Here is a 115,343-nt window from a genome sequence, read left to right on the forward strand (position 1 = left end):
TGGACGCCTGAGAGAGTCGTCGGCATCCTGCAGGACATCGTCACCGAGCGCCCCGGTCCCGACGGCTCCCCGCAGCCGTGCGACACCTGGGACAACGCGGTCATCCACTCGTGGGCCCGCCACGACGGCGCCCCCTTCCCGCTCACGACCGAGACCAAGCGCATCGCGCCGGGTCAGAAGAACACGTGGGAGTTCGAGGCCATCGGCATGTCGGGCGGCGTGCGCTTCAGCACCAAGAACCCCAAGCAGGTCGAGGTGTTCGCGTTCGTCGACGTGCCGGGTGTCGGCCGTGAGCAGAGCTGGCAGAGCGTCGACGCGGGCAGCCAGTCGGTGTGGCCGACGGTGACCGGCCCCAACTTCGAGTCCGGATTCTCGGATGCCATCCTGCAGATGTGGGCGGCGTTCCTCGCCGAGTACGTGGGCGAGCTCGGCGACGGCTTCGGGTGCGTGCGCCCCGAGGAGGCGGCGCTCACCCACCGCCTGTTCGCGGCCGCGATCGCCTCGCACGAGACGGGTGCGCTGGTCGCCCCCGCCCTCTGATCCCCCGCTCGCGCGCTCCACGGGTGCCCCGACGATCGTCGGGGCACCCGTTTGGCGTACCCGGAGCCGTCGCGTCCACCGGCACCGGTTCCGTTCCCTATGCTCGGAGGATGCCGGACCCCCGGCGTCCCGAGGAGTCGCATGCAAAAGTCCGGCCGGCCGACCATGGTCGACGTGGCCGCCGAAGCGGGCGTCAGCTTCAAGACGGTGTCACGGGTCATCAATGGCCAACCCCACGTCGATCCCGCCATGGCGGAGCGCGTCCTCGCCGCCGTCGACCGCCTCGGCTATCACCGCAACGCGCTCGCCGCCAGCCTGCGCTCCGGCAACCGCGACACGATCGGTTTCATCGCCGCCGACCTGTCGAACACGTTCTACATGGCGATCGCCGCCGCCATCTCCACGGTCGCGACCCGGGAGCGCATGCACATCGTCATGGCATCCAGCGAAGAGGATGCCGCGACCGAACGGACACTCGCCCTCGATCTCTGCCAGCGCCAGGTCGGGGGACTCATCGTGGTGCCGACCGCCGACGATCACTCCTACCTGCAGCGGGAGGTCGAGCTCGGCACGCCGGTGATCTTCCTCGACCGACCCGGCACCGGCATCCCCGCCGACGTCATCCTCCTCGACAACCGCGGCGGAGCGAGGGACGCCGTCGCCGAGCTGCTCGCGAACGGGCACCGGCGGATCGCGGTCCTCCTCGATGCGCGCACGATCTACACCATGTCGGAGCGGTGGGCGGGCGTCGAAGAGGCCTTCGCCGCCGCGGGCCGCGCGTACGACCCCGCCCTCGTCGTGGAGGGCCTGCACACCCCCGCTGCGGCGCGCGACGCGCTGGCGCGTCTGCTCGATTCCGATGACCCTCCGACCGCGGTGTTCTGCGGGAACAACCGCCTCACGATCGGCGCGCTGGAGACGATCCTGCCCCGCGGGGCCGACGTCGCCGTCACCGGCTTCGACGATTTCGAGATCTCGAACCTCCTTCCGCGGCGCATCCGCATCGTCGACTACGACGTCACCGACCTCGGCACCCGCGCCGCCCGGACGCTGCTGGCGCGCGTCGCCGACCCGGCCACCGGTGCGCACACGCAGCTCGTGCCCACGCGGCTGGTCGATCGGGGCGGCATCCGCTGATCGCCCCCGCGCTGTCATCGACGACGCGGCGGCCTGCTCGCCGGCCCGCACCGGCCGGCCGGCCGGGGCGGCGGCCTCCTCTCCCCCGGCCATAAACGCGATCCGCGCGCACAAACGCGGTGCCGTCGCGTTCATGGCCGCGGATCGCGTTCATCGCGAACCTCGACGGCGGGGGACACGGCGGATGCGGCGGCGGCGGGGGACGGCACCGCGTGCCACGGCGACCCCGCCGCCGTGGCACAGTGGTCGGATGGTCACCGCGAGCAGGGGCGACGGCATGCGCCGCGCGAACCTCGCGCTCGTGCTGCGCACCGTGCACCGCGAGGGTCCGCGTTCGCGCGCCGCACTGACCGAGGCGACGGGCCTGAACCGCTCGACGATCGCCGACCTCGTGGGCGAGCTCGTGGGTGACGGCCTCGTCGTCGAGCGCGCCCCCGACCCGGTCGGCCGCGTCGGCCGCCCCTCGCCGACCGTCTCCCCGGATCCGCGCGTGGTCGCGATCGGCGTGAACCCCGAGGTCGACGCGCTCGACATCGGAGCGTTCGCCCTCGACGGCACGGCGGTCGCGCGCGAGCGCCTCCCGCAGACCGGGCTGCTGACCCCCGAGCGCACCGCCGAGCTCGTGGGCGAACGCCTCGCCGCGTGGGCGGACGGCCCCCTGCGCGGACGCCGCACGGTGGGGGTGGGCGTCGCCGTCCCGGGGCCGGTGCGCGCCGCCGACGGCCTCGTCCGCACCGCCCCGCACCTGGAGTGGACGGATGCCGCGATCGGCGCCCTCGTCACGGAAGCGACGGGTCTCCCGGCCCGCGTGGGCAACGACGCCGCCCTCGGCGCGCTGGCGGAGTACCTCTTCGGCGCCGCCCGCGGCGCGCACGACGTCGTGTACCTCAACGGCGGGGCGAGCGGCATCGGCGGCGCGGTCATCGTCGGCGGGACGCCGCTCGGCGGAGCCGGGGGCTACGCGGGCGAGTTCGGGCAGAACCGTCCGGGGATCGTGGATGCCGCCGACCGCCGTGCCGCGGACGGCGTGCTCGAGGACGAGGTGAGCCGCGCGCGGCTCCTCGCGGCCCTGCACCTCGACGCCGTCGACGACTCGGTGCTCGCCGAGGCCCTGGCATCCACCGACGATCCGGGAGCGCACGCCGAGACGGCACGGCAGCGGCGTATCCTCGCCACGGCGCTGGCGAACGCCGCGAACGTCCTCAACCCCGCGGTGATCGTGCTGGGCGGCTTCCTCGCGACGCTGGCGGCGCTCGACCTCGACGGCCTCGACGCCGCGGTGCGCGCGCAGACCATGCCCGCGTGCGCCGAGGACCTGCGGCTGCGCGTCGCCGAGCTGGGCGAGAACCGCCTGCTCGTGGGGGCCGCCGAGGCGGTGTTCGAGGCGGAGCTCTTCCCGACTCCGTGACCCGCGGGCCCGGGCGCGGTCCTCGCGCGGCAGGATGGACCGCATGACGCTCACCCGCTCCTCCGGCACGAACTGGTCGGGGAACCACCGCTACCGCGCCGCCGAGACGCTGCTGCCCATAGACCTCGACGAGCTCGCGGCGGCGGTCTCGACCGCGGACTCGCTCCGCGTCCAGGCCACCCGCCACACGTTCACCGATGTCGGCGACACCGACGGGTCGTTGATCTCGCTCGAGAACCTGCCCGCGCGGATCGAGGTCGAGGGCGAGCGCGTCCGCGTCGAGGGGCTGGTGACGTTCGCGCAGCTCGCACCCGTGCTCGAGGCTGAGGGCCGCGCCCTCCACAACCTCGGCTCGCTCCCCCACATCTCCGTCGCCGGCGCCGCCGCGACCGGTACCCACGGCTCCGGCACCCGCAACGGCAACCTCTCGAGCGCCGTGACCGCCCTGGAGATCGTGGATGCCGCCGGCGACCGCCACTTCGTCCACGGCGAGCACCCGTGGTTCCCGGCGGCTGCGCTCGGTCTCGGCGCCTTCGGTGTCGTGACGGCCGTGGAGCTCCGCACCGTCCCGACCTACACCGTGACGGCCGAGGCCTACACCGGCGTCGCGTGGGACGACATCGTGGCCGACCCGCGGCGTCTGTTCGCGAGCGCGTACAGCGTCAGCGTCTTCACGACGTGGGGCGACCCCGCCCACGATCTCGTCTGGGTCAAGACGACGGATGCCGATCCCGAACCCGGCTACGTGACCGACCTGGGCGGCCGCCCGATCGGCGACGACCTGCACCTCGGTCGCATCCGCACCGTGGGCAACACGACCGAGCGCGGGACGCCCGGGCCGTGGCACACCCGCCTCCCCCACTTCCGCGCCGAGGCCCTCCCCAGCGACGGCGACGAGATCCAGTCCGAGTACTTCGTCCCCCTGGATGCCGCGGCGGACGCGCTCGGGGCGGTGCGGGCTCTGGCATCCGAGATCGATCCGGTGCTTCTCGTGACGGAGCTGCGGACCGTCGCGGCCGACGACCTGTGGCTCAGCCCGGCGTATCAGCGGGACGTTCTGGCGATCCACTTCACGTGGCGCAACGACAACGCCGGGGTCGCGGCGGTGCTGCCCGCCATCGAGGCCGCGCTGGCCCCGTTCGACGCCCGCCCTCACTGGGGCAAGGCGTTCACGATGCCCGGCGAGACGATCCGCGCGACCCTCCCGCACGTCGAGGATTTCCTGGCCGCGGCGCGGGAGGCCGACCCGCGGGACGTCTTCCGCAATGCGTTCCTGGAGCGCACGCTCGGGCTGTGAGGGCGCAGGCGGTTCGACGCACGACCGGGTGACCGCGGGCACCGGTGTGAACGCGCATCGGGTGATCTCGGTGGCGACGGCGGCCTGAACGGCGCGCGAGCGGCGGGCCGCCGGGCGGGGCACGGGCGACACTGTGAGGTCGCCCCGCTGCGCCCCCAGGAGTGCCCATGCCTTCTTCCCCCCTCGCCGAGGGCTGGATGCCGACCGCCTTCGGCGCCCTCGACGTCGCCGGCGCGCCGGGCTTCGCCGCCGAGGCCGAGATCCTCCTCGTCCCGACGCTGCCCGGGCCCGCACTGTGCCTCGTGTCGCACGGCGCGGATCTGTGGCGCCGGCTGATCCGCGAGGCTCCAGTTCCGAGCGCCGCCTTCGACGACGCCGACCTCGACGTCCTCGCGCAGTGGCGCCGGCTGGGCATCGCCGCGTTCGGCTCGGACCACCCCGCGCGGGCGCATCACCTGAAGCGGGCCGTGCTCTCGTCGCCCCTGCACGAACTCGTGTACGCCGTCACGGCCCACGTGGCGGCGGAGCTCGGTGTCCGCACCGTGTTCATCAAGGGGCCCAGCCTCCACCGCCAGGGGCTCCGCGAGCGGGAACACTCCGCGGACGTCGACGTCTGGTGCGAGCCGGCTCGGGCGGAGGAGCTCGTCCGCGCCCTCGCCGCCTGGGGCTGGCACCGCTCCCCCGATCCGTGGTTCGGAACACCGGTTCCGCACAGCACGACGATGAGCCCCGAGACCTGGGGATGCGAGATCGACGTGCATCGCCGCGTTCCAGGCCTGACCCTCGACGACGCGTCGGCGTTCGAGGCCGTCTCGGCGTCGTGCGTGACGACGGAGTACGCGGGGACGGAGGTTCGGATCCCCTCGCGCGACGTGCACGCGGTGCTCGCCGCGGTCAACGTCGTCCGGCCGGCGATCGGCGAGCGCGGGCGCTCGGCGGACGCGTCGACCACCGCCGTACGCATGCTCGCCGCGGCCGGAGGCACCCTCGGGAGCGCACGCGCACTCGGGGCCGTCCCGGCTCTGCGGCGCGAGCTGACCGAGGCGTTCGGCGCCGAGGCGACGGCAGGGTCCGCGACCTCGACCCCGAGGGACTGGCACTGGCGGGGGCGTCCCGACACGGCGCACGCGTACCTCGCGGCGCTTCGGACCCTGCCGATCCTCCGGCGCCCGCGGGCGCTCGTGCGTCTGCTGTGGCCCGACGACGACGTCGCGCTCGCCTCGGCACGCCGCGCCGGCGACCCCACCGACGACCCCCGCCGCGCCCGCCTGCGGCGGCTGGCACGCGGCCTGCGCGCGTGGGCGCGCGGGCGTCGGACGGTCCGCGAGCGGATGCCGACCTCCCCGTCGCTCCGCCACTCCGAGAGGACACCATGACGATCGGCTCCCTGGTTCTGATCTCGGCCTGCGTGATCAGCGTGTGGGTGGTGCTCCGCGCCCCGGCGTCGGCGGCGCCGGCCCGCGCGGTCGCGGCGATCATCGTGATCTCGACCCTGGTCCCCGTCGGATCGGTCCGGGATCAGACGATGGCGATGACGGCGCTCGCCACGATCGTCCTGCTGGGTCTGTTCGCCGTGGTCCGGCGCGACGCCTCGACGCCGTGGCCGCCGCTGTGGGGGGCGTGCCTGTTCGCCGCGTTCGGCCTGTGGCTGATCCTCCGCATCCTCGGTCAGTTCTCCCCCGCGTCCACGCTGCTGCAGGCGGGGATGCTCGCCTCGGCGATGGCGCTGGCCTTCGTCGTCCCGCTGCTGCGGAAGGAAGACCTCCCCGCGGTGGCGGACACGTTCCTGTGGCTCGTCCTCGCGCACACCGCCTACGCCGCTCTCGAACAGACCGGCACCGTCGACGCGATCTGGCCCCTCCGGGTGGAATCGCTGGAGAACATCGACGATCGGGCCAACGTCCTCATCCCCGCCCTCACCGGCCGATCGCAGAGCACCTTCGGGCACCCGATCCCGTTCGCCGTCTTCGCGAGCGTCGCAGCGCTCGTGCTGGTCCACGCCGCCGCGCAGACCCGACGCCGACGGTACGCGGGCGGTGTCGTCGTCGCGGCGGCCGCCGTCGCCCTGTCGGGCACCCGGAGCGCCGTCGTCGCGCTCCTCGCGGCACTCCTCGCCTATGGGCTCGCGAATCTGCGGTGGCGACGGCTCCTGGCCATGATCGCCGGGGCGGGAGTGCTCGCGATCGCCGCGCTCCTCGTCGACCTGCCGACCCTCCTCGCCCTCGACGGACGGTTCGAGTCCTCGGTGTCGTACATCCACCGCTCGCTCGTGGTCGGGTCATGGGACGCGTTGTGGGCGCGTGGCGACGCCGCGGTCGTGTTCGGCTCGGGCGCGGGGGCGAGTGCGGAACTCTTCCGCGCGGGCATCGTGCGCGGGGCGAGCAACCTCCTCTACTTCGACAACGCCTACGTGTCGCTGTTCGCCCTCTCCGGGCTCGTCGCGCTCGTCCTGTTCTGCGCGGTGCTGGGGCGCGCGCTCTTCGGCGGCGCGCTGGCGATCGGCGGCGCGACGTTCCTCGCGGTGATGGGCTTCTCGTTCGATGAGCAGCAGTGGCAGATCGTCCTGATCCTGCTGGCGTTCTGCGCTCTGCTGCCGCGCGCGTTCGGCACGGTCTCGCGCCGGAGCGATGCCCTCGACGCGAGCGACGGGGCGACTCACCCCCCGTCGGACACCCGGCGCACGGCGATCACCGCGGAGACGTAGCCGATCACGCTCACCCCCTCGGCGACGGCGAGAGCCCAGGGGATGCCGGAAGCGCCGAGAGCTGCGACGAGGGGGAACGCCGCAGCTGCACCGCAGACGAGACCGGCCGCGTCCGAGACGAGCACGTATCCCGTGCGGGCGCGGGGAACGAGGACGTTGCGCACGAGGGGCGTGCCGACCGAGACGAAGAAGAAGGCGGCGGCGTATCCCCGGAGGAATTCGGGGGTGGATGCCACGTGCGCCCCCCAGAGCACGCCGGTGGTCCACGGCCCGAGGAGGGCGAGCCCGAGCGCTCCGCCCGCGCCGAGGATTCCGTGCAGCAGGAGCGCGACGCGCTGTCGCCGACCGCGGGTCCCCTGCTCGAGCACCCAGTTCTGCAGAGCGTCGCCGAGCGCGGACACGCTGAAGAGCGAGTACCGGTACAGGCGATCGGCCGAGGCGAGGAACACCACCGAGCCGGGGGCGTGCACGACGGTCGCGGCGGGGACCGGGGCGGCCGACCGCACCCCGGCCAGCATGAGGACCCCGGCGCCGGGAGCGGTCGACCGCACCGCCGAACGCAGAGCGTCCGCACCCGGCCAGGGCGGGATCGTCCACGAGAAGTACCGCCGATGGAACATGCCGAGCGCCACGACGATCCCCGCGACGATGCACGCCGGGTACCACAGCGGCTCCCCCGTCGCCGCGACGAGGCCCGCGCCGACCGCGAGAGCGAGCATGCGCGGAACCACCTCGAAGGCGGTGATGAGACGCGCCCGACCCACACCGATCGCGTACCAGGTCATGGACATCCCCGACAGCGCCGCGGCGACGCACATGAGGGCGGCGAGCGCCCCCGTGCCGCCGGGCGAGGTCACCACCGACAGCGCGACCGCCGCCGGCGTGACCACGGCGAACACAGCCAGTCGGAGCCACCACGACGCCGCGTAGGTCATCCGTCGACGGCGGTCGCTCGGGGCGAGCGCCACGATCGGGGGGCCGACCACCTGCCAGCCGAACATCGTCACCGCCGTGGCGAAGGAGCCGATCGCCTGGCCGATGTTGAGTCCCGCCCACTGGTCGAGCGTGGAGGCGCGAGAGACGACCCCCAGCAGGAGCAGAGGCGCGAGCGAGGCGAGGAGCGGGAGCGAGCCGAACCCCGCGAGGCGCCCGAGGAGGACCTTCATGCGGAAGAGTCGCGGGGGCGGGAGGTCACCGTGCGATCCTGTCCGGCTGCTTCCCGGTGCTGCGCCGGGGCGGATCCGACCCTCGAGAGGTGAGGCCGTAAGGCCGCACGGGTGATTCTTCGGGCGGATCCGCCGACGGCGTCCGCATCCGGGCGCACGGGAGCACACGCGCCGGGTCACGTCGCGCGGTCCTCTCACGACCGCGTCCGCCCGTCGCGCGAGACTCCGCCCCCGCCGCGGCCGCCGTAAGAAAAGGCGAGTGGATGCCGAACCCGCCGCTCTCCCCCGCGTCACCGTCGTCACCGTGACCTACGCCGACCGCTGGGACGCGGGCCTGTCCGCGACCATCGCCTCGGTGCTCGCCGAACCTCGAGCCGACCTCATCGTCGTCAGCAACGGCACGGCGCCCGACTCCGCGGCGCGCCTGGATGACGCCGTCGCGCGATCGTCCGGTCGGATCGCGGTGATCGATCTCGGACGGAACCGGGGATCCGCCCCCGCGTTCGCGGCGGGCCTGTCCGCCGCCTACCGACGCGGGACGGCGGTGCTGCTCCTCGACGACGACAACCCGCTCCCGCCCGGGGCACTGAATGTCCTCGAGGCGACCACCTGCGCCCTGGAGTCGCGCGGCGCCCCGCCGACGGCGCTCGCGTGCTTCCGCGCCGTCAACCCCGTCTACCGGCTCTTGCGGGAGGGGGCGTCCCCCGACGACCTGTTCTCCGAGCTCCGCCCCGGAGCGTTCCTCAGCACCGACGTCTTCGCTCGGCACCGGCAGACCGCCGATCCGCGCGGTGTGGTCGACACCCGCGTCGGCGCCGTCCGGGTGGCACCCCTCCCCAACAGCATGTGGGGCGGTCTGTACCTCCCCGCCCCGATCGCGGCGCGGGGTCCCCAGCCGCCGACCGCTCTCGTGCTCTACGCCGACGACAACGCCTTCTCGGCGGAGTTGAGGGCCGCCGGGTGCGAGATCCTGCTGTGCCTGGACGTCGAGATCCACGACACCGTCGACTGGCGCGAGAGCTCCGAGCCCCCGCGGCGGCGGCTGCGGGTCCCGCGGGTTCTCCGCACCGCCCGCGACGATCTGTGGCGGGTGCGCTACCAGAACCGCAACGCCGCGTACCTGAGCGCGGAGCAGGCGCGCGGATCGGTCGCGGCGCAGCTCCGGCTCGCGGTCAACGTCGTGGTGCGCCTCGGGCTCCTGCTCGCGGCAGGGCTGCTGACCCTCCGGCTGCGCGCGGCGGCACTCATCGTCGCGGCGTGCCTCGCGGGGCTCCGCGGCCGGCTCGGCGAGACCTATCCGTTGCCCGGCGGCCGCCCGGCCCCTGCGGGGTCCGCGGTCACGGCATCCCGGGGGCGCAGGGCCCGCTCGTAGACCGCCCGCGTCTCGTCCGCCATTCGCTCCCACGAGAAGTCCTCGACACGGCGGCGCCCCCGGCGCACGAGGCTCGCCGCGACCTCGGGGTCCTCGACCACCCGGCGGAGAGCGGATGCCATCGCGCCCCGGTCCTCGGGCGCGAAGTAGGTCGCCGCGTCGCCGTAGATCTCGGGGAGGCAGGTCGCGGTGCTGCTCGCGACGGGGCAGCCGTGACGCATCGCCTCCAACCCCGGCAGCCCGAAGCCCTCGAAGAACGAGGGGAAGGCGAAGACGGCGGCGTTCTCGTACAACCAGCGCAGGCCGCCGTCGGAGACGTAGCCGGTGAAGTGCGCGCCCCGGGCGATGTCGGGGCGCCTCTGCAGGATCCGGCGGCCGTCGTCGTCGATCCGGCCCGCGACGACGAGCCCCAGCCCCGGGTGGGTCGGAACGAGGTCCTGGACCGCGTCGAAGAGTCGCTCGAGGTTCTTGTAGGGAACCTGGTTGCCCACGAACAACACGAATCGCTCGAACGGCACGGGAACCGTCTCGGCGGCGTGTGCGATCGCATCCGCCGCCTCGTACGTCAGGACGATGCTGCGGCGCGGAACCCCGGTGAAGCGACGGAGATCCTCGGCGCTGAAGCGGCTGACGACGATGTTGGCCCGCCCCACGTGCGCGGCGGCGGTGAACGCGACTCGGCCGACGGCGCGCCGCGACCACGAGACGACGCGCGACTTCTTGGCGTTGCGGATCTTCAGGAGGGTCATGTCGTGGAACGTCGTGACCCTCGGAATCCCGAGGACCACGGGCTGCTGGGGCATGCAGAAGTGCACGAGGTCGGGTCGCAGTGCTCGGATCTGGCGGGCGAGGCCGACCTGCTCCGCGAGGGAGAAGAACGGCGCGGACGAACCGACGGCCCGGAACCGCTCGGACGGCAGCGACCAGTCCTCGAGCCGGTCCGCGGGGAGCACGAGGGTGTAGCGGTGATCGTCCTCGAGGCGGGAGAGACCCTCGACCAGCTTCCGGATGTAGCGCCCCGTCGTGGTGAAGTATCCGCGCGCGTCGAGAACGATGTGGGCCATGGCCGCCTCCCCGGGCACGTCGACGGTCGACGCGGTTCCTCGCCATGGTGCCGCCCGGGGGGAGGGAGGACGGGCGACCCGCCCCCGCCGGGCAGGGACGTGCGCCCCACCTTCACCCGAAGACTCACCCGCTGCGCTGCGCGCGCTCGGCGAACGACCGACATGTCCGCATGACCCAGCATCGTGTCGACCCCTCCCCCGACGCGGCATCGCCCCGCACGCACGAAGGACCCCGCATGACCTCGCCCCTCGCCCCCGTCGTCATCAACGGCCGGTTCCTCACCCACACCCCCACCGGGGTCCAGCGCTGGGCGCGCGAGATCACGCGCGGGCTCGCGGACCGGATGCCGGTGCTCGTGGCGGTGCCCCCGGAAGACCTGATCGAGCCCGACCTCGGCGCACCGATCCTCCGAGTGGGACGGCTGCGGGGCCACGCGTGGGAGCAGTGGTCGCTTCCCCGTTTCCTCCGCGCCTCCGGTTCGCCGCTCCTCCTGGGACTCGCGAACACGGGTCCGACGCTCTACCGCCCCCAGATCGCCTCGCACCTCGACATCATCTACGTGCGGCATCCCGAGAGCTTCGCCCGGTCGTTCCGTCTTCTCTACGGCGCGCTCGTCCCCGGGCTGCTGCGCCGCAGCGAACGGGTGCTCACGGTGAGCGCCTTCTCCGCCGGCGAGCTGCGCGCGCACTTCGGGCTGCCCCCCGAGAAGATCACCGTGGTGCACGCCGCCGTCGGCCCCGACTTCCGTCCGGAGGGCCCCCGCCACGACGTGGGCGAGCCCTATCTGCTGGCGGTGTCGTCGCCGAACCGGCACAAGAACTTCGACGCGCTCATGACGGCGTTCGAGACCGCCCGGACCTCCACCGTCCGCCGACTGCTGATCGTCGGCGATCAGGCGCGCGCCTTCCAGTCGCGCGGGGCGCGGGAGCGGGACGGCGTCGAATTCCTCGGCCGCGTCGACGATGCCGAGCTGATGGCCCTGTACCGGGGGGCGGCGGCCTTCGCCTTCCCCTCGCTGTACGAGGGATTCGGCATCCCCCCTCTCGAGGCCCAGCGCATGGGCACGCCCGTGCTCGCGGCGCGCGCGGCCTCGCTTCCCGAGGTGCTCGGCGACAGCGTCCTGTGGGTCGATCCCACCGACGTGGCCGACATCCGACGGGGGATCGAACGCCTCGACGCCGATCCGGGGCTCCGCGAGCGTCTGTCGCGCGCCGGACGCGAGAACGAGGCGCGCTTCTCCTGGGATGCCGCCGTCGACCGGGTCGAAGAGGTCATCCGCGACGTGCGGCGGTCCTGACGGAGCGCGCGCTCACCCCCACACGGCGCGCAGGGCCGCGCGTTGGGCCTCCACGGTGAACGTCCCGCCGAGATACTCGGCCCACCGGGCACGGTTGTCGTCCTGCCACCGGGCCAGGCTCCCCGCGCGCACCGCGGCGACGAGCGTCCGCAGCCCGACATCCCACTGCACCGCGGACGGCAGGCCGGGCATCGCCGCGAGCGGGCGCGCGAGGACCGGGACCCCGCACTCCACGGCATCCAGGATCGCGATCGCCACGGCCGCCTCCCACGCGGCCGAGTGCAGGTACACGTCGAGTCCGCCGAGCTGCGCCGCGACGGAGTCGGGGGCCTGCCAGCCCGTGACCTCGATGTCTTCGGGTGCGGCGTCGGCGCCCTCCCCGCCGCCGATCCACCGCCCACGGACACGGACGCCCGGAAGGTCCGCACGCAGCCGCCGCACCGCACCGACGAACAGGTCGGGGTCCTTCTGCGGCGCCCAGCGTCCCAGCATCCCGACGGTCAGGGTCTCGGCATCCGTCGGGGCGGGTGGGACAGACGACACCCGCCGCACCGACGGCACGTTCGGGATGACCCTGATCCGCGCCGCCGGGTATCCCAGCCGCGCGGCGGCGACGGCCTCGCCCGGACCGGCCGCGGCGAGCAGGTCGGCACGTCCGCGGAGCGCGCGCTCGATCCCGCGATAGGCGGAGCGCGCGACCATGCCCACGTCACGGCGCTCGAAGGCGAAGCAGTGCGGCGTGTAGACCCGCCGCGGGCCGTCGCGCAGCGCCGCGCGGGCGTAGACGCCCGGGAAGCTGGAGTGCGCGTGGACGACGTCCGGAGCGAACCGGGAGACGAGGGCGCGGACGCCGGAGATCGCCACGAGCGGGTGCGCGACGTCCCAGTCCACGTGGCGCGCATCGAGTACGCGCGCCCCTTCCGCCCAGACCGCCGCCGGACCGTCCGACCCGTGCGGCGACGCAACGATGTGACGGAATCCCGGTGGGGAGTTCTCGATGTAACCGCGCACCGCGACCGGTACCCCTCCCGTCGCGCGATCGACGAGATGGAGGACGACGCGCGGGGTCGTCGGTGGGACGTCTGGGGTAGGCACGCGGTCACGGTAGGCGTCGGCAGAGAGAGCTCCTCGGCCGCCTCCGCGCCCGCGCCGCGGGTGACCTCCGCGCTGAGGAACAGCCCGCGCGACGCCGTCAACCCGGTCTCGCACCGCCGGCAGCGTGCGTAGCGTCGCCCGCATGACCACCGATCGCGACCAGCTCACTTTCGACAACCCCGTCACGCGGTACGCCCGCGTCGAACCGCCGGTGCAGCACCAGCCCGAACCGGGCGTGCAGGCCGACATGACGCCCGTCCCCGACCTCGGCGAGAAGACGTACCGCGGCCTGGGGCGCCTCACCGGCCGGAAGGCGCTGATCACCGGCGGAGACTCGGGCATCGGCGGCGCCGTCGCGATCGCGTTCGCGCGCGAGGGCGCGGACGTCGCCATCGTGCACCTGCCTGCCGAGCAGCGCGACGCGGATCACGTCCTGGAGCAGGTCCGGGATGCCGGCCGCACCGGCGTCTCGATCCCGACCGACATCACCGACCCGGCCGCGTGCCGCACCCTCGTCGCCGAGGCCGTCGAGGCGCTGAGGGGCCTGGACATCGTGGTGAACAACGCCGGAAAGCAGATCATGGTCGAGAGAGTCGACGACCTCTCGGACGAGCAGTTCGAGCAGACCTTCCGCACCAACGTCTTCGCGCCGTTCTGGATCACCAAGGCCGCTCTCCCGCACCTCCCCGAGGGCGCGGCGATCATCAACACCGCCTCGCTCGAGGCGTACGTCCCCGCCCCCGACCGGCTCGACTACGCCGCGACGAAGGCCGCGATCAACAACCTGTCGAAGGGCCTCGCGCAGCAGCTGGCTCCCCGTGGCATCCGGGTCAACGTCGTGGCCCCCGGCCCGACGTGGTCGGCGTTGCAGGTGAGCCAGGGCGTCTCGGACGACCAGATGGAGCACTTCGACGACGAGAGCACGTACCAGCGCGCCGGTCAGCCCGCCGAGATCGCGCCCGCGTTCGTGTTCCTGGCCTCCGCCGAGGCCAGCTACGTCTCGGGCGAGACGCTGAACGTCAACGGCGGCATGGTCACGCCGTAACTCCCGTCGCGTGAGTCGCCAGGATTTGTCGCTTCCACCGGCGGCCAGGCGACAATTCTTGGCGACTCACGCGGGATGCAGGACGGGGGGCATGCTGTCTTGCGTAAAACGTCGCGGGGCGCAAGCGACCCGTTGTCGGCCCCGGGGTGCGAAAGCGTGAAGGCATGCCGAGCCCGAACGACGTCCCCACCCTGTATCTGCTGCACGCCCTCGGGGCGAGCGCGGGATCGTTCCGCCGGCTCGGTGACGCGCTCGCGGGCCGCGTGGACGTGCAGGGCATCGATCTGCCGGGCTTCGGGTCGGAGACCGCCGCCTCCGACACGTCGCTCGACGCCACCGTCGCGCACGTCGTCGGCATCCTGAACGAGAAGGCCCGCGGTCGCTGGATCCTCGGCGGTCACAGCATGGGCGGGAAGATCGCCGGGCTCGTGGCATCCCGGGTGCTGAACGGCACCGCGCCGCTGACCGGGCTCGCGGGGATGGTGCTGCTCGCGCCGTCGCCGCCGCGCCCTGAGCCGATGGACGAGGAGCGCCGCGCGCTCATGCTCTCGTGGGTGAACGACGGGGCGATCTCCGAGCCGGATGCCGAGACCTTCATCGACCAGAACACCGCGCGGCCGCTCGACCCCGGCGCGCAGAGCCTCGCGCTCACCGACCTCCGCCGCACGTCGCCGACGGCGTGGCGCGCGTGGCTCGAAACCGGGAGCCGTGTCGATGCGCGCGCCGAGGTCGGCACGCTCGACCTCCCCGTGCTCGTGCTGGCGGGCGAGGACGACGCCGACCTCGGCGCCGCCGCGCAGCCGGGTCTCCTGTCCGACGTCTATCCGCGGGCGCGGTTCCACGCGCTCGCCGACACCGGCCACATGATCCCGCTCGAGCGCGCCACCGAGGCGGCGGACGCGATCGCCGCGTTCGTCGCCGACGAGGTGCTCGCGGGGCCGGTCGTGCCCGAGGAGTGGGCGCGGCTCATCGCCGGCGACCGCGTGGACGACCGGGTGCGCGGCATCCTGAACCGCCGGGCGGTGCCCGACGACCGCGGGTACGCGCCGCGCGTGCTCGACCTCGCGCAGCTCACGCTGCTGCGCGAGATCGCCGATCTCGTCGTGCCGCAGGACGGCCCCGCGATCGACATCGCCGCGCGCGTCGACGCGCAGCTGGCCCGCGGCGACGGCGACGGGTGGCGCCCGGACGGACTCCCACCCGACCCCGAGGCCTACCGCGCCGGGCTCGACACCCTCGCCGCGCACTGGCCCACCGACCCGGCCGAGCGCGAGAGAGTCCTCGGCGCGGCCATCGAGGGGAACGGCCCGACGGGCGGACCCCTGGATGCCGAGCTGCTCGCGGCCTGGCTCGAAGACGCGCGCGTCGACCTGGTGCGGCAGTGGCTCGCGCACCCCGCGAGCATGGCCCGCACCGGGTTCGACGGCTTCGCCACCGGCGGCCGCGCACCGATCCGCGGCTACGTCGAACTGACCCTCGGACGGCGCGAGGACTGGGAGCCCGCCGGCGTCGGCGGCACGATCGCGACGGGAGACGCCGCATGAACCTCGACGGCATGCGCACGCACGGGACCGACGACATCGTCGACGTCGTCGTGGTCGGGACCGGCGCGGGCGGCGCCCCGCTGACGGCCGAGCTCGCGCGGCGCGGGCTCTCGGTCGTGGCGCTCGAGGCGGGACGGAACTTCGCCCTCGACGACCTCACGCCCGACGAGACCGAGGCCGTCGAGATCAACTGGATGTCGGAGCGCCTGAGCGGCGGCGACGACCCCACCGCCTTCGGCCCCAACAACAGCGGCCGCGGTGTCGGCGGGTCGACCCTGCACTGGGGCGCGTTCACCCCGCGCCCCGACGCGCGCGACCTGCGGCTGCGCACCGAGACGGGCGAAGGACGCGACTGGCCGCTCGACCCCGCCGAGCTGCTGACGTATGTCGCGCGCGTCGAGGGCGACATCGGCGTCTCCGGCCAGACGCCGTACCCGTGGGATCCCGACCGCTCGTACGCGTACGGCCCTGCCGCGCGCAACGCGCCCGCGACCCTGGTCGCCCGCGGGTGCGAGGCGCTCGGCATCCGGTACGCCGACGCTCCGGCCGCGGTGCTCACCCGCGCGCGCCTGCAGGACCACCACGGCGAACGCCGCGCGTGCATCAACTGCGGCGCCTGCCACCAGGGATGCCGGGTGGATGCCAAGGCCACCACCGCCAACACCTACCTCCCGGCCGCCGTCGCCGCCGGGGCGGAGATCCGCACCGGCGCGATGGTCCACGACATCGAGCTCGACGCGCGGGGGCATGTCGCCGCGGTCGTGTACCGGCAGGACGGCGTGGACGTCCGCCAGCGGTGCCGGTCGCTCGTGCTCGCGGGCGGCGGGGTGGAGACGCCGCGTCTGCTGCTGCACACCGGTGTGGCGAACGGGTCGGGGCAGGTCGGCCGCAACTTCCTCGCGCACGGCGCGACGCAGGTGTGGGGACGCTTCGACGAGCCCGTGCGCGGGCACCGCGGCTACCCGTCGTCGCTGATCACCGAGGACATGATGCGTCCCGGCGACGCCGACTTCGCCGGCGGCTACCTCGTGCAGAGCCTCGGCGTGATGCCCCTCACCTTCGCCACGACCCTCGCCCGCGGCGGCGGGCTGTGGGGCCGCGAACTCATGGAGCGCCTCGATCAGGCGCAGCATATGGCGGGCATCGGCATCAACGGCGACTGCCTGCCGTCGGACGACAACCGCCTCGAGCTCTCCGATGAGACCGACGAGTTCGGCATCCCCCGCGCGCGGGTGACGTTCACCGCGGGACCGAACGAGAAGGCCCTCGACCGGCACGCGACGGCCTTCCTGCTGCGGGTGATGGAAGCCGCGGGCGCGCGGGAGACGTTCGTGCTCGCGCGTTCCGCGCACACGATCGGCACGGCCCGCATGTCGACCGACCCCGCCGACGGCGTGGTCGACGGCGACGGCCGCTCGCACGAGGTCCCCAACCTGTGGATCTGCGACAACAGCGTCTTCCCCTCGGCCCTCGCCGCCAACCCCGCCCTGACGATCATGGCGCTGTCGCTGCGGACGGCGGACCGGTTCCTGGCATCCGCGTAGGGCCGGGGCGGGCCCGGCCGCCGAGCGCACACGTTCGGGTCCAACGCACACGTCGGGGATGTCCCGAAGGTATGCGCTCGGCCCGAACGTGTGGGCTGACACGGGTTCCGAACGCAGCCCGGGAGAGAATGGATGCCATGAAGCTCGCGCACCTCGTCCGGTTCACCGCCCTCGCCGAGGAGCTGCACTTCCCGCGCGCCGCCGAGAAGCTCGGCATCCCGCTCGCCTCGCTGTACACCACGGTCGACAAGCTCGAGGAGGAGGTCGGGCAGCCGCTCGTGTCGCGCACCCCGCCGACCACGCTGACGCCGGCCGGGGTGCTGCTCCTCGACGAGGCGCGAGCGCGCATCGCCGACGCGCCTCCGCAGGCGGCCGCGGCCCCGAAGGCGCAGGGCGGGAAGGCCAAGGCATCCAAGGGCAAGGGCCGCGCCCCGATCGTCAAGGGCCAGCCGAAGCCGTACAAGAAGCGCCAGGGCCGCTGACGCGTTGCGCGCCTCCGGCCATCGCCGCCGTGCCGCCGCGGGCCGCACCGCTCGCGCCGCGGATTCCCGCGCATAAACGCTTCTCACGCGCATAAACGCGCTCTGCCCGTGTTTATGCGCGTGGATCGCGTTTATGCGTGGCTCCCGCACGGCAACCCGCGACAGGCCGCCGCAAACCGCAACGCCCCGAGCCGCGGCGGCGGCGCCGCCTGGGGCGGCGGCGCTACAGCTCCGCGACCCGGCCCGCCTCGACGCGCCAGTGGCGGTCGGTGTGGACGGCATCCAGCATCCGGCGGTCGTGCGTGACGAGGAGCAGGGTGCCCGTGTACGACTCCAGCGCCTGCTCGAGCTGCTCGATCGCGGGCAGGTCGAGGTGGTTCGTGGGCTCGTCGAGCACGAGCACGTTGACGCCGCGCGCCTGGAGCAGTGCGAGCCCGGCGCGCGTGCGCTCACCCGGCGACAGCCCGTCGACGGGGCGGGTGACATGGTCGGCTTTCAGCCCGAACTTCGCCAGCAGCGTGCGCACGTCGGCCGCGCTCATCTCGGGCACGAGCCCCTCGAACGCATCGGCGAGCGGCCGCTGGCCGACGAGCAGCGACCGGGCCTGATCGATCTCCCCGATCGCGACACTCGATCCGAGCGACGCCGAGCCCTCGTCCGGACTCTGACGGCCCAGGATGCCACGCAGCAACGTCGTCTTCCCGGCACCGTTCGGTCCGGTGATGCCGATCCGCTCGCCCCCGTTCACCTGCAACGACACCGGCCCGAGAGTGAAGTCGCCCTGCCGGAAGACCGCACCGGAAAGCGTCGAGACGACCGCGCTCGACCGCGGCGCGGCGCCGATCGTGAATTCGAGCTTCCATTCCTTGCGCGGTTCCTCGACCTCGTCGAGTCGCGCGATGCGGCTCTCCATCTGCCGGACCTTCTGCGCCTGCTTCTCGCTGGACTCCATCGACGCCTTGCGACGGATCTTGTCGTTGTCGGGCGACTTCTTCATCGCGTTGCGGACGCCCTGGCTCGACCATTCCCGCTGCGTCCGCGCACGGGCGACGAGGTCGGCCTTGGTCTCGGCGAACTCCTCGTACTTCTCGCGCGCCTGCCGGCGCAGTGTCGCCCGCTCCTCGAGGTACGCGTCGTACCCGCCGCCGTAGACGCGGTGGGAGTTCTGCGCGAGGTCGAGTTCGAGGACGCGGGTGACGGACCGCGCGAGGAACTCTCGGTCGTGACTGACGAGCACCACCCCGCCGCGGAGGCCCGCGACGAACGTCTCGAGACGCTCGAGGCCGTCGAGGTCGAGGTCGTTCGTGGGCTCGTCCAGCAGCGCGATGTCGAAGCGCGACAGCAGCAGCGCCGCCAGCCCCACGCGCGCCGCCTGCCCGCCCGACAGCCCCGTCATCAGCGCGTCGGCGCCCACCTCGAGGCCGAGGTCGGCGAGCACCACCGGCATCCGTTCGTCGAGGTCGGCCGCACCGCTGGCGAGCCAGCGCTCCAGGGCCGTGCCGTAGGCGTCGTCGGCGCCCACGGCCTCGGGGTCGCCGAGGGCCGCGGCCGTGGCATCCATTTCTCGCGTCGCCTCGGCGCAGCCCGTGCGGCGCGCGATGTACGCCGCGACCGTTTCGCCGTCGACGCGCTCGTGCTCCTGCGGCAGCCACCCGACGAAGGCGTCGGCCGGGGCGAGCGCGATCGTGCCGGCGAGCGGCTCGTCGACGCCCGCGAGGAGCCGGAGGAGCGTCGACTTGCCCGCGCCGTTCGCCCCGACGACGCCGACGACATCGCCCGGGGCGACCGTGAGGTCAACGCCCTCGAACAGTGTGCGGTGACCGTAGCCTCCGGCGAGTCCCTGGGCGACGAGCGTGGCGGTCATCCCTCCATTGTCCCAGGGCAGGCAGCGGCGCGGCTGCCTTCATAAACGCGATCGACGCGCAGAACCACGCTGTCCCCGTGTTTCTGCGCGCGAATCGCGTTTATGCGAAGAAGCGGACGCGACGGCGGCGGGACCCCGGCGTCCGCACCGGCCGAGCGCCCTCACACGAAGCGTTCGACGCCGCCCCAGCCGCCCACCCACGCCTCGAGGTGCGGCTCGTCGCGCAGGACATGGACACCGGATGCCACGATCTCGCCGCCGTCGAACCCGACCTCGGCGCCCCACCGCTCGGCGCGGCGCCGGGCCCGGCGGGAGACCGCAGTGCCGACGATCGTCCCGTCGGCGGCGCTCACGCGAAGCCGCCCCTCCGCGCCCTGTCCGAGCTGCGCGAGCCGTTCGGCGAGGGCGTCCACGCCGTCGAACAGCACCGGCCGGTCGAGGCGCCACACGACACGCGCGTCGGGCACCGCTCCCGACCTCACCCGCGGATCCGCGGCGAGCGCGGCGATCGTCGGCGGCGCGTCGAGGACGACGGTCGCGCGCGGGAACGCCGCGAGCACGGCATCCACGCACACGAACACGGCGGCCTCGGGACGCTCCCCCGCCAGGTGGACCACGAGGTCGGGGGCCGCGGGAAGCAGTCCCCGCCCGGCCGACCCGGCGACGGGGATGTCGCCGGCGAGGCGCAGCGTCTGACGATTGCCCTCGCGGGTGCGGTCGATGTCGCGCCCCGACCAATCGGGGCCGTCGTGCCAGGCGACGGCGTCGGGGACGTGGGCGAGCACCGCGCCGGCCTGCCACGCCCGGTGCACCCACTCCCAGTCCTCGCCGCCGTACGAGGTGAACGTCTCGTCGAAACCGCCGACTTCGTCGAAGAACCGCCGCGAGCAGGCCGACACGGCCCCGATCACGAACCGGTACGAGCGGTCGTCGGCCCGCAGCAGGTCGCCCGTGCGGGCGTACTCTTCGCGCAGCCACGCGGGTTCGGGCAGTTCCCGCTCCGGCCCCGCCTCGGCGACCGGGACCTCGACGCCGACCCCGGCGAAGTCGGCGTGCCGGCGCCGGCCCACCGTCACGGCCTCGGGCAGGAGGGCGGGCAGGCGTGTGAGGGCACGGACGTATCCGGGTTCGGGGGTCGTGTCGGCATCCAGGAAGCACAGGACATCGCCCGTGCTCGCCGCGACGCCGAGATTGCGGGCGGCCGCCGCCCGGAAGCCGCGATCGTCCTGGCGCACGACCCGCACGCCGTCCGGCACGACCGGGGCCTCGGGGGAGCCGTCGTCGGCGACCACGATCTCGAGGCGAGCGGCCGGGTGGTCCTGCTGCGCGAGGGCCGCGAGGGTGCGGGCGAGCTCCGCGGGCTGGTCGTAGTGCGTGACGATGACGCTGACCCGCGGCGGCTCGGGCTCGCGCCCGGCGACGAGGTCCCACCGGTTCCCGACGACCCACGGCGCGTCGTCGGGCGTCGAGTGTCCAGGACACGCCGAGTCGGGGTGGGGCGCATCGGCGTGTCTTGGACACTCGGCACTCACGGGGGCGGCGGCGGCGCCGGCGGGCGCGGGCAGGGCGGCCCACCACGCCAGGTAGGCGCGGGCGACGTCGGCAGGACCGAGAGGGACGGGGTGGATGCCGTGCCAGGTGGCATCCGGATCCTCTACCGCCGCGCGCACCGTCGCCCCGAGCGCGGACGGCTCGACGGGGAGCAGGGTTCCCGGCCGGAGCGCGGCCATCTCGTCGACGTACCGGTTGCGGAGGGCGATCGGGCGGCGCCCCCACCCGATCCACGACGTCAGCGACGCCGACGCCGACACGTGCTGATGCGCGATCACGGGGACCGACACGGCGCGGGCGCGTTCGGCCATCTCGGGGTCGTCGAGCCACCCGGTCACCGTCACGGCGACGCCCGCGTCGGCGGCACGGCGGACGAACGCGTCGAGGTCGGCGGCGTGTCCGTCGGAGGCGCGGCCCAGGATCGTCAGTCGCCCGACGCCCGCCTCGACGGCGGCGGCGAGTGCTTCGTCGTGTCCCTTGCCGGGGTAGAAGTACCCGAGGACGCCGATGGTGCCGTCGGCCTGCGGGCGCGGCGCGGGAGCCACCGCGGGCACCGGCAGGGGCACGATCTCGACGGGTCCGTCCCACACGCCCTCTTCGGCGAGCAGGGCACGCTCGTGGGCGCTGTTGACGGCGACGGCGTGAGCGACCCGCGTCACGGCGGCGTAGAAGGCACGGCGGCGCGGACGGTTGCGTTCGCCGTCCGAGGCCTGCGGCACATCGTGCAGGGTGACGGTGAGCGGATGCCGCCGGGCCAGGGCGGTGAGCCGTTCGGTCGCCTCCTCGGGCGAGGGCCCCCACAGACGCTCGGTGACATGGACGTGCAGCGGCGTCCCGGCGGCCAGGGCGTCGAGGTCGGGGCCCGTCGCGACGCGGAACGAAGGGTCGAGAGCGCGCACGTCTTCCGCGACGGCGCGCGCGTACACCGCGACCCCGTGCGGCCCGGCGGGCGCCAGAAGGATCGGTTGCATGCTCATGCCGCGCGCCACCGGCGCAGCAGCGGGGCGAGACGCTCGACCGCGGCCGTGACGAACTCCGGATGCGCGGCGTACCACCCGCGGTGCGCCTCGGCGACGGTGCGCGCATCGAGCATCTCGCCGGCGACGATCCAGTCGGGGCGGGGCTCGGCATCCAGGTCCCACGCCTCGACGACCCACGGTTCGAGCGGTGCCCGCACGCCGGCGAGGATCGGACGCCCGGGGTCGACCGCGGTCCCGGGCGCGCCGAGGGCCGCGACGATGCGCTCCCCCAGCGGCAGGAACACCGCGTTGCCGGGGTGGTTGACCGTCCGGGCCAGGTCGGCCACCACCGGGGCGTAGAGATCGGATGCCACGACGTCGACGCCGAGGTCCTCGCGGCGGCGGAGCTCCGCGAGGGAGTCCTCGGCCACGGCCCGCACCACGTCCGGCGGGAGCACGGGGGCCACCGGGAGCCCCGCGGCCTCCGCGAGCAGCCGGACGTCGTGGTACGCCACGAGCGGTGGGTCCTCGTCGACGCCGGGGACCCGGATCGCGGCCTGGAACGGCTGCAGCCCGCCGTAGCGGAGGGAGGGCACGACCACGGTCCGGGCGTGGGCGGGCAGCGCCGCGCGCAGCTGCGCGGTGCCGAGCGGCAGACCGCGATAGTCGTCGCGGATCGGCTGCACGACGAGGAACGACGCCCCCGCCAGCAGCCGGTGCAGGCGTTCGGCGTCCGCGGCATCCATCTCGTGCACCGCGGGGACCCGCACCCCGGGGTGGGTGTCGTTCGACACGACCAGTCGGATCGACTCGGCTTGGCAGTTGCCCACGACGACGCCGTAGCCCTCCGGCGCGGGGACATCGCCGAAGAATTCGGCGTAGTGCCGACGGCGCGCTATCACCGCCGCATCCTCGTCCGCAAGGCTCTCGGAGCCGCTCTCTCTACCGCGCATGATGTGAACGTACGCCGTCGGTGCCGTCGCCTTCGCAACGGTCCCGTTGCCTTGCGACTCCTCTCCTGATGCGATACATCCCCCATCGCCCCACTTCAGGAGGACCCCCGATCGACGCCACCGCCCCTCGCCGGATCCGGGTCGCCGCCGTGCCCGCCGGGCACCCGTACACGCGGGCCGTCACCGACGAACGCTTCGTCGATCTGCGCGCCGACCCGCCGCCGCCGGGGGCCGCCCCCGGTCAGTGGTGGCCGCCGCAGGTGCTGCTGCCCGAGTGGCTGGACGCGCACGCCGACGAGATCGACGTGGTCCACGTGCACTTCGGCAGCGAGTCCTCCTCGACCGAGGAGCTGTCGGCGACGGTCGCCGCCCTCCGCCGGCTGGGCCTGCCGCTCGTCTACACCGTCCACGACCTCGAGAACCCGCAGCTGACCGACCAGGGGGCGCACCGCGCCGCGCTGGCCGTGCTCCTCGCCGGGGCCGACGAGGTGACCACGCTGACCGCGCCCACCGCGGCCGAGGTCGAGCGCGACTACGGCCGCGTCAGCGTCGTGATCCCCCACCCCACCCTCGTCGACGGCACCGCCCTTCCCGTCGGCCGCCCGCACGCCGGGACCCGTGTCGGGGTTCACCTGCGCGACCTCCGCCCCAACATCGACGGCGTGGGGACGGTGGCGACCCTCGTCCGCGCCGTCGCCGACCTACGCGCCCTGGGCGCCGACATCGAGGCGGTCGTGCGCCTGAACGAGAACGTGCGCGACCCCGACGCCGCGGCATCCATCGACGCCCTCGCCGACGGCACCGACGGCGTGACCGTGGAGCGCGCGGCACGGCTCGACGACGACGCTCTCGCCGCGTGGCTCGCCGACCTCGACGCGTGCCTGCTCCCCTACTCGCACGGCACGCACTCGGGGTGGGCGGAGCTCTGCTACGACCTCGCCGTGCCCGTCGTCGGCACGCGCGTCGGCCATGTCGCCGCGCAGCATCCCGCCGACTTCCACGCGTTCCGCATCGGCGACCCCGTGTCGCTGGAACGGGCGATCGTGGATGCCACGGCCGAGGGCTGGTCGGTCGCCGGGTCCGATGCGCGCGGTGCGGAGATCGCCCGTCGCCGGGTCGAGCGGCTCGACGAACGCGAGCGGGTGCGTCAGGCCCACGTCGCGGTGTACCGCCGGTCGATGCGGACGGAGCACGCGGCATGACCCGGGCGTCGAAGCCGTTGCGGGTGCTGGTCGTCGCCCCGTCGCGTTACCCGCTGCGCCAGCCGCACGCCGGTGGTCTCGAGGCGACCGTGTGGGACCGCGTCCGGTGGCTGCGCGACCGCGGGCACCAGGTCACGCTGTGCGCCGCGGAGGGCTCCGACTTCCTCGAGGAGTCCCCCGGCTTCGCCCTGCCCGCACCGACCTGGTCGCGCGTGGAGGACTCCTCGGACACGGGCTATCCCGAGGGGTACGCCGCCGCGACCGACGCGGCGCACGACGTGCTCCTGGAGCGGCTCCGGACCGGCCGGCACGAGGTCGACGTCATCGACAACCACAGCCTCCACCCCGCCCCGATCCGGTGGAGCCGGGATGCCGGCATCCCGGTCGTCACGACGCTCCACACGCCCCCGCTCGAACCGATGCTCCAGGCCGCCGCGTACGTGCGCGGCAGCGCGCACCGCTTCGTCGCGGTGAGCCAGGCCACGGCGCGCGCGTGGTCGGTGGAGGGTGTCGACGCGTTCGTGTTCCCCAACGGCATCGACACCGAACGCTGGACGCGCGGTCCCGGCGGGCCGCGGTGGGTGTGGTCGGGACGCATCGTCCCCGAGAAGGCGCCGCACCTCGCCATCGAGGCCGCCCGGGCGGTGGATGCCGAGATCGTCGTCGCCGGCCGCATCGGCGACGTCGACTACTTCCAGCAGGAGGTGGCACCTCGCCTCGGCGGGCACGCGCACTACGTCGGCGCGCTCCACCAGCCCGACCTGTGCCGCCTCGTGGGATCCTCGGCCGTGGCCCTGGTCACCCCCATGTGGGAGGAGCCGTTCGGTCTCGTCATCGCCGAAGCGCTCGCGACGGGCACACCGGTCGCGGCGTTCGACATCGGCGGGGTCTCCGAGGTCCTCGCCGGGATGCCGGGGACGGCCGCCGTCATGCCCGGCGACGTCACGGCGCTCGCCCACGCGGCGCGCGACCTCGCCTCCGAGGGCCACCGCGAACCGCTCACGCGCGTCTGGACCCGCCGCGCCGCGGTGCGCGAGCACGCCCTCAGCCGGCGCTACCGCGAGGTCGAGCGGGTGCTCGCCCACACCGCGCAGCCGGCGACCGAACGTCGCATCCCGGCGGTGTCGTGGTGATCGGCTGGTACGTCCATCACCACGGGTACGGGCACGTCGCCCGCTTCCTCGCGGTGCAGCCCCACCTGCGCGAGAAGGTGCGCGCGTTCTCGTCGCTGCCCCGCCCGAACGGACTCGGCGACGACGTCGAGTGGATCGTCCTCCCCCACGACGCCGACGCGATCGAGTACGAGGACGGCACGGTGTTCGACCCCGGCACGGCCGACCCCACCGTCCGGGGAGCCCTGCACTGGGCGCCGCACGACCATCCCGGGCACCGCGCGCGCCTCACGCTCCTCGCGCGGAGCGCCGCCGACCTCCGGGCGATCGTCGTCGACGTCAGCGCCGAGGTCGTCGCCTTCGCGCGGCTGCTGGGCCTGCGGACGCTCGCGGTGACGCAGCCCGGGGAACGCACCGACGCGGCGCACGCCCTCGCCTACGACCTGGCCGACCGCATCCTCGCCCCGTGGGCGCACGGAGCGGTCCCGCCCGGAGCGCTCACCACCCGGACCGACCGGGTCGTGTGGACGGGCGGGATCTCGCGCTACGACGGACGGACACCGGAGGAGGGGGATGCCGAGCGATCGGTGCTCTTCCTCGGTCAGGTGCTCGCCGACGACGTGCGCCGCGACGCCGAGGATCGGCTGTCCGCCGCCGGCTGGCGCACGCGCGCGATCGGACACGACGCGTCGTCGCGCCTCGACGACCCGTGGCCGTTGCTGACGTCGCACACCGTCGTGGTCAGCGCGGCGGGGCAGAACAGCGTCGCCGACCTCGCCGCGGCGGGGGCGCGCGCGGTCGTCGTCGCGCAGGACCGCCCCTTCGACGAGCAGCGGCACACCGCGTGCGCGCTGCACCGGTGGGGCCTCGCCCGGGTCGCCCCCGACGACATCGACGCGGAGGGGATCGTGGCGCTCGTCGAGGCCGCGGCGACCGACGACCCCGACTGGACGCGCTGGCAGGTGACCGGCGCCGCCGAGCGCGCCGCCGAGGCCATCGAGGCGATGCTCCCGTGAAGGTCGCGGTCCTCACGGTCGCCTCCGCGGCCCGCCGGGCCCACCTCGAACGGCAGCGCGAGGTGCTCGCCGCGGTGGCCCCCGAGGCCCTCCGCGCGGAGGTCTTCCTCGATGCGACGCCGCCGGACGGCATCCGGGATGCCGACGTCCTGACGCGGCACGTCCCGCCCGGGCCGCACGGACTCCGCGTGGGCGCGGGCCGGAACACCGCGGCCGCCGCCGCGATCGCGGAGGGTGCGGAGCTGCTCGTCTTCCTCGACGTGGACTGCCTGCCGGGTGCCGATCTCGTCGCGCGGTACACCGAGGCCGCCGCGGCGCATCCCGACGCGCTGCTCGCCGGACCCGTGACGTACCTCGCGAGCGTGCAGCGTCCGGCCGTGGTCGACCTGCCGCACGTGACACGGCCGCACCGGGCGCGCCCCGCGCTCCCCCCGGGCCAGACGCGGACCGCCGAGCCCGACGAGTACGACCTCTTCTGGTCGCTGTCCTTCGCGGTCACCCCGGCGACGTGGGAACGCCTCGGCGGCTTCCATGACGCGTACGAGGGCTACGGCGCCGAGGACACCGACCTCGCGTGGACGGCGCGGGCCTCGGACGTTCCGCTCGTGTGGACGGGCGGGGCGGACGCCTACCACCAGTGGCATCCGGTGTCCTCGCCGCCCTGGCGGCACCTCGACGACATCCTCCGCAACGGCGCCGCGTTCCATCGCCGCTGGGGCGTCTGGCCGATGGGCGGGTGGCTGGAGGCGTTCGCCGCCGCCGGCGCGATCGAACGCCGCGGCGAGCTGTGGGTGCGTCTCCCGGGCGCGTGAGGTGCCAAGAATTGTCGCTTCGGGCACGCCCGAAGCGACAAATTCTGGCACCTCACGCGCTGGAGGATCAGCCGAGCGCCTCCCGCAGCGCTTCCACGATGCGGGTCGCACGGGGGTCCTCGGACTCCATGCGGTTGGTCACGAACGCGAAGCCCACGCGGGCGTCGAGGTCGGCGAACGCGACCTGTCCGCCGGCGCCGTCGTGCCCGACACTGCCCGGCCCGAGGTAGCGGCGCGCGGCGGAATCCCGCTGCATCCCGGCGCCCCACTCCGGCCACGGCGCCGGAGCGTCGAACACCGGAGCGCCGCTCGTGCGCAGGGCCCCGGCGGCACGGACCGTCGCGTCGTCGAGGAGCCGGACGCCGTCGGTCTCGGCCACGGTCGCCGACCACATCGCGGCGAGCGCGCGGGCGGTGCTGATCCCCCCGGCGCCGGGGATGACCGCGGCGCGGACGTCGTCGGCGTTGAAGCCGTCGTCCTCGGTGACGAGCGTGGGCGGCAGCGCGCCGCCCAGGGTCATCGCGCGGTCGAGCCAGTCGACGCCGTGCGGGTCGCGTGCGGCGGCCTGAGCGGCGACGCCCGCGGCGAGGGTCGGCCCCACTTCGAGGTGGGCGACGGATGCCGCGATCTCCGCCGGCATCCCGAGCCAGGCCCCGCCGCCGACCGCGTCCGCCATCTCGGCGAAGGCGGCGGAGATCCCGACTCCCCCGGCGCGCCGCACGATCTCGCCCGAGATCCAGCCGTGCGTGAGCGCGTGGTACGCCCAGCCTCCACCGGGGGTCCAGAGCGGCCGCTGCGCCGCGATGATCGCCGAGACGGCGTCGAAGTCGAGCAGTTGGGCGCGGCTGATGTCGACCCGCGGCGCCGAGACACCCGCCCGGTGCGCGAGGGCGTCGCCGACGGTGACGGCCTCTTTGCCCCACGTGCCGAACTCCGGCCACAGCTCGGCGAGCGGACGGTCGTAGTCGAGGCGACCGGATGCCACGAGCCGAGCCGCGAGGATCGACATGAGCCCCTTGGTGCACGAGAACACCACCGTCGGGGTGTCCCGCTCCCACGGGCGGCCGTCGCGGGAGTCGGCGACACCGCCCCACAGGTCGACGACCTCGCGCCCGTCGAGCCGCACCGACAGCGCGCCGCCCATGCCCGGGTGGCTCTCGAACGCCGCGCGGAAGGCATCCGCGACCGGGGCGAACCCGGATGCCACGGAGCCCTGCACCGCGGTCATCGGAGATCCTCCGTCACGACGAGACGGTCGCCGTCCCACCGGACCGGGAGCGGGTCGGACAGGGTGCCGATGAAGGCCCCGTCGGCGGCCACGTTCTCGAACGCCAGCAGCACCGGCCGGCCGTCGGCATCCTCGGCGATCCGACCGCTGTAGAGGTTCTCGGGGGCGACGAGCGTCGCGCGACGTACGTCGTACGGGCCCCGCGGATCGTCGAGCGCGACGGCCCAGATGCCACCGCGCTCGCCCTCGCGATGACCGGCGAGGTGCGCCGAATCGCACGAGAACACCAGCGCCCAGCGACCCTCGACCTGCACCACCTGCGGCACCTCGAGGTGCGCGAACCCCGCTCCGGCGGTGCTGCGCGGGGGTCGCACCTCCCACCGCACGAGGTCGGGCGACCATGCGTGGCCGACGACCCCGCGATCGCGCCCCGGACCGTCGACGGCGCGGGCGGTGACGAGCATGTGCCAGCCGTCGCCGTCGGGGTCCGCGAACACCCACGGGTCGCGCCACGCCTCCTCGTGCCAGGTGCCGGCCGCGAGCGTCTCGTACCAGCGCGGGTCGGCGGCCACCACGACGCCGGGGTCCTTCACCCACTCCGTCAGGTCGTCCGACGTCGCCGCGAGCACGGTCTCGACGTTGGTGATGCGCCCCGGCTCGAGGAACCGCGACCCGGTGTAGAACATGCGCCACCCCGCCGCCGCCTCGACGATGCTGCCGGTCCAGGTGGCCGTGGCATCCGGAGCCTCTCCCCCGGTGGGCTCGAGCACCGTGCCGTGCACGGTCCACGAGCGCAGATCGCTCGAGGTCGCGTGCCCCACCGTGGCGTTGCGGTGGCGCAGGTCGGGGTCGCCGAGACTGATCGGCGCCTGCAGGAAGAGCATGTGGTGGGTGTCGCCGTCGCGGGCGAGCCAGAAGTCCCAGACCCAGTGGTCGGGCAGCGTGAACGTCATGATGTCCGTTTCGATGGAGGGGTCGAGCGGTCAGCCCTTGACCGCGCCCTGCACCAGCGCCCGGATGAACTGGCGCTGGAAGACGAGGAAGAGCAGGACGGCCGGCGTGATGATGATGAGGGCGCCCGCGTTGAGAAGGGGGATGCTGAGCGAGTACTGCCCCTGGAAGAAGGTCAGGGCACCCGCGACCGTGCGCTGCAGCGGGTCGGCGATGAGGACGACCGGGAGCAGGAACTGGTTCCAGGTCCAGATGAACAGCAGGATCGCCAGCGCCGAGAGCGCCGGCGCCGCCAACGGCAGCTGGATGCTGCGGAACTCGCGCCACAGCGACGCCCCGTCCACGCGTGCGGCCTCGGACAGCTCGCGCGGGACGTTGATGAAGTGCGCGCGCATCCAGAACACGCCGAACGGCATGAAGAGCCCGATGAGGGGGAAGATCACGGCCCACGGGGTGTTCACGGTGCCCATCGACTGCGCCTGGTAGTACAGCGGGATGATGAGCGCCTCGAACGGGATCGTGAGGCCGAGCACGAAGAAGACGAGCACTCCGCGGCCGAACCGTACCTGCAGCGACCCGAGCGCGAACCCGGCGAGGGTCGCGGCGACGAGGCTGACGGGCACGACGCCGAGCACGATCACGAGGCTCGAGCCCATGAGCTGCCACACGTGTCCGGTCTCGAACGCCGTGGCGAAGTTGCCCCACTGCGGGTCGGTCGGCCAGGTGAGCCCGGTCGGGTTGCGGTCGGCGGGCTGCAGCGCCGCGGAGAACATGCTGATCAGGGGCAGCAGCGTCACGATCGCCGCGACGGCGAGGAGGACGGTTCCGAGGACGCGCTCGGTGCGGCTGGCGATCACGAGTCACTCGCTCTCGAGAGGCGTTGGATGGGGAGGACCACGACGAGCACCAGCACCATGAGCACGATGCCGAAGGCGGAGGCCAGGCCCACGTCGCTCTGGGTGAAACCGATGCGGAAGATCGACAGGCCGGGCACGAGGGTCGCCCGCCCGGGGCCGCCCTGCGTCGAGGTGTAGATGATGTCGAAGCTCGACAGGGCGGCGATGACGGTGACGGTCACGAGCACCGCGATCTCCTGCCGGAGGCCCGGCAGCGTGATGGTGAAGAGCTCGCGCCACCAGCCCGCACCGTCGAGGCGGATCGCCTCGTACAGCGAGACGTCGATCTTGCCGAGCCCGGTGAGCAGCAGCACGGTGCACAGTCCCGTGAGGACCCACGAGCCGATGAGACCTACCGCGGGAAGGGCGGTGCCGTAGTCGGCGAGCCACGGCCGGGTGATCCAGCCGAGCCCGATCCACCCGAGGATCTGGTTCACGGCGCCGGTCTGCGCGTACATCCAGGACCACGCGATACCGGCGGCGGCCAGCGGGATGATCTGCGGGAGGAACAGCACCGTCTGCGCGGTGGCGGCGAAAGCCTTGTTCCGGATGCCGCGGATCAGGGTCGCGAGCACCAGTCCGAGCCCCACCGGGATGAACGTGAAGAACGCGATGAGCACGAAGGCGTTGCGGATCGCGCCGAGCAGGTCGGGGTCGGTGAAGACCGTGAGGTAGTTCTCGAAGCCCACCCACCGGGCCACGCCGATGCCGTTCCAGTCGTAGAACGAGTACTGCACGCCCTGGAACAGGGGCCAGATGACGAACCCGATGTAGAAACCGAGCGCGGGGACGAGCAGCAGCCATCCGGCGAGGGTCGCCCGCCGGGCCACTGCGCGTGCAGCGGCCCGGCGAACGGGTGCGGTCGTCGCCGCCGGGTGAGCGGCGTCTTCTCGGGGGGCCGCCGCGACGGCGACCGCACGATCGGTCATGGTCAGCCGACCTCGCTCTCGTAGAACTTCTGCACGCGGTCGACGAACTCCTGGCCGGTGATCTGGCTGGTCACCAGCAGCTGCGACTCGGGGATGATCGAGCCCGCGTAGATGCCGGCGGTGGTGTTGGCCATGAAGTCGACCTGGCCGTTCTCGGCGCCGATCTGCGCCGACATCTCCAGAGCGTTCTCGATGAGCGAGCCGGCCTGGACGGTCGGCAGCTCGAGGCTCGGGTCACCACCGGGCGAGGCGCCCGTGACGTCGACGATGATCTGTCGCGCGGCCGGGTCGGTGTGGACCCAGTTGAGGAAGTACACGATCTCGTTGAGGTGCTTCGACTTGGCCGCGACCGAGAACGAGTTGGCCGCGCCCATCGCGACGTGACCGGCGCCTTCTTCGGCCGGCGGCACCAGGAAGAAGCTGACGTTGTCGCCGAGCGCCTTCTGGTAGTTCGCGGCCTCCCAGTTGCCGTTGAAGGTGAACAGACCCTCACCCGCGGAGAAGCGGCTCGTGAAGGTGAAGTAGTCGATCGCGTTGATGTCGGACGGGAAGTACCCGGCATCCGCCCACTTGCGAACGAGCTCCGCGCCCTGGACGTTGCCCGGCTCGTCGTAGCGCGCGCCCGGCTCGTTGAACATCCACGACAGGAACTGGTCCTTGTCGACGTACTGGTTCATCGCGGCCTGGACCACGAAGTTCACCACGCCGTCCTTGTCGCCGGCCATGATCGGCAGGATGCCGGCGGCCTTCGCCTTGGCCATGTCGGCCTCGAGCTCGGCGAGGGTCTGCGGCGGGGCGGTGATGCCCAGCTGCGAGGCGAGGGTGTCATTCATGTAGATGCCGGTGATGCTGTAGCCGAGGCCGAGCTGGTACAGCGAGCCCGAGCCGCGGATGCCGTCCTCGCTCATGCGCAGCGGCGCGAGCTGCGATGCCGGCCAGGCGTCCCAGCCGTACGCGTCGAAGTACGGGTCGAGGTTCGCGACGAGGCCGTCCTTGACCGTGTCTCCGAGCGTGGGGAGGCGGATCAGGTCGGGCGGGGTGTCGCTCGCGAGGAGCTTGGGGGCATTGGCCGTGAGGTTCTGGAACGTGTCGCGGGTGATGTTGAACGTCACGTTCGGGTGCTGCTTGGTGAACTCCTCGGTCAGCTTGTCGGTGACGGGGAACCCGGTCTCGTCGGCGATCGTCAGCTGGACCGGGTCGCTGGTGAGTTCGGTGCTCACGTCGGCGGCGGCGGCGGTCTGCGGTGCCGCAGCGCCGGGAGCGCAGCCGGCCAGCAGAGCGCCGGTGAGCCCGGCGATCGCCGCGAGCGCGAGGGGCGCGACGCGACGGGTGCGCGTGCGCGGGGTACGGGTGGACATGTCGACTCCTTCGTCAGTGCTGCGGGTACCCAGGATGCGGGTCTTCTGGTGCGATCCTTGCTGCGGTACAGTGCTGAAAGGATTTAGCAGGGATATTTACTCAGACGATTCCGGCCCTGTCAAGATTCACTGTCAAGATCGTTACCGTCGGCGCGGGAGCCGATGACCGAGGAGGTGCGGATGGTCAAGCGCGTCACGCTGACCGATGTCGCACGTCTCGCCGGGCTCTCCCCCTCCGCGGCATCCATGATCCTCAACGGTCGCCCCGACACCCGACTCTCCCGCGACGCCCACGACCGCGTCCTCGCCGCGGCCGCGGAACTCGGGTACCGCCCCAACGTCGCGGCGCGGGCTCTGCGCACGAGCACCTCGCACACGATCGGCTTCGTCTCCGACCTCGTCGCCACCACCCGCTTCGCCAGCGGCCTCATCAAGGGCGCACTCGGCGCCGCCGAGGCCGCCGGCCACGTCGTGCTCGTCGCCGAGACGGGCGGCGAGCCCGAACGCGAGGCCGAGGCCGTCTCGGCACTGCTGGACCGGCAGGTCGACGGGGTGATCTTCGCCTCGATGCGCGCGCGCGAGATCCTCGTCCCGCCGATCCCCTCGAGCGTGCGGGCGGTGATGCTGAACGCCACCAGCGAGACGCACGTCTGCAGCGTGCTGCCCGACGAGGAGACCGGCGGACAGCGGGCGATCGAACTGCTTCGGGATGCCGGCATCCGCGACGACATCCTGCTGCTCGGCTACGACGCCGACGCGGAGCGCGACCTGTTCCGCTCGGCGACCGTCGCCGCGCGGGTGCGCGGGATCTACGACACGATGGCGCGCGAGGGCATGAGGTTCTCCCGCGAGGAGTCGATCTGGCTCTGGGAGCCCGACCACGGCCACGACGTCACGGCGCGGGTGCTGGCATCCGGTCCGCCTCCGCGCGCGATCGTGTGCCTCAACGACCGTCTCGCGTTCGGCGCCTCGCAGGCTCTCGGCGAAGCGGGGCTCCGGGTGCCCGACGACGTGGCACTGGTCTCGTTCGACAACGACGAGCTGGCGGCGTACCTGCGCCCCGGCCTCACCACGATCGGCCTCCCGCACGAGGCGATGGGGCGGCGCGCGGTCGAGCTGCTCCTCACCCCCGACGGCCCTCCCCCCGGTGAGCACCTGGTGGAGATGCCCGTGGTGATCCGCGCGTCCCTCCCCTGACGCCGCGGTCCCCGGCGTCGCCGCGCCACGCCGCGCCGCCGCAAACGCCCAGTGTCCAAGACACGCCGTATGCGCTCTGCGCGCTGCGGCGTGTCTTGGACACTGAAGCGGGATGGATGCCGCGAGCTACACGCGCAGCCAGGCCGTCGCCTCGCCGGGGAGCGCCCCCGACTCGACGGGAGCGCTCGACAGCAGCACCTCGCCCGCGGGGAGCTCCACCGGCTCGGTGCCGAAGGTCGTCACCACGGTCCAGCCGTCGGGGCGGGCGAAGGCCACCACGTCGTCGCGGCCGAGGTCGAGCCACTCCAGCTCCTCGGCGGTCTGCAGGTCGTGCCGGAGGTCGAGCGCGCGGCGGTAGAGCGACAGCGTCGAGGCCGGATCGCCGTCCTGGCGGTCGACGGCGTAGGTCGTGAACCACTCCGGCTGCGGCAGGTGCGCCCCGCCCCCACCGAAACCGAACGCGGTGTCGGAGGCCGCCCAGGGCAGCGGGACGCGGCATCCGTCCCGCCCGATGTCGACGCCCGGGCTGCGGAAGAACGTCGGGTCCTGGCGGGCGGCGTCGGGGATCTCGGCGACCTCGTGCAGGCCGAGCTCCTCGCCCTGGTACAGGTACGCCGAGCCCGGCAGCCCCAGCACGAACAGCGCAGCGGCCCGGGCGCGGCGTTCTCCCCGCGCGGTGTCGAGCGCGGGCGAGGTGCCGCCGGAGAGCAGCCACTCGTTGCCGTGCTTGCGCGTCGGACGGCCGTCCTCGGTGCGCTCCGCGTCGGGCAGGCCGTAACGCGTGGCGTGGCGGACGACGTCGTGGTTCGACAGCACCCACGTCGTCGACGACCCCGACTCGGCGGCGAGGGCGAGGTTGTCGGCGACGATGCGACGGAACTGGCCCGCGTCGAAGTCGGCCTCGAGCAGGTCGAAGTTGAACGACTGCCCCAGGCTTTCGATGCTCGCGTACAGCGGCACGCGCGAGGGGTGCACCCACGCCTCGGCGACGGCGGTGCGGGGCGGGTCGTAGGAGTTGAACACCGCGCGCCACTCGGCGTACACCTCGTGCACGTCGTCGCGGTCGAGGAGGGGGTGGGTCCCGTCCTGCGGCATCGCGGCGAGCTCGGCGGCCGAGGGCAGCGGCTCGCTGAGGTCCTTGGTCAGCATGTGCGCGACGTCGATGCGGAACCCGTCGACGCCCCGGTCGCTCCAGAAGCGCAGGGTCTTCACGAAGTCGGCCCGCACCTCGGGGTTCGCCCAGTTGAGGTCGGGCTGCGACACGTCGAAGTTGTGGAAGTACCACTGACCGTCGGCGACGCGCTCCCACGCGGAGCCGCCGAACACCGACTGCCAGTCCGTCGGCGGCTCGGAGCCGTCGGGACCCGTGCCCTCGCGGAAGATGTAGCGGTCGCGCTCGGCGGAGCCGCGACCGGCGGCGAGCGCCTCCTGGAACCAGGCGTGGTCGTTGGACGTGTGGTTCGGCACGATGTCGACCACGACGCGGATGCCATGGGCGTGCAGCTGCGCGATGAGCTCGTCCATGTCAGCGAGGGTCCCCAGGCGCGGGTCGACGTCGCGGTAGTCGGCGACGTCGTACCCTCCGTCGGCGAGCGCCGAGGGGTAGAAGGGGCTGAGCCAGACGGCATCCACCCCCAGTTCGGCCAGGTACGGCACCCGCGAGGTGATGCCGGGGATGTCGCCGAGGCCGTCGCCGTTGCTGTCGGCGAAGCTGCGGGGATACACCTGATACACCACGGCCTGGCGCCACCAGTCGGGGGCGTCGGAGAGCTCGCGGGCGTGCACGGAGGGTGCGGCGGTGGTCACGGGAAGGTCCTTTCGGGGGTGGGGGTCGGTCAGCCCTTGACGGCGCCCTGCGTGACGCCCGCCATCACCCATCGCTGGGTGAAGAGGTAGGCGACGATCGCGGGAGCCATGGCCATGAGGTACGAGGCGAAGGCGACGTTGTAGTTGTTGCTGAACTGCGTCTGGAACAGGTTCTGGCGCACGGGCAGCGTCTGCAAGGCCGGATCGCTGATGATGAGCGAGGGCATCATGAAGTCGTTCCAGGCGTACAGGAACGCGAAGATGCCGACGGTCGCGCTCATCGGGGCGAGGAGCGGAAAGATGAGCCGCCAGAACGTCTGCCAGGTCGTCGCGCCGTCGATGCGCGCGCTCTCCTCGAGCTCGAGCGGGATGGAGCGCAGGAACGCGGTGAACAGCAGCACGCTGAAGCTCAGCTGGAACATCGTGGCGAGGATGATCACGCCGAACGGGTTGTCGAGCCCGAGGCGGCCGGTGAGCTGGATCTGCGGCAGAGCGACCACGGGGAACGGGATGAACATCGCCGCGAGCAGGTAGAAGAACGAGTACCGGAAGAGCTTCCGGTCCCAGTTGCGGGCGATCGCGTACGACGCGAAGGCCGCGAGGACGATGGTGGCGGCGACCGTCCCGGCCGTCACCAGGAACGAGATCGCCAGGCCCACGGGGAACTTCGTCAGCGTCCAGGCCTGCACGAACCCGTCGAAGCTGATCGGCGAAGGGAACGAGAAGGCGTTGCCGTCGACGACCTGCGCCCCGGTCTTCACCGCCATCGTGATCGAGACGTACAGGGGCAGGAGCACCGTGACGGCGCACAGGATCAGGACGGTGGTCGCCAACCAGTTGATGCGTTCGGTACCCACCCGCCGGATGCCGGTGCGTCGACGCGAGGGGACGGAGAGCTCTGCCTGCTCGAAGGCGAGCGCGGGCTGGTTCACGGCGGTCATGAGAGGGTGTTCCTTCCCCGGGTGAGCGAGAGCTGGAGCAGCGAGATGGCGACGGCGACGAGGAAGAAGAGGGCCGCGTTGGCCATCTGGTAGGCGTAGTCGCCGCCGTTGAAGCCGAGGATGATCGACATCGCCACGCTGCGGGTCGAGGTGCCGGGCCCGCCGTTGGTCAGACCCACGATGATGTCGTAGGCGTTGAGGAAGCCCTTGAAGCCGAGGATGACGTTGATGACGACGTAGCCGGCGACGAGCGGCAGGGTGATCCGCAGAAGCTGCTGCGTCTTGGTCGCGCCGTCCAGGCCCGCCGCTTCGTACACGTCGCCGGGCACCGACAGCAGCCCCGCGATGTAGATGAGCAGCGTGCCGGGGATGGCCTGCCAGGCGGTGACGATCACGATCGCGAGCCACGCGAGGTCGGGGTTCGCCAGCAACGACGTCTCCAGCCACGGGATGCCGAGGGCGGTTCCGGCCTGCGGGAGGGAGTTGCTGAAGAGGAAGTTGAAGACGTAGGCGATGATGATGCCCGAGATCACCATCGGGATGACGAAGACGGTGCGCAGCGCCTTCTTGAAGCGGATCTGCGCGGTGAGGCCGACCGCGAGCAGGAACGCCGCGATGTTGACGACGATGACCGTCGCCACCGAGAACCCGAAGGTGAACAGGTAGGCCTGCAGGATCGCCGGGTCGCTGAAGAGCGCGATGTAGTTCGTCAGCCCGACGAAGTTCCACTGCCCGATGCCGATCGAGTCGGTGAAGCTGAAGAAGATGCCGACGATGCCCGGCAGCGTGATCGCGAGGGTGAACAGCGCGAGGGTGGGCAGCAGGAACAGGTAGTAGATCGGTTCCACGCGGCGGGTGCTGCGGCGCGCGGCCGTCTTCCCGCCGGTGACGATCGTGGTGGTGGTGGTCATCGCGCGGCTCCTTCGGCGGCGGACTCGGTGGTCGAGGCGACGGGCTGGCGGAACGCCAGGCGCGACCAGTCCTGATCGAGGGTGCCGAGGGTCCCCTCGGTCGAGGCCCCGAGGATCATGGCCTGCGCGTAGCTGAAGACCGGGATGGTCTTGGGCACCAGCACCGACGCGCCCTGGTAGATGCGCCCCTCGTCGTAGTACGGGATCATCCCCGCTACACGCGGGTCGCTGGGGGCGGGAGCGTCCGTGGTGGGCGCGAACCCGAGCTGCGACTCGTTGTACGCCTCGATGATCTGCGGCTGGTACAGGTACTCGAGGAAGTCGCGTGCGGCATCCTGGTGCTTCGATCCCTCGGGGATCATGGCCGCGAGGTCCATGTTGACGCGCACCGCGAGGTCGTCCGGGTCGTTCGTCATCGGGAGCGGAAAGGTGCCGACCGCGAGATCGGGCGACGTCTTGGCGATCTCGCCGAGCGCCCACGGCCCCTGCAGGTACATCGCGGCCTGCCCCTGCGCGAAGGCGAGGTTTCCGTCGCCGTAGCCGCGGCTGGCGGCATCCGGGTTGGTGTAGGTCGAGGACAGCTCGGTCATGCGCTGCATGGGCTCGGCGAGGTCCTTCTGGAACGACACCGCGGAGTCGGGGCCGACGCCGTCGCCCTCGGCGGCGAGTCCGTCGAAGAAGTCGAGGACATTCATCGATCCGCCCACGGCGTAGTCGTACCAGCCCTGGCCGATGGTCCAGTCGTCCTTGAAGGTGCCGTAGAACGGCGTGACACCGTCGGCCTTCAGCGTTTCGGCGGTCTGGATCAGTTCGTCCCACGTCGTCGGGACCGAGAGCCCGAGCCGATCGAAGATCTCCTTGTTGTAGATCACCGACGATGCCATGACCGAGTAGGGCAGCGCGCTGGTGCGCCCGGCGCACGAGCCGTACTGGTCCATGAGGGGCTGCAGGTCGTCGCGAACAGTGGCGGCGGCGGCCGTGCCGGAAAGGTCGGTCAACGCGCACCGCTGCACGAACCGCGCGACCTCGTAGTTGTAGTTCGCGAGCATGATGTCGGGCGGATTGCCGCGGACGAAGCTCGCCGAGACGACGTCGACGCCCGAGGCGTCCATCTCGACGCGCACCTCGTCCTGCGACGCGTTGTAGTCGGAGACCACCTGGTTCATGAACGCGAGGGCCTCGCGTTTGCTGAAAGTGAAGCGGATCGTCTCGCGCCCGTCGGCGGAGCAGCCGGCGAGCATCGCCGCCGCCAGGCCCGTCACCGTCAGCGCCGCGACTGCTCGTCGCACCGTCGCCGTCTTCCTCGACACGTGTCCTCCTCGCATCCTTGCGATTTTGAATCGTAGATTAAATCTACTCGTCAAATCAATGTGTTGAGGGCAGTATTGCAGGAGACACGAAGGGGGTCAAGATCCGATGACGGATGCCACACCCTCGGTTCCCTCGCTCCGCCGCCACAGCCTCGACGCCGTGCTCGCCTACGCGTGGGACGCCGAGGCATTCACGGCGAGCGACGTCATGGCCGCGGTCGCGCTGACCCGGTCGACGACGATCGACGTGCTCGACGAGCTGGTCGCCCGCGGGCTGCTGATCGAGATGCCGAACGCCCGGGCCGTGGGCGAGTACTCCAAAGGACGACCGGCGCGCCGCTTCGCGCTCCGCGCCGACGCCGGACTCGTCGTCGGCGTGGATGCCGGCCGCGGACACGTCACGGCGACCGTCGCCGACCTCCGCGGGGCGCCCGTCGCGACCTCGCGCCTGTCGATCGACCCGGAACGGGATTCGCCCGAGCGCCGCTGCCGCGCGGCCGAGAAGGTCGTCGACGCCACCCTGACCCGGGCACGCGCCTCGCGCGACGATCTCGTCGCGATATGCCTCGGCGTGCCCGCCCCGGTCGATCGCGCGGGCCGCTCCCCCGCGCACCACGACGGCTTCTGGCAGCGCATGAACCCCGACTTCGTCGACACCTTCGCCTCGTGGGCGCCGGTCGTCCGGGTCGAGAACGACGCCTCGCTCGCCGCGGTCGCCGAGCACGCGCAGGGCGCCGCCGTCGGCTACGACGACTTCGTCGCCCTCCTCGCGGGAGAGCGGTTCGGTGCCGGGCTGTGGCTCGACGGGCGCCTCCTCCGCGGCGCACACGGCGGAGCCGGAGAGACGGTCGCCTTCGACCGGGTCGAGGGCGTCGGCAGCGCGTACGGCCTCGCGCCGCGGTGCGTCGACGCCGCGCGGGCGGCGATCGCCGCGGGCACCCTGCCCGCCGGCAGCGCGCTGGCCGATGTGCCGGACGACGACCTGGATGCCAAGACCGTGCTCGACCTCGCCGCCGCAGGCGACCCGGGAGCCCTGGCCGTCGCAGCCGAGGTCGGCGGCCAGCTCGCGATCGTGACGGGGCTCCTCGGCAGCCTGTTCGACGTCCGCCGGGTCGTGATCTCGGGCGCGATCGCCGCCGGCGCGGGCCCGATCATCGCCGCCGCGGCCCAGGCCCTCCCCGCCGCGCTGCACCTGCCGCCGCCCGAGATCGTCGCGTCCCCGCTCGGCGCGGACATCGTGTCGGTCGGCGCCGTCGCCGCGGCCCTCGAGTCCACGCGCTCCCGCGCGATCGACCTGGCCCCCTTCGCCCTCCCCGGCGAGCGCGCCCGGGCCTGAGCCCCGCGTCTCGAGCGTGAGTCGCCAGAATTCGTCGCTTCCGCGACGGCACAGGCGACAATTCTTGGCTACTCACGCAACCGGTGCGCGGGCGCAACCCGTGGCCGGGCGGAACACCGGCGGATAGCCTCGGGACATGCCCGACTGGCCCTCGCACGTCCTCTGGTGGCACCTCTACCCGCTCGGGTTCGTGGGCGCGCCGATCCGCGACGGCGTCGACCCCGACGCGGAACCGGTGCACCGCCTCGAGCGCACCGAGCCGTGGCTCGACCACGTCATCGAGCTCGGTCTGAACGGCCTGCTGCTGGGGCCGATCTTCGCGTCGGAGACCCACGGATACGACACGGTCGATCATTTCCGCGTCGATCCGCGGCTCGGCGACGACGCCGACCTCGACCGGCTGCTGGCAGCGTCCCGGGAGCGCGGCATCCGGGTCCTCCTCGACGGCGTGTTCAACCACGTCGGGCGGGGGCATCCGGCGTTCCAGGCCGTGCTCGCGGGCGGGGACGCCACGCTCTTCCGCGGCGCCCGGGTCGACGGGCGGTTCGAGCCCGAGGTCTTCGAGGGGCACGGTGCCCTCGTCGCCCTCGACCACTCCTCCGACGCGACCGCCGATCTCGTGGTCGACGTCATGTGCCACTGGCTCGCGCGCGGGATCGACGGGTGGCGACTGGATGCCGCCTACGCGGTGCCGCCGGAGTTCTGGGCGCGGGTGCTCCCCCGCGTGCGCGAGCGCTTCCCCGAGGCGTGGTTCCTCGGCGAGGTGATCCACGGTGACGCCCCCGCGATCGTGCACGCGTCGACGATGGACTCGCTGACGCAGTACGAGCTGTGGCAGGGCATCTGGCACGGCATCGCCGACGGCAACTTCTTCGAGCTGAGTCACGCGATCCAGCGCCACGACGAGCTGCTCGCGACCTTCGTGCCGCAGACCTTCGTCGGCAACCACGACGTCACCCGGATCGCCTCGGCGGTGGGGCCCGACCTCGTCCCGCATGCCCTCGCCGTGCTGTTCACGGTGGGCGGCACCCCGTCGGTCTACGCGGGCGACGAGTTCGGCTGGACCGCGGTGAAGGAGGAGCGCGAGGGCGGTGACGACGCGGTGCGGCCGGAGTTCCCGGCCACCCCGGCGGACGTGACCGACGTCGACGAGCGCATCCTCGACGCGCATCGCGCGCTCGTCGCCCTGCGCCGGCGGCATCCGTGGCTCTGGCGCGCCCGCACCGACGTCGTCGAGGTCACGAACGCCACCCTGGTGCTCCGCACCGCCGTGGATGCCGAAGCGGTCATCGTCGCGCTGAACATCGGCGACTCCCCCGCGTCGCTGCCCGCCGCCGACGCCCTGACCGTGGTCGCCGGCGAGGCGACGCTGCATGCTTCCCGCGCGGAGCTCCCGCCCCGCGGCTGGGCGGTCCTCGAGGCGTGAGTCGCCAGGATGTGTCGCCTGCCAACGGCAGGAAGCGACACATCCTGGCGACTCACGCGCTCCGGAAGCGGTGCTCGGGGCGACCCGTCGATCCGTAGCGGAGGCCGACTGAGACGAGACCCCGCTCGGCCAGAGCGGTGAGGTGGCGCTGCGCGGTCGCCCGGGACACGCCGATGCGCTCCGCGACCTCCGACGCCGACGCCTCGTCGTCGCCGAGGGCCGCGAGCACCGTCTGCTCGGTCGCCGAGCGGGCGAGCGAGACGCCGTCGCGCTCCCCCCGCATGACGGCGGCCGCGCGGTCGACGTCGTCCTGCGTCAGCGGCCGAGAGGACGCCAGCAGGTTCCGGTACCGCGCGTACCGGTCGAGGCGTTCGGCGAGGACGCGTGTGTCGAACGGCTTCACGAGGAACGCCAGCGCCCCGGCCGTGAACGCGCGCCGCACCGTCGCGGCATCCGTCGCCGCCGACAGCACGAAGGCGTCGAGGCCGACCGAGCGGACCAGTTCGATCCCGTCGCCGTCGGGCAGGTACACATCGGCGAGCAGCAGATCGGGGGCGTGCGCGGCGATCGCCGCCCGCGCCTCCCCGACCGTGCGCGCCGGTTCCAGGGCGGCGAAGCCGGGACGCGCGTCGACGGCGTCGCGGTGGAGGCCTGCCACCCGGAAGTCGTCGTCGACGACGAGCACGCGGATATCGGTCATCTCTCCTCCTCGGTGCCGACGTGCAGCACGCCGAGCAGTCGCGCGGCGACCACGGCACCGCGTCCCGCGCCTCCGGCATCCACGATCCAGACGTCTCCGCCGCGGCGCCGGGCGAACTCCCGCGACAACGGCAGCCCGACCCCGAGTCCGTGCACGGCGGCCGGATCGTCGGTGCGCTCGCGCGGGGCGAAGGCGGCGTCCACGTCGGCGATCCCGCCGCCGGTGTCGGCCACCGTGAGCACGACGTCGGCGCCGTCGCCCAGCACCGCGACCTCGACCTCGCGGGGCTCGCCCCCGGATGCCGCCGCGCTCACGGCGTTGTCGACCAGGTTGCCGAGCACGGCGACGACGTCCTCCACGTCGGCGACGGTCGAGGGGAGCCACGTGTCCTCCGACACCCGGAGCGTCACCCCGCGTTCGCGCGCCGACAGTCCCTTCGCCCCCAGGAACGAACCCAGCATCGCGTCGCCGACGAGGTCGAGCCCGGGCACAGCCCAGTCGACCGAGCCCCGATCGACGAGGTCGGCGAGGAATGCGCGCGCCTCCGCCGTCCGTCCGGCGTCGAGCAGCCCCACGGCGGCGTGCACGCGATTGGCGTTCTCGTGGCGCTGCACCCGCAGCGCGTCGCCGAGTGCACGAACGCTGTCCAGCCGGTCGGACAGCGCCAGGACGTCGGTGCGATCGCGCAGCACGGCGACGCGGCCGAGCGTCCGCATCCCGCGTCGGACCGGCCGGACGTCGACAAAGACGACGCGTTCGCCGATCGGCATCCCGTTCGGGGCTCCGGATCCGGCGAGCGCGGATGCCACGGCGACCGGCAGAGCGAGCTCCTCGAGGCGGCGCCCGACCACACCGGACACCCCGAGCAGCGTCTCGGCCGTCGTCGTGCACACGCGCACGACGCCGGTGTCGTCGATGGCGACGACGCCCTCGTCGGCGCTCTCCAGCACCGCCGTCTGCGTCTGGACGAGGGCGACGAGCTCTTCGGGCTGCAGGCCGAGCGTGAGGCGTTCGAGGCGTCGGCGCATGAGCAGGGCGACCGCGACCCCGAGCCCCACGGCCACGACCACCGCGACACCGATGCCGATCAGCAAGGCGGGCAGGTCGTCGAACACGCTCGCGCGCTCGAACCCGACGCTCACCTCGCCCACGGGGTCGCCTCCCCCGGGCGGATAGACGGGCACCTTGGCGCGCGCGGATTCCCCGAGCGTCCCCGTCTCCCAGGTCACGACCTCCCGCCCGGCGAGCGCGTCGGCGAAGCTCGTGCTGACCACTTCGCCGAGGCGGTCGGGATCGGGATGGGCGAGCCGGATGCCGTGGTCGTCGGTGATCACGACGAACAGCCCCTCCGTCCGCGCGGTGACGTCGGAGGCGTAGCGCTCGAGCGTCCCGCCGCGCAGGGACGCGGCATCCGGGGTTCCGGGGTCGGCCGAGTACTCGGCGACGAGTTCGCGCACCTCGGGCGCCTCGGCGACGGACCGGGCGATGTTGAGGGCGGAGGAGTCGGCTTCGGAGCGGAGCTGTTGGATGCCGAGCCACGCGAACACCGCGGTGCACACGGCCACGACGGCCACCATCGTGGCGATCTGCACGAGCAGGGTCCGGGTGGCGAATCGCATGGCACCTCCGTACGCCGTCGTGCGCGAAATGCGCAGAACACACGCTACGCGCACAACGCCGCTCAATGCGAGCAAGCGCGCGCCGCGGCACCGCGATCCGTAGCCTCGGCCCATTCCCCGGCGCACCGCGTGCCGGCATCCACGACGAAGGAGTCGCGATGACCCCCCACATCCTCACGGCCGAGACAGCCGACTACGCCGTGGCGTACACGCCCGCGGACGGCGTGCTCGTGGCTCTCGGCTTCCTCATGGTGCTGTCGTTCATGGCGCTGATCATGACGCGGCGACTCACCCCGATGGTGGCGCTGATCGTGGTGCCGACGATCTTCGGCCTGATCGCGGGCGCCGGGTTCGGCCTCGGCGACATGGTGATCGACGCGATCGGCAAGATGGCGCCGACCGCCGCGCTGCTGCTGTTCGCGATCATGTACTTCGGCATCATGATCGATGTCGGCCTGTTCGATCCGCTGATCCGCGTGATCACGCGCTTCCTCGGCGACGACCCCGCCAAGGTCGTGCTCGGCACGGCGATCCTCGCCGGCGCCGTCTCGCTCGACGGCGACGGCTCGACGACCTTCATCATCACCACCTCGGCGATGCTGCCGATCTACCTGCGTCTGGGCATGAGCCCGGTCGTCCTCACGTGCGTCGCGGGCCTGATGAACGGCACGCTCAACATCGTCCCGTGGGGTGGCCCGACGGTCCGCGCGGCCACCGCCCTCGGCCTGCAGCCCACCGACGTCTTCGTGCCGATGCTCCCCTCGCTGCTCGCCGGTCTCGTCGTCGCGCTCGCGTTCGCGTGGTTCCTGGGCCTCTCGGAGCGCAAGCGCCTCGCCGGCTCCGTCGACACCTCCAAGCTCGACACCCCCGGCGTCTTCGGCCGCCTGGGTGCTCCGAAGCTGTTCCGCGGCGCCGAGTCGAAGCCCGGCGCGCTCGCGTCGCTGCGCACCGGAAACATCGTCACCGTCCGCGGAGGACGCGGTGCCGTCGCCGCCCCCGAACTGGTCCAGGCGGCGGACACCGCGATGGCCGACACGATGCTCGACCCGAACCGCGCCACGCTCCGCCCGAAGCTCATCTGGTTCAACCTCGCGCTGACCGTGGCCGTGATGGTGCTGCTGGTGCTCGACCTGTTCCCGCTGGCGTTCGTGTTCATGGTCGGTGCGGCGCTCGCGCTCATCGTCAACTTCCCGAAGCTGCGCGGACAGGCCGACGAGATCGTCGCCCACGCCCCGAGCATCGTCGGTGTCGTCTCGATGGTGCTGGCAGCCGGCGTCCTGGTGGGCGTGCTCAACGGCACCGGGATGGTCACGGCGATGGCCGCCTGGATCACCCAGGTGATCCCGTCCTCGATGGGGCCGTTCCTCGCCGTCATCACGGGCGTGCTGTCGATCCCGTTCACGTTCTTCATGTCGAACGACGCGTTCTACTTCGGCATCCTGCCGGTCCTGGCCGAGAGCGCCGCGAACTACGGCATCACCCCGGTCGAGATGGCCCGCGCCTCGATCACGGGCCAGCCGGTCCACCTGCAGAGCCCGCTGGTCCCCGCGATCCTGCTGCTCGTCTCGCTCGCCGGCGTCAACCTCGGCGACCACCACAAGAAGGTGCTGTGGCGAGCGACGATCGTGTCGCTCGTGATGCTCGCCGTCGGCGTGCTGGTCGGGGCGGTCCCGCTCCTCGGCTGAGGCTCCCGCTCGACACGGGCCCCGGATGCCACGGCATCCGGGGCCCTTCCTCTGTCCCGAGCCGCGCCGGGCGAGGCCGTCTCCCGCCGCGCGTGTTCCATCCCACGCATAATCGCGATCCACGCGCAGAAACGCGTGCTCACCGGGTTTATGGTCGTGGATCGCGTTTATGCGTGAAGGAGGCCACGCCCGCACCCGTCCCGGCGGGCGGCCGCACACCGGGCACGAGGAAGACCCCGGATGCCAGGGCATCCGGGGTCTTCCTTCCGTTCAGCGGATCAGGCGTCGGTGCGGCGCGGGCGACGCAGCGTCCACACCACTCCCGCCGCGACCAGCAGGAACGCGGCGAGCAGCCCCGCACCCAGAGGCGCCTGGGCTCCGGTGGCGGCGAGCTGGCCCGCGGCGACGACGGTGATCGGCACGCTCCGGATCACCGAGCCGTCGGCTGCGTAGACCACGATCGTGTGGCTGCCCGCGGCGAGGTCGCCGGGGATCTGCACGTCGAACGTGACGCGGCCGCTCGCATCGGCGGCGGGGATGCCGGCGATACGGATCGGGTCGCTGCGCAGCTCGGCCGTGACCTGCTCGCCCGCGGCGAGACCCGTCACCGTCACCCGCACGATCCCGCCGCGCTCGACCGTGGTGGTCGAGACCGACACCGACGGGGTGGCATCCGGGGTGCTCGTGGGCGAGGCCGTCGGGGTCGGCGTGCCCGTGGGCTCGGTCGTCGGCTCCGGCGTCGCGGTGGGCGTGACCGTCGGCGTCGCCGTCGGGGTCGCCGTGGGCGAGGCCGTCGGGGTCGCCGTCGGCGTCGGGGTCGGCTCCGTCGTGTCGGGCACCTCGCGCGGAGCGACGCTCGTGAGCGTCGGCTTCACGGTCTGGAACAGCCCGTCCGGACCGATCTCGAGGCGGTCGATGGTCGTCTCGCGGTTCGTCCCGCCGCCGCCCGGGATCGCGAACCGGTGGTACGCGATGTACCACTCGTCCGTGCCGGGCACGGTGATGATCGAGCTGTGCCCCGTCCCGAGGATGCCCTGCGAGGTGTCCTTCGAGAGGATCACGCCGCGGTACGTCCACGGGCCGTCGATGCTCGTCGACGTGGCGTAGCCGACGCGGTAGTCGGCCGAACCCGTGTCGTCGATCGAGTACGTGAGGTGGTACAGACCGTCGCGGTAGTTCACGAACGTCCCCTCACGGAAGTCGTTCAGCCCCGAGATCGGCTTGATCGTGCCCGCCTTGATGCTCTTCATGTCATCCGAAAGCTCGCCGTAGACCGGGTTGCCGTTGCCCCAGAACAGGTAGTACTTCCCCGTCTTCGGGTCGTGGAACGCCGCCGGGTCGATCGCCTGTCCGCTGTGGACGCTCTCGGCGTTGGTGATCATCGGCTGAGCGTCCGCGGTGAACGGCCCCTCGGGACTGTCGGCGACCGCGACACCGATCTCCTTGCGGTCGTCCTGCGGGTTGTGACCGCTGAAGTAGAAGTAGTACTTCCCACCCTTCTCGATGATCGTCGGAGCCCAGGCGTTGCCGGTCGCCCACGGAACGTCGCCGTTCGCGCCGTCCAACGTCAGGAACGGCGTGTCGGACCGTGTCCAGTCGACGAGGTTCTTCGACTTCCACACGTAGAACGTGTTGCCGCCCCAGCCGGGGACCCCGTCGGTCGTGGCGTAGATGTAGTACGTGTCACCGAACACCGCGATGTTCGGGTCGGCGTACAGACCCGGCAGTACCGGGCTCTTCATCTCGACCGCCTTCAGCGTCCAGACCACGTCGGCCTGCCCGTCGGTCTTCAGCGTGACCGTGACCGGCGTGCTGAGGTTTCGGACCGTGCCCGATGCCGGGGTCGCCGTCGTGCCGGAAGCGGTCGTAAACGTCGGGCGCAGCTTCGTCAGGTCGGTGCCCGGCACGACGGGGAACAGCACCGTGCGGTTCTCGGCGTCGACGATCGGGGCGACCTTGAGCGCCGCGGCATCCTGAAGGCTGACCTCGGTGAGCAGCCCGGGGTTCTGGGCCGCGACCTCGTCCGGGCTCAACGCGCGGTTGTACAGCGCGAACTCGCGCATCTGACCGCGGAAGAGGTTGTCGTCGTTGTAGACGGACTTGCCGAGGTAGTTCGCCAGGGTCGTGCCCTTTCCGATGTCCCCCGGTCGGACGGTCACGTTGGTGTTCTCGGCGACCTTCTGGCCGTCGAGGTACAGTCGCGCGGTGCTGCCGCTCAACGTGTAGGTCAGGTGCACCCAGCGGTCGCGTGGCAGGGCGCTGGCGGCGGACGCGTTCTGCTCGCCCGTCCAGTTGCCCGTGGTGAGCGCGCCGCGGTACTGACCGTTGCCGGTCGAGAACAGGTACCCGTTGCCCTTCCCGTCGCTGCCGGTGTTTCCGAAGCCGTACAGGAAGTACGGGTTCTTCTGCGCCGCGTCGATCCGCACCTCGGTGTCGACGGTGAAGTCGGTGACACCCGCGAGCACGTTGTCGGGCAGGTCGACGTAGTCGTTGCTGCCGTCGAAGGTCAGCGCACCGTCCGCGAACGTCGCTCCGCCCTGGATCTGCGCATCGCGGCCCGCCCCGGAGCGGTCGTGCAGCGTCGCGCCCGAACCGTCGGTGAAGTCGTACCGCAGCACCTCGCCCTTCTCGTTCGCCGTGACCGGGGTCACGCCGGGCTCGGTGACGATGTTCTTCCGCAGGGCCGCGAGCTCCTCCGCGGTCACGGGCATGACGGTGCCGTGTCGCGGGCTGCTGGGCAGCGTGTAGCTCGCCGGAACCTGCCAGTTCGGGTTCGCGATGTCGGTGGTGGCCAGCGGGATGTACCCGCGCCCGCCGTACTCGTCGACGAACAGGTAGTACTTATCGCCGTTGACGTCGCCCGGGTTGGACTTGAAGATGCTCGGACCTTCCACCGCACCCGTGCCGGCGTTCTTGCCGATGCACGAGGTGACCTGCGTCCAGTCCTTCAGCGGAGCGGTCAGCACCGGGGAGCTCTCCTGGATGATGTCGCTGCACCCGGTCGTCCCGGCGCCCTCGTCCTTCGTGAAGCGCTGGTAGACGCCGTCCGCCTTGATCACGGTGGCGTCGATGCGGGAGATCCCGCCCTGCCAGACCTGCGGCTCGCTGAAGGTCACGAAGTCGCGCGTGGTGGCGTACATCATGCTGTTGGGCACGTTGGCGGTGTGGTTCGGATCATCCGCCGGGTAGATCTTCGAGGCCCAGAACACCACGTACTGGCCGAGGCTCTCGTCGTAGTACGCCTCCGGCGCCCAGGTGTTGCCGGCGGTGTCGGGCGAGACCCGGACGTGCCGTTGGTCGCTCCAGTTCACGAGGTCGTGCGACTCCCACACCTCGATGTACTTCGAGCCGACCGTCTGCGAGTCGCCCCACGAGGTGCCGCCGCCGATCGAGAGGTCGGTGGCGATCAGGTAGAACGTGTCGCCCTCGGGAGAGCGGATGATGAACGGGTCGCGGAGCCCCTTCTCCCCGTAGGTCGAGGTGAGGGCGGGCTTGCCGCCGTTGAGCTCGGTCCACGACAGCGCGTCGTTGCCGTTGCTCGCGGCGAAGTAGATGTTCTCGCCCTCGATCGTGTTCCCGGTGAAGTATGCGAAGGTGTACCCCTCGAAGGCACCGAGGTGCACCGCCTTGCGGACGTTCACGACGATGTCGCGGGTGCGGGTCGCCGAGCCCTTCGTCACGGATGCCGTGAGCGTCACGGTCGTGTCGGCCTCCTGGCGCGCGACGACACCCGTGGGGGAGACCACCGCGGGGTTCGAGCTCGTCCAGGTGACCGGGAGCTCTTCCGCCGTCGTCGGGAGCGTCAGGTTGCCGCGCGCATCGTCGGCGTTGACCACCGTGATCGCGTCGACGGCCCGCTGCGCCGCGCCCGCGTCATCGGGGACGGCCCGCACGGTTGCGGTGAAGCCGACGCTCTGCGTCGCGGTGCCCCGGGTGAGGGTCGCCGTCAGCGTGACTTCCGCGTCCGCCTGCCCGGCGGCGGGGCGGGTGACCGCGCCCGTCGACGACACTACCGCGGGGTTCGACGACGCCCACGAGATGCTCGACCCGTTCGTGCCGGCGGTGGGCAGGGCGATGTCCGCGGTGACGGCGCTCAGGTCGCCGAGGCCGAGCGCGGCCGCGTCGCGCGCGACGCGCTGCGCGTCGGTGGCGACGAGCGTCGTCACCTCATCGGCGGAGAGGGCCCGGTCGTAGAGACGGAAGTCGCGGAGGCTCCCGGCGAGACGCTTGTCGCCGGTGTAGTTCGAGCGGCCGAGGTAGTTGGCGGTGGTCGTGCCGCCGCCGATCGAGCCGGGGGTGGTGGTGGTGTTGGTGTTCTCGGCGACCTGGATGCCGTCGAGGTACAGGCGCGAGGTCTTGGTGCCCGCGTCGAGGGTGTAGGTGAGGGTCTTCCAGACGCCGCGATCGAGGTTCGCCGAGCCGCGGGTCTCCTGCTCGGTCGACCAGTTGCCGCTGGCGATGCCGGTATGGGCCGGGTTGCCCGTGGCGAACAGGTAGCCGTTTCCGTACCAGTCCGTGGTGTTGCCCAGACCCCAGATGAAGTAGTTACCCGACTGTTCCGGGCGCACGAGCACGTCGGTGCTGACGGTGATGGACGAGAGCCCCGCGAGGATGTTGTTGGGAACGCTCACATAATCGTCGGCGCCGTCGAGTCGGACCCCGTTCGCACCGGTCAGCGAGGGACCGCCGACGTAGGCGGCATCCCGACCGTTGCCGGAGTCGTCGTGCGCGACGGCCCCCGAGGTCTCGTCGAGCGGGTAGGAGACGACCAGTCCGCTCGTGGGGGTGGCCGCGTTCGCGGCCAGAGGGACGGCGATCGGCGCCGCGACGAGCGCGGCGACGACCGGGACGGCGAGCGCCCAGGACGGGAGACGGCGGGGGAGCGCCGTCCGGGGGAGTGTAGGCACGGGGGTGCGGATCCTCTCGTGAATGCGACATTGCATGAGCCGTCGGCGGCGACGACTACCCGAATGTTAGCGCTCACACACCTGTTGACGTCAACACCGAGTTTCCGCGGCGATGAGCCCGCCGACGGCTACGCGCGGATCAGGGGCGCAGCGGCGCCGAGTCGCGGACGACGAGTCGCGTCGGCAGCGGGGTGCTCTCGCTGACGGTGTCGGGCTCCTCCACCATCAGCAACACCTTCTGCATCAGGATCTCCCCCAGCGCGGCGAAGTCCTGGCGCACGGTGGTGAGCGAGGGGAAGAGGAACGGCGCCTCGGGGACGTCGTCGAACCCGACCACCCCGATGTCCTCCGGCACCCGCAGCCCGCGTTCGCGGAGCGCCGACAGCACGCCGATCGCCATGTGGTCGTTGGCGACGAAGATCCCCTCACCGGGGGTGAGGTCGGTCTCGGTCGCGATCCGGTACCCGCTTGCCGCGGACCAGTCCCCGTGCACCGGCGGCGTCGATTGCGCGCGGGCGGAGGCGATCTCTTCGCGCCAGCCGCGCAGGCGCTCCACGGCGTCGGGGTTGCGGGCAGGACCGGCGATGTGGCGGACCGTGGTGTACCCCGACTCCAGCAGATGCCGCACCGCCGCCCGTGCCCCGCGGTACTGGTCGATCGCGACGAGACGCGGATGGGGCCGGCTGGTCGTGGCGGCGGCGACGATCGGGACGTCGATCTCGATCGCCTGCACCGCCGCGAGCACCTCGACGTCGACGACGATGAGCACGATGGCATCCACGCGTTGCTTGAGGAGCCCGTCGATCGCCGAACGGACCGCGGCCACGTCGTTCTGGGGCGAGCTGATCGCATCGACGTTGTAGCGGGCGGCGCGGGCCGCGAAATTGAAGTTCGTCGCGATCGACGTGGGGCCGTAGTCGACGGTGCCCGGCGTCACCAGGCCGATCGTGCGGGTGCGCCGCGTGACGAGGGCCCGCGCCGCCGGCGACGGGCTGTACCGCAGTTGCGCGATGGCCTGCTCGACGCGCGCCCGGGTCGCCGGACGGACGTTGGGCATGTTGTTGAGGACCCGCGAGACGGTCTGGTGCGATACGCCCGCGAGACGGGCCACGTCGAAGATGTTGGCGGTCCGGGATGCCTTCTCGTCAGCCATCGGAGACCCCCTCCTCCCCCGCGGCGGGCTTGGCCACGAGGGCGAGGAGGGCGTCGGAGGTGAGCTCGGCGGCGGGGAGGATCTGCGCGAGCACGCCGTCGCGCATGACGGCGACGAGATGCGCGACGCGCAGGACCTCGTCGAGCTCGGCGGAGATGTAGACGATGGCGAGGCCGTTGTCGGACAGCTCCCCCACCAGGCGCTGGATCTCGGCCTTCGCACCGACGTCGATGCCGCGCGTCGGCTCGTCGAGCACGATGACCCTGGGCGAAAGCGCGAGGAGCCGCGCCAGGAGCACCTTCTGCTGGTTGCCGCCGGAGAGCGTCGCGACGGGGCGATCGATGTCGGCGGGTCGGATGTGCAGCGCCTCCACCCAGCTCGTCGCGAGCTCCCTGCGCCGCGCCGTGCTGAGTCGGTGGAAGATCCCGCGCTGCGCCTGAAGGGCGAGCGTGATGTTGTCCAGGACGCTGAGGTCGCCGATGATGCCCTCGGTACGTCGGTTCTCCGACGAGTAGGCCACGCGCCGACGGATCGCCTCGCGCGGCGACCCGAGCCTCACCGGCTCGCCGTCGATGCGGACCTCGCCGCCGTCGGGGTGATCGACTCCGGTCAGCGCCCGCGCCAGCTCGCTGCGCCCCGACCCCAGGAGACCCGCGACCCCGATGACCTCGCCCTCGGCGATGTCGACGTCCGCGTCGCGCAGGCGGGGCCCGGATGCCAGGCCCCGCGCGCTCACGATCGAGGGACCGTCCGCGGGCTCCGGCGAGCGCTGTCCGAGAGGCGCGAGGGCGTCGGCGGCGGCACCGAGCATCTTCTCGACCAGGTCGATGCGCAGGAGCTCCCGCGTGCCGTACTCCCCCACCAGACGCCCGCCGCGGAGGACCGTGACACGGTCGCAGATCTCGTAGACCTGGTCGAGGAAGTGCGAGACGAACACGATCGCGATCCCCTGCGTCTTGAGATCGCGGATGACGCGGAAGAGCTCGGCGACCTCGTCGGCATCCAGGCTCGAGGTCGGCTCGTCGAGCACGAGCACCTTCACGTCGACCGAGACCGCGCGGGCGATCGCGACGAGCTGCTGGATGGCGAGGGGATGCGTGGACAGCACCGACGACGGGTCGACGTCGACCCCGAGGGAGGACAGGGCGTCGGCCGCACGATCGCGCATCGCGCGGTGGTCGATCATCCCGAACCGACGCGGCTCGCGACCGAGCGAGATGTTCTCGGCGACGGTGAGGTTCGGGAGGAGGTCGATCTCCTGATAGACGGTCGAGATGCCGACCGCCTGGGCGTCCGCCGGGGTGGAGAACTGCATCGGGCGACCCCCGAGGAGGATCTCCCCCTGGTCGAGCCGCAGCGCTCCGGTGATCGCCTTGATCAGTGTCGACTTGCCCGCACCGTTCTCTCCCATGAGCGAGTGCACTTCGCCGGGGCGCAGGCGGAAGTCGACGTCGGCGAGAGCGGACTCGACACCGAAACGCACCGTCGCCCCGCGGACCTCGAGGAGGGGCGGGGCAACGGCGGACATGGGGTCAATCATGCCCGCGCGACGGTCGCCGCGCGCGCATCCCCGGCAGGCGCGTCATTTGGAGAGCGCGGACCGCGAGACGATGATCCGCTGCACCACGACGAACACCAGCAGGAGGGCGCCGACGGTGATCCGGGTCCAGGACTGCTCCGCGCCCGAGAACGAGATGATCGTGCGGATGAGGCCGTAGACGAAGACGCCGATCATCGAGCCGAGCACGAACCCGCTGCCCCCGGTGAGGAGCGTGCCGCCGATGACGACCGCGGCGATCGTATCGAGCTCGGTTCCGACGCCGTTGAGGGGGTAGCCGGCACCGGAGTACGCCGTCAGGACGATTCCCGCGAGCCCCGCGCACACCCCGCTGATGACGTAGACCGAGAGCTTCGCGCGCACGACGGGAAGGCCCATGAGTCGCGCCGACTGCTCGTTCCCGCCCACGGCGTAGACCGTGCGTCCGAAGCGCGTGAACCGCAGGACGAAGGCGGCGAGGGCGACGGTGAGCAGCGCGATGATCCCGGTCGGGGTGATGTACCACCCGGCGAAGGAGAAGCGCGTGGACTGGAGCCACAGCAGTCCCGCGTCGTCGACCTTGATCGACTGCAGGCTCACCACGAAGGCCAGGCCCCGGGCGAGGAACATGCCGATCAGCGAGGCGATGAACGGCTGCACGTCGAAGAACTGCACGAGGACGCCGATCAGCAGCCCGATCGCCCCGCCGATCAGGATCATCGCGGGAACCGCGACCGCGACCGGGACCCCCTGCGACAGCAGACTGGCGCACAGGATGCCGGTGAAGGCCATGACCGCGCCGACGGAGAGGTCGATCCCGCCCGTGAGGATGACGAAGGTCATGCCCACGGCCAGCACCAGCAGGTACGCGTTGTCGAGCAGGATCGACGACAGGATCCGAGGCAGCTGGAAGTTCGGGAAGTACGCCATCGACCCCGCGATCATGATCAGGAGGATCGCGATCGCGGCGAACACCGGAATCCACGAGACGTGGCGGCTGAGGAATCGGCGGTACGTGGTCGGGGCGGCGGAGCCGCGCTCGGCGGTGAGAGTGACCATCAGGACAGCACCTTTGCGTCGGGACGTCGGGTGAGGGGACGCACGGCCGAACGGCCCGCGGTCTGGAAGAACGCGCGGAACCGGCGCGACTGCAGCAGTACGACGATCAGCACGGCCGCGGCCATGAAGACCGGGCTGACGGCGGGCGGAACGCCCAGGAACGTGATCGTGCTCTTCAGGGTCTGGATCGTGAAGACGCCGACGACCGTACCGGCCAGGCTGAACTTGCCGCCGGCGAGCGAGGTGCCGCCGAGGACCACCGCGAGGATGGCATCCAGTTCGATGTAGAGACCTGCGGCGTTCGCATCGGCGGCCATGATGTTCGAGCTGTAGAGGATGCCGGCCATGCCCGCGAGCGTGCCGCTGGCGATGTAGGCGCCCCAGATGATGCCGCGCGAGCGGACGCCGGCGAGCCGGCTCGCTTCGGGGTTGATGCCGACGGCCTCGGTGAGCATGCCCAGCGCCGTGCGCCGCTCGACGATCCCGACGACGATCACCGCGGCGATCGAGACGTAGAAGGCGAAGGGGAGACCCAGGACGTATCCCTGCGCCATGAACTGGTACGGGTCGCTGTTGATGGTCGTGATGAAGCCCTTGGTGATGAGCAGGGCGACGCCGCGGCCGGCGAGCATGAGCACGAGCGTGGCGATGATGGGTTGGATGCCGAGCACCGCGACGAGGAAGCCGTTCCAGACGCCCAGCAGCAGGGCGCTGCCGACGGCCGCGGCGATGGCGATCATGACGACGCCGAGGTTGCCCGGTTCGGGCGAGGCCTCGATGATCGTCAGCGCCACGGCGCCCGAGACCGCCATGATCGCGCCGACCGACAGGTCGATTCCGCGCGTGGCGATGACGAGCGTCATGCCGAGGGCGACGAGCATGAGCGGCGCGCTGTTGCGCAGGATGTCGATCAGCGACCCGTACAGCTGCCCGTTCTGCACCGTGATGCTGAGGAACGACGGCCGCGAGATCGTGTTGACGGCGATGAGGGCGACGAGTGCCGCGATGGGCCACACGAGGCGGTGCGAAAGGAACTTCTTCATGCGATCTTCTCCCGATCGGACGACGTTGTCTCGGGCTGCCCCTCGGCGATGTAGGCGACGAGGCCGTCGAGGTCGACGTCCTGGGTGGCCAGCTCGCCGATCTTACGACGGTCGCGCAGCACGGCCACGCGCTGCGCGATGCGGAGCACCTCCTCGAGCTCGGAGGAGATGAACACCACCGCGAGGCCCTTCTCGGCGAGTTCGGCGACCTTGCGCTGGATGTCGGCCTTGGCGCCGACGTCGATGCCGCGGGTGGGTTCGTCGAGGATGAGCAGCTCCGGGGCGGTGGCGAGCCAGCGGGCCAGGAGGACCTTCTGCTGGTTGCCGCCGGAGAGGTTGCGGATAAGCGCGTTCGGGTTCGCGGGGCGCACCCCGAGCGCGGTGATGTACTCGTCGACGATCGCCTGCACCTCGGCGGCGCCGAGCTTGCGCAGTGCGCCGCGGCGGGCCTGCACGCCGAGGATGATGTTCTCGGCCACGGTGAGGTCGCCGACGATTCCCTCGGCGCGGCGGTCCTCCGACGAGAAGGCGATGCCGCGGTCGAGGGCGTGGCGCGGCGAACCGAGCCGCGACGGCGATCCGCCGACCTCGACCTGCCCCTGATCGGCGCGGTCGGCGCCGGCGATGAGGCGGGCGAGCTCCGTCCGGCCCGAGCCGAGCAGCCCCGCGAGGCCCACGATCTCCCCCGGGAAGACGTCGAGATCGACGGGCTCGAGGGCGTTCTTGCGGGCCAACGAGACGGCCTTCAGCACGGGGGTTCCGGAACGGTCGATCGGACGCTCGGCGCTGGCCGAGATGGCATCCAGTTCGCCGAGCTCGCGGCCGATCATCTTCGCGACGAGCTGTTCACGGGTCAGGTCGGCGATCGGGTACTCGCCCACGAGCGTGCCGTTGCGCAGCACGGTCAGGCGATCGGAGATCTCGTAGATCTGGTCGAGGAAGTGCGAGACGAAGAGGATCGCCACGCCGCGGTCGCGCAGATCCCGGATGACGCCGAACAACTGCTCGACCTCGCCCCGGTCGAGGCTGGAGGTCGGCTCGTCGAGGACCAGGACCGTGGTGTCCACGACCATCGCGCGGCTGATGGCGACCAGCTGCTGGACGGCGATCGAGTGGCTCGCCAGGATCGAGCGGGTGTCGATGTGCACGCCGAGCTCGGCGAGCGCCGCGGCGGCCGCGGCGTGAGTGGCGCGCCAGTCGACCAGACCCGCGCGGCGGATCTCGTTGCCGAGCATCACGTTCTCGCCGACCGACAGGTTCTGGCAGAGGTTGACCTCTTGGTAGACGGTGGCGATGCCGGACGACTGGGCGTCCGCGGTGGAGCGGAACAGGCGCTCCTCGCCCTGGACGCGGATCGTGCCGGAGTCGATCCCGTACACGCCGGTGAGCGCCTTGATGAGGGTGGATTTGCCGGCGCCGTTCTCTCCCATGAGGGAGTGGACCTCACCGGGGTAGAGGGTGAAGTCCACGCCGTCGAGCGCCTTCACTCCGGGGAAGGAGATGCTGATACCGCGCATCGCGACGACGGCAGCGCGTTCGGATGTCATGCTCGATCGCTTTCTCAGGGGGTGAGCGGAGGGTGTGCGGGGCCGGTTCGGCCCCGCACACCCGAGGACTCACGGACGCGGACGCGTCCGCGGGGGATCAGTACTTGCGGTCGGGCAGAGCGGCCTTGGCCTGCTCCTGGTCGAACGCCTGGTCCTCGACGATGTACTGCTTGTCGACGGACTCGCCGGCGACGACCTTCTTGACGACCTCGGCGACCTTCTCACCGAGCAGCGGGTTGCACTCGACGATGTAGTTGAACTCGCCGTCGGCCAGGGCCGTCATGCCGTCCTTGACCGCGTCGATCGTCACGATCTTGATGTCGGTGCCGGGCGTGAGACCCGCAGCCTTGATCGCGTCGAGGGCACCGAGACCCATGTCGTCGTTGTGGGCGAAGAGCAGGTTGATCTGCGAGCCGTACTTCTGGAGGAAGCCCTCCATGACGGTCTTGCCCTCGGCACGGGTGAAGTTGCCCGTCTGCGAGTCGAGGAGCGTGATGTCGGTGCCCGCGATCGCGTCGTTGAAGCCGGTCGCGCGGTCGGTGGCGGCCGACGACCCCGTGGTGCCCTCGAGCACGACGAGGTTGGTCGGGGTCTTCCCGAAGTTCTCGGCGACCCACTTCCCGGCCGTCTCGCCCTCCTTCTTGAAGTCCAGGCCCACCCAGCTGGCGTACAGGTCTTCCGACGCGGACACCGTGCGGTCTTCGAGGATCACCGGGATGTTGGCATCCTTGGCTTCCTTCAGCACGTCGTCCCACCCGTCGGTGACGATCGGGGCGAGCACGATGGCATCCACGCCCTGGTTGATGAAGCTGCGGACGGCGGCGATCTGCGCCTCCGGCTTGTTGTCGGCCGCGTTGAAGATGAGGTTGAAGCCGTTCTCGGTCGAGAACGCCGTCTTCATCGACTCGGTGTTGGCGCTGCGCCAGCCGCTCTCGGAGCCGGTCTGGGCGAAACCGACGGTGATGACCTTGTCGTCGCCACCTCCGCCGGCCGTCGAGCCACCGCCGGCGCAGCCGGTCGCGGTGAGAGCGATCGCGCCCATGAGCGCGAGTCCGGCGAGGGTCTTCTTCGCCTTCATGTTGAAACCTCCTCGTTTCGCCGGCTGCGTCGCCGGTCCATGTGATGCAGCCCCCTCGGGCGGGCTGACTCCTGAATGTTAGCGCTCACACTTGCGGCCCTGTCAAGAGTCAATCGCACCGGAAAAATAGCGGAGAGGGCGATGTGAAGCCTCACAACACCGGTGTGATCGCGGATCGCGTGTGTCGCCGCGTTTCGGCATCCCGCGCCGGGCTCCGCCGGGAGGGTTACCGTCGAGGTATGACTTCCCTCCCGCAGGAGCGATCCGAAAGCACGCCGACCATCGGCACGTCCGTCACGGCGGACGACTTCAAGCGCGCGTTCCGCGGCCACCCCGGCGGCATCGCCGTGATCACCGCGTACGGCGAGCACGGACCCGTCGCCCTCACCGCTTCGTCGGTGTCGTCGGTCTCGGCCGACCCGCCGCTGCTGATCTTCTCGGTCTCGAGCCTGTCGTCGGCGACGCCGACGATCGTGGCCGCGTCGACGATCGTGGTGCACCTGCTCGACGCCGAGGACATCGCCCTGGCCCGGGCCGGCGCCACGAGCGGGCTGGACCGCTTCGCCGACACGTCCACCTGGTCGCGCCTGGCCACGGGCGAGCCGGTGTACCACGGCGTCCGGGCGTGGCTGCGGTGCGCCGTCGTCAGCCGGATGGATGCCGGCGGCTCGACCGTCATCGCCGCCCAGGCCCTGCAGGTCGACGTCGAGCGCGACCTCGAGCCGGGTGAGCCCGGCGCCGCGCTGGTCTACCACAACCGCACGTGGCATCGCCTCGGCGAGCACTCCCGCCTCGACTGAGTTCTCCTCCCGGGAGCCGCGCCCCCGCCGCCTGCCTCCCCCGCGGTCAGTTCACGCGATCTGGCCGAGCGCACACGCCGCTGACCCGCCACGGCGGGTGCCTTCGACCACGTCGCGTGATCTGGCCGAGCGCACACGCCACCGACCCGCCACGGCGGGCGCTGGACCAGTTCACGTGATCTGGCCGAGCGCACACGCCACCGACGCACCACGGCGGGTACCTTCGACCACGTCACGTGATCTGGGGCCTGCCTCCGGTCAGTGCGCGGCGGCCTCGCGGCGGAACACCCGGCGGATGCCGGTCACCACGGCGATGATGACGAGGCCCAGGATCAGGCCGAAGACCGCGGAGATCGCGGTGTCGACGATCCACACGACGACCGGTCCCGTGGCCTCGATCGCGTGCTCGACGGCGTGGAGGAGGTCGGACGGCCCCGCCCACAGCGTCTCGCCGAGGTTCTGCACCACCAGATGACCGCCGACCCACAGCATCGCGATCGTCCCGATCACGCTGATCACCCGGAAGACGGCCGGCATGGATGCCACGACCCGGGCGCCGAACCGCCGGACGGCGCGCGTGGGGCTCTTCATGAACCGCAGCCCGATGTCGTCGATCTTCACCAGGAGCGCGACCGCGCCGTACACGACCACGGTCATGGCGAGTCCGATGACGAGCAGCGCGCCGAGCGTCATCCAGATGCCGAACCCGGGATCCAGGCTCGACAGGGCGATGAGCATGATCTCGGTGCTGAGGATGAGGTCGGTGCGCACGGCTCCGAGAACCAGTTTCCGCTCGTCGCGGGGGCCGTCGTCGTCCCCGTGGCCATGGCCGACGCCGAACCACTCGAGCACCTTCTCGGCACCCTCGAAGCAGAGGAAGCCGCCGCCGAGGATCAACAGGAACGGCAGCACCCCCGGCGCGAACGCGGTCAGCAGGAGCGCGATCGGGATGATGATCACGTACTTGTTGATGATGCTGCCGAGGGCGATCTTCCAGACGACGGGCAGCTCCCGGGCGGGCGTGATCCCCTGAACGTATTGGGGCGTCACGGCCGCGTCGTCGATGACGACGCCCGCGGTCTTCGCGCTGGCTTTGAGCGCGGCGCTGAGGATGTCATCCACCACGGCGAGCAGACCGACGGACATGGGCGATTCTCCTGGGTGGGCGGCTGCCGCGCGAGCCGCGCGCAGTGACGGAGTCGTCACAGCGACCTTATCCGCCCCGGGTGGAGCGGGACGCCCCGGGGCCTTCACCCGCCGGAGACCGAACGCCGCCCACCGCGCCGCCGGCGCGAGGGGTGGGAATCTGACGGGATGCTCGGGCCCTTCAGCCTCCCCGCCCTCGTCGTCACCGCGGTGTTCGTCCTCAGCGCGGTGGGCAAGCTCCTCGACCTCGACACCGCCCCCGCCACCCTGCGCGCCCTCCGCCTGTCGGGCCCTCCGCCGCGCACCGTCGTCGGCGGCGTCGCCGTCATCGAGCTCGCCGTCGCCGGCGGGCTCCTCCTCGGCAGCGGAGTCGTCGCCGTCACGGCGGCCTCCGCTGCCGTCGCGCTGTCGGTCGTCTTCCTCGCCGTCGGAGTGCGCGCACAGATCCGCGCGTCGACGGACGAGTGCGGATGCTTCGGGCGGCTGGCATCCACTCGGGTGGGTCCCGCCATGACGGCGCGCAACACCGCCCTCACCGCCCTCGCCGGGCTCACCCTGGTCGGCGCCCTGATGGAGCCGACCGCGCCGGCGCTGGCCGTCCGCCTCGTCCTCTTCCCTCTGCTCGGCGGCGCGCTGCTGCTCAGCGGCGCGGCGATCGCGGTCGTGGGAGCCACCCTGCACCCCTCGGGGGAACGCGCCGCGACCACTCCCCCAGGAGTGCCGGACGCGGCGGTCATCACCCCGGACGGCGGCGTCGTCGTCCCCCGTCAACGCGCCCTGCGCGGGCGCGCGCAGCTGCTGCTCTTCGTCCGGCGCGGGTGCACCTCGTGCGAGAACCTCATCGACCGGATGACGTGGGACCGGGAGCTGCTCGAGGCCCTCGTGGACGTGCGACTCATCGTCCCGATCGGAGACGGCATGTCCCTGAGCGCGGCCGACGAGGGTCTGCACGTCGACCCCTCCGGAGAGTTCGCCCGGGCGCTCGGCATCCCGGGCAGCCGCCCGGTCGGGGTGCTGCTGACCACCTCGGGCGACGTGCTGCAGCCGATCGCCGTCGGCGGCGACGAGACGGCGACGCTGGTCGGCACCGTGCTCGCAGCGGCCGCCGAAGCACGCGACTCGCACCCCGACGAGGGCTCCGCGACGAACTGATGGGTGCGGCGGCAGCGGATCCGACAATCGTCCCTGTCGCGCTATGGGCGACCTGGCTAGGGTGAAACTCGTCCCCGCCCGGGAGGAAAGAGGCATCCATGTCGTTCATCACTCGAGGGTTCTCCGGGCCCCGCGCCGAACGCGATCCGCGCCTTCCCCCCGGTCAGACGCTGGTGAGTGATTGGCCCGTGTTGTCGGCCGGTCCCACGCCCGAGATCGACGCCGACGAGTGGGAGTTCGTCGTGCGGACCGAGAACGGCGACCATCGGTGGAACACCGCCCAGCTGCAGGCGCTCGGCATGGAGGACATCACCGTCGACATCCACTGCGTCACGCACTGGACGAAGCTCGACATGCCGTGGCGCGGAGTGTCGCTCGACCGCATTTTCGACGAGGTCGAGACGGCCCACGACTTCGTGATGGCGCACTCCTACGGCGGGTACACCACGAACGTGCCTGTGGAAGACCTCCTCGACGGCAAGAGCTGGATCGCCTTCGAAGCCGACGGCGAGCCCCTCACCGCCGAGCACGGCGGCCCCGCCCGACTGCTCGTGCCGCACCTGTACTTCTGGAAGAGCGCGAAATGGGTGCGCGGGCTCGTGACGATGCCCGACGACGATCCCGGATTCTGGGAGCAGAACGGCTACCACCTGCACGGAGACCCCTGGCAGGAGGAGCGGTACTGGTGACGCACCGCCCGACCGCCTGGCACACCGCGACGGTCGCGGACATCCGCGCCGAGACCCCCACGGCTCAGCGCATCGAACTCGACGTGCCGACCTGGCCGGGCAACGATGCGGGCGCGCACCTCGACCTGCGCCTCACGGCACCCGATGGATACCAGGCGTCGCGGTCGTACTCGATCGCGTCGTCGGGCGACGGCCCGCGCGTCCTCCTGGCGGTCGACGAGGTGCCCGACGGCGAGGTCTCGCCCTTCCTCGTCCACGATCTGCGCGTCGGGGACGAGATCGAGGTCCACGGACCGCTCGGCGCCTTTTTCGTGTGGACGCCCCCGACCGAGGCGTCGCCGCGACCGGTGCAGCTGATCGCCGGCGGCTCGGGGGTCGTGCCGCTCTTCGCCATGGCCCAGGCGCACGCGACCGCCGGCGACGCGAGCGAGTTCCGCCTGCTGTATTCGGTGCGCACTCCCGATGACGTCTTCTTCGCGGACGAGATCGCCGCGTTGGCGGCGTCGGGGGCGGTCGACCTCGACCTCGTCTACACGCGCGTGGCGCCCCCCGCGGCATCCGTGCCTCCCGGTCGGCTGACGGCCGAGCGCCTGCGGGACGCGGTCGTCCCCGCCGACCGCGTCCCGCGCGTGTACGCGTGCGGTCCGACCCCGTTCGTCGAGGCCGTGTCGCGCTGGCTCCTGGCCGCCGGGCACCGGCCCGGCGACATCCGCACCGAGCGATTCGGAGGCTCGTGATGGACGTTCTCGACGGCAATGCGCTCGCCGGTCGGCTGGCCGACCTCCTCGGGTGGGATGCCACCGACTCGCTCGTCCGCTGCCGATCCTGCGGCGACGGCGGGGCCGTGGGGCGTGTCGCGGTCTACGCGAGCGCCATGGGGGCCGTCGCCCGATGCCGGTCGTGCGACGCCGTGCTCCTGACCATCGTGGACGCCGTCGGCGGGCGGTCCTGGTTCGGGATGCCGGGCATCGACGCCCTCGAGGTGCGGCGGGGGTAGCGGCCGAGCCGCTCACCAGGTACACAGACTCGATCGACCCCGACATCCTGGCGTTCATCCCGGAGTGATCCGTCGCGTACGCGAAAGGCGCGCCCGAGTTCTCGGGGTGCGCCGTTCTCGTTGCCCTCGACACGGAATGCCGTCAGACTCGGGGCAGCACCGTCGGAGGCACGCACTCGCGAACGCCGGACGGTCCGGGGCGAAGGGGGAGTCCGATGGCGGACGCACAGGCGGGTTGGTACGACGATGGCTCGGGCCGGATGCGATGGTGGGACGGCCAGCAGTGGACTGACGAGTACCAGGCGCCCGCTCCCCCGCAGCCCGGCATCGAGGGATTCATCGCCCGCGCGCAGGCGGATGCCGTCGCGGGAGCCCAACCGCGCCCCGCGCAGACCGGATACGACTACGTCGTCCTGCAGGTGGTGTTGAAGGAGAAGTTCTTCGGCTCCGGGTCGGGAAACCTCACCGAACTCGAGAACGTCATCAATCGGCAGGCAGCCCTCGGATTCCGGCTGCACACGATCTCGACGTCCTCGTCCGGAAGCACCGGCTTCGGCGGCGGCGACCGCATCCAGGCGACCATGGTGTTCGAGCGCGCGAGCTGAGCCGGACCGCCGCGCACGAACGACGAATGAGCTCCGCCGGTCGACGTGGCTCGTCGACCCCCGCAGACAATAGCGGCTCGTAATACCCGGGGCGGTCGGTCAGCGCTCCATCGGATCGGGTGGGAGAAGCGCCGCCCGAAGCGTCCGCGACAGCCACTCACGGAACTCGTCCAACGAGTACCCCCGACGACGGACCAGCAGGTCGTACGTCTCCGGACTTGCGATCGTCCAGGCGGTGTCGACGGCGGCGGCCGACGAGAGCCCGACGGCGAGGTCGGACTCGGTGAGCGTACCGACAAGTCGTGTGAAGAGTCCGTGCCGCCGATGCTGGAGATCGTTCCAGTCCTCAGCGATCTCGGGGTCCACACCCGCGGCGTCGCGATAGACCGCCCAGGCGGACGCGGCGCGCGCCGCAACCTCGGTCACGATGTCGGCGATGAGGTCGATGCGCTCGCCCGCAGCGAGTCCGTCCCCGAAGCGCGCGGCCGCATCCGCGGGCACGCCTGCGTCTCCGGCGATCGCCGTCTCGGTCCACGCTCGTAGGAGCGCCCGTTTGCTTCCCCAGGTGAGGTAGAGCGTCTGCACGGAGACTCCGGCGGCCGCAGCGAGCTTCGCTACCGTTGCCGCCCGGTACCCCTGGGCGGCGAACTCCTCGCCCGCGGCGGCGAGAATCCGTCGACGGGTGCCGTCTCGCAACGCCTCCCCGACGCGCTTCTGTCGACTTCGATCGTCCCCCGCAGCGTCCGCATCTCGAGCCATGGACGAATCCTATCCGATGATCTAGAGTCTCACTCAAATGCATGAGAGTGTCATTCAAAAGCATCGGAGGATGTCATGGCCGTCATCGACCGTCCGTGGAGAAGGCCCGGCACCGCGACTTACGCGCGGGCGCGCCTGCGCAACGCCCTGCGCCCACCGATCGAGGTCTACCGGATGCCGGGAACGGTGCGGAAGGACGCGGACCTCCCCGTCGAGATGTCCGACGGGGTGACGCTCCGTCTCAATCTCTTCCGCCCCGCGGATGCCCGCGGACCGTTGCCGACCCTGCTCTCCGCGCATCCGTACGGCAAGGACGGCACCCCGCGGGCCCGCCGCAACGGGTGGTCACTGAACCCGCAGTTCCGGGTCATGAACCAGTCCGAGCCACTGCGCATCTCCGACCAGACGAGCTGGGAGGCTCCCGACCCGGTGTGGTGGAGCGAGCAGGGGTACGCGGTGGTGAATCTCGACACGCGAGGGGGTGGCCACTCCGGGGGCCGCGGGGACCTGCTCTCGGATCAGGAGGCCGAGGACATCGCGCAGGTGATCACCTGGATCGTCGCCCAACCATGGTCCAACGGGCGAGTGGGCATGCTCGGAGTGTCCTACCTCGCACTGTCGCAGTACAAGGTCGCCGCGCTCCAACCTCCCGAGCTCAAGGCGATCTGCCCGTGGGAGGGCTTCACCGACGCCTATAGCGATTTCTTCACTCCCGGCGGCGTCGTCGAGAACGGGTTCGCGCGCATCTGGCTGGCTCTCACCCAGCGCGTCGCGCGGCTGAACGTGGATCTCGCGGCCGGGCGCCGGCGGCATCCCCTGCGCGATGAGTGGTGGGAGCGCCTCACCCCCGACCTGTCAAAGATCACCGTCCCGATGCTGGTGTGCACGAGCTTCTCGGATGCCAATCTCCACAGTGTCGGCTCGATGCGGGCGTTCGAACGGTCGGGGTCGATCGAACCCCACGCGTACACGCATCGCGGACCCAAGTGGGCGACGTTCTACGGGGAGCAGGCCCGGACCGCGCAGAAGGCGTTCTTCGACCGGCACCTTCGGGAGGAGGACGTTCCCGCGCTTCCGACGGTTCGCCTCGAGGTGCGCGATCGACGCGATGCGGTCTCGCAGGTCCGCGAGGAGAACGAGTGGCCCCTCGCGCGGACGCAGTGGCGGTCGCTGCACCTCAGCGCCGATGGCACGCTGGCACCGGTCCCAGGCATCCCGGGCGAGGTTTGCTTTTCGCTTCGTCGGCGTGCCGCCGCGTTCGAGTACCGCTTCGACACCGACACCGAGCTCACGGGACCGATGACCGTGCGCCTCCGGGTGGCTACCCGCGGCTGCGCCGATCCGCGCCTGTTCGTCGGGGTGGAGAAGTGGGCCGACGGAAGGCCGGTCGGCTTCGAGGGATCGTACGGCTACGGCCGCGACCACGTCGCGCAGGGGCGCCTACGACTGGCGCTGCGCGACGGCGTCGACACGCTCCGCCCCGTCGCGAATGGCGAAGAGGTGGACGTCGAGATCGGGCTCAGCCCGTCGGCCACCCTGTTCCGCGCCGGCGAGAGCCTGAGGCTGCTCATCGGCGGTCGCTACCTCCACCCGCGCAACCCGCTCTACGGCCACTTCCCCGCGCATTACGTGCCGAGTCGTGGAGGCACCGCGACGATCGTGTGCGAGGGGTCGGAGTTGACGGTGCCGGTGATCCCTCAGGGCTGAGCGCCTGCGGCGCCCACGAACGCCATGCCCTGGACGCCGCGACGAGCGAACTGCCACACGAACGACGAAAGCCCCGGCGAACCGGGGCTTTTCGTGCGGAGACGGAGGGATTTGAACCCTCGGTCCCCTTACGGGGACTCCACCTTAGCAGGGTGGTGCACTAGGCCTGACTATGCGACGTCTCCAGGTGATCGACGCCGAGGCGCGAGCACACCGGACCATACTAACCGGTCGGGGGGCGGCATCCGAATCCGAGGGAAGGATGCCGCGCCCCGTCGGTCAGCGGACGTTTCCGTTCGAGCAGGTGGCCTGCGCGGCGGTCTGCCCGGCGATCTCCGAGGGCAGCGTGATGACGCTCGACGACGGGTCGGGGGTGGGCGTCGCGCCCTCGGTCGGGGCCGCGGAGTCGGTCGCGGTGGGCGCGGGAGTCGCGCTCTCGTCGACCACGACGCCGTTGCCGTCGCTGAGGGCACCCGACAGCTGGATCGGCTGGTTCGCCGCCAGGGCCGACCACAGGGCGTCGGCTGCCTCGGAGTCGGGCACGACGCGGTTGGCGTTCGACGGGTCGGTGTACGTCGGGTACTGCACGAACACGATCTCGTCGAACGGCACGTCCTTGACGGCCATCGCGATCTGCACGAGGGTGAGCGGGTTCGTGAGCGACGTCGACGGGTCGACGTTGCGCAGAGTGGTCGACGCGAGCTTGTACAGCGTCGCGGGGTTCGACAGCACCTCTTCGCTGCGGAGCTTCGAGGTCAGACGCGACATGTACTGCTGCTGGTTCGAGATGCGGCCCAGGTCGCCGCCGTCACCGACGCCGTGGCGGGTGCGCAGGAACTGCAGCGCGTCGAGACCCTTGATGGTGCGCATGCCGGCGGGCCAGTCGATGCCGGTGTACGGGTCCTTGATGCCGTTGGCGATGCAGACGTCGACTCCGCCGATGGCATCCGTGATGTTGATGACGCCGCCGAAGCTGACCTTCGCCGCGAAGGGGATCTGCAGTCCGCTGAGCTCGGAGATCGTCGAAACGACACAGCCGAGGCCGCCGTACATGAAGGCGCTGTTGATCTGCTGCTTCGACATCGCCGAGGTGACGTTGCCGTCGGCGTCGGTGCAGGACGGGATCGGCACCATCAGGTCGCGCGGGAACGAGATCACGGTGACGCGGCGGGGCTCGTCCGAGATGTGCACGAGCATGTTGACGTCGTTGAGGTTGCCCTCCGAATCGGGTCCGCTGCAGCGGTCGCCGAAGTACTGGGCGAACTCGGGCTCGCACTCGTCGGTGCCGACGAGGAGCAGGTTCACGCCGCCCTTGAGCTCGCCGATGTCCGGCGGAACCGCGGGCTGGTCGGGCAGATCGACCGCGTCCGCAGTGAAGCTCGACGACAGGTCGTACACGGCGTAGGCGGCCACGCCCGCGCCGGCGACGAGGAGGACGGCCATCGCCACGGCGAGCCCGCGGAAGAACTGTCCGAGTGGGCCGAGCGAGCGCAGGCGTCCGTGACGCGCGATCGTCCGGCGCCCGCGCGGGGTCGTGGTTCTGCTCACTCGGGTCCTTTCGGGAGGACGGATGCCGCGGGGCGGCACACCGAGACCGCGACGACGCGCAGGTCGGGACGAGTTTAAGGACCGGCACCTGAAAAGTGCGTGAACGAACGGTGTTGCGAGCGTATGCGCGACCACGGCCGAGCCGGATGCGTCAGGCGGGGGGCTCGAGACGGGGGGCGGGCACGACGGGGGTGTCGATGTGGAACGTGGCGGTGAAACGCTCGAGCAGAGCCTCATCGCCCGCCAGAACGTGGACAACGCCGGAGTCGATGGCATCCCCGGGCGTCAATGCGCCGGCGATGACGTTCCGGATGCCGGGGCCGGCGGCGAAGACGAGATCGGGCGCGGCGTCGGGCAACCGCCCGCCGACCGGGGGCGGTGCGGGCGCGAGCGGAACGACCGCGAGCTCGCCTCCCACGACCTGGACACGGAGGGACACGTCGGCGACGTGGAGTTCGTAGTCCACCGCGGGCATCCCGGCGGCGACCTCGGGCTGGAATGCCGTCCTCAGCGCCATGGTCAACGAGTCGGGAGTGATGACGTCGCCCTCGCCGGGCTCCCCCATCGCCGCGAACCCCCACCGCCCGAGAGCCAGGACGATCGGCTCGAGCGCACGCCCGTACGGGGTCAGCTCGTAGATCGGTCCGCGCCCCTTGTAGGGGGCGCGTCGGACGATTCCCGATTCCTGCAGCTCCCGCAGCCGGGTCGCCAAGATGTTCGTGGGGATCCGTGGCAGGCCCTGCTTGAGATCGGTGTAGCGGCGGGCCCCCACGAGCAGGTCGCGGATGATGAGCAGGGCCCATCGCTCGCCGATCAGCTCGACGGCCGTCGTCACGCCGCAGTACTGCCCGTAGTTGCGGGCGGCCACTACGCCTGCGCCTGCTCCTCATAGGCCGCCGGACCTCCCGCGGCCGCCGTCGGGTCCATGTAGAGGAACCCGAGCGAGTTGCCGTCCGGGTCGTCGAGGTCGCGCGAGTACATGAAACCGTAGTCCTGCGCCTCGCGCGGCTCGGTCCCGCCGGCTGCGAGGCCGAGGGCGAGGATGGCATCCACGTCCTCACGCGAGTCGCGGCTGAACGAGAGCGCGACCTGAAGGCTCTCGTTCGGGTCGACGATCGGCTTGTCGGTGAAGGTCGCGAGGAACTCGCGCTTGAGCACCATGAAGTAGATCGTGTCGCTCCACACGACGCACGCCGCGTTGTCGTCGGTGAAGTTCGGATTGATCGTGCAGCCCAGAGCCGTGTAGAACGCCTTGGCGCGGTCGAGGTCGGTGGTGGGGATGTTGACGAAGATGCTGGTGTCCATGACGGGATACTTGCAAAAGACAAGTTCACTTGTCAATAACAAGTGTTCGCCGTCCCGCTCTACTCTGTCCGCATGCGCATGCGCCTCGAACTGATCCCGTTGACCGTCTCCGACGTCGACCGGAGCATCGCGTTCTACCGGGACACCCTGGGCTTCGCGCTCGACCACGACGTCTCCCCCGGCAACGGCATGCGCGTGGTCCAGCTCACCCCGCCCGGCTCGGCGTGTTCCATCGCCTTCGGAACGGGAATGGGCGGCGGCGCTCCCGTCGCCAACATCCACCTGGTCGTCGACGACCTCGAGACGACCCGCGCAACCCTCGTGTCACGCGGCCTCGACGTGAGCGGCATCCACGACATGGGCGGCGGCGTGCGCTACGCCTTCTTCTCGGACCCGGATGCCAACACCTGGGCACTGCAGGAGATCAGCCCGGACGCGTCACTCCCGGAGTGAGTAGCCGGTCAGAACGACGGAAGCGGACCCCCGTGGGGGTCCGCTTCCGTCGTGGCGGAGGGTGTGGGATTCGAACCCACGGGACATCTCTGCCCACTGGTTTTCAAGACCAGGTCCATCGGCCGCTCGGACAACCCTCCCGATCGTGCGAGTCTACCCAGCCGCGCGCGGCCGCACCGCGAGCGCACACGTTCCGGTCGAGCGCTCCTCGTGCGGTCGCCCCGAAAGTACGCGCTCGACCCGAACGTGTGCGTTCGAGTCCCCGTTCCGGCGCGGAGCCCCCGCCGGACCGCGAGCCGCGCCCCGCGACACGGTCGGCGTTCACAGGCCTGTCGGTGACCTGTCACCTCGCCCGGTTACGATTCGCCGGTGATCTTGCAGACGGGGGCGGAGACGCGCGCGACGCGGCGGACGGGGAGGCGCACACACCGTGCCCGCCGGGGAGTCGACGGACTCACCTCGAAGCAGCCGTTCGCGCGGCACGCCGGAGCGGAGACCACGCCCCAACGCTGGCGCCGGAAGACCTCCGTCGTCGTGGCGCTCATCGGCGGCCCCCTCACCGTCGTGATTCTCGCCCTGGCGGTCGCCGCGGGCGTCTTCGTGTGGCAGGTCATCCAGGTGCGCGACGACCTCGAGGGGGCGGTGGCGCAGTCGAAGGAGCTGGTCCGCGCCGCCGCGAGCGGTGACGTCGATGGCATCCAACGATCCGGCGGCGACATCGTCGCCCACGCCCAACGCGCATACGACACCACGCAGAACCCGCTGTGGGACTTCGCCGCGCAGATCCCGGCCGCCCGCACGAACATTCAGGCCGTCCGCGCCGTCACCGACATCGCGCACACGATCACCTCGCAGTCGATCCCGCCGGTGATGAGCATGATGGCCGCCTCGGGCGGCGACAACACCGGGAGCGGGATCAACCTGCGACCGTTCCTCCATGCCGGGGCGGTCATCCCGACCGTGCTGACGTCTTTCGACGAGGCATCCCAGATCGCGTCGGGCATGGACCGCACGGGTGTCCTCCCGCAGATCTCGGCGCCGGTCGATCAGCTCCAGAGCATGATCCAGCAGGCGACACCCATCCTGACGACGGTCGAGGAACACCTCCCCGAGATCCTCCGGGCCGCGGGCGCCGAGCGTCCGATGCTGTACCAGCTCATGATCCAGACGCCCGCCGAGATCCGGGCGACAGGGGGCGGCGTCGCGCAGTGGCTCGTCCTCAAGGTCGACGACGGCAACGTCGACATGCTCAGCCTCGACACCGGCACCGACCTGATGTACACCGACCTGCCGTCCCGGGGCTTCGACACCGTGAACGGGTCGCTCCTCCGCCTCCCCACCGAGACGCGGCAGCTCTACCCGCCCGAGATGACGAACTGGTCGTCGAACTTCAACATGTCCCCGGACTTCCCGACCGCTGTCGAACTGTTCCAGAAGACGCGCGAGTGGACCGACAAACCGAAATTCGACGGAGCGTTCTCGATCGATCCGATCGTCCTGGCGCACCTGCTGGAGGCGACCGGCCCGATCACGCTCGCCTCGGGCGAGACCGTCGACGCCCAGAACGCCGGCTCCAAGCTCATGAGCGAACCGTACGAACGGTACGGCATCGACAACGCCGCGATGGACCGCTACTTCAGCGAGATCAGCGCCGCCATGTTCTCCAAACTGACGGGACGCCAGTGGGACATCGGGACGATGTGGAACCAGGTCGTCCGCAGCGCCCAGGAGGGGCGCATCTACGCGTGGTTCGACGACTCGAGCCTCGAGGGTCTCGCCCACCAGTACGGCCTCGACGGCACCCTGCAGGAGGACAACACCTCCTCCACCCAGCTGGGCATCTACTTCAACGACTACTCGATCGGCAAGCTCGAGTACCACCTGACGTACTCGCAGTTCGCGACGTGCAACGCCGACGACCGGACGATCACAGTGTCGATGGAGCTGCACAACAGCATCACGGATGCCATCACGAGCGGTTACACCCTCGGGCTGCGCAACATCGAACGCGGGATCGACCTGCGCACGATGATGCTCGACGTGCTCTTCTTCGCCCCGCCGGGCGGGAAGATCGTCTCCACGGATCCCGACGAGGGCGACCGCTGGGATTCGACGTTCCACGACCGCTCCGGGTCCGATCACGAGAACCCCGCCGTGAGCCGGACGCTGCTGCTGCCGGAAGGTGCGACGCGCACCGTCTCCTACACGGTGAAGCTGCCGGAGGGAGACCTCGGTCCCCTGGAACTGCGGCACACCCCCGGCGCGAACGACACGAAGGTCACGATCGACCCGAGCTGCGCCCCGTTGTTCCGGAGCCCCGAAGGTTCCGACAACATCATGCTCTCGAAGATCGGGTGACCCCGACCGACGGCGCTCGGCGCAAGTGGCGATGTCGCCACGCCTGCACCGTCTAGCGTCGAGGGATGACGATGACGGGCGGCGGGTCGCTGGCATCCTTCTTCCTCCGACTCGGACGGCAGGTGTGGGTTCGCGCCGCGCTGTTCACGGTGATCGGGATCGCGATCGCCCTGGTCGCGGGCCTCGTGGGTCCGCTGCTTCCGTTCAGCATCTCGATCGACCTGGGTCAGAACGCCGTCGACTCCCTCCTGCAGATCATCGCCACCGCGATGCTCACGGTCAGCACCTTCTCGGTCACGGCGATGGTCACCGCGTTCTCCTCCGCCACGACGACGGCGACCCCCCGGTCCACTCCCCTGCTCATCGCCGACACGACCTCGCAGAACGCGGTCTCGACGTTCATCGGCGCGTTCACCTATTCCCTCGTGGGCATCGTTGCCCTCTCGACCGGGTACTACACCGAGCAGGGCCGCACGATCCTCTTCGTGGGCACGCTCGTCGTCATCGCGATCGTCGTCTTCACACTGCTGCGCTGGATCTCGCACCTGTCGACGTTCGGACGGATGGCGGATGTCATCGACCGCGTGGAGCAGGCCGCGACGCTGACCATCCAGCGGCACGCCGCGTCGCCCGCTCTCGGCGCGCGCCGGCAGACCACGGTGCCGCCGGGCGCGCGCGCCGTGCATGCCGACGACATCGGCTACGTGACGCATCTCGACGTGGCCACCCTCGACCGGCTCGCCGACGCCCATGGGCTGCGCGTGTACGTGACCGCGGCCCCCGGTCGCCTCGCCGACGCCCGCACGCCGCTCGTCCGCGTCGAGGGCGAGGTGGACGACGCCACCGCGTCCGCTCTCCGGGGCGCGTTCCGCCTCGAACATCACCGGACGTACGAGCAGGACCCGAGGTTCGGCGTCATCGCCCTCACCGAGATCGGCAGCCGTGCGCTCTCGGCGGCCACCAACGACCCCGGCACGGCGATCGAGGTCATCGCGGCACTGCAGCGGGTGCTCGCCCACGCGGTGACCGCCGAGCCCGACTCCGAGGTTCGATATCCCCGCGTGCACATCGCCCCGGCGACCCTCGACGAGATCGTCGCCGACGCATTCCGCCCGCTCGCGCGCGACGGCGCCGCGCAGGTGGAGGTGCAGGTCCGCCTGCAGAAGTGCCTCGCTTCACTGGCCGCGAGCGCGCCCGCCCACGCGGACGTGTTCCGGGATGCCGCCCGCGCGGCGTTCGCCCGCAGCCGTCGCGCGTTGGACCGCGCGGACGCGCGGCTGCTGCGCGACACCGTGCGCGCCGCCTGGAACCCTCTCGCGGACTGACGCGCACGGACGACGGCGGCGGCCCCGGACGCACCTGTCCGGAACCGCCGCCGTGGTGTTCTAGCCCAGCGGGCCGTAGTTCGCCGGCGTCGTGCGAGCGTGGGTCGCCTGCTCGAAGCCGTAGGCCAGACCGAGCAGCGACCCCTCGGCGAAGTCGCGGCCCAGGAACTCCAGGTTCACGCCTCCCGTCGAGGCCTCGCCCGCGATGCCCTGCCCCATCGGCACCGTGACCGCGGGGAGACCCGTGTTGGGGCTCAGGCGCATGTTGGTCCCGATGGTGCTGTAGGGGTTGCCCGTCGGGTAGACGACGGCATCCAGGCCCTGGTCGTTCATGAGCGCCGTCATGATCTGCTTGCCCTTCGCCAACTGCTGGGTGTGCGTCCCCTCCGGTCCCGCCCAGGCCTGGTAGGCCTCTTCGGTCACCGCGGCACGCGTGCCGTAGGGGTTGGTCGCCCGTCCCGGCACGATGTTCGGCGACTGCGAGATGGCCAGGAGGCTCCGCGTGGTCACGGCCGGGTTGAGGTAGGCATCGATGTAGTTCTGCAGGTCGTGCCCGAACTCGGGCCCGCTGCCGCTGCCCTCACCGACGATCGCCGCGAATCCCTCGGGGGCGGCCACCTCGACGAGCGTGGCGCCCTGCGCCTCGAAGGTCGCCCGGGCCTCGGCGAACAGGCGCTGGGTGGTGGCGTTGGTTCCCAGCATCGAGGCGATGTAGCCGATCTTCTTGCCCTGCAGGGAGTCTCCGTCGAGGTAGGCCGTGTAGCTCTCCGGGATCTTGCCGGCCGAGCGGGCAGTGACGGGGTCACCGGAGTCCTCGCCGACGACGGCATCGAGGGCGACGGCGGCGTCCAGGACGGACCGCGCGATCGGACCTCCCGTGTCCTGCGTCAGCGCGAGCGGCACGATGCCGTCGCGGCTGGCGAGACCGACGGTGGGCCGCACGCCCACGAGCTGGTTGTACGTCGAGGGGATGCGGATCGATCCGCCGGTATCCGTCCCGAAGCCGATGCCGGCGAGGTTCGCCGCGATCGCCGCGCCCGTGCCGCCGCTGGAACCGCCCGAGGTCTGGGTGGTGTCGTAGGGGCTCGAGACCGTGAGCGCCGTCCCGGCGGGCTGGAACGCCGACCACTGCGACGACAGGTTGATGGCGAACTCGTCCATCGACGCCTTCGCGACGATGACCGCGCCATCGGCGCGCAGACCCTTCACCATCGTGGCATCCGTCGTCGTCTGGTTGTCGTTCCAGCATCCGCAGCCCGCGGTCGTGGGCATGTCGACGGTGTTGTAGTTGTCCTTCAGGGCGATCGGGATGCCGAGCAGCATGCTCGTCATGCCTTTCTCGGCGCGGATCGCGTCGGCCGCGGCCGCCGCCGTCAGCGCGACGTCGCTGGTGGTGATGATCGAGTTCAGCGGACGACCGCCGTCCTGGCGCACGACCTTGTCGTACGCGGCGATGCGGTCGAGGTACTGCTGCGTCAGCTCCACCGAGGTCAGCACGCCGGCGTTCATCGCGGCCTGCATGGCCACGGCATCCGCCTCGACGATCTCGAACGGGCCGTCGTCGTAGACGATGCGCTCCGAGAGCAGGGCCAGGTCGGATGCCGTGATGGTGCCGTCCTCGTCGAGGTCGAGGGCCGAGGTCTGCGCCCAGCCGGCGTCGCTCGAGGACTCACCGATGTTCTCTGCCAGGACGGCCAGATCAGCCGTGGTCACCTGAGCGTCACCGGTCAGATCGAGCTCGGTGTAGTACGGCGCGAGGAGCGGCGCCGACGCGGCCGCGGGCGCGGGAGCGGCCACCGCGGCCGGGGCGGTGAACGCGCCGGCCGCGACGACGCCGAGCGTCGCGGTGACGGCGAGGGCGCGGCGGGACAGGGGGGTCATGAGCGATCCTTCACGGGTCGAGGCAGAAGAGGCGGACGCGATCATTCGCGCACCCCCTGACGGCGACGGGCGACCAGCACCGCGCCGACCGCGATGAGGGCGACGCCCACGGCTCCCGAGATGAGCCACGGGGTGGCGTCGACACCGGTGGTGGCGAGGTCGCTCGCACCGCTCGCCGCCGGCACGGACGACGTGGAGGGCGACGGCGACGGCGACGGGGACGCCGAGTCGCTGGGCGAGGCGGACGGCTCCGGCGTGGGGAGCGCCTCGAGTTCGACGGTCTCCGATGCCACCTCGGCCTGCTCGGCGGTCTCGCCGGTCGAGGAGACCAGACGCACGGAGGAGAGCTCGACACGGGCCGCGCCCGAGCCGACCGCCCGCAGGGGAACGGTCGCGAGCACGACGGTGCCGGAGAGGCCCGGCGAGGTTCCGAGTCGCGTGTGCGAGACGGTGACGGTGCCGGGGGCGTCGACGGCCGAGGTGAATCCTCCGTCGGGGCCGACCGGGGCGTCGGCGGACTCGAGCGCCCCCTCGGTGACCGTGAACACCAGGTCGTAGGCGTACAGGTCGCTCACGTCGGCGCCGGAGACCGTGGCGAGGACGGTGTCGCCCTCGGTGGCGGCGGAGGCCGACAGCTCGAGCGTGAAGGTGGCGGCGGGTTCGGCTGCGTGCGCGGCGGTGGCGGCCGCCAACGGCGCGAACAGCGCCAGGGCCGCGACGATCGCGGCGCTGACGCGCCGTGTCGCTCTCGAGGGTGATGCGGGGATACGTGCAGACATGCGGTGGCGAAGCTCCTCGGGGAGGGGACGACGACGAACGCGCGAGCCGGGGTGGTGGCCGGAGCGGTCGACGGGGGTGCCCCGACCCTTTCAGGCCAGCATGTCCGACAAGTTGCGCCACGTTTCGACGGCGTATCGCGCTGGGCTGCGCGACGACGATGCGTCGGGTACGGATTCGATGTGAATCCGTCGCCGCATCCCCGGCGAGCGAGCGCCTAGAGGTCGCGGAGCACCGCGGCGACGCCGCCGTCGGTCACCGACAGCCCCACCTCGCCGGCGGCCGCGTGCACCTCGGCGGGGCCCTGCTGCATCGCGATCGCGCGACCACCGTGCGACACCGCCCACTGCATCATCTCGATGTCGTTGCGGCCGTCGCCCATGACCAGGACGTTCTCGGGCGGGATGCCGAGCCACTCGCGCACCAGTTCGAGGGCGGTCGATTTGTTCACACCCTGCGGTGCGATGTCGAGCCACGCCGTCCAGCCGATCGCGTACGACACCTGGCTGAGACCGATGCGCCCGACCAGCTCGAGGAAGTCCTTGTCGGTCTTCTCCGGAGCCACGACGACGACACGGCACACCGGTTGATGCGAGAGCTCGGCGAAGCTCACCTCGTTCGCACCCTGCAGGTTCCAGTCGTCGAGGTAGTCGGTGAACAGCCGCTGCCCGTCGGGAAGTTCCACGAGGAAGTGCGCGTCGTGCAGGTGCTCCCCCAGCAGCGTCAGGACTTCGGTCGGGTCGAACGTTTCGACGTGCGCGCGCTCGTACTCCGCGGCATCCGGTCCCCCGACCCGGCGCATGACGATCGCGCCGTTCGAGCACACCGCGTATTCGGGACGGATGCCGAGGAGCGCCATGACCGTGTGGGTGCTGTCCCAGCTGCGCCCGGTGGCGAGCATGACCTCGTGGCCCTGCTGCTGGGCGTGGCGCACGGCATCCACGACTCCGGGGCTGAGCGACTCGTCCTCGAGGAGGACGGTGCCGTCGATGTCGAGCGCGATGAGCATGCGCCCGACGGGAGCGGTGCGGGCGATGTCGGCCACGACCTCGGCCGCCTCGTCCTGCGGCGACGCGTCGACGTCTCCGATGCGGGGCAGGGCGGCCTCGTCGGTCACGCGATGGGCTCCATGACCTCGAGTCCGCCGAGGTACGGCCGGAGCACCTCGGGCACCGTCACCGACCCGTCGGCGCGCTGGTGGGTCTCCAGCAGCGCGACGATCCAGCGCGTGGTGGCGAGCGTGCCGTTCAACGTCGCGACCGGCTGGGTCTTGCCCCCGTCGGCCGGGCGGAAGCGGGTGTCGAGGCGACGCGCCTGGTACGTGGTGCAGTTCGAGGTGCTCGTGAGCTCGCGGTACGCGTCCTGTGTGGGCACCCACGCCTCGATGTCGAACTTGCGGGCGGCGCTGGATCCGAGGTCGCCCGCGGCGACGTCGATCACGCGGTACGCGAGACCGAGGTCCTGCAGCATGCCTTCCTGCATCGCGACGAGACGGTCGTGCTCGGCCTCGGCATCCGCCGGGTCGGTGTAGACGAACATCTCGAGCTTGTTGAACTGGTGCACGCGGATGATGCCGCGGGTGTCCTTGCCGTAGGAACCGGCCTCGCTGCGGTAGCAGGTGGACCATCCGGCGTAGCGCTTCGCGCCGCGCTCCAGATCGAGGATCTCGTCCATGTGGTAGCCGGCCAAGGGGACCTCGCTCGTTCCCACGAGGTAGAGGTCTTCCTTCGGCAGGTGGTAGACCTCGTCGGCGTGCTGGCCGAGGAATCCGGTGCCGCGCATGACCTCGGGACGCACCAGGGTGGGCGGGATCATCGGGGTGAAGCCGGCCCGCAGCGCCCGGTCGAGCGCCAGGGTCATGAGCGCGAGCTCGAGGCGTGCGCCGATGCCGGTCAGGAAGTAGAAGCGGCTGCCCGATACCTTCGTGCCGCGCTCCATGTCGATGGCGCCGAGCTTCTCGCCCAGGGCCAGGTGGTCGAGCGGCTCGAAGTCGAACGTCGGCACCTCACCGTGGGTGCGGAGGGTGACGAAGTCCTCCTCGCCGCCGGCGGGGACGCCCTCGAGCACGATGTTCTCGATCCGGGCGAGAGCCGCCTCCGCGGCTTCCTCGGCGCCGGTCACCGCGTGCTGGGCGGCCTTGACCTTCTCGCTGAGCTCTTTCGCTTCGGCCACGAGCGCGGGCTTCTCGTCCTTCGGCGCCTGCGCGACCTTCTTGCCGTGCGCGTTCTGCGCGGCGCGGAGTTCTTCGAACGTCGTGATCGCCTGACGGCGCTGACGGTCGGCCTCGAGCGCCTCGTCGACCGACGCGGGCGACTCCCCGCGCGCGATCTGGGAGCGCTTCACCAGTTCGGGATCTTCACGCAGCAGAGTCAGGTCGATCACGCGTCCATCCTACGGTCGGCTCCGGCCGCGCTTTCCCGCGTCACGACCCGGCGGCCGCGGGGTCCAGCGCCTTCGTCACGGCGAGCACGTCGGCGTACTGCCCTTCGATCGCCGCACGGCGCGCAAAGGCGTCGGCGTCCGCCGCCTCGACGGCGGCGACCCTTTGCTCGAGGTCGGCGTGGCGGGCGTCGAGGTCGGCCAGTCGGCCGGCCAGCGCCTCCTGCCACGTCCCGCTGTGCAGGACGCCGTCCGCCCCCATCCAGTCCTGTCTCCACTGCGCCCGCTCCTCGGGGGCGAGGGAGTTGTACCGGTCGGCATCCTGTTGGTAGATCTTGCGGTCGCGCTCGTAGGCCTCCCGCTCGGCGTCGAGCTGCGCGCGCTGGGTCGCGGCATCCGTCATGGCCTGCACGAGGGCCGCGTCGGCCTGCTCGTACTCGGAGATGAGCCCGTCCACCTCGGCGGTCACGCGATGATCGACCTCGACGAGCGCGGCACGATCGGTGAAGTACCGCGCGTAGACCGCCTCGAGCTCGGGATCGAAGCCGCCCTCCGGCCGCACCTGGGACCCCAGGTAGGCGAACAGCTCGGTGTCCCGGTTCTCCTCGTGGTCGCCGACCGACCAGTCGATCTGCTGACGGACGGGGTCGTCGGGCGCGACGCCGTCGAGGGCGGCGTGCAGCATGTCGCGCACGTGCCACACCTCCCCCGAGCCGAGCCGGTCGAACGCGGCGTGCAGGAGCTCGTGCGCGAGAGTCGTGACGGCCGCGTCGGCCACGCGCGGGTCGGTCGGGACGAACACGAAGATCCCCGCGAGGCTGTAGCACCCGGCCACCGCGTGATCGTCCGCCGTGTCCGTCACCCCGCAGGAGCGCTGCAGGTCGTCGCCGTGTGCGGACCTCGCGCCGACGAGCGTGAGCAGCTTCCGTCCGTCGTCGGTCAGGAACGCGCGGTCGGCGACCGCGGAGATGTCGGCCGCGAGGGTTCTCGGCCCGACCCAGCCCTCGACCTGGGCGACCAGCGCGCGATCGGCGCCGGTGGCGACGACGACGACCGTGACCAGCAGCAGCGCCACGACCACGATGCCGGACCCGACCAGGGTCCGGCGGCGGCGGCGCGCCCGCGCGAGCGAGGCGAAGGGCTCCGTGTCGACGGGCCGCCGCGACCGTTGCGGCGGCTGTTCGAACAGGGTCATGGGCGAACGCTAGACCGGCGCGGAGAACGGCGGAGGGCGGCATCCTGAACAGTGCCCGCCGACACCTCCCGGTCAACCCCCGGTCGCGGGAACGGAAGCGCGCGTGGGCGGTCCTATGGTGGATGCCATGGCCGACCCCCAAGAACCGCGCGACGACGCGGACGCCCCCGTCTCCCCCGAGGCCGAGAAGGACCGGGCGGCGTCGGAAGGCTCGCACGACGACTTCCACGCGGCGACCCTGCGCGAGGAGGAGGAGTCCGGCACCGTCGCGGCCGACGAGCCCGACCCCAAGGACGCGGCCCAGCCCGACGACGTCATCCACGAGCCCGGCGACGTCGATTCCGACACCTCGGATGACACGTCCGGCGAGGCCGTGCGGGTCTCCGCCGACGGCGACGATGCGCCGATCGACGCCGAGCCCACCGACAAGAAGCGCGCCGCGCTCGTCTACAACCCGACGAAGGTCGACCCCGACGCCCTGCGTGCGCGCGTCGGCGAGCTCTCGGCCGAGGCCGGATGGGCCGACCCCCTGTTCTACGAGACCACCGTCGACGACCTCGGCGACCTCGCGACCCGCGCCGCCCTGGAAGAGAAGGTGGATGCCGTGCTCGTCGCCGGCGGCGACGGCACCGTCCGCGCCGTGGCCGAGGCGCTGACCTCGACCGGCATCCCGCTGACGATCGTCCCGAGCGGAACCGGCAACCTCCTCGCCCGCAACCTCAACCTGCCGCTCGACGACGCCGACGCGATGATCCGCGCGACGTTCGACGGCAAGGTACACGCCACCGATACCGGGATCGCCCGGATCCGTCGCGCGGACGGGACCGTCGAGGAGCACGGCTTCGTCGTCATGGCCGGCATGGGCCTGGATGCCGCGATGATCCAGAACACCCGCCCCGAGCTCAAGAAGTCGGTCGGCTGGGTGGCGTACGTCGACGGTGCGGCGCGGTCGCTGGTCAACGCCAAGCCGTTCCGCGTCATGTACCAGCTCGACGGACACGGCCACCGCCTCCACTCCGCCAAGGTGCAGAGCGTGCTGTTCGCCAACTGCGGCGCCCTGCCCGGCGGGGTCGCCCTGATCCCCGACGCCTCCATCGCCGACGGCGTGCTCGATGTCGCCGTCATCCAGCCGACCGGACCCTTCGGGTGGCTCGGCGTCTGGCGCAAGATCTGGTGGGACAACTCGGTGCTGCGGCGCTTCCGCGCCGGCCGCCGGGTGCTCGAGCGCCGCCGCGACTCCTCAGTGCGTTACCTGCGCGGCAGCGGCATCGAACTCGCCACGGCTCCTGCCCAGCCCATCGAGCTGGACGGCGACGAGTTCGGAGAGGCGACCCGCATCTACTCGCGCGTCGTCGAGGGCGGTCTGCAGGTGAACCTGCCCGCCGGCCACGACACGTCGTCGCTGTAGGCGGCGCGCGGGGCTGCGCGGTGCGCGGTGCTGCGGTGCGCGGTGCGCGGTGGCCCAGATCACGTGATCTGGACGAGATCACCCGCGACGACGCGTCACGACGGGTGATCTCGGCCACTTCACGTGATCTGGCGCCGCACTGCGCCGCCGCGGGGCGCCCGAGCCGACCCGGGCGGCAGGCGCGGCCGCGGCGTGTCAAGCCCGGCAGCGCGGAACGACGGCTGGATAGCGTCGCTGCATGGCTTCTCCGTCCCTCGTGTGGTTCCGCGACGATCTTCGGCTGACCGACCATCCCGCCCTGCGCGCGGCGCTCGACCGCGATGAGCCCGTGATCGGGCTGTATGTGCTCGACGTGGAGTCCGACGGCGTCCGCGCGATCGGCGGGGCGGCGCGGTGGTGGCTGCACCACTCGCTGGCATCCCTCGCCGAACGGCTCGAGGAACGCGGCTCGACCCTCGTGCTGCGCCGGGGGCGCGCGGCCGAGGTCGTCCCCGCCGTGGTGGAGGAGACCGGCGCGGGAGCGGTGTTCTGGAACAGGCGCTACGGCGGCGCGGAGCGCGAGATCGACGCGGGGCTGAAGGAGAAGCTGCGCGGCGACGACGTCACGGTCGCCTCGTTCGCCGCGAACCTGCTGTTCGAGCCGTGGACGGTGCGCACCGGCGCCGACAAGCCGTACGGCGTCTACTCGCCGTTCCGCCGGGCGGTGGAGAAGATGCCGGCGCCGCGCGCGCCGCTGCCCGAGGCGCGGAAGATCCCGGGTCACGCGAAGGCGCCCGCATCCGACGCCCTCGACGCCTGGGCGCTGCTGCCGACGAAGCCCGACTGGGCCGGCGGGCTGCGCGAGACATGGGAGCCGGGCGAGCCGGCCGCGCGCGCCCGGCTGCGCGAGTTCCTCGACGACGACCTCGGCGATTACGCCTTCTCCCGCGACGCGTTCGCGGGCGGTGCGACGTCGAACCTGTCGCCGCGCCTGCGCTGGGGCGAGATCAGCCCGTACCAGGTATGGCACGACACGATCGAGCATCGTGGATCGGGCAAGCACGCCGAATCCGCGACCGGCTTCCTCTCGGAGGTCATCTGGCGCGAGTTCGCGTGGCACGTCCTGTTCCACTCCCCCGACCTCGCGACGAAGAACTGGCGTGAGCAATACGACGCGTTCCCCTGGCCCCGGCTGAACCGTGCGCACCTGGAGACCTGGCAGCGCGGCGAGACCGGAATCGCGGTCGTGGATGCCGGGATGAAGCAGCTCTGGCACACCGGGGTCATGCACAACCGCGTGCGCATGGTCACGGCATCCTTCCTCACCAAGAACCTGCTCATCGACTGGCGCCACGGCGAGGAGTGGTTCTGGGACTGCCTGGTCGACGCGGATGCCGCGAGCAATCCGTTCAACTGGCAGTGGGTCGCGGGATCGGGGGCGGATGCCGCGCCCTATTTCCGCGTGTTCAACCCCGACACGCAGCGCGAGAAGTTCGACCCGCACGACGAGTACATCCGGCAGTGGGCTCCGGAGCACCTCGACGGCGGGGCGCCGGAACCGATGGTCGACCTGAAGGAGACGCGCCAGCGCGCGCTCGACGCGTACGACAAGGTGCGTCACGGCGGCTGACCGGTCGAGCCCGTCGATGTCGCGGGGGTATCGTCGTCCGATGCGCGCCGTTCCCTCGTCTCTCGACCCTGCGGTCGTCGCCGAGATCGATCACCGGCTGGCGTCGGTCTGCGAGGAGCAGCACGTACGCATCCCTTGGGCCATCGAGAGCGGGAGCCGCGCCTGGGGCTTCCCCTCGCCCGACAGCGACTACGACTGCCGATTCCTCTTCGTACGCCGACCGGAGGCCTACCTCTCACTCTGGCCGACGCGCGACGTCATCGAAACGCCGCTCGACGAGACCTTCGACGTCAACGGGTGGGACCTGGCCAAAGCGGTCCGACTCATCGTGAAGGGCAACGCCACAGCCATCGAGTGGCTGCGGTCACCGATCGTCTACACCGGCGACGGAGCGTTCCGCGAGGGACTGCTCGCGCTCGCCGAGGCCACCGTGGAGCGTGCGGCGATCGGCCGCCACTACCTGCACGTGGCCCGACAGCAGAGGATGGGCGCGGCCACGCTGAAGCGCTTCTTCTACGTGCTCCGGCCGGCGGCGGCGCTGCGGTGGCTCGCGTCGAACCCCGATGGCGTGCTGCCGCCGATGGATCTTCCGCGCCTTCTCGCCGAGGGGGACGTCGACCGGTCGGTCCGGCGTGCGGCGGACGACCTGATCGCGCTGAAGGCGCAGACACGGGAGATGGGTGCCGGAACCCCGCCGGCCGTGCTGGAACGATTCGTCGCCGCGCAACTGGAGGACGCCGCGCGTTTCGACGACATGCCGCCGGAGCGCGACCCAGCCGACAACCGCCGGATCGCCGACGAGTACTTCCGCGCCTCGCTGTCGTCGTTCTGACGCGAACGCGGACACGCGAAAGGGGCGCCGGCCGAAGCCGACGCCCCTTCGTGCGCGAGATGCGTCAGTTGACGCGGGTCTCGGCGGTCTCGTCGTCGTTCTCCTCACCGGGGATGAAGACGTCGACCACGGTGACGTTGATCTCGGCGACCTTCATGCCGACGAGCTCGGTGATGGCCTGGTGCACGGCGGCGCGGACGTTGGAGGCCACGCGCTGCAGCTGCTCGGGGTAGTCGACCTGGATCGCGATGTCGGCGGCGACCTCGGTCTCGCCGACCTCGACGCTCACGCCCTGCGCGTAGTCCTTGGACCCCACGGCCTGACGGATGTTGCCGATGACGCGGGCGGCTCCGCCGCCGAGCGCGTGCACACCGGGGACCTCGGCCGCGGCGATGCCGGCGACCTTGGCGACGACGGCATCCACGATGACGGTCGACCCGCCGTCCTTCGTCGCGGTGACGGGGGTGGTGGCGGTGGTGGTGTTCTCAGCCATTGCGCTTCCTTCCGTGATCTGCGGAACCGTGTGTTCCGCGAAGTCACAATGGAGACGCTCCCCGGCGCCCATTCGTCACGGGATTCCGGCTGAGAGAACCCTGAGCGTCCGAGGGCCGCGACGTCACTCGTCGAAGAAGCCTCCGTAGGGGACGTCGGCGTCACCGTCGTCCCGCTCGTCGAACGCCACCGTCTCCACCGAGAACGCCACCGCCGTGTGGGGCGAGAACAGGACGCTCACCTCCCGGTTGCCCACGACCACGAACGACGCGAATCGGCCGCCCTGCGCGACCGCGCTCTCGATCCTCTTCTTCAGGGCGTCGAGGTCCTGCCCCTGCGCCAACGCGAAAACGGCGTCGTTGACGGCCATCTGCGTTCGAATCATGGTCTTGCCCCCGATCATGCGGGCGACGGTAGGCCGACACGAGGGAGACCGCGCAGGGGGTTGCGGTTCCGCCGCGATGCGGAATACTCCCACCCCTCGTCCGGTTGGAGCTGGGGTGAACGACGCGATCCCCTCCCTCTCCGTTCTCGACCTCGTCCCGGTGCGCGCCGGGCAGAGCAGCGCGCAGGCTGTCGCCGCCTCGCTCGATCTGGTCGAACGCGCCGACCGGCTCGGCTACCGCCGGTACTGGTTCGCCGAGCACCACAACATGCCCGCGGTCGCCTCGACGACGCCGCCGGTCCTCATCGCCGCCGCCGCGGCACGCACGGCCCGCATCCGCGTCGGATCGGGGGGAGTGATGCTCCCCAACCACTCGCCGCTCATCGTGGCCGAGCAGTTCGCCGCCCTCGAGGCCCTCGCCCCCGGCCGGATCGATCTCGGCATCGGCCGCGCTCCCGGAAGCGACCCCGTCATCACGCAGCTCCTGCACCGCTCGGGGGCCACGAGCGACGTCTCCCGCTTCCCCGATCACGTGACCGACATCCTCGCGCTCACCTCCCCGGACGGGGCGACCGTGCGATTCAACTCCGGCACCGAATACCAGGTGAAGGCGACACCCCTGGCATCCGGGATGCCGCAGGTGTGGCTGCTCGGCTCGAGCGACTACTCGGCGCAGCTCGCGGCCAGCTTCGGTCTGCCCTACGTCTTCGCCAACCACTTCTCGGGGGAAGGTCTGGAGCACGCGCTCCGGCTGTACCGGGACCAGTTCCAGCCGAACGATTCGGGTGAGGGACCGCGGACCTTCGTCACCGCCAACGTCGTCGCCGCCCCGACCGCCGAGGAGGCGGAGGAGCGCGCCCTGCCCCAACTGCGCATGATGGCGCGCCTGCGGACGAACCGTCCGCTCGTCCCGCTCGAGACCGTCGAGCAGGCGAAGGCCGACCCGTTCGACGCGATGGCGGAGTCGATCATGGCATCCACCCGTCAGAAGTGGTTCGTGGGGACCGGCGACGATGTGCGCGCGCAGCTGGCCGAGTTCGCGGCCCACTACGACGTCGACGAGATCATGCTGTCTCCCGTGGCGGGAGCGTACGACGGCGAGCCGCTGGACTCGGCCGACGGCCGCGCCCAGACGCTCGAACTCGTGGCGGGGGTCGCAGCCGTCGCTGCCTGACCGGAGCGCGGCCCGGGGTGACTGCGCCGCCGCGGCCAGGCGCGGATGCGCCGCCGCGGCCAGGCGCGGCTACGCCGCCCGGATCGTCGAGACTGCATCCGCCTGACATCTCCACTGCAGGTTGCAATGGACATGTCACGCGCGTGCAGTCTCGCGGTTCCGGGCTCAGCCCGACCGCGACCGCCCGGTCGGCTTACGCCTCGGGCTCGCCGCTGAGCAGGCCCCGCAGCCAGTCGCGGGCCTCGACGAAGACGTCGTCGGAGTACCGCTGCGGGTAACGGACGATCGCGCGGTCGGCGCGCGCGTACGACCCGAGGAAGATCACTTTCGGGCTGAAGCGCCGCAGGCCCATCAGCGCGTCGGCCATGCGCTCGTCCTGCACGTGCCCGTCGGCGTCGATCACGAACCGGTAGCGGCCGAGCGCGTCTCCGATCGGACGGGATGCCAACAGGCTCAGGTTGATGCCCCGGGTGGCGAACTGCTCGAGCAGTTCCAGCAGCGCACCGGGGTGGTCCTCGGGCAGCTCGACGATGAGGGACGTCTTGTCGGCGCCCGTCGGCGGCGCGGGCGCGACGGTCCGGCTGACGAGGACGAAGCGGGTCACCGCGTTCGGGTTGTCGCCGATCTCCTCGGCGAGCACCTCGACCTCGTGATGGGCGACGATGCCCGGTGCCGCGATCGCGGCATCCGCCCCGCTCGAGCCGTCGAGGACCCCGAGGGCGCTGGCGACATTGCTGGATGCCGGCAGGTGCGCGTGCGCGGGGAGGTTGTCGCGCAGCCAGCCGAGGCACTGCCCGTAGGCGACGGGGTGGGCCGAGACGAGCGAGACGTCGGCGAGGGTCGTGCCGGGGCGGCCGACGAGCACGAAGTTGACCGGCACGAGGTATTCGCCCACGATCCGCAGGCCCGGCACCGTCGCGAGGGCGTCCTGAGTCGTGGAGACTCCGCCGTCCACCGAGTTCTCGATCGCGATCATCGCGGCATCCGATCGCCCCTCGATGACGTCGGCGAGCGCCTCGGCGACGTTGCGCACGGGCCGCCAGATCTGGTCGCGGGCCTCGGGGACCTGCGCCAGCGCCGCCTCGGTGAAGGTTCCGGCGGGGCCCAGGTAGCTGTAGGTACGGCGGGCGGGCGCGGAGTCGGTGTCGGGCAGCACCGGCTCAGCCTAGTCCTCCCGCCGATCCGGTCGAGGTCGGCCCCGACCGGTCAGACCCTGTCGACCAACGCCTCGCGGCGCGGCGCCGGGCGACGCGGACGGACATCCACGGTCGTCACGAGGACTCCCGCGACCAGCAGCACTCCGCCGACGACTTCGGCGGGTGCCGGGATCTGCCCGAGCAGCAGGGCAGCGGACGCCATCGCCACGACCGGTGCGAGCAGGACCCACGGGACGACGGCCGCCGACGGATTGCGCGCGAGGAGGCCGTTGAAGATCGCGTACCCGACGAGCGTGCAGAGCCCCGCGGTGTACAGCGTCGACAGCGCGGCCGACCACCCGAACGACGCAAGGCCCGCTCCGATCGCGCTCGGCCCCTCCACGGCGAAGGCGAGGGCGAGCGCCGGCACGGGCACGACGAGCGCCGACCACACCGTGAGCGACAGCGCGCCGAGCCGCCCGCGTCCGGCCACGACCCCGGCCCGCCGCGAGATGACGTTGCCGACGGCCCACGAGAGCGCGGCGGCGAGCGCCAGCACCACCGCGATCGCGGGCGCATCTCCCCCGCGTCCGACGGCGACCGCGGCGAGCCCGATCACGCCGACGGTCACTCCGATGCCCTGCCCGAGCGTCGGTCGTTCGCGCAGCACCCCGGCGGCGATGACGACGGTGAAGACCGCTTGCGCCTGCAGGAGCAGCGCGGCCAGGCCCGACTGCAGGCCGAGGGCCAGCGACGTGTACAGGAGCCCGAACTGGCCGAGGCTCATGAACACCCCGACGCCGACGATCGTCGACCAGGATGCCGTCGGGCGCGGCACGATCACGGCGAACGCCGCCACGACGACGAAGCGGATCGCGACGAAGAGCAGGGGCGGGATGCCGGGCATGCCCCAGTCGATGACGAGGAAGTTGAAGCCCCAGGCGGAGGCCACCCCGGCGGCCAGGATCATGTCGCGTCGACTCACGGGTTCAGTTCACCGCTCCCGTCCTTGAAGCACCAGCGAACGTTTCTTCACGAAACGCAGTAGCGTTTCTTCATGATCGATCTCGAAGCGGTCCGTTCGCTGCGTACCGTGGCCCGCGAGGGCAGCGTCTCCGCCGCTGCCGCGACGCTCGGCTTCACCCCCTCGGCGGTGTCGCAGCAGATCAAACGCCTCGAGCGCGAGACCGGCGTCGCTCTGCTCGAGCGCGTCGGTCGCGGGGTCGCGCTGACCGACGCGGGCACGCAGCTCGTCGTCGGGTCGACACCGATCCTCGCGGAGCTCGAGCGTCTGCGCTCCGACCTGCAGGCCAACGCGCCCGGCGACGGCACCGTCAGCGGCGAGGTCCGGATCGCCGCGTTCTCGACGGTCGTGCGAGGACTCCTCGCGCCGCTCCTCGTCGACCTCGCCCGGACCCACCCCGATCTGCGCCTGTTCGTCCGGGAGAGCGAGCCGTGGGAGACGGTCGCACTGATCGCCTCGGGACAACGCGACCTCGGCATCGCCCACCAGTGGGGCGGGGTCGCGCTCGCGATCCCCGAGAACCTCGTCGTCACCCCGCTGTTCACCGACGTCGCCGACATCATCGTGCACCGCGACCACCCGCTCGCCGGCCGCGACGTCCTGCATCCGCGCGACCTCGCCGACGAGGCGTGGGTCGCGACCTTCGAGACCACCATCTGCCGACAGTGGCTGCGCCGCCTGTTCGACGGGGTCGGCAACGCGCCGCGGGTCGTGTACGAATCGATGGAGTTCGAGAACCACCTGGAACTCGCCCGCACGGGCGCCGTCGTCGCGCTCGTCCCGCGGCTGGGGCGCGCGCCACTCGGCCCCGATCTCGTCGCGATACCGACGATCGACCCCGCCTCCACCCGCGACGTCGTCGCGGTCCACCGGCGCTCGCGGACCGACTCGCCCGCGCTCCGCGCGACGCTGACAGCGCTTCGGGAGCGCGGCGGAGCCCTGCAGACCTGATCGAGTCGACCTCTGGGGAGATTCGCGGGATGTTCTTCGCCCCGAATGCGTCCGTGCGCATGCACGACGGCTCTGCAGCGGGCAGACTGTCGGCATGAGCAGTCGCGCAGGACAGCCCGCCGAGGCATCCGATCTCATCGACATCGACGAACTGATCTCCGCCTACTACGACCGCAAACCGGATGCCGCGGTGCCCGAGCAGCGCGTCGCCTTCGGCACCAGCGGCCACCGGGGATCCTCGCTGAGCACGAGCTTCAACGAAGACCACATCCTCGCCACCACGCAGGCCATCGTCGACTACCGCGCGGCGCAGGGCATCACCGGCCCGCTGTTCCTCGGGCGCGACACGCACGGTCTCTCGCTGCCGGCCGAGCGCAGCGCCATCGAGGTGCTCGTCGCGAACGGCGTCGACGTGCGCGTCGACTCCCGCGACTCGTGGGTACCGACCCCCGCCCTCAGCCACGCGATCCTCACCTACAACCGCGACCGCGGCGCGGACGACCCCGGTCGCGCCGACGGCATCGTCGTGACGCCGTCGCACAACCCGCCCCGCGACGGCGGCTTCAAGTACAACCCGCCGCACGGCGGCCCCGCCGACACCGACGCGACGGGCTGGATCGCCGACCGCGCGAACGAGCTCATCGCCGCGGGCCTTTCCGGCGTGCAGCGCACGCGTCACGCCGACATCGACCTCGACACCCTGGGCCAGTACGACTTCCGTGACGTGTACGTGCGGGATCTGGCATCCATCATCGACGTCGACGCGATCAAGACCGCCGGCGTCCGCATCGGCGCCGACCCGCTGGGCGGCGCCTCGGTGGAGTACTGGGCGCTCATCGCCGAGGTGTACGGCCTCGACCTCACCGTCGTGAACCCCGAGGTCGACCCGACCTGGAAGTTCATGACGCTCGACTGGGACGAGAAGATCCGCATGGATCCGTCGTCGCCGTCGGCGATGGCCTCGCTCGTCGCCGCGCGCGCCGACTACGACATCCTCACCGGGAACGACGCCGACGCCGACCGCCACGGCATCGTCACCCCCGACGCGGGCCTGATGAACCCCAACCACTACCTGGCCGTCGCGATCGACTATCTTTTCTCGCACCGCGAGGGGTGGCCGACGGATGCCGCGATCGGCAAGACCCTGGTCTCGTCGATGATCATCGACCGGGTGGCATCCGCTCTCGGCAAGACCCTGCTCGAGGTGCCGGTGGGCTTCAAGTGGTTCGTCCCGGGCCTGCTCGACGGCTCGGTCGCGTTCGGCGGCGAGGAGTCGGCCGGCGCCTCGTTCCTGCGCAAGGACGGCACCGTCTGGACCACCGACAAGGACGGCATCCTGCTGTGCCTGCTCGCCGCGGAGATCCTCGCCGTGACCGGCAAGACGCCGTCGCAGCGCTACGCCGAGCTCGAGACCGAGTTCGGCGCGTCGGCCTACCAGCGCGTCGACGCCCCCGCGACGCCCGCGCAGAAGGCGACGCTGTCGAAGCTCTCGCCGGATGCCGTGACCGCCACCGAACTCGCGGGTGAGCCGATCATCGCGAAGCTGTCGCACGCGCCGGGCAACGGCGCCGCGATCGGCGGTCTCAAGGTGCAGACGGAGTCGGCGTGGTTCGCCGCCCGCCCCTCGGGCACCGAAGACGTCTACAAGCTGTACGCCGAGTCGCTCCGCGGCGAGGAGCACCTGCGCGCCGTGCAGGAAGAGGCCCGCGCGGTCGTCTCCGCCGCCCTCGGCGAGTAACGCCTCCGCCCCAGCGGCGCCGCTCCCCCGGGGCGGCGCCGCTGTCGCGTGCGGGGCCGGGTGTCGATCGCGGCGCGGCCGCTGGCTCGTGCGGGGCCGACGGTTGCGGCGGCGGCGGGGCGTGGCAGCTGCGGCGGCGGTGCCAGCGGCTGCGGCGGCTGCGGCGGCGGGGCGCGGCATCCATAAACACGATCCGCGCGCATAAACGCGGTGACAGCGCGTTTATGCGCGCAGATCGCGTTTATGCCTGGGGTCGGCGGGATGCCGCGTCCCCGGCGCTCCGGAGAACGGCAGACCGCGCGGGCCGGACATGCCGCGGCCCCGGCGCTCCGGAGAACGTCGGGGCCGTGGCATCCGGGATCAGGCGAAGGTCGCGGCGTCGATGACGAAGCGGTAGCGCACGTCGCTCTTGAGCACGCGCTCGTAGGCCTCATTGATCTTGTCGGCCGAGATGAGCTCGATCTCGGGCGCGATGCCGTTCTCGGCGCAGAAGTCGAGCATCTCCTGGGTCTCGCGGATGCCGCCGATGCCCGAGCCCGCGAACGAGCGGCGGTTGGCGAACAGGGTGAAGACCTCGATGGGCAGCGGCTCGGGCGGGGCTCCGACGTTGACCATCGTGCCGTTGCGGGCGAGCAGTCCCAGGTACTTCTTGAGCTCGAGCGGGGCGCTGACGGTGTTGACGATGAGGTCGAACGTGTTCTTCAGCGTCGAGAACGTCTCGTCGTCCTTCGTCGCGTAGTAGTGGTCGGCGCCCATCGCGAGGCCGTCGTCCTTCTTGCTGAGGGTCTGCGACAGCACGGTGACCTCGGCACCCATGGCGTGGGCGATCTTGACGGCCATGTGGCCGAGCCCGCCGAGGCCGACGATCGCGACCTTCTTGCCGGGACCGGCGTTCCAGTGGTTCAGCGGCGAGTAGGTGGTGATGCCGGCGCACAGCAGCGGCGCCGCCTTCTCGTACGGGATCGACTCCGGCACGCGCAGCACGAAGTCCTCGTCGACGACGATCTTCTCGCTGTAGCCGCCCTGGGTGATCGTGCCGTCGACGTCCTTCGCGCCGTACGTGCCGATGTTGCCCTTGAGGCAGTACTGCTCCTCGCCGGCCAGGCAGTTCTCGCACTCGCGGCAGGAGTTGACCATGCAGCCGACGCCGACACGGTCACCCACCTTGTGCTTCGTGACGTCGGCGCCGACCTCGGCGACCGTGCCGACGATCTCGTGGCCGACGGTCAGCGGGTAGGGCACCTCGCCCCACTCACCACGGATGGTGTGGATGTCGGAGTGGCAGATGCCGGCGTAGGCGATGTCGATCAGGACGTCCTTCGGGCCGACATCGCGGCGCTCGATGGTCGTCGGTTCAAGGGGCGAGGTCGCGGACGACGCCGCGTAGGCGTTGACGTGCATGGGTCTCCTCGGGGAGGGGGAATCGAACTGGTCAATCATTCCGCGCCGCCGGGCGGGTGAGGGCGGGGTTGCACGTATGTGCGTTTCGGATAAGCGGATGCCGAGGGCGCCCACCCCCGAGTCCCGCTCGAACGACGCGGCCGCGCCGACGCCCGAAGGCGATCGACGCGGCCGCGTGATCTCGAAGGGTCAGCCCTCGGTCGAGCCCGCCCCGCGGCGCCGGCGCCAGAGAACCAGGCCGCCGAGGAGGAGCAGCAGACCGGCACCGGCCCCGAGGACGGCGATGCCTTCCGACTGCAGACCCGTCGTCGCGAGGTCGCGCGCCGAGGAGCTCGTGGACGAGCTCGTCGACGAACCGCTCGAGCCCGAACCGGTCGACGATCCCGAACCGGTGTTTCCCGTGCCCGAACCGCTTCCGCCGGTGCCGGAGCCGTTCCCGCTCCCCGGCCCGTCGCCGCCGCCGGTGCCCGGGTCGACCGGGGCGGCTGCGGGGACGATGGCCGCGGAGCGTGCCGATCCGGCAGTGAAGCCCTCGGCGGACGCCGTGACCTCGACGGAGATCTCCCGACCCTCGTCGGCGGCGGTCAGCGCGTAGGCGTCGGCCGTGGCATCCGGGATCGGTGAACCGTCGCGCAGCCACACGAACGTCTGCGCGGCGTCGGCGGGATCGGTCGTCGCCGTCGCCCGCACCGTCGAACCGACGCGCGGCTCACCCGCGAGGGTCGGCGTGTCGACCCCCACCGTGCGCTCGATCGTCACGGTGTAGGTCTGCTCGGTGCCGTCGGGGGCGGTGACCCGCACGGACCCGGTGTCTCCGGCAGCGCGGGCCGCCTCGGACCCTGCACCCGGCTGCGCGATCTGGACCGTGGCATCCTCGTCGACCGCGACCGCGTGCAGTTCCGGCCACGCGGACCCCGTCGACGCGACGGTGTACTCGAACGTCTTCGGGTCGAAACCGGCGACGGGCGCGTCACCCACGGTCAGCCGCGCGAGATCGGCGATGCCCGCGGGCGACGCGGAAGCCGCGTAGATCGACACTTCCGAGACGATCATGTGCGTCTGCGAGCGGGCGTTCAACACGACCCTCACCTCGTCGGCCGTACCCGTCACCGGCATGTCGACCAGGGGCGCACCGCCGGACGGCGTCGGCACGGTGATGAGTTCGCCCTGCACCCATTCGCCGCCGCTCACCCGGTGATCGACGCGCATCGTCGCCGGCCAGCTCAGGCTGCCGCCGTCCTTGTAGAACTGCACCGCGACGTGCGTCAGCGTCTCGCGCTTTGCCAGCACGTAGCTGAGGGTGTCCTGGTCGTTCTTGGTGCCGCCCCGCCAGTTCGACCACCCCTTGTCGGTGGTGATGCCGTTGATGGTGTTGACGACGGGGTAGCCCGACTCGGTGTAGGTCGCCGAGGGCGCGCTCTGCGGGGCGACGTTGTTCTCCGCCGCCGTCGTGACGATGACCGTCAGCTTCGCGTCGAGACGCTCGCCGGCGGGGCCCGTCGCGACACCGGTCACCGTGACGGTTCCCGGCGCGGCGAACGCGGCGTCGGTCACGTCGCCCCACGTCCACTCCACCGGCACCCAGTAGCCGCCGCCCGAGGGCGTCAGCTCGGCCTGGACGTCGCGGTCGGCGAGTCCCTTCACGACATCCAGGGCGCTGCCCGCCGGAACCGTCACCGACGCCGGACGCGTCGCGGTGAACGCACCGACTTCGACCGTCGCCGTGGCCTCGAACTCCGTGCCGAAGAGATCGGTACCCGTGCCGCGCACCTGCACCGTGCCGGGGCGCGACAAGTCCACGCCGTCGAGCTGCCAGGTGACGTCAGCGGCGCGCAGCGTTTTGCCCGCGTAGCGGATGACGGCCTTGGCCGGCAGCTGCGGGGTGACGTCGACCGCGGTGGCCACCGACACGGGCTCCGTGCCCAGGATGCTCGTCGTCGCGATGCGCCACTGCTGGTTGCCACCGCCGTTGGACGTCCACAGCCCCACGGTCGCGCCGGGGGTCGTGCTGGCCTGATTCACGTCGAGGACGCGCTCGGCGGCCACGTTCAGCAGCGAGTAGTACTCACCGTCCGTGGTCGACGCCATCCACTGCGTCGCAGGGTTGCTCGCGGCCGCGGCGGGATCGGCGTCGACGAGGGCGGTACCCCCGTTGTCGGATGCCAGGAACTGGCCCGATCCGTTCTGGAGCGTGAAGCGGTGGCGGTTGGTGCCCTCGCCGTCGATGGTGCGCACGGTCCAGGTCTGCGCGCGGGCGGCGTCGGCCGTCGTCGCGCTGGGGCGGATCGCCAGCCCCGACGAGGCGTCGAGGGTGAGACCGCTCTGCACCCCGGAGAGCTGCACCTTCTCACCGTCGCGGAACGCGGCGGCATCCTGCGAGACGCCCGAGACGCCGTCGATGACGAACGTCGTGACCGACTTCGCCGGGACGGTCACCGTGGCGGTCTTGGATGCCGCGTCCACGGCGACCTTCGCGCCCTCCTGCAGCGCGTTGACCGTCGGCTGATCGACCGTCGACTGGGTGGTCACGATCGGGGTGACCGTGGCACCGGGGGCGATCGTGCCGAAGTCGCTCAGGTCGATCTGCACGGTCTTCTCGGACGTGTCGGAGTTGACGTGCACGATCGTCGCACCCTGACCGTCGGCGTCGATGGCCGCCGTGGACTGGGCGTTGTCGGTGGACATCAGGCGGTCGCCCGGGTGGATGTAGTGCGTGAAGTTCCGGACGGTGTTGTACTTCTCGTTGGTCAGCACCTTGCACGAGGGGTCGGCTTCACCGTCGGCGATGCGACGGAGCGACTTACCCTCGGCGTTGCAGTCGAAGTCGATGTAGACGCTGCCCCAGTTGAGGTTCTCGACCTTCTGCATGTTGTACAGGTCTTCCACGGGCTGCCAGAACACCCAAGCGGTCGGCTCGAGCTCGCGGAGGTCGCCGACGATGTGCTCGGCCATTCCGATGCCGTTGTTGATGTCGTTGGTCGTGAAGCCACCGGCGGTCCAGTTGCCCTCGACCTCGCTCATCCACAGGGGCTTGTCGGCGGCCTTGGCGATGTCGCGCACGACCTGGCGTCCGCCGGTGCCGTACGTGTGGACGTTGAGCTGGTCGACGAGGCTCTTCGACTGGGCCGACCACGTGTTCCAGTTCGTGGCGAAGATCCCGGGGTTCGTCTCGTCCATCGCCGAGATGACGGCGTCGGTGGTGGTGCTCGGCTGCGCGAGGCGGGCCGCGAGCGCCTTGACCATGGCATCCTGCGCCTGCGGGCCGATGTGCGCACCCTCCTGGCGCCCGCCGGTGGGCCACTGGGCGCCGTTGGGGATCTGCGTCTGCCAGTAGTTCGTGTTCGGCTCGTTGAACGGGTCGATCGTGTCGAAGGTGATGCCGTGCGCCTTCTCGAGCTCGTCGACGACGTTCACGAGGTAGCCGGCGAACTTGTCCATGTCGGCGGGAGCGAGCTGCTCGCTCGTGGCGTTGTTGATGCCGCCGGAGACGTAGCCGCTCTGGGTGAGGAAGTAAGGCGGGGAGTTGCTGAACGCCTCCCAGTGGGTGACCTTGCCCTTGAGCGCGTCGATCCACCACCGCTGGGCCGAGTCGGCGTCGAAGTCGTACGCGTTCGGGTCGTCGGGGTTCCACGCGGCCTTGTACCGGTTGCGGTCGGCGTAGTTCGAGGTGATCGCCCCCTGGGAGTCGGTGGCGCCGAGGTCAGGGTTCCAGAACCCGGGGACCGCACCGCCGGGCCGCAGGTACGCCGGCACGTCGGAAGCGTTGCCGCCGCCGATGTTGTAGCGGGCGATGTTGAGGTTGAGGCCGTCCTCGCCGAACACGGCGTCGAAGAGCTTCTGACGCACATCCGCGGGGTAGTTGCCGGTGGCGTTCGCGAACCACACCAGGCTCGTGCCCCATCCCTCGAAGGGCTCCGCCGCCGAGGCGGGGTTGGGGGTGATGCGCACCGTGGCGGTGGGCGCGGCAGCGGCGGGCGCTGCGGCGGTGGCGGTCGTCGCCGCGATCCCGCCGGCGGCCAGGGCGACAGCACAGGTCATCGACAACAGTCGAGCTGACTTCATCGTCATTCCGATCCGACCGCATCGGCGCGGTCTCGTGGGTGGAGATGTTGACGTCAACATGTTGACGTCAACATCGAACCTAGCGGAGGAGGGGACCGCGGCACAACGTCCGGCACGGGCATACCTCAGCCCTCAGCCCGCTCCCGAGCGGAGGAGATTCGACGCAGGGAGGACGGATGCCACGGCTTCGGTCCTCCGCCCGGCGAGTCCCCTCCGCTCCGCACGGCGAGCCGCGGGCACACAGCTCCACTCCCCCGACCACCGCCCCGTCGCGCGCACCCTCCACGCGACCGTGTCAGCGCGGGGATCGAGCGGAGGAGATTCGGCGGAGGGAGGACGGATGCCACGGCTTCGGTCCTCCGCCCGGCGAATTCCCTCCGCTCCGCACGGCGAGCCGCGGGGGCACACAGCCGCACCGGCGCAGCGAGCCGCGGGCGCACAGCTCCACTCGGTGCGCGAGCCGCGGGCGCACAGCGCGCCGGCCCGCGCCCGCACCGCGGGCTCAGGCGCGCGGGCCGGAGCTGTCGCGCACCACGAGGGAGGTGGGGACCAGCGTGCGCGCGTGCTCTCCGCCGGCGCCCTCGATGTCGGCGATCAGGGCGCTCATCGCCTCTTCGCCGACACGCTCGAAGCGCTGTCGCACGGTCGTCAACGGGGGCCAGAAGTTCGCCGACTCGGGCATGTCGTCGTACCCGACGACGCTGACGTCACCGGGGACCGCGCGTCCGGCCTCGTGCAGCGCCCGGATGACCCCGAGCGCCATCTGGTCGTTGGCCGCGAAGACGGCCGTCACGCTCGGATCTTCCGCGAGCGTCGCACCGATGCGGTGCCCCGACTCGGCGGTCCAGTCGCCGATCTGCAGCGGCGGCACGCGGCATCCGCGTTCCTCGAGGGCGGCGCGCCACGCGTCGCGGCGGCGCTCGGCGGCGAAGGACTCGGGCGGACCCGACACGTGCCAGACGGTCTCGTGGCCGAGGTCGAGCAGGTGCTCGGTGGCCAGGCGCGCCCCCTGCGCCTGGTCGTTGTCGACGACGGCGTAGGGGTAGTCGGCGCTGGAGTCGACGACGACGACCGGCAGCCCCGAGGGGATGGACAGTTCGTTCTCGCCGAGGCGGTGCGTCTCGATGAGGATCACGATCCCGTCCACGGCGTGCTCGTGGAGCCGGAGGAAGGCACCCGACACGTCGGACTGCGAGGCGGACTGCACCGTGATGAGGGTGATGGAGTACCCGGATGCCGCGGCCACCGACGCGAGCGCATCGAGCGTGCGGGTGTTGCCGTAGGAACTCAGCGAGAACATGATCACGCCGATGCTGCGGAAGCGTCCGGAGCGCAGGGCCCGTGCGGCGCTGTTCGGTCGGTAGCCGAGGGAAGCCATCGCGTCGAGCACGCGGCGACGCGTGTCAGGATCGACGTTGGAGCGGTCGTTCGCCACGCGCGACACCGTCTGCCCCGAGACCCCCGCCGCCGCAGCGACATCGGCCATCGACACCTCGCGGCGCCGTGCGCGGCCCCCCGCCGCGGCCGACACCGTCGTCGTCTCGCTCACGTCTGCCTCCTCGGGTGTTGACGTTGACATGCTAACGGGGTGGGAGCTATGTTTACGTCAACATCGCGGCGACCCGCCCGCGTTGCGCACCAATGAAGAGGCATCCGGACGATGACGACCACCGCGGCACCCCCGCCCGCTCTGCGCCCCCCGCGCCGTAAGCGACGCGCCCGTATCGACGACCGCGGCTGGCTGTTCGTCGCCCCGTTCGCCATCGTGTTCGCGCTGGTCTTCCTCGCGCCCCTCGCGTACTCGCTCTACCTCAGCGTCTTCCGCGACCAGCTGGTCGGCGGCAACGCGTTCGTCGGCTTCGCCAACTACATCGCCGTCTTCGGCGACGGGAAGTTCTGGGACGGACTCGGCCGCGTCTCGCTCTTCCTCGTCGTGCAGGTGCCCGTCATGCTCCTCCTGGCGCTCGCGGCCGCCCTCGCGATCGACAGCGCGCGCCTGCACGCCGCCGGCTTCTACCGCATCGTGATCTTCCTCCCCTACGCCGTCCCGGCTGTCGTCGCGGTGCTCATGTGGGGGTACATCTACGGAGATCAGTTCGGCCTCACCCGCAACCTCAACGACCTTCTCGGCGGAACCTTCGTGCAGCCGTTCGTGCCCGAGTGGATGCTGGTCTCGATCGGCAACATCGTCACGTGGCAGTTCGTCGGCTACAACATGCTGATCTTCTACTCCTCGCTGAAGACGATCCCCGGCGAACTGTACGAAGCGGCATCCATCGACGGCGCCGGAGCGTGGCGCACGATCTTCTCGATCAAGATCCCCGCGGTGCGCGGCGCGGTCGTCATCGCGACGATCTTCTCGATCATCGGCAGCTTCCAGCTCTTCAACGAGCCCAACATCCTCAAGCCCCTCGCGCCGAACACCATCACGACGTTCTTCACGCCGAACATGTACGCCTACAACCTCTCGTTCGCCGGCCAGCAGTACAACTACGCGGCCACGGTCGCCATCATCATGGGCGTCATCACCGCCGTCATCGCCTACGTCGTGCAGCTGCGCGGCTCACGTCAGGAGGCGCGATGACCACCGCGACCGCACCCCGCACCGACACCGTGGCCGTGACCACCTCCCGCTCGCGCTCGCGCCGCGGCTTCGCCCGCACCTCGCCGACCCAGAGCAAGAAGTCGATCGTCCTCAGCATCGTCATGGCGCTGTACCTCCTGTACACGCTGGTGCCGCTGTTCTGGCTCGTCATCAACGCGACCAAGACCCAGCCCGACCTGTTCTCGACGTTCGGTCTGTGGTTCGGCGACAGCTTCGCCCTGGGCGACAACATCGTCCAGACGCTGACCTACCGCGACGGGATCTTCCTGCGCTGGCTCGGCAACACCCTGCTGTACGTCGTCGTCGGCGCCGGAGGGGCGACCCTGCTGGCGACCCTGGCCGGCTACGGCCTGGCCAAGTACAACTTCCGCGGGCGCAAGGCCGTGTTCGCCGTCGTGCTCGGCGCCATCGCGGTGCCGGGAACGGCCCTCGCCGTGCCGACCTTCCTGCTCTTCAGCCAGCTCGGTCTCACGAACACCCCCTGGGCGATCATCATCCCGTCGCTCATCAGCCCGTTCGGCCTGTACCTCATCTGGGTGTACGCGACGGATGCCATCCCCACCGAGCTGCTGGAGGCCGCCCGGATGGACGGGGCGGGCGAGTTCCGCACGTTCTTCACCATCTCGATCCGGCTCCTCACGCCGGGCATCGTGACGGTGCTGCTGTTCGCGGTCGTCGCGACCTGGAACAACTACTTCCTCCCGCTCATCATGCTCAGCGACCCGGCCTGGTACCCCCTGACCGTCGGCCTGAACCAGTGGAACGCGCAGGCGACCGGCGTCGGCGCCCAGCCGATCTACAACCTCGTGATCACCGGCGCGCTCCTCTCGATCATCCCGATCGTCGCCGCGTTCCTCGTCCTGCAGCGCTTCTGGCAGTCCGGTCTGAGTGCCGGAAGCGTCAAGCAGTGATCCTCGACTCCCTCCCGAACCCGGAGCGTCCTGCCCCGGAATCCCGCAACACAATCCACAACAACGAAGTGAAGGAATCCCGATGACATTCATGCGCAAGGGCACCGCCGTGCGGCGGACCGTCTTCGCTCTGGCGGCCACCGCGCTCACGGTGGGCGCGCTGACCGCCTGCTCCGGCGGCAGCACGGGCGGCGGCAGCAACGGCGGCAGTGCCGACGACATCGAGAAGGCGCTCCAGGAGGGTGGCGAGATCACGTACTGGTCGTGGACGCCCTCGGCCGAAGCGCAGGTCGCGGCCTTCCAGAAGAAGTACCCGAACGTGAAGGTCAACCTCGTCAACGCGGGCACCAACACCGAGGAGTACACCAAGCTCCAGAACGCGATCAAGGCCGGCTCGGGCGCCCCCGACGTCGTGCAGATCGAGTACTACGCCTTCCCGCAGTTCGCCCTGTCGGACTCGCTGCTCGACCTCGCGCCGTACGGCTTCGGCGACCTCGAGAGCGCCTACGCGACCGGCCCGTGGGGTGCGGTCGACTTCGACGGCAAGATCTACGGCCTGCCGCAGGACTCTGGCCCCATGGCGCTGTTCTACAACAAGTCCGTCTTCGACGAGTACGGCATCGCCGTCCCGACGACGTGGGACGAGTACTACGCGGCCGCGCAGAAGCTGCACGCCGCCGACCCGACCAAGTACATCACCGCCGACACCGGCGACTCGGGCTTCACCACCAGCATGATCTGGCAGGCCGGCGGCACCCCGTTCAAGGCCGACGGCACGAACGTCACGATCGACCTGCAGGATGCCGGCTCGAAGAAGTTCGCCGACAACTGGAACCGCCTCATCGACGGCGGCCTGCTCTCGGACACCCCGAGCTGGAGCGACGAGTGGTTCAAGGGCCTCGGTGACGGCTCGATCGCCTCGCTCGTCATCGGCGCCTGGATGCCGGGCGTCCTCGAGTCGTCCGTGAAGGACGGCGCGGGCAAGTGGGCCGTCGCCCCGATCCCGACGTACGACGGCAAGGCCGCGACGGCCGAGAACGGCGGCGGCGGACAGGCCGTGACCAAGCAGAGCAAGAACCCGGCTCTGGCCGCGGGCTTCCTCAAGTGGCTGAACAACGACGACGAGAGCCTCACGATCTTCGCGGAGTCAGGCGGCTTCCCCTCGACCACGGCGCAGCTGAGCGACCCCGCCTTCGTCGACAAGAAGTCGGACTACTTCGGCGGCCAGCAGATCAACCAGGTCCTCACCCAGGCGTCGAGCGACGTCGTGAAGGGCTGGAGCTACCTGCCCTTCCAGGTGTACGCCAACAGCATCTTCGGCGACACCGTGGGCCAGGCCTACGCCACCAAGGGCGACCTGAACGAGGGTCTGTCGACGTGGCAGGACCAGCTGGTCCAGTACGGCAACGACCAGGGCTTCAGCGTCAACAAGTAAGCCGATGAGCGGGGGCGGGTCGCGCGCACGAGCGAGCGACCCGCCCCTTCCCTTCCCGCTCCAGGAGAGCCGCATGACCTCCCCCACCCGCATCACGCTGGACCCCCGCCGCCCCGGAGCCGAGGTTCCGCGCCGCCTGTTCGGCACGTTCGTCGAGCACATGGGCCGCTGCGTGTACGACGGCATCCATTCGCCCGGACACGCCAGCGCCGACGGGTCCGGCTTCCGCGCCGACGTGCTCGCCCTGGTGCGCGAGCTCGGTGCGACGGTCGTGCGCTATCCCGGCGGCAACTTCGTCTCGGGCTACCGCTGGGAGGACGGCGTGGGACCGCGCGCCGACCGTCCGGTGCGACTGGATGCCGCGTGGCACAGCACCGAGACCAACCAGGTGGGTCTGCACGAGTTCGCCGAGTGGGCGGATGCCGCGGGGCTCGAGGTCATGGAGGCCGTGAACCTCGGCACGCGCGGCGTCGCGGAGGCCGCCGACCTGCTCGAGTACGCCAACCACCCCGCCGGCACCGCGCTGAGCGATCGCCGCCGCGCGAACGGGCGCGACGAGCCCTTCGGCATCCGCCTGTGGTGCCTCGGCAACGAGATGGACGGCCCGTGGCAGATCGGGCACAAGACCGCCGACGAGTACGGGCGCCTCGCCGCCGAGACCGCGCGCATGATGCGGTTCATCGATCCCGCCGTCGAGCTCGTGGCCGCGGGCAGCTCCAACCACGAGATGCCCACGTTCGGCGACTGGGAGCGCACCGTGCTGCGGCACACCGCGGGCCTCGTCGATCACATCTCGGTGCACGCGTACTACGAGGAAGACCCCACCGACCCGCAGAGCTTCCTCGCCAGCGGCGCGGCTCTCGACCGCTACATCGGCGAGGTCGTCGACATCATCGACGAGGTCGACGCCCGCACCCCCGACGGCGCCCCGGTCGGAATCAGCGTCGACGAATGGAACGTCTGGAACCAGACGCGCTGGAACCAGGTCGACAAGCCCCGCGTCTTCACGGGTGACTGGCCGATCGCACCGCGCCTCATCGAGGACGACTACACCGTCACCGACGCCGTCGTCGTCGGATCGCTCCTCATCACGCTGCTGCGCCGCGCGGACCGCGTCTCGATGGCGAACCTCGCGCAGCTCGTCAACGTCATCGCCCCCATCCGCACCGAGCCCGGCGGCGGGCCCGCGTGGCGGCAGACGACGTTCCACCCCTTCCGCCTCACGGCCGAGGCCGCGACCGGGCGGGTCGTCCCCCTCGAGGTCGACGGCGAACGCATCCCCACCGCCCGCCACGGCGAGGTCGACGCGGTGGACGCGATCGCCACCGTCGACGGCGACACCGCCCACGTCTTCCTCGCCCATCGCTCGCTCGACAGCGCGACCGAGGTCGAGCTCGAGCTCGGGGCCGTGGCATCCGCCGAGGCCGTCGTCATCACCATCCCCGAGGGCGGCGACCGCGACACCACGAATTCCGCCGACGCCGAACCGGTGGCTCCGGCGGACCTGGCCGTCGACGTGGTGGACGGCATCCTGCGCTTCACCCTCCCCCCGCTCGCGTGGGCCCGCGTGCGCGTCCAGCTGGCCTCCTGACCCGAGAGAGAACGTGACCACCTTCACCATCGGCGAGACCGATTTCCTCCTGGACGGCGAACCGTTCCAGGTCATCTCTGGGACTCTGCACTACTTCCGCATCCACCCCGAGCACTGGGCCGACCGCATCCGCACGGCCAAGGCGATGGGCCTCAACACCATCGAGACCTACGTCGCGTGGAACGCGCACGAGCCGGTGCGGGGCGAATGGGATGCCACGGGCTGGAACGACCTCGGACGCTTCCTCGACCTCGTGGCCGCCGAGGGGCTGCACGCGATCGTGCGTCCGGGCCCCTACATCTGCGCCGAGTGGCACAACGGCGGGCTCCCCGTGTGGCTGACGTCCACGCCGGGCATCGGCCTGCGCCGCTCGGAGCCGCAGTATCTCGCCGCCGTCACGGAGTACCTCGAGCGCGTATACGAGATCGTCGTGCCGCGGCAGATCGACCGCGGCGGCAACGTCGTGCTCGTGCAGATCGAGAACGAGTACGGCGCCTACGGCTCCGACAAGGACTACCTGCGCGAACTCGTGCGGATCACCCGCGACGCCGGGATCACCGTGCCGCTGACGACCGTCGACCAGCCGATGCCGTGGATGCTCGAGAACGGCAGTCTTCCCGAGCTGCACCTCACCGGCTCGTTCGGCTCTCGTTCGGCCGAGCGCCTCGCGACCCTGCGCGAGCACCAGCCCACCGGTCCGCTCATGTGCTCGGAGTTCTGGGACGGCTGGTTCGACTGGTGGGGCAGCATCCACCACACGACCGACCCCGCCGCCTCCGCCCACGACCTCGACGTGCTGCTCGCGGCGGGCGCGTCCGTGAACATCTACATGGTCCACGGCGGCACGAACTTCGGCACGACGAACGGCGCGAACGACAAGGGCCGCTTCGACCCCATCGTCACCTCGTACGACTACGACGCCCCCATCGACGAGGCGGGGCACCCGACCGCGAAGTTCCACGCCTTCCGCGACGTGATCGCGAAGTACGCCCCGGTGCCCGACCTCGAGCCCGCGCCGCGGCCGGATGCGCCGGTGTTCGAGGTGCCGCTCTCGGGCGAGGGCGAGTGGATGCCGGCATCCACCGGTTCCGCCTCGGACGCCCCCGCGACGTTCGAGGAGCTCGGACACCTCGGGCCCCTCGTCCGGTACGACGTCGACCTTCCCGCGAACGCTCCCGCCGTGCTCGCGTTCGGCGAGGTCCGCGACCTCGCCTGGGTGCACGTCGACGGCAGGTTCGTCGGGCGCCTCTCCCGCACGCTGCACGAGCGCGCGCTCGCGATCCCCGCGGGCTCGCGCCTCACGGTGCTCGTCGAAGACCAGGGTCGCGTGAACTACGGCCACCGGCTCGGTGAGGAGAAAGGCCTGATCGGCGACGCGACGCTCGACGGCGCCCCGCTGACCGGCTGGACGGCGACGCCGATCGACCTCGCCGCCGCCGCCGGTGCCGGCGCCGGGACCCTCGGCCGCGCGCTGCTCCGCGGCACGTTCGAGATCGACGCGGCCACCGACCTGTTCCTCGACACCTCGGCGTGGGGCAAGGGCTTCGCCTTCGTCAACGGCTTCTTCCTCGGCCGGTACTGGCGGAACGTTCCGCAGGAGACGCTGTACGTCCCCGCACCGGTCCTGCGTGCGGGCGCGAACGAGATCGTCGTGCTCGAACTGGAGCAGGTCGTCGCGCCGGTCGCGCGCTTCGTCGCGCAGCCGTCGTTGGGACAGCTCGAGGAGTAGACCGCGTCGGCGTCCTGCCCGGTTTGGGGCGTGTTCTTGCGTTTGGGGCGTGAATACGACGCCCCAAACAGCGAAATGCGCCCCAAACCCGGCAATGGCGGGGGCAGGGGCGGGGGCGGCGAGAACTCAGCGCGCGCTGTCGCGGACGACGAGGGGCGCCGGCACCGTCTCGGCGACGTGCGTGCCGCCCTCGATCGCGGCGACGAGGGCCTCGACGGTCCGCGCACCAAGGGCGTCGAAATCCTGGCGCACGGTCGTGAGGGGCGGGCGGTACTCGGCGGCATCCACGATGTCGTCGAATCCGACGACCGCCACATCCTCGGGGACGCGACGACCGGCGTCGGCGAACGCGCGCAGCGCGCCGAGCGCCATCTGGTCGTTCGCCACGAACACCGCCGTCGCATCGGTCAAGGCCGAGACGGCGGCGTGACCGGATGCCGATGTCCAGTCGCCGCGCACGGGCTCGGGCACGCGCCGACCGGCGTCGGCGAGCGTGGCACGCCAGGCCCGCTCGCGCTCAGCCGCGGCGAAGGAACGCGCGGGACCCGCGACGTGGTGCACCGTGTCGTGGCCGAGCCCGAGCAGGTGCTCGACGGCCGCGCGGGCGCCACCGGCGTGGTCGGTCTGGACGATCGAGAAGCGCTCGTCGGGCGGTGAGTCGACGACGACGAGGTGAAGATCCGCCGGCGGGGCGTCACGCACCAGCTCGGTCGCCTCGTTGAGCACCACGGCACCGTCGACCCCCTGCGAGCGCAGGCGGGCGAAGGCCTCCCGGATGCCGCGCTCCCCCACCGTGACCACGGCGAGGGCGTAGTCGCGCGCGGCGGCCGCCTCGGAGATCGCCTGCAGCATGCGGGAGTTGCCGACGGATGCCAGCGTCGACACGACCAGCCCGATCGTGGAGGTCTGCCCGGTACGGAGTGCGCGCGCGGCGCGGTGCATGCGGTAGCCGAGGTCACCCATCGCCTTCTCGACGCGGGCGCGGGTGGTGGGATCGACCCGGGGACTGCCGTTCGCGACGCGCGAGACCGTCTGGGCCGAAACCCCGGCCGCCGCGGCCACGTCGGCCATCGATACGCGCATGCCACCCCCTCGGTGTTGACGATATCACGGCTGATCTGTAGCGTGTTATCGTGAACACGGACAGCCCCACCGCAGTGGCCCTCGGCGCCGGAGTCGTCAAGCGCCCCACGCGCCTGGCCGACGGCCGCGAACTGATCTACTTCGACGACGCCGGCACGACGCTCGGCCCCGAGCGCGCGATCGACGCCCGCGAGCTCGACCCCCGCCCCGCCACCGCGACCATGCGACAGGACGTCCTCACGGGCGACTGGATCACCGTGGCATCCAATCGCCAGAACCGGGCGTTCCTGCCTCCCGCGCACCTGGATCCGCTCGCGCCGCAGACGCCGACCAACCCGTCGGAGATCCCGTCGCGCTACGACGTCGCGGTGTTCGAGAACAAGTCGCCGTCCTTCGGTCCCGCGCTCGACGTCGCCCACGGCGACGCCCCCGCCGCGGTCGACCCGCCGCGCGGCGACGACGACCTCGAGCACCTCGGACTCGGCCGCACCCGCACCTCCGTCGGGCGCTGCGAGGTCGTCTGCTTCAGCCCCGAGCACGAGGGATCCTTCGGCACGCTGTCGCGCGCCCGCGCCCGCACCGTCATCGAAGCATGGGCCGACCGCACGGCCGCACTGTCGGCCCTCCCCGGCATCCGTCAGGTGTTCCCGTTCGAGAACCGCGGGCAGGAGATCGGCGTCACCCTCCCCCACCCGCACGGGCAGATCTACGCCTACCCGTACGTCACCCCGCGGACGCAGCGCCTGCTCGACACCGTCTCGCGCACCTCGCCCGACCTGTTCGCGCGGATCCTCGAGTTCGAGGCATCCGGTCCCCGCGTGGTGCTGCGCGGCGAGCACTGGACGGCGTTCGTGCCGTTCGCGGCGCGCTGGCCCATCGAGGTGCACGTGCTGCCGCACCGGCAGGTCGCCGACCTCGCCGAGACGACGGATGCCGAGCGCGACGAGCTCGCCCCGTTCTACCTGCGGCTGCTGCGCGGCATCGACGCGCTGTACGACACGCCCACGCCGTACATCGCCGCGTGGCACCAGGCGCCCGTCGCCCGGGCCCGCGACAGCGTGCGACTCAACCTGCAGATCACGTCGCCGCGCCGCGCGGCCGACAAGCTCAAGTACCTCGCCGGGTCCGAAGCCGCCATGGGCGCCTGGATCGGCGATGTCACCCCCGAGTCGCAGGCCGAACGCCTGCGCGCCGCCCTCGACACCGTTCCGGAGGTGACGGCATGACCGCCGTCGACGACGCCCGCGCCCTGCTCGCCACCCTGACCGACGCGCCCGCCGCGGGGGTGTGGTCCGCCCCCGGCCGCGCCAACCTCATCGGCGAGCACACCGACTACAACGAGGGCTTCGTCCTGCCGTTCGCGATCGCGCAGCGCACCGCCGCCGCCGTCGCGCTGCGCGACGACGACGTGATCCGCGTGCGTTCGACCTTCTCCGCTGACGCGGTCGAGGTATCGCTCGCCGACCTCGACGCCCGCATCGCCGCCGGCGGCCTCGACTGGGCCGGATACCCGCTGGGCGTGGCGTGGGCGCTGCGCGCGGCGGCCCCGGATGCCGCAGCCCGGGGCGTCGACATCGCCCTGGCGTCGGAGGTGCCGGTGGGAGCGGGCCTCTCGTCGTCCGCCGCGATCGAGGGGGCCGTGGCCTCCGCCCTCAACGACGTGTGGGGCGCCGGGCTCGACAAGGTCGCCCTCGCGCGCGTCGGCCGCACCGCCGAGAACGACGCGGTCGGGGCGCCCACCGGGATCATGGACCAGATGGCATCCATGCTCGGCGAGGCCGATGCCGCGACCTTCCTGGACTGCCGCACGCTCGAGACACGACCGGTCGCCCTGGGCTTCGCGGAGGCCGGCCTCGCGATCCTCGTCGTGGACACGCTCGTCGAGCACGCGCACTCCTCGGGCGGGTACCGCGAGCGCCGCGCCTCGTGCGAGAAGGGCGCCGCGGCCTTCGGCGTGCCGGCGCTGCGCGACCTCACCGTCGACGACCTGCCCCGCGCCGCGGAGATCCTCGACGACGTGACCTTCCGCCGTGTGCGGCACATCGTGACCGAGAACCAGCGCGTCCTCGACACCGTGACCGCCCTCGACGCCGACGGGCCGCGCGCGATCGGCGACCTGCTGACCGCGTCGCACGCGTCGATGCGCGACGACTTCGAGATCTCGGTGCCCGAGCTCGACCTCGCGGTCGAGACGGCCCTGGCCGCGGGAGCGCTCGGCGCCCGGATGACCGGCGGCGGCTTCGGCGGCGCCGCGATCGCGCTGATCCCCACGGAGCTGGTGCCCGCGGCGACCGAGGCCGTGCACGCCGCGTTCGCGGCATCCGGATTCCGCGCCCCGAACGTGTTCACGGTGACGCCGTCGGAGGGTGCGCGCCGCGACGCGTGACGCTGCCGGCGGCCGTGACCCCGCGGGCCGCGGGGCGTCGCACGGCGCGGCATGAACACTTTCCGCGCGCAGAAACGCGCTCTCCACGCGTTTCTGCGCGCAGGGCGCGTTCAGGCGTGTCACCGACCGCGACCGCTCCCGGGCATGCCGCACTGGCGAGCCGCGGAAGCACGGGCGTAGCGTGCGGGAATGGCATCCGACGACGGCGTCCTCGACTGGCTGCACGACAGCGACCCCGCGCTGCGGTGGAAAGTCGAGCGCGATCTGCTCGACGCACCCGCCGCCGAGTGGGAGGCGACCCGCGCCCGGGTCGCGCGCGAGGGCTTCGGCGCACAGCTGCTCGCCCGGCAGGACCCGGACGGGCAGTGGGCCGGCGGCGCGCACTTCCCCGCCGACTTCGACGGCAACGACCCGCAGCCCTGGACGGCCACGTCGTGGTCGCTCATGGCGCTGCGCGAATGGGGCGTGGATGCCACGGCCCTCCGCCCCGACACCGCGGGGCTCCTCGAGCGCCACGCCCGCTGGGAGTACGAGGATCTTCCGTTCTGGGACGGCGAAGTGGATGCCTGCATCAACTCCTTCACCCTCGCGAGCGGTGCGTGGCTCGGGGCCGACGTGAGTGGCATCCGGGACTGGTTCGTCGAGCACCTCCTGCCCGACGGCGGCTGGAACTGCGAGTGGGTGGAGGGTTCGACGCGGTCGTCGTTCCACTCGACCCTGAACTCGGTGGTCGGGATCCTCGACGACGAGTGGCGCACGGGCGGCACCCCCGCGCTGCACGACGCCCGGCGCGGGGCCGAGGAGTACCTGCTCGAGCGGCGGTTGCTGTTCCGCCTCTCCACCGGCGAGAAGCACCGGTGGGCGGACCACCTGGGGTACCCGTTCCGGTTCCGCTACAGCGCGCTCCGCGCCCTCGACCACTTCCGCGCGGCCGCCCTGCACGACGGAACCGCTCCCGATCCGCGGCTCGCCGAGGCGATCGAACGGGTGCGCGCGACCCGCGATCCCGACGGCACGTGGCACCAGGCCTACCCGCCCGAGGGCCGCGAGTGGTTCCCGGTCGACGTCCCCGCGGGCCAGCCGTCGCGGTGGCTGACGTTCTTCGCGCTGCGCGTCCTGCGGTGGTGGGACACCCCCGCGTGAGTCGCCAGGATTTGTCGCCGTGAGCGCCCGCCAGGCGACAAATCCTGGCGACTCGCCCGGGTGGGACGACAGGATGGGGCGATGGATGCCACGCAACCCGTCGTCGCCACCACCCGCGGCCGCATGCGCGGGTTCACCCGCGGAGGGACGGCGGTGTTCCTCGGCATCCCGTTCGCGCAGGCACCCGTCGGACGGTTGCGGTTCGCCGCCCCGGAACCCCCGGACCCGTGGGAGGGAGAACGCGCCGCGACGACCTACGGCGCCACGGCCCAGCGCGGCGACACGGGCATCACGCTCATCCCCGAACCGAGCGTGCCCGGCGACGCCACGCTGAACGTGAACGTCTTCGCGCCGCGGGACGCGACCCCGGATGCCGCGCTCCCGGTGCTCGTCTGGATCCACGGCGGCGGATTCGTGTCGGGGTCGCCCGCGAGCCGCTGGTACGACGGCGACGCGTTCGCGCGCGACGGCGTGGTGACGGTGGTGATCTCGTACCGGCTGGGGTTCGACGGCTTCGGCGCGATCGACGGAGCCCCGTCCAACCGCGGGCTCCGCGACCAGATCGCGGCGCTCGAGTGGGTGCGCGACGAGATCCGCGCCTTCGGGGGCGATCCCGGCCGCGTGACGATCGCGGGCCAGTCGGCGGGCGGCGGATCCGTGCTCGCGCTGCTGGCGAGCCCCGCGGCATCCGGTCTGTTCCAGCGCGCCATGGCCCTGTCGCCCGCGCTGGGGGCCGTCGCCGCGCCCGACGCGCGCCGGTTCGCCGACCGTCTCGCGGCCCTCGCGGGCGTGCGCCCCGACCGCGACGGCTTCACCACCCTGCCCGAGGAGCGTGTGCTCGAGCTGCAGCGGCAGGCGCAGAAGCCCGAACGTCGCGCCCGGCTCGCCGGACTCACCGCGCTGCTCGACGACGGCCTGCCGCTCGGACCGGTGGTGGACGGGGAGCTGCTCCCGCGACCGCCGCTCGACGCCCTCGCCGACGGGGCGTCGGCCGACATCCCCCTGGTGGTGGGCGCGACCGACGACGAGTTCACGATGGTCACGGCCCGCTGGCGGAAGCCGCTGGGGCTGGTCCCGGTCGCGCTCGCCCTCGCCGTCCTGGGGCTCGGTCGCTCCCGGCGGCGGGCCTACCTCGCGCGGTCCCGACGGCGGGGTGCTGCCGCCCGGCTCGGCGGCTACGTCTCGGACCGGGTCATCCGCTCCGTCGTGCTGCGCACCGCCCGCGCCCGCGGTGGCGACGCGACGTGGGTGTACCGCTTCGCGTGGCCGTCCCCGCCGATCGGGTTCGCGTGCCACTGCCTCGACGTGCCGTTCTGGTTCGACCACCTCGACGCCGGAGGCGTCACCGCGATCGCCGGCGACGCGCCGCCCACCGACCTCGCCGGCGAGATGCATGCCGCCGCGGTCGGTTTCATCCGGGACGGCGACCCGGGATGGCCGACCTGGGATGCCACGACCCGCCGCGGGCGCGTGTTCGGCGCCCCGGCATCCACCCCGCCCGTCGAGCCCGACGCGTACGCCGAGGTCGCCCCGCTGGTCTGAGGGGCCGCGCGTGAGGGGCGGAGCTTCACGCGAGCGCGGGGACCACCTCGCGCTCGAACAGCGTGAGGCCCGAGGTGTCGTACGCGGCCTCGGGGAAGTAATGGATGGCGTAGCCGAGGCCGTGCTCGGCGCGGGCGCGCAGGCGTTCGACGATCTGCTCGGGGGTGCCGAACGCGTCGGAGGCGCGGTAGTCGGCCTCGATGGCATCCGCCCGCTCGTCGCCCACGTGAGGCCGGAGACGCGCCACGACAGCGGCGAGACGCTCGTCGGCCTCGGCCTCGGTGGCCGCGACGATCGTGTTGAAGTTCGTGGACCGCGTGATCTCGCCGAAGTCGCGGCCCTGTGCCTCGCAGTGCCCGCGCAGCACGTCGGACTTGTGGTCGAACTCCTCGAGCGAACCGCCGAAGTTCGTGTACGAGGCGTAGGTCGCGGCGATCTTGAGCGTGACCTTCTCGCCGCCGCCGGCGATCCACAGCGGGATGCCGCCGGGCTGGAGCGGCTGCGGCTGCACGATCGCGCCGTCGACCTCGTAGTACTTCCCGGCGAGTGTCGCCGAACCGGTGGTCCATGCCTGGTGCATGATCTCGACGCCCTCGCGGAGGCGCCCCAGACGCTCGGCGATCGGCGGGAACCCGTAGCCGTACGCGCGCCACTCGTGCTCGTACCAGCCGCCGCCGATGCCCATCTCGGCGCGACCGCCCGAGATGAGGTCGACCGTCGCCGCGACCTTCGCGAGGTAGGCCGGGTTGCGGTAGCCCATGCACGTGCACATCTGCCCGAGGCGCACCCGGTCGGTGACGGCGGCGAAGGCGGCCATGAGTGTCCACGCCTCGTGCGTCGCCTCGGCGCTCGGCACCGGGGTGGTGTGGAAGTGGTCGTAGACCCAGATGGACGACCACGGCCCCTCATCAGCGCTCTGGGCGAGCGAGCTCATCGCCCGCCACTGCTCGGCGGGGTCGATACCCACCAGATCGAAGCGCCAACCCTGCGGGACGAAGATGCCAAATTCCATGGGCTTCACCTTAGGGCCGTGGTCGGACAACCGCGCGGGCTTGCAGTCGTCCTGCGCAGCCCCGGCCCACCGCTCGTGCGGCAGACCAGGGCCCCGTCGGATCGCGCCGCTAGCAGGCCGCGTTCTGGACGTAGTTCACAGCCGCGCCGTTGGCATCCGTCATGCTCCCGGTCGCCGAGGAGAAGTTGCCTGCCAGCGACGTATTGCCGGCGTACAGCTCGCCCGCCGGGGTCAGGAAAAACCATCCGCCCACTGCCCGCGCGTTCGCCGGAACCGAGGAATACGAGGCGTAGGGGGTCGATCCGGTCGCGACCTTCGCAACGCCGTCGTCCACGAAGTTCACGGAGGCTCCGTTGGAATCCCGCGCATTGCCGAAGGCCGAGGAGACTCCGTTGGCGAAGGCGCTGTTCCCGCCGTAGAGGTCTCCGCCGGGCGTGAGGAAGTAGTAGCCCCCGACGGCCACCGCATTCGCGGGCACCGAGTTGTAGGACGCGATGATCGCCGTTCCCTTGATCTCCCTGCCACCACCCGGTTGCACGAAGTTCGCCTGGGCGCTGTTCGCATCGGTCATCGACCCTCGCGCGGAGGACACTTGCGTCGCCACGGAGGTGTTTCCCGCGAACAACTCCCCGGTTGGAGAAAGGAAGAACCAGCCCCCCACGGCCGTGGCGTCGCTCGGGACGTTCCCATAGGTCGCGATCACCGTGGCAGCATTCGCTACTGTGGCGACACCGCCTTCGACGTAGTTGACATAAGCGCCATGGGAATCTGTGATGTTGCCGACCGCGGAGGACACGTTGCTCGCGAGGAGTTTGGTGCCGGCGTAGAGGTCGCCGCCGGGTGTCAGAAAGTACCACCCACCGATGGCGACGGCATCAGGCGGGAGCGGGGAGTAGCTTGCGACGACAGATGCACCCCTCGCCTCGTGCCCCACGACGCTCGTCGCCGTTCCAGAAAGGGAGCTCGTCGCAGAGACCACACCCGATGTCGCAACGATCGTCTGGGTGGTCGGCACGGAAGGAACCGTGATCGCGGGTACCGCCAGCGTTCCTCCCGCCGCGGAGACACCGGTCCACGTCGTGGCACCTCCGGCGAATGTGTACCCGCCCGACAAGCTGACCGTCACCGACTCACCCGCCGAGGGAACGCCGTTGCTCGTGACTGTCACCTTGGCGCCGGTGATGGTGCTGCATGCCTGGCCGCTGTACGCGCTCTGGTCGAAGGAGAGGGCGAGCGTGGTGGAGGCTGCCGCCGCCGACGCCGTTGCCGTGATCAGAACAGCTGGAATCGTCCAGGCCGCTCCAGCGAGCACCGTGCGGCGGCTCGGGTCCGGAAGCTCTCTCTCACGCCCCGGGTCGTCGCCGGCTGCGCTGGGCGGGGCAAACTGCTCTCGTTCGTTCATTCTCGTCCTCCGGTTCGGGTATGGAGGTCGGCACAGGAAGTCGCTGTTGGGCACAGCTGAAAGATGCCGACGTCACCAACTCTTGCGACACATGCCACCGGGGAGGGACACTTACTCCTTCGATCGGCCGGGGTGAAAGTCAGCTTCTCTCGGGTGAACACTTGACGCGCATCGTTGGGAATCCGCCGATCCCTCTCCCCTCACCCGACTCTCGGATGCCGGTCAACGACCCGTGAGACTGCGATTCGGGCCTCGCGGTGCCGACCTCCCGAGCCCGGCCGCGCTGCCTCAGACGGGGCGCAGGCGCCGGCCCTGCCAGGGCAGGGCCTGCATCATGCTCAGGACGGCGACGATCGCGATGCCGAGCGCCGCGGCGGAGCCGAGCAGGGGCAGCACCACCGGCGAGAGCACGCGGCTCACCTCGGGGACCAGACCCGCGGCCTGCGGCTGGGTCGTGATCGGGGCGTTCGCGGCGAAGAACGCGCGCGCCGACTCCGCCGGGTCGATCTCGGCGGGCGCTCGGCGCAGCGCGTTCACCGGCGCGGCGGCGGCGGCGGAACCACCCGCGGTCGCGACCGGCACCGGGACCGGGGCCGCGGCCGAGTAGCTCACCGTGAGCGGCGACGCCGGCTTGGCGGCATCCCGGACTCCGCCGGTCGTGAGCCAGTACCCCTGCTGACCCGTCTGACGGTGGAAGTCGATGAAGGACTGCGGGAACGACCCCCAGAACGCCTGGGTGGTGGCGGTGCGGGCCGCCTGGCCCCCGCCCGTGGTCGTCACGCCGAGATACCGCGGCGTGACCGTGAAGCCACCAGCCCCGGCGACGTCCGCGCCGTCGATGTCGGCGAGCACGACGGTCTGCGGCGCGATCGGGTTCCACGTCGTCGTATCGTCCATCGAGGTGCCGTATCCGCTCGCGGTGCCCACGAGCCGCCCGTCACCGGAGGCGTCGAGGGCCAGTCGCGGGTCGGACACGCTCCAGTACGTCATCCCGCCGTAGAAGACGACCGTGAACGATCCCGACCACGAGATCTCGACGGCTCCGTCGCGGCGGGTGCCCGTCCCTCCGTCGATCACGACCTGGTTGCCCGAGGCGCTCGCGGTCGACGACACCGACACCGGGGCACCCGTCGGGTCCTGGCACTTCGTCGCCCAGGATGCCGTGGTCCAGCCGCCGTCCGCGGTCGGCTTCTCGATCCGCACGTTCGCGTCCTGCGCGCGGTACAGCCCGTCGCCCTCCGTCCACACCCGGGAGCCCCCGGCATCGCCCGCGGCGCCGGCGCTGAGGAAGTTGCATCCCCCGGCGAACGCTCCCCCGCCCGCCTCGGCGTTGAGTCCCCACCGCAACTGAGCGTCGGTGATCTCGCCGTCGAATCCGGCGTCGCCTGTGCCCGGGACGGTCACCACGACGTCGTCCGGACCGGCGGCCGCCGCGGGTGCGGCGGCGAGTCCGAGCACGACGGCCAGCGCGAGACCCGCCCGCAGCAGCACCCCGGGCCTCACGAGGACACCCCCGCCGTCGCCCGCTCGAACACGGGAGTCGCGGCTCGCTCGGGCACAGGAGTCGCGGTCTCCGCCCTCCGCGCCCGTCGGCGCGACCGGGCGCGCACGACCGCGGTGACGATGCTCGTCACCACCAGCGCGGCCGCCAGCGCGACGCAGGCCAGCAGCAGCACGAGCACCCAGGTGGGCGCGCTCGACCCCTCGGAGACGGATGCCGCGACGCTTCCGCCGCCCACCGTGACCTCGGCCTCGGCCACCGCCCCCGAACCCGCACCGCGCAACGTGAGCAGGTGCGTGCCGTCGCGGATCTCGCGCGGGACGGGCAGCGCCGCCGCCACCTCGCCCTGGGCGCCCGCGGTGAGCGGGCCGACGGCCGTCAGGCCGCCGTCGAGCGAGGCCACGACCTGCTCGCCGGGGGTGAACCCCTGCCCGGTGAAGACGATCGAGGTGCCGGCGGCGACCGATGCCGACTCGACTCCCACCCGGACGGCCCCGGCGGATCCTTCGGTCGGAGCCGAGGCGGGCGTCGATGCGGCCGGCGCGGCGGCCCCCGCGAACGACACGGGGGTGAACGTCTCGTTGTTCGCGTTCTTCACGCCGTGCGCCCCGATGGTGATGATCCCGCAGGTCACCGTGCGGCAGTCGACCTCCGAGACCCGTCCGTCGCGGTCGTGGCTCTCGAAGACGGCTCCCGGGATCACCATGCTCACCGACCACGACCCGTCCGCGCCGAGGACGCCGTTCGCGGCGCTCTCGGTCTGACCGCCCGGGAAGGCCAGGAAGCGCTGATACCCGTTGTTCTCGGCCGACTCCGCGTCGGGCACGTACCGGTAGTCCTCGCCGACGACGCCCCCGGCGCTCGGTCGCCACGAGCCGCCCGCGGGGTCGTCGACCCAGCCGAAGAGCACGTAGACGCCGCCGAAGCCGTTCGGGATCGCCTGGAAGCCCGACCCCGACACGGTGACGTCGGTGGCGTACTCGGCATCCGCGGATGCCGTGCCCTGGGGACCGCTGACGGTCACGGTTCCGGCGGCCCACGCCGGGGCCGCGGCGACCACCGCACCGGCGGCGGTCAGAGTGAGGACGGCCGCGGCGGCGGACAGGCGGAGGGACAGACGTTTCATGCGAGGGCTCCGGGGGTGGGGGATGTCGACGGGACGGGGTCGGCGACGACGAGCAGCGTTCCGCGGGGGCCGTCGGCGACGGTGATCGGATGCCGATAGACCCGCGTGAGCAGGTCGGGGTCGAGGACGTCGCGCGGAGGACCGACGGCCACCAGACGGCCGCCCTCGAGGAGGGCGATGCGGTCCGCGTACGCGGCGGCGAGCCCGAGGTCGTGCAGGACCACGACGGCGGCTCCCCCGGCATCCACCCGCTCTCGTGTGCGGGCGAGCACACGGTGCTGATGTCGGATGTCGAGGCTCGCGGTGGGTTCGTCGAGCAGCGCGATCGCGCACTCCTGCGCGTACGCGCGCGCGAAGGCGGTACGGGCCCGCTCTCCGCCCGACAACCCCGTGACCGGACGATCGGCGAACGCGTGCACCTCGCCGGCCGCGAGCGCCTCGGCCACCGCGAGGTCGTCGCGGGAGGCCTCCGGATGCCGCCGCCACGGCGCGCGGCCCATCCGCACGACATCGCGGACGACGAAAGGGAACGACACCTCGTTGCTCTGCGTCAGAACAGACCGACGTCGGGCGCGCTCGGCGACGGGTCGGGAATCCATCACCGCGCCGTCGAGCTCGACGACACCGGCCGCGGGAACACGGTCGCCCGCGAGCACCGACAGAAGTGTCGACTTCCCCGCCCCGTTGGGGCCGACGAGCACGACCAGCTCGCCCGCGGCGAGGTCGAGGTCGACCGCGTCGAGCACGCGCCGACCCGCGACGTCGACGGAGATCCCGCGGGCGCGGAGCACCACCGTCATCCCCATC

The 115,343-nt window shown here is 71.6% G+C and carries 93 protein-coding genes and 2 tRNA genes (2 of these 95 running past the window's edge); 45 read left to right on the forward strand and 50 right to left on the reverse strand.

Annotated elements, in window-relative coordinates; all coding sequences use genetic code 11:
- From QM517_RS08280 to QM517_RS08305, 6 genes are all read left to right on the forward strand, one after another.
- Positions 1-540, forward strand: the 3' portion of a protein-coding gene (locus QM517_RS08280) for a Gfo/Idh/MocA family protein (RefSeq protein ID WP_283286509.1). The gene continues 615 nt to the left of window position 1, outside the view; 540 of the gene's 1,155 nt are visible here — the last part of the coding sequence; its start codon lies off the left edge, out of view; it ends in the stop codon at positions 538-540.
- A gap of 141 nt (positions 541-681) precedes the next feature.
- A complete protein-coding gene (locus tag QM517_RS08285; RefSeq protein WP_283286511.1) occupies positions 682-1,677 on the forward strand; it encodes a LacI family DNA-binding transcriptional regulator in 996 nt (331 codons plus the stop codon).
- Positions 1,678-1,927: 250 nt separating this feature from the next.
- Complete coding sequence (locus tag QM517_RS08290) at positions 1,928-3,085, forward strand: ROK family transcriptional regulator (RefSeq protein WP_283286513.1); 1,158 nt, start codon at positions 1,928-1,930, stop codon at positions 3,083-3,085.
- A gap of 43 nt (positions 3,086-3,128) precedes the next feature.
- Complete coding sequence (locus QM517_RS08295; protein ID WP_283286515.1) at positions 3,129-4,382, forward strand: D-arabinono-1,4-lactone oxidase; 1,254 nt, start codon at positions 3,129-3,131, stop codon at positions 4,380-4,382.
- Positions 4,383-4,549: 167 nt separating this feature from the next.
- Entirely contained in the window at positions 4,550-5,758 is a 1,209-nt protein-coding gene (locus QM517_RS08300) for a hypothetical protein (RefSeq protein ID WP_283286517.1), read from the forward strand.
- Positions 5,755-7,086, forward strand: coding sequence for an O-antigen ligase family protein (locus tag QM517_RS08305; protein WP_283286519.1), 1,332 nt, complete (start codon positions 5,755-5,757; stop codon positions 7,084-7,086). Before QM517_RS08300 ends, QM517_RS08305 begins: the two co-directional genes overlap by 4 nt.
- Here the strand turns inward: QM517_RS08305 and QM517_RS08310 are convergent.
- Positions 7,038-8,252, reverse strand: a complete 1,215-nt coding sequence (locus QM517_RS08310) for a hypothetical protein (RefSeq protein WP_283286520.1) — start codon at positions 8,250-8,252, stop codon at positions 7,038-7,040. The two genes, QM517_RS08305 and QM517_RS08310, sit on opposite strands and share 49 nt — an antisense overlap.
- A gap of 259 nt (positions 8,253-8,511) precedes the next feature.
- Here QM517_RS08310 and QM517_RS08315 point away from each other — a divergent pair, with 259 nt between their 5' ends.
- On the forward strand, positions 8,512-9,624 hold the full coding sequence (locus tag QM517_RS08315) for a glycosyltransferase family 2 protein (RefSeq protein WP_283286522.1): 1,113 nt from the start codon (positions 8,512-8,514) through the stop codon (positions 9,622-9,624).
- Here QM517_RS08315 and QM517_RS08320 read toward each other — a convergent pair.
- Positions 9,546-10,688: a glycosyltransferase family 4 protein gene (locus QM517_RS08320; protein ID WP_283286524.1), complete on the reverse strand. Its 1,143-nt coding sequence runs from the start codon at positions 10,686-10,688 to the stop codon at positions 9,546-9,548. The two genes, QM517_RS08315 and QM517_RS08320, sit on opposite strands and share 79 nt — an antisense overlap.
- Positions 10,689-10,924: 236 nt before the next feature.
- On the opposite strand from QM517_RS08320, the gene QM517_RS08325 reads away from it, so the two are divergent.
- Positions 10,925-11,986, forward strand: coding sequence for a glycosyltransferase family 4 protein (locus QM517_RS08325; RefSeq protein ID WP_283286525.1), 1,062 nt, complete (start codon positions 10,925-10,927; stop codon positions 11,984-11,986).
- 12 nt (positions 11,987-11,998) lie between these two features.
- On the opposite strand, the gene QM517_RS08330 is transcribed toward QM517_RS08325, so the two are convergent.
- A complete protein-coding gene (locus QM517_RS08330) occupies positions 11,999-13,081 on the reverse strand; it encodes a glycosyltransferase family 4 protein (RefSeq protein ID WP_283286527.1) in 1,083 nt (360 codons plus the stop codon).
- Between the two features lie 142 nt (positions 13,082-13,223).
- On the opposite strand from QM517_RS08330, the gene QM517_RS08335 reads away from it, so the two are divergent.
- The 4 genes from QM517_RS08335 (at position 13,224) to QM517_RS08350 (ending at position 17,696) form a co-directional block, all read left to right on the forward strand.
- A complete protein-coding gene (locus tag QM517_RS08335; RefSeq protein WP_283286528.1) occupies positions 13,224-14,126 on the forward strand; it encodes an SDR family oxidoreductase in 903 nt (300 codons plus the stop codon).
- 164 nt (positions 14,127-14,290) lie between these two features.
- The gene (locus QM517_RS08340; RefSeq protein WP_283286529.1) at positions 14,291-15,670 is read left to right on the forward strand and encodes an alpha/beta hydrolase; all 1,380 of its coding nucleotides are present in this window, start codon (positions 14,291-14,293) and stop codon (positions 15,668-15,670) included.
- An 11-nt stretch (positions 15,671-15,681) separates the two neighbouring features.
- Complete coding sequence (locus tag QM517_RS08345; protein ID WP_283286530.1) at positions 15,682-17,214, forward strand: GMC family oxidoreductase; 1,533 nt, start codon at positions 15,682-15,684, stop codon at positions 17,212-17,214.
- Positions 17,215-17,351: 137 nt separating this feature from the next.
- Positions 17,352-17,696, forward strand: a complete 345-nt coding sequence (locus tag QM517_RS08350) for a LysR family transcriptional regulator (protein WP_077049635.1) — start codon at positions 17,352-17,354, stop codon at positions 17,694-17,696.
- 223 nt (positions 17,697-17,919) lie between these two features.
- On the opposite strand, the gene QM517_RS08355 is transcribed toward QM517_RS08350, so the two are convergent.
- The 3 genes from QM517_RS08355 to QM517_RS08365 form a co-directional block, all read right to left on the reverse strand.
- On the reverse strand, positions 17,920-19,560 hold the full coding sequence (locus tag QM517_RS08355; RefSeq protein ID WP_283286531.1) for an ABC-F family ATP-binding cassette domain-containing protein: 1,641 nt from the start codon (positions 19,558-19,560) through the stop codon (positions 17,920-17,922).
- 161 nt (positions 19,561-19,721) lie between these two features.
- Positions 19,722-22,088, reverse strand: a complete 2,367-nt coding sequence (locus QM517_RS08360) for a glycosyltransferase (RefSeq protein WP_283286532.1) — start codon at positions 22,086-22,088, stop codon at positions 19,722-19,724.
- A complete protein-coding gene (locus QM517_RS08365; protein WP_283286533.1) occupies positions 22,085-23,023 on the reverse strand; it encodes a WcbI family polysaccharide biosynthesis putative acetyltransferase in 939 nt (312 codons plus the stop codon). The genes QM517_RS08360 and QM517_RS08365 overlap by 4 nt, the downstream gene beginning before the upstream one ends.
- 68 nt (positions 23,024-23,091) lie before the next feature.
- Here QM517_RS08365 and QM517_RS08370 point away from each other — a divergent pair, with 68 nt between their 5' ends.
- Genes QM517_RS08370 through QM517_RS08385 form a run of 4 tightly spaced genes read left to right on the forward strand, consistent with a single transcriptional unit; the run spans position 23,092 to position 27,165 of the window.
- Positions 23,092-24,225: a glycosyltransferase gene (locus QM517_RS08370; RefSeq protein ID WP_283286535.1), complete on the forward strand. Its 1,134-nt coding sequence runs from the start codon at positions 23,092-23,094 to the stop codon at positions 24,223-24,225.
- Positions 24,222-25,358 carry a glycosyltransferase gene (locus tag QM517_RS08375; RefSeq protein ID WP_283286536.1) on the forward strand — a complete coding sequence of 379 codons (1,137 nt, stop codon included), beginning with the start codon at positions 24,222-24,224 and terminating at the stop codon, positions 25,356-25,358. Before QM517_RS08370 ends, QM517_RS08375 begins: the two co-directional genes overlap by 4 nt.
- Entirely contained in the window at positions 25,355-26,353 is a 999-nt protein-coding gene (locus QM517_RS18640) for a glycosyltransferase (protein ID WP_283286537.1), read from the forward strand. Before QM517_RS08375 ends, QM517_RS18640 begins: the two co-directional genes overlap by 4 nt.
- Positions 26,350-27,165, forward strand: coding sequence for a glycosyltransferase family 2 protein (locus tag QM517_RS08385; protein ID WP_283286539.1), 816 nt, complete (start codon positions 26,350-26,352; stop codon positions 27,163-27,165). Before QM517_RS18640 ends, QM517_RS08385 begins: the two co-directional genes overlap by 4 nt.
- Before the next feature lie 67 nt (positions 27,166-27,232).
- On the opposite strand, the gene QM517_RS08390 is transcribed toward QM517_RS08385, so the two are convergent.
- The 5 genes from QM517_RS08390 to QM517_RS08410 are packed head-to-tail and all read right to left on the reverse strand — an operon-like array spanning position 27,233 to position 32,527.
- Positions 27,233-28,393, reverse strand: a complete 1,161-nt coding sequence (locus QM517_RS08390; RefSeq protein WP_283286541.1) for a serine hydrolase domain-containing protein — start codon at positions 28,391-28,393, stop codon at positions 27,233-27,235.
- Positions 28,390-29,346: a glycosyl hydrolase family 32 gene (locus QM517_RS08395; RefSeq protein ID WP_308208898.1), complete on the reverse strand. Its 957-nt coding sequence runs from the start codon at positions 29,344-29,346 to the stop codon at positions 28,390-28,392. Before QM517_RS08395 ends, QM517_RS08390 begins: the two co-directional genes overlap by 4 nt.
- 30 nt (positions 29,347-29,376) lie before the next feature.
- Entirely contained in the window at positions 29,377-30,201 is an 825-nt protein-coding gene (locus QM517_RS08400; protein WP_077049643.1) for a carbohydrate ABC transporter permease, read from the reverse strand.
- Positions 30,198-31,169: a carbohydrate ABC transporter permease gene (locus QM517_RS08405; protein WP_283286544.1), complete on the reverse strand. Its 972-nt coding sequence runs from the start codon at positions 31,167-31,169 to the stop codon at positions 30,198-30,200. The genes QM517_RS08400 and QM517_RS08405 overlap by 4 nt, the downstream gene beginning before the upstream one ends.
- A 2-nt stretch (positions 31,170-31,171) precedes the next feature.
- Positions 31,172-32,527, reverse strand: coding sequence for an ABC transporter substrate-binding protein (locus tag QM517_RS08410; protein WP_283286546.1), 1,356 nt, complete (start codon positions 32,525-32,527; stop codon positions 31,172-31,174).
- Positions 32,528-32,707: 180 nt separating this feature from the next.
- Here QM517_RS08410 and QM517_RS08415 point away from each other — a divergent pair, with 180 nt between their 5' ends.
- Positions 32,708-33,724, forward strand: coding sequence for a LacI family DNA-binding transcriptional regulator (locus QM517_RS08415; protein WP_283286549.1), 1,017 nt, complete (start codon positions 32,708-32,710; stop codon positions 33,722-33,724).
- A gap of 126 nt (positions 33,725-33,850) precedes the next feature.
- Here QM517_RS08415 and QM517_RS08420 read toward each other — a convergent pair whose 3' ends face one another.
- Genes QM517_RS08420 through QM517_RS08435 form a run of 4 tightly spaced genes read right to left on the reverse strand, consistent with a single transcriptional unit; the run spans position 33,851 to position 38,692 of the window.
- The gene (locus QM517_RS08420; RefSeq protein WP_283286551.1) at positions 33,851-35,530 is read right to left on the reverse strand and encodes a glycoside hydrolase family 13 protein; all 1,680 of its coding nucleotides are present in this window, start codon (positions 35,528-35,530) and stop codon (positions 33,851-33,853) included.
- Positions 35,531-35,559: 29 nt separating this feature from the next.
- On the reverse strand, positions 35,560-36,471 hold the full coding sequence (locus QM517_RS08425) for a carbohydrate ABC transporter permease (RefSeq protein WP_283286552.1): 912 nt from the start codon (positions 36,469-36,471) through the stop codon (positions 35,560-35,562).
- Positions 36,468-37,382, reverse strand: coding sequence for a carbohydrate ABC transporter permease (locus QM517_RS08430; RefSeq protein ID WP_077049647.1), 915 nt, complete (start codon positions 37,380-37,382; stop codon positions 36,468-36,470). The genes QM517_RS08425 and QM517_RS08430 overlap by 4 nt, the downstream gene beginning before the upstream one ends.
- A complete protein-coding gene (locus tag QM517_RS08435; RefSeq protein WP_077049648.1) occupies positions 37,379-38,692 on the reverse strand; it encodes an ABC transporter substrate-binding protein in 1,314 nt (437 codons plus the stop codon). Before QM517_RS08435 ends, QM517_RS08430 begins: the two co-directional genes overlap by 4 nt.
- A 106-nt stretch (positions 38,693-38,798) precedes the next feature.
- On the opposite strand from QM517_RS08435, the gene QM517_RS08440 reads away from it, so the two are divergent.
- Together QM517_RS08440 and QM517_RS08445 are read left to right on the forward strand one after the other, a co-directional pair.
- Entirely contained in the window at positions 38,799-40,028 is a 1,230-nt protein-coding gene (locus QM517_RS08440; RefSeq protein WP_283286557.1) for an ROK family protein, read from the forward strand.
- Positions 40,029-40,164: 136 nt separating this feature from the next.
- A complete protein-coding gene (locus tag QM517_RS08445; protein WP_283286559.1) occupies positions 40,165-41,454 on the forward strand; it encodes an alpha-amylase family glycosyl hydrolase in 1,290 nt (429 codons plus the stop codon).
- Positions 41,455-41,506: 52 nt separating this feature from the next.
- Here the strand turns inward: QM517_RS08445 and QM517_RS08450 are convergent, their stop codons facing one another.
- Complete coding sequence (locus QM517_RS08450; RefSeq protein WP_283286561.1) at positions 41,507-42,154, reverse strand: response regulator; 648 nt, start codon at positions 42,152-42,154, stop codon at positions 41,507-41,509.
- Complete coding sequence (locus QM517_RS08455; RefSeq protein ID WP_283286562.1) at positions 42,151-43,773, reverse strand: sensor histidine kinase; 1,623 nt, start codon at positions 43,771-43,773, stop codon at positions 42,151-42,153. The genes QM517_RS08450 and QM517_RS08455 overlap by 4 nt, the downstream gene beginning before the upstream one ends.
- A gap of 158 nt (positions 43,774-43,931) precedes the next feature.
- On the opposite strand from QM517_RS08455, the gene QM517_RS08460 reads away from it, so the two are divergent.
- Positions 43,932-45,458 (forward strand): CitMHS family transporter, encoded by a 1,527-nt coding sequence (locus QM517_RS08460; protein WP_077049652.1) that lies wholly within the window; start codon positions 43,932-43,934, stop codon positions 45,456-45,458.
- A gap of 278 nt (positions 45,459-45,736) precedes the next feature.
- Here QM517_RS08460 and QM517_RS08465 read toward each other — a convergent pair whose 3' ends face one another.
- The 7 genes from QM517_RS08465 to QM517_RS08495 all read right to left on the reverse strand — a co-directional run bounded on the left by QM517_RS08465 (position 45,737) and on the right by QM517_RS08495 (position 57,782).
- Entirely contained in the window at positions 45,737-50,365 is a 4,629-nt protein-coding gene (locus tag QM517_RS08465) for a family 43 glycosylhydrolase (RefSeq protein WP_283286565.1), read from the reverse strand.
- Positions 50,366-50,504: 139 nt separating this feature from the next.
- Positions 50,505-51,518 (reverse strand): LacI family DNA-binding transcriptional regulator, encoded by a 1,014-nt coding sequence (locus tag QM517_RS08470; protein ID WP_283286568.1) that lies wholly within the window; start codon positions 51,516-51,518, stop codon positions 50,505-50,507.
- The gene (locus QM517_RS08475) at positions 51,511-53,046 is read right to left on the reverse strand and encodes a sugar ABC transporter ATP-binding protein (protein ID WP_283286570.1); all 1,536 of its coding nucleotides are present in this window, start codon (positions 53,044-53,046) and stop codon (positions 51,511-51,513) included. Before QM517_RS08475 ends, QM517_RS08470 begins: the two co-directional genes overlap by 8 nt.
- Before the next feature lie 54 nt (positions 53,047-53,100).
- A complete protein-coding gene (locus tag QM517_RS08480) occupies positions 53,101-54,114 on the reverse strand; it encodes an ABC transporter permease subunit (RefSeq protein WP_077049656.1) in 1,014 nt (337 codons plus the stop codon).
- On the reverse strand, positions 54,114-55,157 hold the full coding sequence (locus QM517_RS08485) for an ABC transporter permease (RefSeq protein ID WP_077049657.1): 1,044 nt from the start codon (positions 55,155-55,157) through the stop codon (positions 54,114-54,116). The genes QM517_RS08480 and QM517_RS08485 overlap by 1 nt, the downstream gene beginning before the upstream one ends.
- Positions 55,154-56,704 carry a sugar ABC transporter ATP-binding protein gene (locus tag QM517_RS08490; protein WP_283286578.1) on the reverse strand — a complete coding sequence of 517 codons (1,551 nt, stop codon included), beginning with the start codon at positions 56,702-56,704 and terminating at the stop codon, positions 55,154-55,156. Before QM517_RS08490 ends, QM517_RS08485 begins: the two co-directional genes overlap by 4 nt.
- A gap of 97 nt (positions 56,705-56,801) precedes the next feature.
- Entirely contained in the window at positions 56,802-57,782 is a 981-nt protein-coding gene (locus QM517_RS08495) for an ABC transporter substrate-binding protein (protein ID WP_160897506.1), read from the reverse strand.
- Between the two features lie 239 nt (positions 57,783-58,021).
- On the opposite strand from QM517_RS08495, the gene QM517_RS08500 reads away from it, so the two are divergent.
- On the forward strand, positions 58,022-58,582 hold the full coding sequence (locus QM517_RS08500; RefSeq protein WP_077049660.1) for a flavin reductase family protein: 561 nt from the start codon (positions 58,022-58,024) through the stop codon (positions 58,580-58,582).
- 258 nt (positions 58,583-58,840) lie between these two features.
- On the opposite strand, the gene QM517_RS08505 is transcribed toward QM517_RS08500, so the two are convergent.
- Positions 58,841-59,728: a DUF808 domain-containing protein gene (locus QM517_RS08505; RefSeq protein WP_283286583.1), complete on the reverse strand. Its 888-nt coding sequence runs from the start codon at positions 59,726-59,728 to the stop codon at positions 58,841-58,843.
- A gap of 168 nt (positions 59,729-59,896) precedes the next feature.
- Here QM517_RS08505 and QM517_RS08510 point away from each other — a divergent pair, with 168 nt between their 5' ends.
- From QM517_RS08510 to QM517_RS08530, 5 genes are all read left to right on the forward strand, one after another.
- On the forward strand, positions 59,897-60,880 hold the full coding sequence (locus tag QM517_RS08510; protein ID WP_283286586.1) for a MauE/DoxX family redox-associated membrane protein: 984 nt from the start codon (positions 59,897-59,899) through the stop codon (positions 60,878-60,880).
- A 98-nt stretch (positions 60,881-60,978) separates the two neighbouring features.
- Entirely contained in the window at positions 60,979-61,569 is a 591-nt protein-coding gene (locus QM517_RS08515; RefSeq protein ID WP_283286589.1) for a molybdopterin-dependent oxidoreductase, read from the forward strand.
- Positions 61,566-62,306, forward strand: coding sequence for an FAD-binding oxidoreductase (locus QM517_RS08520; protein ID WP_283286592.1), 741 nt, complete (start codon positions 61,566-61,568; stop codon positions 62,304-62,306). The genes QM517_RS08515 and QM517_RS08520 overlap by 4 nt, the downstream gene beginning before the upstream one ends.
- Positions 62,306-62,566 carry a DUF6510 family protein gene (locus QM517_RS08525; RefSeq protein ID WP_283286594.1) on the forward strand — a complete coding sequence of 87 codons (261 nt, stop codon included), beginning with the start codon at positions 62,306-62,308 and terminating at the stop codon, positions 62,564-62,566. The genes QM517_RS08520 and QM517_RS08525 overlap by 1 nt, the downstream gene beginning before the upstream one ends.
- Before the next feature lie 215 nt (positions 62,567-62,781).
- On the forward strand, positions 62,782-63,171 hold the full coding sequence (locus QM517_RS08530) for a DUF2510 domain-containing protein (RefSeq protein WP_283286596.1): 390 nt from the start codon (positions 62,782-62,784) through the stop codon (positions 63,169-63,171).
- Positions 63,172-63,270: 99 nt separating this feature from the next.
- Here the strand turns inward: QM517_RS08530 and QM517_RS08535 are convergent, their stop codons facing one another.
- Positions 63,271-63,930 (reverse strand): TetR/AcrR family transcriptional regulator, encoded by a 660-nt coding sequence (locus QM517_RS08535; protein WP_283286600.1) that lies wholly within the window; start codon positions 63,928-63,930, stop codon positions 63,271-63,273.
- 75 nt (positions 63,931-64,005) lie between these two features.
- Here QM517_RS08535 and QM517_RS08540 point away from each other — a divergent pair, with 75 nt between their 5' ends.
- On the forward strand, positions 64,006-65,637 hold the full coding sequence (locus QM517_RS08540; protein ID WP_283286603.1) for a CocE/NonD family hydrolase: 1,632 nt from the start codon (positions 64,006-64,008) through the stop codon (positions 65,635-65,637).
- A 96-nt stretch (positions 65,638-65,733) separates the two neighbouring features.
- Here QM517_RS08540 and QM517_RS08545 read toward each other — a convergent pair.
- From QM517_RS08545 to QM517_RS08560, 4 genes are all read right to left on the reverse strand, one after another.
- Positions 65,734-65,822: transfer RNA gene (locus QM517_RS08545), tRNA-Ser, on the reverse strand.
- Positions 65,823-65,916: 94 nt separating this feature from the next.
- Positions 65,917-67,185: an LCP family glycopolymer transferase gene (locus QM517_RS08550; protein WP_278102720.1), complete on the reverse strand. Its 1,269-nt coding sequence runs from the start codon at positions 67,183-67,185 to the stop codon at positions 65,917-65,919.
- 151 nt (positions 67,186-67,336) lie between these two features.
- The gene (locus QM517_RS08555) at positions 67,337-68,053 is read right to left on the reverse strand and encodes a winged helix-turn-helix transcriptional regulator (protein ID WP_283286609.1); all 717 of its coding nucleotides are present in this window, start codon (positions 68,051-68,053) and stop codon (positions 67,337-67,339) included.
- Positions 68,053-68,490, reverse strand: a complete 438-nt coding sequence (locus QM517_RS08560) for a VOC family protein (RefSeq protein ID WP_283286612.1) — start codon at positions 68,488-68,490, stop codon at positions 68,053-68,055. The genes QM517_RS08555 and QM517_RS08560 overlap by 1 nt, the downstream gene beginning before the upstream one ends.
- A gap of 72 nt (positions 68,491-68,562) precedes the next feature.
- On the opposite strand from QM517_RS08560, the gene QM517_RS08565 reads away from it, so the two are divergent.
- Positions 68,563-68,943: a VOC family protein gene (locus QM517_RS08565; RefSeq protein ID WP_283286615.1), complete on the forward strand. Its 381-nt coding sequence runs from the start codon at positions 68,563-68,565 to the stop codon at positions 68,941-68,943.
- 52 nt (positions 68,944-68,995) lie between these two features.
- On the opposite strand, the gene QM517_RS08570 is transcribed toward QM517_RS08565, so the two are convergent.
- Positions 68,996-69,083 (reverse strand) — tRNA-Ser (locus tag QM517_RS08570).
- Between the two features lie 229 nt (positions 69,084-69,312).
- Between QM517_RS08570 and QM517_RS08575 the strand changes: the two genes are divergently transcribed.
- Positions 69,313-71,301 carry a DUF4012 domain-containing protein gene (locus QM517_RS08575; RefSeq protein ID WP_283286617.1) on the forward strand — a complete coding sequence of 663 codons (1,989 nt, stop codon included), beginning with the start codon at positions 69,313-69,315 and terminating at the stop codon, positions 71,299-71,301.
- Positions 71,302-71,366: 65 nt separating this feature from the next.
- Positions 71,367-72,626: a DUF2254 domain-containing protein gene (locus QM517_RS08580; protein ID WP_283286619.1), complete on the forward strand. Its 1,260-nt coding sequence runs from the start codon at positions 71,367-71,369 to the stop codon at positions 72,624-72,626.
- A gap of 60 nt (positions 72,627-72,686) precedes the next feature.
- On the opposite strand, the gene QM517_RS08585 is transcribed toward QM517_RS08580, so the two are convergent.
- From QM517_RS08585 to QM517_RS08605, 5 genes are all read right to left on the reverse strand, one after another.
- On the reverse strand, positions 72,687-74,507 hold the full coding sequence (locus QM517_RS08585) for an amidase family protein (protein WP_283286621.1): 1,821 nt from the start codon (positions 74,505-74,507) through the stop codon (positions 72,687-72,689).
- Positions 74,508-74,548: 41 nt separating this feature from the next.
- Positions 74,549-75,286 carry a cohesin domain-containing protein gene (locus QM517_RS08590; RefSeq protein ID WP_283286624.1) on the reverse strand — a complete coding sequence of 246 codons (738 nt, stop codon included), beginning with the start codon at positions 75,284-75,286 and terminating at the stop codon, positions 74,549-74,551.
- Between the two features lie 215 nt (positions 75,287-75,501).
- Complete coding sequence (locus tag QM517_RS08595; protein WP_238592318.1) at positions 75,502-76,401, reverse strand: HAD family hydrolase; 900 nt, start codon at positions 76,399-76,401, stop codon at positions 75,502-75,504.
- Positions 76,398-77,666: a serine--tRNA ligase gene (gene serS, locus QM517_RS08600; RefSeq protein WP_283286628.1), complete on the reverse strand. Its 1,269-nt coding sequence runs from the start codon at positions 77,664-77,666 to the stop codon at positions 76,398-76,400. Before serS ends, QM517_RS08595 begins: the two co-directional genes overlap by 4 nt.
- A 40-nt stretch (positions 77,667-77,706) precedes the next feature.
- Entirely contained in the window at positions 77,707-78,858 is a 1,152-nt protein-coding gene (locus tag QM517_RS08605) for a hypothetical protein (protein WP_283286629.1), read from the reverse strand.
- Between the two features lie 127 nt (positions 78,859-78,985).
- Between QM517_RS08605 and QM517_RS08610 the strand changes: the two genes are divergently transcribed.
- The 3 genes from QM517_RS08610 to QM517_RS08620 all read left to right on the forward strand — a co-directional run bounded on the left by QM517_RS08610 (position 78,986) and on the right by QM517_RS08620 (position 82,707).
- Positions 78,986-80,266 (forward strand): diacylglycerol/lipid kinase family protein, encoded by a 1,281-nt coding sequence (locus tag QM517_RS08610; protein WP_283286632.1) that lies wholly within the window; start codon positions 78,986-78,988, stop codon positions 80,264-80,266.
- 238 nt (positions 80,267-80,504) lie between these two features.
- Positions 80,505-81,875, forward strand: a complete 1,371-nt coding sequence (locus QM517_RS08615) for a cryptochrome/photolyase family protein (RefSeq protein WP_283286635.1) — start codon at positions 80,505-80,507, stop codon at positions 81,873-81,875.
- A 40-nt stretch (positions 81,876-81,915) separates the two neighbouring features.
- Positions 81,916-82,707 (forward strand): nucleotidyltransferase domain-containing protein, encoded by a 792-nt coding sequence (locus tag QM517_RS08620; RefSeq protein WP_283286636.1) that lies wholly within the window; start codon positions 81,916-81,918, stop codon positions 82,705-82,707.
- A 64-nt stretch (positions 82,708-82,771) separates the two neighbouring features.
- Here QM517_RS08620 and QM517_RS08625 read toward each other — a convergent pair whose 3' ends face one another.
- Entirely contained in the window at positions 82,772-83,200 is a 429-nt protein-coding gene (locus QM517_RS08625; protein ID WP_278102739.1) for an Asp23/Gls24 family envelope stress response protein, read from the reverse strand.
- Between the two features lie 123 nt (positions 83,201-83,323).
- Entirely contained in the window at positions 83,324-83,602 is a 279-nt protein-coding gene (locus tag QM517_RS08630) for a hypothetical protein (protein ID WP_077049693.1), read from the reverse strand.
- A gap of 58 nt (positions 83,603-83,660) precedes the next feature.
- On the opposite strand from QM517_RS08630, the gene QM517_RS08635 reads away from it, so the two are divergent.
- A complete protein-coding gene (locus tag QM517_RS08635; protein ID WP_283286641.1) occupies positions 83,661-84,758 on the forward strand; it encodes an LLM class flavin-dependent oxidoreductase in 1,098 nt (365 codons plus the stop codon).
- A gap of 193 nt (positions 84,759-84,951) precedes the next feature.
- Here QM517_RS08635 and pheA read toward each other — a convergent pair whose 3' ends face one another.
- Positions 84,952-85,914 (reverse strand): prephenate dehydratase, encoded by a 963-nt coding sequence (gene pheA / locus QM517_RS08640; protein ID WP_077049695.1) that lies wholly within the window; start codon positions 85,912-85,914, stop codon positions 84,952-84,954.
- 50 nt (positions 85,915-85,964) lie between these two features.
- Positions 85,965-86,879, reverse strand: a complete 915-nt coding sequence (locus QM517_RS08645) for an EamA family transporter (protein ID WP_283286643.1) — start codon at positions 86,877-86,879, stop codon at positions 85,965-85,967.
- Positions 86,880-86,951: 72 nt separating this feature from the next.
- On the opposite strand from QM517_RS08645, the gene QM517_RS08650 reads away from it, so the two are divergent.
- Both QM517_RS08650 and pgm read left to right on the forward strand, forming a co-directional pair.
- Entirely contained in the window at positions 86,952-87,869 is a 918-nt protein-coding gene (locus QM517_RS08650; protein WP_283286646.1) for a LysR family transcriptional regulator, read from the forward strand.
- Positions 87,870-87,963: 94 nt separating this feature from the next.
- Positions 87,964-89,607 (forward strand): phosphoglucomutase (alpha-D-glucose-1,6-bisphosphate-dependent), encoded by a 1,644-nt coding sequence (gene pgm / locus QM517_RS08655; protein ID WP_283286649.1) that lies wholly within the window; start codon positions 87,964-87,966, stop codon positions 89,605-89,607.
- 360 nt (positions 89,608-89,967) lie between these two features.
- On the opposite strand, the gene QM517_RS08660 is transcribed toward pgm, so the two are convergent.
- From QM517_RS08660 to QM517_RS08670, 3 genes are all read right to left on the reverse strand, one after another.
- A complete protein-coding gene (locus tag QM517_RS08660) occupies positions 89,968-91,008 on the reverse strand; it encodes an NAD(P)-dependent alcohol dehydrogenase (protein WP_283286651.1) in 1,041 nt (346 codons plus the stop codon).
- Between the two features lie 189 nt (positions 91,009-91,197).
- Positions 91,198-95,046, reverse strand: coding sequence for an RICIN domain-containing protein (locus QM517_RS08665; RefSeq protein WP_283286653.1), 3,849 nt, complete (start codon positions 95,044-95,046; stop codon positions 91,198-91,200).
- Positions 95,047-95,572: 526 nt separating this feature from the next.
- Positions 95,573-96,556 (reverse strand): LacI family DNA-binding transcriptional regulator, encoded by a 984-nt coding sequence (locus QM517_RS08670; RefSeq protein ID WP_303655540.1) that lies wholly within the window; start codon positions 96,554-96,556, stop codon positions 95,573-95,575.
- 174 nt (positions 96,557-96,730) lie between these two features.
- Here QM517_RS08670 and QM517_RS08675 point away from each other — a divergent pair, with 174 nt between their 5' ends.
- The 5 genes from QM517_RS08675 (at position 96,731) to QM517_RS08695 (ending at position 103,341) form a co-directional block, all read left to right on the forward strand.
- Positions 96,731-97,654: a carbohydrate ABC transporter permease gene (locus QM517_RS08675; protein WP_278102747.1), complete on the forward strand. Its 924-nt coding sequence runs from the start codon at positions 96,731-96,733 to the stop codon at positions 97,652-97,654.
- Entirely contained in the window at positions 97,651-98,586 is a 936-nt protein-coding gene (locus tag QM517_RS08680; protein WP_202400988.1) for a carbohydrate ABC transporter permease, read from the forward strand. The genes QM517_RS08675 and QM517_RS08680 overlap by 4 nt, the downstream gene beginning before the upstream one ends.
- A gap of 82 nt (positions 98,587-98,668) precedes the next feature.
- The gene (locus QM517_RS08685) at positions 98,669-100,021 is read left to right on the forward strand and encodes an ABC transporter substrate-binding protein (protein WP_283286660.1); all 1,353 of its coding nucleotides are present in this window, start codon (positions 98,669-98,671) and stop codon (positions 100,019-100,021) included.
- 73 nt (positions 100,022-100,094) lie between these two features.
- Positions 100,095-101,612 carry an alpha-N-arabinofuranosidase gene (locus tag QM517_RS08690; protein WP_283286661.1) on the forward strand — a complete coding sequence of 506 codons (1,518 nt, stop codon included), beginning with the start codon at positions 100,095-100,097 and terminating at the stop codon, positions 101,610-101,612.
- Between the two features lie 13 nt (positions 101,613-101,625).
- On the forward strand, positions 101,626-103,341 hold the full coding sequence (locus QM517_RS08695) for a glycoside hydrolase family 35 protein (protein ID WP_283286663.1): 1,716 nt from the start codon (positions 101,626-101,628) through the stop codon (positions 103,339-103,341).
- Between the two features lie 126 nt (positions 103,342-103,467).
- Here QM517_RS08695 and QM517_RS08700 read toward each other — a convergent pair whose 3' ends face one another.
- The gene (locus QM517_RS08700) at positions 103,468-104,424 is read right to left on the reverse strand and encodes a LacI family DNA-binding transcriptional regulator (RefSeq protein ID WP_283286664.1); all 957 of its coding nucleotides are present in this window, start codon (positions 104,422-104,424) and stop codon (positions 103,468-103,470) included.
- Positions 104,425-104,474: 50 nt separating this feature from the next.
- Between QM517_RS08700 and galT the strand changes: the two genes are divergently transcribed.
- The 4 genes from galT (at position 104,475) to QM517_RS08720 (ending at position 109,495) form a co-directional block, all read left to right on the forward strand.
- A complete protein-coding gene (galT, locus tag QM517_RS08705; RefSeq protein ID WP_283286667.1) occupies positions 104,475-105,650 on the forward strand; it encodes a galactose-1-phosphate uridylyltransferase in 1,176 nt (391 codons plus the stop codon).
- A complete protein-coding gene (galK, locus tag QM517_RS08710; RefSeq protein ID WP_283286669.1) occupies positions 105,647-106,810 on the forward strand; it encodes a galactokinase in 1,164 nt (387 codons plus the stop codon). Before galT ends, galK begins: the two co-directional genes overlap by 4 nt.
- A gap of 189 nt (positions 106,811-106,999) precedes the next feature.
- A complete protein-coding gene (locus QM517_RS08715) occupies positions 107,000-107,953 on the forward strand; it encodes a squalene cyclase (protein ID WP_283286671.1) in 954 nt (317 codons plus the stop codon).
- An 81-nt stretch (positions 107,954-108,034) separates the two neighbouring features.
- Positions 108,035-109,495: a carboxylesterase/lipase family protein gene (locus tag QM517_RS08720; protein WP_283286674.1), complete on the forward strand. Its 1,461-nt coding sequence runs from the start codon at positions 108,035-108,037 to the stop codon at positions 109,493-109,495.
- A gap of 25 nt (positions 109,496-109,520) precedes the next feature.
- Here the strand turns inward: QM517_RS08720 and QM517_RS08725 are convergent, their stop codons facing one another.
- The 6 genes from QM517_RS08725 to QM517_RS08750 all read right to left on the reverse strand — a co-directional run.
- The gene (locus QM517_RS08725; protein ID WP_283286676.1) at positions 109,521-110,507 is read right to left on the reverse strand and encodes an LLM class F420-dependent oxidoreductase; all 987 of its coding nucleotides are present in this window, start codon (positions 110,505-110,507) and stop codon (positions 109,521-109,523) included.
- A gap of 109 nt (positions 110,508-110,616) precedes the next feature.
- Complete coding sequence (locus QM517_RS08730; RefSeq protein WP_283286677.1) at positions 110,617-111,909, reverse strand: hypothetical protein; 1,293 nt, start codon at positions 111,907-111,909, stop codon at positions 110,617-110,619.
- Positions 111,910-112,197: 288 nt separating this feature from the next.
- Positions 112,198-113,412, reverse strand: a complete 1,215-nt coding sequence (locus tag QM517_RS08735) for a hypothetical protein (RefSeq protein WP_283286679.1) — start codon at positions 113,410-113,412, stop codon at positions 112,198-112,200.
- Positions 113,409-114,536, reverse strand: a complete 1,128-nt coding sequence (locus QM517_RS08740; RefSeq protein ID WP_283286681.1) for a hypothetical protein — start codon at positions 114,534-114,536, stop codon at positions 113,409-113,411. The genes QM517_RS08735 and QM517_RS08740 overlap by 4 nt, the downstream gene beginning before the upstream one ends.
- Complete coding sequence (locus tag QM517_RS08745; RefSeq protein WP_283286683.1) at positions 114,533-115,336, reverse strand: heme ABC transporter ATP-binding protein; 804 nt, start codon at positions 115,334-115,336, stop codon at positions 114,533-114,535. The genes QM517_RS08740 and QM517_RS08745 overlap by 4 nt, the downstream gene beginning before the upstream one ends.
- Positions 115,333-115,343: the end of a FecCD family ABC transporter permease gene (locus QM517_RS08750; protein ID WP_308208899.1), read on the reverse strand. It continues 1,105 nt past the right edge of the window; only the last 11 of its 1,116 coding nucleotides appear in the window; its start codon lies off the right edge, out of view — the gene reads right to left on this strand; its stop codon occupies positions 115,333-115,335. Before QM517_RS08750 ends, QM517_RS08745 begins: the two co-directional genes overlap by 4 nt.

This window comes from Microbacterium sp. IEGM 1404, from assembly GCF_030056775.1.
Classification (GTDB): domain Bacteria; phylum Actinomycetota; class Actinomycetes; order Actinomycetales; family Microbacteriaceae; genus Microbacterium.

Bases quoted from the DNA above. Each gene is read 5' to 3' on its own strand.
- QM517_RS08460 (WP_077049652.1), top strand. From the start codon at position 43,932: ATGACCCCCCACATCCTCACGGCCGAGACAGCCGACTACGCCGTGGCG.
- QM517_RS08665 (WP_283286653.1), bottom strand. From the start codon at position 95,046: ATGACCTGTGCTGTCGCCCTGGCCGCCGGCGGGATCGCGGCGACGACC.
- QM517_RS08625 (WP_278102739.1), bottom strand. From the start codon at position 83,200: ATGGCTGAGAACACCACCACCGCCACCACCCCCGTCACCGCGACGAAG.
- QM517_RS08375 (WP_283286536.1), top strand. From the start codon at position 24,222: ATGACCCGGGCGTCGAAGCCGTTGCGGGTGCTGGTCGTCGCCCCGTCG.
- QM517_RS08370 (WP_283286535.1), top strand. From the start codon at position 23,092: ATGCGATACATCCCCCATCGCCCCACTTCAGGAGGACCCCCGATCGAC.
- QM517_RS08505 (WP_283286583.1), bottom strand. From the start codon at position 59,728: ATGTCCGTCGGTCTGCTCGCCGTGGTGGATGACATCCTCAGCGCCGCG.
- QM517_RS08345 (WP_283286530.1), top strand. From the start codon at position 15,682: ATGCGCACGCACGGGACCGACGACATCGTCGACGTCGTCGTGGTCGGG.
- QM517_RS08395 (WP_308208898.1), bottom strand. From the start codon at position 29,346: ATGACGTTCACGCTGCCCGACCACTGGGTCTGGGACTTCTGGCTCGCC.
- QM517_RS08690 (WP_283286661.1), top strand. From the start codon at position 100,095: ATGACCTCCCCCACCCGCATCACGCTGGACCCCCGCCGCCCCGGAGCC.
- QM517_RS08475 (WP_283286570.1), bottom strand. From the start codon at position 53,046: ATGTCCGCCGTTGCCCCGCCCCTCCTCGAGGTCCGCGGGGCGACGGTG.
- QM517_RS08675 (WP_278102747.1), top strand. From the start codon at position 96,731: ATGACGACCACCGCGGCACCCCCGCCCGCTCTGCGCCCCCCGCGCCGT.
- QM517_RS08580 (WP_283286619.1), top strand. From the start codon at position 71,367: ATGACGATGACGGGCGGCGGGTCGCTGGCATCCTTCTTCCTCCGACTC.
- QM517_RS08445 (WP_283286559.1), top strand. From the start codon at position 40,165: ATGCCCGACTGGCCCTCGCACGTCCTCTGGTGGCACCTCTACCCGCTC.
- QM517_RS08480 (WP_077049656.1), bottom strand. From the start codon at position 54,114: ATGGTCACTCTCACCGCCGAGCGCGGCTCCGCCGCCCCGACCACGTAC.
- QM517_RS08635 (WP_283286641.1), top strand. From the start codon at position 83,661: ATGCGGAATACTCCCACCCCTCGTCCGGTTGGAGCTGGGGTGAACGAC.
- QM517_RS08525 (WP_283286594.1), top strand. From the start codon at position 62,306: ATGGACGTTCTCGACGGCAATGCGCTCGCCGGTCGGCTGGCCGACCTC.
- QM517_RS08415 (WP_283286549.1), top strand. From the start codon at position 32,708: ATGGTCAAGCGCGTCACGCTGACCGATGTCGCACGTCTCGCCGGGCTC.
- QM517_RS08745 (WP_283286683.1), bottom strand. From the start codon at position 115,336: ATGACGGTGGTGCTCCGCGCCCGCGGGATCTCCGTCGACGTCGCGGGT.
- QM517_RS08725 (WP_283286676.1), bottom strand. From the start codon at position 110,507: ATGGAATTTGGCATCTTCGTCCCGCAGGGTTGGCGCTTCGATCTGGTG.
- QM517_RS08590 (WP_283286624.1), bottom strand. From the start codon at position 75,286: ATGTCTGCACGTATCCCCGCATCACCCTCGAGAGCGACACGGCGCGTC.
- QM517_RS08470 (WP_283286568.1), bottom strand. From the start codon at position 51,518: ATGGCTGACGAGAAGGCATCCCGGACCGCCAACATCTTCGACGTGGCC.
- QM517_RS08405 (WP_283286544.1), bottom strand. From the start codon at position 31,169: ATGACCGATCGTGCGGTCGCCGTCGCGGCGGCCCCCCGAGAAGACGCC.
- QM517_RS08730 (WP_283286677.1), bottom strand. From the start codon at position 111,909: ATGAACGAACGAGAGCAGTTTGCCCCGCCCAGCGCAGCCGGCGACGAC.
- QM517_RS08425 (WP_283286552.1), bottom strand. From the start codon at position 36,471: ATGACCGCCGTGAACCAGCCCGCGCTCGCCTTCGAGCAGGCAGAGCTC.
- QM517_RS08365 (WP_283286533.1), bottom strand. From the start codon at position 23,023: ATGCGCGGTAGAGAGAGCGGCTCCGAGAGCCTTGCGGACGAGGATGCG.
- QM517_RS08670 (WP_303655540.1), bottom strand. From the start codon at position 96,556: ATGGCCGATGTCGCTGCGGCGGCGGGGGTCTCGGGGCAGACGGTGTCG.
- QM517_RS08310 (WP_283286520.1), bottom strand. From the start codon at position 8,252: ATGAAGGTCCTCCTCGGGCGCCTCGCGGGGTTCGGCTCGCTCCCGCTC.
- QM517_RS08410 (WP_283286546.1), bottom strand. From the start codon at position 32,527: ATGTCCACCCGTACCCCGCGCACGCGCACCCGTCGCGTCGCGCCCCTC.
- QM517_RS08355 (WP_283286531.1), bottom strand. From the start codon at position 19,560: ATGACCGCCACGCTCGTCGCCCAGGGACTCGCCGGAGGCTACGGTCAC.
- galK (WP_283286669.1), top strand. From the start codon at position 105,647: ATGACCGCCGTCGACGACGCCCGCGCCCTGCTCGCCACCCTGACCGAC.
- QM517_RS08560 (WP_283286612.1), bottom strand. From the start codon at position 68,490: ATGGACACCAGCATCTTCGTCAACATCCCCACCACCGACCTCGACCGC.
- QM517_RS08340 (WP_283286529.1), top strand. From the start codon at position 14,291: ATGCCGAGCCCGAACGACGTCCCCACCCTGTATCTGCTGCACGCCCTC.
- QM517_RS08430 (WP_077049647.1), bottom strand. From the start codon at position 37,382: ATGACCACCACCACCACGATCGTCACCGGCGGGAAGACGGCCGCGCGC.
- QM517_RS08660 (WP_283286651.1), bottom strand. From the start codon at position 91,008: ATGCACGTCAACGCCTACGCGGCGTCGTCCGCGACCTCGCCCCTTGAA.
- QM517_RS08680 (WP_202400988.1), top strand. From the start codon at position 97,651: ATGACCACCGCGACCGCACCCCGCACCGACACCGTGGCCGTGACCACC.
- QM517_RS08285 (WP_283286511.1), top strand. From the start codon at position 682: ATGCAAAAGTCCGGCCGGCCGACCATGGTCGACGTGGCCGCCGAAGCG.
- QM517_RS08610 (WP_283286632.1), top strand. From the start codon at position 78,986: ATGGCCGACCCCCAAGAACCGCGCGACGACGCGGACGCCCCCGTCTCC.
- QM517_RS08360 (WP_283286532.1), bottom strand. From the start codon at position 22,088: ATGAGCATGCAACCGATCCTTCTGGCGCCCGCCGGGCCGCACGGGGTC.
- pgm (WP_283286649.1), top strand. From the start codon at position 87,964: ATGAGCAGTCGCGCAGGACAGCCCGCCGAGGCATCCGATCTCATCGAC.
- QM517_RS08700 (WP_283286664.1), bottom strand. From the start codon at position 104,424: ATGCGCGTATCGATGGCCGACGTGGCCGCGGCGGCCGGGGTTTCGGCC.
- QM517_RS08335 (WP_283286528.1), top strand. From the start codon at position 13,224: ATGACCACCGATCGCGACCAGCTCACTTTCGACAACCCCGTCACGCGG.
- QM517_RS08300 (WP_283286517.1), top strand. From the start codon at position 4,550: ATGCCTTCTTCCCCCCTCGCCGAGGGCTGGATGCCGACCGCCTTCGGC.
- QM517_RS08455 (WP_283286562.1), bottom strand. From the start codon at position 43,773: ATGCGATTCGCCACCCGGACCCTGCTCGTGCAGATCGCCACGATGGTG.
- QM517_RS08450 (WP_283286561.1), bottom strand. From the start codon at position 42,154: ATGACCGATATCCGCGTGCTCGTCGTCGACGACGACTTCCGGGTGGCA.
- QM517_RS08320 (WP_283286524.1), bottom strand. From the start codon at position 10,688: ATGGCCCACATCGTTCTCGACGCGCGCGGATACTTCACCACGACGGGG.
- QM517_RS08305 (WP_283286519.1), top strand. From the start codon at position 5,755: ATGACGATCGGCTCCCTGGTTCTGATCTCGGCCTGCGTGATCAGCGTG.
- QM517_RS08485 (WP_077049657.1), bottom strand. From the start codon at position 55,157: ATGAAGAAGTTCCTTTCGCACCGCCTCGTGTGGCCCATCGCGGCACTC.
- QM517_RS08440 (WP_283286557.1), top strand. From the start codon at position 38,799: ATGACGGATGCCACACCCTCGGTTCCCTCGCTCCGCCGCCACAGCCTC.
- QM517_RS08650 (WP_283286646.1), top strand. From the start codon at position 86,952: ATGATCGATCTCGAAGCGGTCCGTTCGCTGCGTACCGTGGCCCGCGAG.
- QM517_RS08565 (WP_283286615.1), top strand. From the start codon at position 68,563: ATGCGCATGCGCCTCGAACTGATCCCGTTGACCGTCTCCGACGTCGAC.
- QM517_RS08715 (WP_283286671.1), top strand. From the start codon at position 107,000: ATGGCATCCGACGACGGCGTCCTCGACTGGCTGCACGACAGCGACCCC.
- QM517_RS08530 (WP_283286596.1), top strand. From the start codon at position 62,782: ATGGCGGACGCACAGGCGGGTTGGTACGACGATGGCTCGGGCCGGATG.
- QM517_RS08490 (WP_283286578.1), bottom strand. From the start codon at position 56,704: ATGACATCCGAACGCGCTGCCGTCGTCGCGATGCGCGGTATCAGCATC.
- QM517_RS08510 (WP_283286586.1), top strand. From the start codon at position 59,897: ATGCTCGGGCCCTTCAGCCTCCCCGCCCTCGTCGTCACCGCGGTGTTC.
- QM517_RS08585 (WP_283286621.1), bottom strand. From the start codon at position 74,507: ATGACCCCCCTGTCCCGCCGCGCCCTCGCCGTCACCGCGACGCTCGGC.
- QM517_RS08390 (WP_283286541.1), bottom strand. From the start codon at position 28,393: ATGACCGCGGTGCAGGGCTCCGTGGCATCCGGGTTCGCCCCGGTCGCG.
- QM517_RS08495 (WP_160897506.1), bottom strand. From the start codon at position 57,782: ATGAAGGCGAAGAAGACCCTCGCCGGACTCGCGCTCATGGGCGCGATC.
- QM517_RS08630 (WP_077049693.1), bottom strand. From the start codon at position 83,602: ATGATCGGGGGCAAGACCATGATTCGAACGCAGATGGCCGTCAACGAC.
- QM517_RS08350 (WP_077049635.1), top strand. From the start codon at position 17,352: ATGAAGCTCGCGCACCTCGTCCGGTTCACCGCCCTCGCCGAGGAGCTG.
- QM517_RS08515 (WP_283286589.1), top strand. From the start codon at position 60,979: ATGTCGTTCATCACTCGAGGGTTCTCCGGGCCCCGCGCCGAACGCGAT.
- QM517_RS08295 (WP_283286515.1), top strand. From the start codon at position 3,129: ATGACGCTCACCCGCTCCTCCGGCACGAACTGGTCGGGGAACCACCGC.
- QM517_RS08500 (WP_077049660.1), top strand. From the start codon at position 58,022: ATGACTTCCCTCCCGCAGGAGCGATCCGAAAGCACGCCGACCATCGGC.
- QM517_RS08535 (WP_283286600.1), bottom strand. From the start codon at position 63,930: ATGGCTCGAGATGCGGACGCTGCGGGGGACGATCGAAGTCGACAGAAG.
- QM517_RS08290 (WP_283286513.1), top strand. From the start codon at position 1,928: ATGGTCACCGCGAGCAGGGGCGACGGCATGCGCCGCGCGAACCTCGCG.
- QM517_RS08325 (WP_283286525.1), top strand. From the start codon at position 10,925: ATGACCTCGCCCCTCGCCCCCGTCGTCATCAACGGCCGGTTCCTCACC.
- QM517_RS08740 (WP_283286681.1), bottom strand. From the start codon at position 114,536: ATGAAACGTCTGTCCCTCCGCCTGTCCGCCGCCGCGGCCGTCCTCACT.
- QM517_RS08685 (WP_283286660.1), top strand. From the start codon at position 98,669: ATGACATTCATGCGCAAGGGCACCGCCGTGCGGCGGACCGTCTTCGCT.
- QM517_RS08620 (WP_283286636.1), top strand. From the start codon at position 81,916: ATGCGCGCCGTTCCCTCGTCTCTCGACCCTGCGGTCGTCGCCGAGATC.
- QM517_RS08720 (WP_283286674.1), top strand. From the start codon at position 108,035: ATGGATGCCACGCAACCCGTCGTCGCCACCACCCGCGGCCGCATGCGC.
- QM517_RS08605 (WP_283286629.1), bottom strand. From the start codon at position 78,858: ATGACCCTGTTCGAACAGCCGCCGCAACGGTCGCGGCGGCCCGTCGAC.
- QM517_RS08540 (WP_283286603.1), top strand. From the start codon at position 64,006: ATGGCCGTCATCGACCGTCCGTGGAGAAGGCCCGGCACCGCGACTTAC.
- QM517_RS08615 (WP_283286635.1), top strand. From the start codon at position 80,505: ATGGCTTCTCCGTCCCTCGTGTGGTTCCGCGACGATCTTCGGCTGACC.